Annotated in this window: 91 protein-coding genes and 1 pseudogene (1 of these 92 only partly in view); 50 read left to right on the forward strand and 42 right to left on the reverse strand. The window is 62.8% G+C overall.

The features are described 5' to 3' along the window. The 5 genes from AC0L2P_RS20735 to AC0L2P_RS20755 all read left to right on the forward strand — a co-directional run. Nucleotides 1-407: the 3' portion of a sigma-70 family RNA polymerase sigma factor gene (locus tag AC0L2P_RS20735; protein WP_023719875.1), read on the forward strand. Its footprint begins 112 nt before the window's first position; 407 of the gene's 519 nt are visible here — the last part of the coding sequence; the start codon falls outside the window, past its left edge; the stop codon is at nt 405-407. Next, nucleotides 404-1,198, forward strand: a complete 795-nt coding sequence (locus AC0L2P_RS20740; protein WP_473503524.1) for an anti-sigma factor family protein — start codon at nt 404-406, stop codon at nt 1,196-1,198. The genes AC0L2P_RS20735 and AC0L2P_RS20740 overlap by 4 nt, the downstream gene beginning before the upstream one ends. Before the next feature lie 208 nt (nt 1,199-1,406). Continuing rightward, complete coding sequence (locus tag AC0L2P_RS20745; protein ID WP_473503526.1) at nt 1,407-2,513, forward strand: peptidase C39 family protein; 1,107 nt, start codon at nt 1,407-1,409, stop codon at nt 2,511-2,513. Beyond that, on the forward strand, nt 2,510-3,973 hold the full coding sequence (locus tag AC0L2P_RS20750) for a RimK family protein (RefSeq protein ID WP_473503528.1): 1,464 nt from the start codon (nt 2,510-2,512) through the stop codon (nt 3,971-3,973). Before AC0L2P_RS20745 ends, AC0L2P_RS20750 begins: the two co-directional genes overlap by 4 nt. Before the next feature lie 22 nt (nt 3,974-3,995). Further along, complete coding sequence (locus tag AC0L2P_RS20755) at nt 3,996-4,268, forward strand: DUF3303 domain-containing protein (protein WP_473503530.1); 273 nt, start codon at nt 3,996-3,998, stop codon at nt 4,266-4,268. 83 nt (nt 4,269-4,351) lie between these two features. On the opposite strand, the gene AC0L2P_RS20760 is transcribed toward AC0L2P_RS20755, so the two are convergent. The 3 genes from AC0L2P_RS20760 to ygfZ all read right to left on the reverse strand — a co-directional run bounded on the left by AC0L2P_RS20760 (nt 4,352) and on the right by ygfZ (nt 8,047). Next, nucleotides 4,352-6,490, reverse strand: a complete 2,139-nt coding sequence (locus tag AC0L2P_RS20760) for a putative bifunctional diguanylate cyclase/phosphodiesterase (RefSeq protein ID WP_473503532.1) — start codon at nt 6,488-6,490, stop codon at nt 4,352-4,354. A gap of 64 nt (nt 6,491-6,554) precedes the next feature. Then, nucleotides 6,555-7,187, reverse strand: a complete 633-nt coding sequence (locus AC0L2P_RS20765; RefSeq protein ID WP_473503534.1) for a YfbR-like 5'-deoxynucleotidase — start codon at nt 7,185-7,187, stop codon at nt 6,555-6,557. Next, a complete protein-coding gene (gene ygfZ / locus AC0L2P_RS20770) occupies nt 7,187-8,047 on the reverse strand; it encodes a CAF17-like 4Fe-4S cluster assembly/insertion protein YgfZ (protein WP_473503536.1) in 861 nt (286 codons plus the stop codon). The genes AC0L2P_RS20765 and ygfZ overlap by 1 nt, the downstream gene beginning before the upstream one ends. A gap of 83 nt (nt 8,048-8,130) precedes the next feature. On the opposite strand from ygfZ, the gene AC0L2P_RS20775 reads away from it, so the two are divergent. After that, nucleotides 8,131-9,462 carry a dihydroorotase gene (locus tag AC0L2P_RS20775; protein ID WP_473503538.1) on the forward strand — a complete coding sequence of 444 codons (1,332 nt, stop codon included), beginning with the start codon at nt 8,131-8,133 and terminating at the stop codon, nt 9,460-9,462. Between the two features lie 33 nt (nt 9,463-9,495). On the opposite strand, the gene AC0L2P_RS20780 is transcribed toward AC0L2P_RS20775, so the two are convergent. The 4 genes from AC0L2P_RS20780 to AC0L2P_RS20795 all read right to left on the reverse strand — a co-directional run bounded on the left by AC0L2P_RS20780 (nt 9,496) and on the right by AC0L2P_RS20795 (nt 11,854). Beyond that, on the reverse strand, nt 9,496-10,299 hold the full coding sequence (locus AC0L2P_RS20780; protein ID WP_473503540.1) for a hypothetical protein: 804 nt from the start codon (nt 10,297-10,299) through the stop codon (nt 9,496-9,498). Between the two features lie 80 nt (nt 10,300-10,379). Then, nucleotides 10,380-10,637 carry a hypothetical protein gene (locus tag AC0L2P_RS20785; RefSeq protein WP_023677749.1) on the reverse strand — a complete coding sequence of 86 codons (258 nt, stop codon included), beginning with the start codon at nt 10,635-10,637 and terminating at the stop codon, nt 10,380-10,382. A gap of 365 nt (nt 10,638-11,002) precedes the next feature. Beyond that, entirely contained in the window at nt 11,003-11,380 is a 378-nt protein-coding gene (locus AC0L2P_RS20790) for a TIGR02301 family protein (RefSeq protein WP_473503542.1), read from the reverse strand. Between the two features lie 48 nt (nt 11,381-11,428). Continuing rightward, complete coding sequence (locus tag AC0L2P_RS20795; RefSeq protein ID WP_473503544.1) at nt 11,429-11,854, reverse strand: NUDIX hydrolase; 426 nt, start codon at nt 11,852-11,854, stop codon at nt 11,429-11,431. A gap of 122 nt (nt 11,855-11,976) precedes the next feature. Between AC0L2P_RS20795 and AC0L2P_RS20800 the strand changes: the two are divergent. After that, nucleotides 11,977-12,737: pseudogene (locus AC0L2P_RS20800) on the forward strand (SOS response-associated peptidase). Between the two features lie 52 nt (nt 12,738-12,789). Here AC0L2P_RS20800 and AC0L2P_RS20805 read toward each other — a convergent pair. Continuing rightward, nucleotides 12,790-12,939, reverse strand: coding sequence for a hypothetical protein (locus tag AC0L2P_RS20805; protein WP_473503546.1), 150 nt, complete (start codon nt 12,937-12,939; stop codon nt 12,790-12,792). 419 nt (nt 12,940-13,358) lie between these two features. Between AC0L2P_RS20805 and cysS the strand changes: the two genes are divergently transcribed. From cysS to rarD, 7 genes are all read left to right on the forward strand, one after another. Then, nucleotides 13,359-14,828 carry a cysteine--tRNA ligase gene (gene cysS, locus AC0L2P_RS20810; RefSeq protein WP_473503548.1) on the forward strand — a complete coding sequence of 490 codons (1,470 nt, stop codon included), beginning with the start codon at nt 13,359-13,361 and terminating at the stop codon, nt 14,826-14,828. Beyond that, on the forward strand, nt 14,825-15,211 hold the full coding sequence (locus AC0L2P_RS20815; RefSeq protein WP_473503550.1) for a VOC family protein: 387 nt from the start codon (nt 14,825-14,827) through the stop codon (nt 15,209-15,211). Before cysS ends, AC0L2P_RS20815 begins: the two co-directional genes overlap by 4 nt. Nucleotides 15,212-15,217: 6 nt before the next feature. Next, nucleotides 15,218-15,709, forward strand: coding sequence for a GFA family protein (locus tag AC0L2P_RS20820; protein WP_473503552.1), 492 nt, complete (start codon nt 15,218-15,220; stop codon nt 15,707-15,709). Then, on the forward strand, nt 15,706-16,182 hold the full coding sequence (locus AC0L2P_RS20825) for a GFA family protein (protein ID WP_473503554.1): 477 nt from the start codon (nt 15,706-15,708) through the stop codon (nt 16,180-16,182). The genes AC0L2P_RS20820 and AC0L2P_RS20825 overlap by 4 nt, the downstream gene beginning before the upstream one ends. Further along, the gene (gene pip / locus AC0L2P_RS20830; protein WP_473503556.1) at nt 16,179-17,135 is read left to right on the forward strand and encodes a prolyl aminopeptidase; all 957 of its coding nucleotides are present in this window, start codon (nt 16,179-16,181) and stop codon (nt 17,133-17,135) included. The genes AC0L2P_RS20825 and pip overlap by 4 nt, the downstream gene beginning before the upstream one ends. Next, entirely contained in the window at nt 17,132-18,754 is a 1,623-nt protein-coding gene (gene cimA / locus AC0L2P_RS20835) for a citramalate synthase (RefSeq protein WP_473503558.1), read from the forward strand. Before pip ends, cimA begins: the two co-directional genes overlap by 4 nt. Before the next feature lie 83 nt (nt 18,755-18,837). Further along, nucleotides 18,838-19,761, forward strand: coding sequence for an EamA family transporter RarD (gene rarD / locus AC0L2P_RS20840; protein ID WP_473503560.1), 924 nt, complete (start codon nt 18,838-18,840; stop codon nt 19,759-19,761). A gap of 89 nt (nt 19,762-19,850) precedes the next feature. Here the strand turns inward: rarD and AC0L2P_RS20845 are convergent, their stop codons facing one another. Further along, nucleotides 19,851-20,462, reverse strand: a complete 612-nt coding sequence (locus AC0L2P_RS20845) for an LOG family protein (protein ID WP_473503562.1) — start codon at nt 20,460-20,462, stop codon at nt 19,851-19,853. A gap of 114 nt (nt 20,463-20,576) precedes the next feature. Between AC0L2P_RS20845 and AC0L2P_RS20850 the strand changes: the two genes are divergently transcribed. The 4 genes from AC0L2P_RS20850 (at nt 20,577) to AC0L2P_RS20865 (ending at nt 24,785) form a co-directional block, all read left to right on the forward strand. Next, nucleotides 20,577-22,022, forward strand: coding sequence for a LysM peptidoglycan-binding domain-containing protein (locus AC0L2P_RS20850; RefSeq protein ID WP_473503564.1), 1,446 nt, complete (start codon nt 20,577-20,579; stop codon nt 22,020-22,022). 59 nt (nt 22,023-22,081) lie between these two features. Beyond that, nucleotides 22,082-22,441: an ArsR/SmtB family transcription factor gene (locus AC0L2P_RS20855; RefSeq protein WP_473503566.1), complete on the forward strand. Its 360-nt coding sequence runs from the start codon at nt 22,082-22,084 to the stop codon at nt 22,439-22,441. A 20-nt stretch (nt 22,442-22,461) separates the two neighbouring features. Next, nucleotides 22,462-24,348 (forward strand): ABCB family ABC transporter ATP-binding protein/permease, encoded by a 1,887-nt coding sequence (locus tag AC0L2P_RS20860; RefSeq protein WP_473503568.1) that lies wholly within the window; start codon nt 22,462-22,464, stop codon nt 24,346-24,348. 89 nt (nt 24,349-24,437) lie between these two features. Beyond that, nucleotides 24,438-24,785, forward strand: a complete 348-nt coding sequence (locus AC0L2P_RS20865; RefSeq protein WP_473503570.1) for an antibiotic biosynthesis monooxygenase — start codon at nt 24,438-24,440, stop codon at nt 24,783-24,785. Nucleotides 24,786-24,790: 5 nt separating this feature from the next. On the opposite strand, the gene AC0L2P_RS20870 is transcribed toward AC0L2P_RS20865, so the two are convergent. Further along, entirely contained in the window at nt 24,791-25,657 is an 867-nt protein-coding gene (locus AC0L2P_RS20870) for an SMP-30/gluconolactonase/LRE family protein (RefSeq protein ID WP_473503572.1), read from the reverse strand. Nucleotides 25,658-25,945: 288 nt separating this feature from the next. On the opposite strand from AC0L2P_RS20870, the gene AC0L2P_RS20875 reads away from it, so the two are divergent. The 4 genes from AC0L2P_RS20875 to AC0L2P_RS20890 all read left to right on the forward strand — a co-directional run bounded on the left by AC0L2P_RS20875 (nt 25,946) and on the right by AC0L2P_RS20890 (nt 29,372). Then, a complete protein-coding gene (locus AC0L2P_RS20875) occupies nt 25,946-27,214 on the forward strand; it encodes a DMP19 family protein (protein ID WP_473503574.1) in 1,269 nt (422 codons plus the stop codon). A gap of 127 nt (nt 27,215-27,341) precedes the next feature. After that, nucleotides 27,342-28,040, forward strand: coding sequence for a phosphatidylserine decarboxylase (locus AC0L2P_RS20880; RefSeq protein WP_473503576.1), 699 nt, complete (start codon nt 27,342-27,344; stop codon nt 28,038-28,040). 3 nt (nt 28,041-28,043) lie between these two features. Next, the gene (locus AC0L2P_RS20885; RefSeq protein WP_473503578.1) at nt 28,044-28,859 is read left to right on the forward strand and encodes a CDP-alcohol phosphatidyltransferase family protein; all 816 of its coding nucleotides are present in this window, start codon (nt 28,044-28,046) and stop codon (nt 28,857-28,859) included. 249 nt (nt 28,860-29,108) lie between these two features. Then, entirely contained in the window at nt 29,109-29,372 is a 264-nt protein-coding gene (locus tag AC0L2P_RS20890) for a hypothetical protein (protein ID WP_473503580.1), read from the forward strand. A 121-nt stretch (nt 29,373-29,493) separates the two neighbouring features. On the opposite strand, the gene AC0L2P_RS20895 is transcribed toward AC0L2P_RS20890, so the two are convergent. Together AC0L2P_RS20895 and AC0L2P_RS20900 are read right to left on the reverse strand one after the other, a co-directional pair. Then, nucleotides 29,494-31,716, reverse strand: coding sequence for an AMP-binding protein (locus AC0L2P_RS20895; protein WP_473503582.1), 2,223 nt, complete (start codon nt 31,714-31,716; stop codon nt 29,494-29,496). Nucleotides 31,717-31,870: 154 nt separating this feature from the next. After that, the gene (locus AC0L2P_RS20900) at nt 31,871-32,266 is read right to left on the reverse strand and encodes a tautomerase family protein (RefSeq protein ID WP_473503584.1); all 396 of its coding nucleotides are present in this window, start codon (nt 32,264-32,266) and stop codon (nt 31,871-31,873) included. Nucleotides 32,267-32,380: 114 nt separating this feature from the next. Between AC0L2P_RS20900 and AC0L2P_RS20905 the strand changes: the two genes are divergently transcribed. Then, complete coding sequence (locus AC0L2P_RS20905) at nt 32,381-33,235, forward strand: LysR substrate-binding domain-containing protein (RefSeq protein WP_473503690.1); 855 nt, start codon at nt 32,381-32,383, stop codon at nt 33,233-33,235. Between the two features lie 196 nt (nt 33,236-33,431). Here AC0L2P_RS20905 and AC0L2P_RS20910 read toward each other — a convergent pair whose 3' ends face one another. Then, a complete protein-coding gene (locus tag AC0L2P_RS20910; protein WP_473503586.1) occupies nt 33,432-34,340 on the reverse strand; it encodes a DMT family transporter in 909 nt (302 codons plus the stop codon). A gap of 325 nt (nt 34,341-34,665) precedes the next feature. On the opposite strand from AC0L2P_RS20910, the gene AC0L2P_RS20915 reads away from it, so the two are divergent. Next, the gene (locus AC0L2P_RS20915) at nt 34,666-35,172 is read left to right on the forward strand and encodes an OsmC family protein (protein WP_473503588.1); all 507 of its coding nucleotides are present in this window, start codon (nt 34,666-34,668) and stop codon (nt 35,170-35,172) included. Nucleotides 35,173-35,216: 44 nt separating this feature from the next. Here the strand turns inward: AC0L2P_RS20915 and AC0L2P_RS20920 are convergent, their stop codons facing one another. From AC0L2P_RS20920 to AC0L2P_RS20985, 14 genes are all read right to left on the reverse strand, one after another. Next, entirely contained in the window at nt 35,217-35,438 is a 222-nt protein-coding gene (locus AC0L2P_RS20920) for a hypothetical protein (RefSeq protein ID WP_473503590.1), read from the reverse strand. Nucleotides 35,439-35,562: 124 nt separating this feature from the next. After that, entirely contained in the window at nt 35,563-36,309 is a 747-nt protein-coding gene (locus tag AC0L2P_RS20925) for an SDR family NAD(P)-dependent oxidoreductase (protein WP_473503592.1), read from the reverse strand. A 248-nt stretch (nt 36,310-36,557) separates the two neighbouring features. After that, entirely contained in the window at nt 36,558-38,039 is a 1,482-nt protein-coding gene (gene purF, locus AC0L2P_RS20930) for an amidophosphoribosyltransferase (protein ID WP_473503594.1), read from the reverse strand. A 113-nt stretch (nt 38,040-38,152) separates the two neighbouring features. Then, nucleotides 38,153-38,821, reverse strand: a complete 669-nt coding sequence (locus AC0L2P_RS20935) for a CvpA family protein (RefSeq protein WP_473503596.1) — start codon at nt 38,819-38,821, stop codon at nt 38,153-38,155. 47 nt (nt 38,822-38,868) lie between these two features. Next, a complete protein-coding gene (radA, locus tag AC0L2P_RS20940) occupies nt 38,869-40,287 on the reverse strand; it encodes a DNA repair protein RadA (RefSeq protein WP_473503598.1) in 1,419 nt (472 codons plus the stop codon). Further along, on the reverse strand, nt 40,287-40,883 hold the full coding sequence (locus AC0L2P_RS20945) for a hypothetical protein (RefSeq protein ID WP_473503600.1): 597 nt from the start codon (nt 40,881-40,883) through the stop codon (nt 40,287-40,289). The genes radA and AC0L2P_RS20945 overlap by 1 nt, the downstream gene beginning before the upstream one ends. A 23-nt stretch (nt 40,884-40,906) precedes the next feature. Next, nucleotides 40,907-42,397 carry a replicative DNA helicase gene (locus AC0L2P_RS20950; protein ID WP_473503602.1) on the reverse strand — a complete coding sequence of 497 codons (1,491 nt, stop codon included), beginning with the start codon at nt 42,395-42,397 and terminating at the stop codon, nt 40,907-40,909. A gap of 206 nt (nt 42,398-42,603) precedes the next feature. Continuing rightward, on the reverse strand, nt 42,604-43,572 hold the full coding sequence (locus tag AC0L2P_RS20955; RefSeq protein ID WP_473503604.1) for a small ribosomal subunit Rsm22 family protein: 969 nt from the start codon (nt 43,570-43,572) through the stop codon (nt 42,604-42,606). A 3-nt stretch (nt 43,573-43,575) separates the two neighbouring features. Further along, nucleotides 43,576-43,899 (reverse strand): YnfA family protein, encoded by a 324-nt coding sequence (locus AC0L2P_RS20960; protein WP_473503606.1) that lies wholly within the window; start codon nt 43,897-43,899, stop codon nt 43,576-43,578. A gap of 81 nt (nt 43,900-43,980) precedes the next feature. After that, entirely contained in the window at nt 43,981-45,270 is a 1,290-nt protein-coding gene (locus AC0L2P_RS20965) for a class I SAM-dependent methyltransferase (RefSeq protein WP_473503608.1), read from the reverse strand. Between the two features lie 153 nt (nt 45,271-45,423). Next, the gene (gene rplI / locus AC0L2P_RS20970) at nt 45,424-46,008 is read right to left on the reverse strand and encodes a 50S ribosomal protein L9 (protein ID WP_473503610.1); all 585 of its coding nucleotides are present in this window, start codon (nt 46,006-46,008) and stop codon (nt 45,424-45,426) included. A 210-nt stretch (nt 46,009-46,218) separates the two neighbouring features. Beyond that, nucleotides 46,219-46,467: a 30S ribosomal protein S18 gene (gene rpsR, locus AC0L2P_RS20975; RefSeq protein WP_006203718.1), complete on the reverse strand. Its 249-nt coding sequence runs from the start codon at nt 46,465-46,467 to the stop codon at nt 46,219-46,221. Continuing rightward, nucleotides 46,467-46,967: a 30S ribosomal protein S6 gene (gene rpsF / locus AC0L2P_RS20980; protein ID WP_292663863.1), complete on the reverse strand. Its 501-nt coding sequence runs from the start codon at nt 46,965-46,967 to the stop codon at nt 46,467-46,469. Before rpsF ends, rpsR begins: the two co-directional genes overlap by 1 nt. A 548-nt stretch (nt 46,968-47,515) precedes the next feature. Beyond that, nucleotides 47,516-49,444: an LTA synthase family protein gene (locus AC0L2P_RS20985; RefSeq protein WP_473503612.1), complete on the reverse strand. Its 1,929-nt coding sequence runs from the start codon at nt 49,442-49,444 to the stop codon at nt 47,516-47,518. Nucleotides 49,445-49,691: 247 nt separating this feature from the next. Between AC0L2P_RS20985 and fabD the strand changes: the two genes are divergently transcribed. The 7 genes from fabD (at nt 49,692) to gmk (ending at nt 56,203) form a co-directional block, all read left to right on the forward strand. Beyond that, a complete protein-coding gene (gene fabD / locus AC0L2P_RS20990) occupies nt 49,692-50,657 on the forward strand; it encodes an ACP S-malonyltransferase (RefSeq protein ID WP_473503613.1) in 966 nt (321 codons plus the stop codon). A 60-nt stretch (nt 50,658-50,717) separates the two neighbouring features. Then, nucleotides 50,718-51,455: a 3-oxoacyl-[acyl-carrier-protein] reductase gene (gene fabG, locus AC0L2P_RS20995; protein ID WP_473503615.1), complete on the forward strand. Its 738-nt coding sequence runs from the start codon at nt 50,718-50,720 to the stop codon at nt 51,453-51,455. Between the two features lie 187 nt (nt 51,456-51,642). Continuing rightward, entirely contained in the window at nt 51,643-51,879 is a 237-nt protein-coding gene (locus AC0L2P_RS21000; RefSeq protein ID WP_006203723.1) for an acyl carrier protein, read from the forward strand. A gap of 34 nt (nt 51,880-51,913) precedes the next feature. After that, entirely contained in the window at nt 51,914-53,176 is a 1,263-nt protein-coding gene (gene fabF / locus AC0L2P_RS21005; protein WP_473503617.1) for a beta-ketoacyl-ACP synthase II, read from the forward strand. Between the two features lie 93 nt (nt 53,177-53,269). Continuing rightward, complete coding sequence (gene mltG / locus AC0L2P_RS21010; protein WP_473503619.1) at nt 53,270-54,490, forward strand: endolytic transglycosylase MltG; 1,221 nt, start codon at nt 53,270-53,272, stop codon at nt 54,488-54,490. 137 nt (nt 54,491-54,627) lie between these two features. Further along, nucleotides 54,628-55,518: a YicC/YloC family endoribonuclease gene (locus AC0L2P_RS21015; RefSeq protein ID WP_473503621.1), complete on the forward strand. Its 891-nt coding sequence runs from the start codon at nt 54,628-54,630 to the stop codon at nt 55,516-55,518. A gap of 28 nt (nt 55,519-55,546) precedes the next feature. Next, the gene (gmk, locus tag AC0L2P_RS21020) at nt 55,547-56,203 is read left to right on the forward strand and encodes a guanylate kinase (RefSeq protein ID WP_254820312.1); all 657 of its coding nucleotides are present in this window, start codon (nt 55,547-55,549) and stop codon (nt 56,201-56,203) included. Nucleotides 56,204-56,226: 23 nt separating this feature from the next. Here gmk and rsmA read toward each other — a convergent pair whose 3' ends face one another. The 6 genes from rsmA to lptF all read right to left on the reverse strand — a co-directional run bounded on the left by rsmA (nt 56,227) and on the right by lptF (nt 63,927). Next, nucleotides 56,227-57,066 carry a 16S rRNA (adenine(1518)-N(6)/adenine(1519)-N(6))-dimethyltransferase RsmA gene (gene rsmA / locus AC0L2P_RS21025; protein ID WP_473503623.1) on the reverse strand — a complete coding sequence of 280 codons (840 nt, stop codon included), beginning with the start codon at nt 57,064-57,066 and terminating at the stop codon, nt 56,227-56,229. An 82-nt stretch (nt 57,067-57,148) separates the two neighbouring features. Next, nucleotides 57,149-58,171, reverse strand: coding sequence for a 4-hydroxythreonine-4-phosphate dehydrogenase PdxA (gene pdxA / locus AC0L2P_RS21030; RefSeq protein ID WP_473503625.1), 1,023 nt, complete (start codon nt 58,169-58,171; stop codon nt 57,149-57,151). 13 nt (nt 58,172-58,184) lie between these two features. After that, nucleotides 58,185-59,111, reverse strand: coding sequence for a peptidylprolyl isomerase (locus tag AC0L2P_RS21035; protein WP_473503627.1), 927 nt, complete (start codon nt 59,109-59,111; stop codon nt 58,185-58,187). Between the two features lie 114 nt (nt 59,112-59,225). Continuing rightward, a complete protein-coding gene (locus tag AC0L2P_RS21040) occupies nt 59,226-61,643 on the reverse strand; it encodes an LPS-assembly protein LptD (protein ID WP_473503629.1) in 2,418 nt (805 codons plus the stop codon). Further along, nucleotides 61,643-62,728 (reverse strand): LPS export ABC transporter permease LptG, encoded by a 1,086-nt coding sequence (lptG, locus tag AC0L2P_RS21045; RefSeq protein ID WP_473503692.1) that lies wholly within the window; start codon nt 62,726-62,728, stop codon nt 61,643-61,645. The genes AC0L2P_RS21040 and lptG overlap by 1 nt, the downstream gene beginning before the upstream one ends. Then, on the reverse strand, nt 62,725-63,927 hold the full coding sequence (gene lptF / locus AC0L2P_RS21050; RefSeq protein ID WP_473503631.1) for an LPS export ABC transporter permease LptF: 1,203 nt from the start codon (nt 63,925-63,927) through the stop codon (nt 62,725-62,727). Before lptF ends, lptG begins: the two co-directional genes overlap by 4 nt. A 354-nt stretch (nt 63,928-64,281) precedes the next feature. Here lptF and AC0L2P_RS21055 point away from each other — a divergent pair, with 354 nt between their 5' ends. The 5 genes from AC0L2P_RS21055 to AC0L2P_RS21075 all read left to right on the forward strand — a co-directional run bounded on the left by AC0L2P_RS21055 (nt 64,282) and on the right by AC0L2P_RS21075 (nt 68,994). Continuing rightward, complete coding sequence (locus AC0L2P_RS21055) at nt 64,282-65,448, forward strand: flavin-containing monooxygenase (RefSeq protein ID WP_473503633.1); 1,167 nt, start codon at nt 64,282-64,284, stop codon at nt 65,446-65,448. Between the two features lie 73 nt (nt 65,449-65,521). Continuing rightward, complete coding sequence (locus AC0L2P_RS21060; protein ID WP_473503635.1) at nt 65,522-65,905, forward strand: VOC family protein; 384 nt, start codon at nt 65,522-65,524, stop codon at nt 65,903-65,905. Between the two features lie 85 nt (nt 65,906-65,990). Then, nucleotides 65,991-67,487, forward strand: a complete 1,497-nt coding sequence (locus AC0L2P_RS21065) for a leucyl aminopeptidase (RefSeq protein ID WP_473503637.1) — start codon at nt 65,991-65,993, stop codon at nt 67,485-67,487. Between the two features lie 38 nt (nt 67,488-67,525). Next, nucleotides 67,526-67,975 (forward strand): DNA polymerase III subunit chi, encoded by a 450-nt coding sequence (locus tag AC0L2P_RS21070; RefSeq protein WP_473503638.1) that lies wholly within the window; start codon nt 67,526-67,528, stop codon nt 67,973-67,975. A gap of 119 nt (nt 67,976-68,094) precedes the next feature. After that, nucleotides 68,095-68,994 (forward strand): aminoglycoside phosphotransferase family protein, encoded by a 900-nt coding sequence (locus tag AC0L2P_RS21075; RefSeq protein ID WP_473503640.1) that lies wholly within the window; start codon nt 68,095-68,097, stop codon nt 68,992-68,994. A 30-nt stretch (nt 68,995-69,024) separates the two neighbouring features. Here AC0L2P_RS21075 and AC0L2P_RS21080 read toward each other — a convergent pair whose 3' ends face one another. Next, on the reverse strand, nt 69,025-69,492 hold the full coding sequence (locus AC0L2P_RS21080; protein ID WP_473503642.1) for a carboxymuconolactone decarboxylase family protein: 468 nt from the start codon (nt 69,490-69,492) through the stop codon (nt 69,025-69,027). 85 nt (nt 69,493-69,577) lie between these two features. Here AC0L2P_RS21080 and AC0L2P_RS21085 point away from each other — a divergent pair, with 85 nt between their 5' ends. The 5 genes from AC0L2P_RS21085 (at nt 69,578) to AC0L2P_RS21105 (ending at nt 73,161) form a co-directional block, all read left to right on the forward strand. Then, nucleotides 69,578-70,249 (forward strand): TetR/AcrR family transcriptional regulator, encoded by a 672-nt coding sequence (locus tag AC0L2P_RS21085; protein WP_473503644.1) that lies wholly within the window; start codon nt 69,578-69,580, stop codon nt 70,247-70,249. A 4-nt stretch (nt 70,250-70,253) separates the two neighbouring features. Further along, nucleotides 70,254-70,862 carry a hypothetical protein gene (locus tag AC0L2P_RS21090; protein ID WP_473503646.1) on the forward strand — a complete coding sequence of 203 codons (609 nt, stop codon included), beginning with the start codon at nt 70,254-70,256 and terminating at the stop codon, nt 70,860-70,862. Continuing rightward, the gene (locus AC0L2P_RS21095; protein WP_473503648.1) at nt 70,859-71,707 is read left to right on the forward strand and encodes a 23S rRNA (adenine(2030)-N(6))-methyltransferase RlmJ; all 849 of its coding nucleotides are present in this window, start codon (nt 70,859-70,861) and stop codon (nt 71,705-71,707) included. The genes AC0L2P_RS21090 and AC0L2P_RS21095 overlap by 4 nt, the downstream gene beginning before the upstream one ends. 124 nt (nt 71,708-71,831) lie before the next feature. After that, a complete protein-coding gene (locus AC0L2P_RS21100; protein ID WP_473503650.1) occupies nt 71,832-72,284 on the forward strand; it encodes a hypothetical protein in 453 nt (150 codons plus the stop codon). 124 nt (nt 72,285-72,408) lie between these two features. Next, the gene (locus tag AC0L2P_RS21105) at nt 72,409-73,161 is read left to right on the forward strand and encodes a sulfite exporter TauE/SafE family protein (protein WP_473503652.1); all 753 of its coding nucleotides are present in this window, start codon (nt 72,409-72,411) and stop codon (nt 73,159-73,161) included. Between the two features lie 39 nt (nt 73,162-73,200). Here AC0L2P_RS21105 and AC0L2P_RS21110 read toward each other — a convergent pair whose 3' ends face one another. Then, on the reverse strand, nt 73,201-73,836 hold the full coding sequence (locus tag AC0L2P_RS21110; RefSeq protein ID WP_473503654.1) for a TetR/AcrR family transcriptional regulator: 636 nt from the start codon (nt 73,834-73,836) through the stop codon (nt 73,201-73,203). 663 nt (nt 73,837-74,499) lie between these two features. Further along, nucleotides 74,500-75,153, reverse strand: coding sequence for a hypothetical protein (locus AC0L2P_RS21115; protein ID WP_473503656.1), 654 nt, complete (start codon nt 75,151-75,153; stop codon nt 74,500-74,502). A 302-nt stretch (nt 75,154-75,455) separates the two neighbouring features. On the opposite strand from AC0L2P_RS21115, the gene AC0L2P_RS21120 reads away from it, so the two are divergent. Next, nucleotides 75,456-76,052 carry a glutathione S-transferase family protein gene (locus AC0L2P_RS21120; protein ID WP_473503658.1) on the forward strand — a complete coding sequence of 199 codons (597 nt, stop codon included), beginning with the start codon at nt 75,456-75,458 and terminating at the stop codon, nt 76,050-76,052. 77 nt (nt 76,053-76,129) lie between these two features. Here AC0L2P_RS21120 and AC0L2P_RS21125 read toward each other — a convergent pair whose 3' ends face one another. Continuing rightward, nucleotides 76,130-76,780, reverse strand: a complete 651-nt coding sequence (locus AC0L2P_RS21125; protein WP_473503660.1) for an outer membrane protein — start codon at nt 76,778-76,780, stop codon at nt 76,130-76,132. 432 nt (nt 76,781-77,212) lie between these two features. Between AC0L2P_RS21125 and AC0L2P_RS21130 the strand changes: the two genes are divergently transcribed. The 7 genes from AC0L2P_RS21130 to AC0L2P_RS21160 all read left to right on the forward strand — a co-directional run bounded on the left by AC0L2P_RS21130 (nt 77,213) and on the right by AC0L2P_RS21160 (nt 82,796). Continuing rightward, complete coding sequence (locus AC0L2P_RS21130) at nt 77,213-77,989, forward strand: SDR family oxidoreductase (RefSeq protein WP_473503662.1); 777 nt, start codon at nt 77,213-77,215, stop codon at nt 77,987-77,989. After that, on the forward strand, nt 77,986-80,064 hold the full coding sequence (gene uvrC / locus AC0L2P_RS21135; protein ID WP_473503664.1) for an excinuclease ABC subunit UvrC: 2,079 nt from the start codon (nt 77,986-77,988) through the stop codon (nt 80,062-80,064). The genes AC0L2P_RS21130 and uvrC overlap by 4 nt, the downstream gene beginning before the upstream one ends. Before the next feature lie 100 nt (nt 80,065-80,164). Continuing rightward, on the forward strand, nt 80,165-80,761 hold the full coding sequence (pgsA, locus tag AC0L2P_RS21140) for a CDP-diacylglycerol--glycerol-3-phosphate 3-phosphatidyltransferase (protein WP_023719790.1): 597 nt from the start codon (nt 80,165-80,167) through the stop codon (nt 80,759-80,761). A gap of 1 nt (nt 80,762) precedes the next feature. After that, nucleotides 80,763-81,020 (forward strand): molybdopterin converting factor subunit 1, encoded by a 258-nt coding sequence (gene moaD / locus AC0L2P_RS21145; RefSeq protein ID WP_473503666.1) that lies wholly within the window; start codon nt 80,763-80,765, stop codon nt 81,018-81,020. Between the two features lie 3 nt (nt 81,021-81,023). Further along, the gene (locus tag AC0L2P_RS21150) at nt 81,024-81,503 is read left to right on the forward strand and encodes a molybdenum cofactor biosynthesis protein MoaE (protein ID WP_473503668.1); all 480 of its coding nucleotides are present in this window, start codon (nt 81,024-81,026) and stop codon (nt 81,501-81,503) included. 61 nt (nt 81,504-81,564) lie between these two features. Beyond that, a complete protein-coding gene (locus tag AC0L2P_RS21155; RefSeq protein ID WP_473503670.1) occupies nt 81,565-82,332 on the forward strand; it encodes a YbaY family lipoprotein in 768 nt (255 codons plus the stop codon). Between the two features lie 194 nt (nt 82,333-82,526). Continuing rightward, the gene (locus AC0L2P_RS21160) at nt 82,527-82,796 is read left to right on the forward strand and encodes a hypothetical protein (protein ID WP_473503672.1); all 270 of its coding nucleotides are present in this window, start codon (nt 82,527-82,529) and stop codon (nt 82,794-82,796) included. 74 nt (nt 82,797-82,870) lie between these two features. Here the strand turns inward: AC0L2P_RS21160 and AC0L2P_RS21165 are convergent, their stop codons facing one another. The 5 genes from AC0L2P_RS21165 to AC0L2P_RS21185 form a co-directional block, all read right to left on the reverse strand. After that, a complete protein-coding gene (locus AC0L2P_RS21165) occupies nt 82,871-83,479 on the reverse strand; it encodes a class I SAM-dependent methyltransferase (RefSeq protein ID WP_473503674.1) in 609 nt (202 codons plus the stop codon). Between the two features lie 171 nt (nt 83,480-83,650). Continuing rightward, the gene (gene ndk / locus AC0L2P_RS21170) at nt 83,651-84,073 is read right to left on the reverse strand and encodes a nucleoside-diphosphate kinase (RefSeq protein ID WP_023677669.1); all 423 of its coding nucleotides are present in this window, start codon (nt 84,071-84,073) and stop codon (nt 83,651-83,653) included. Nucleotides 84,074-84,349: 276 nt separating this feature from the next. Further along, nucleotides 84,350-84,646 carry a DUF1905 domain-containing protein gene (locus tag AC0L2P_RS21175; protein WP_473503676.1) on the reverse strand — a complete coding sequence of 99 codons (297 nt, stop codon included), beginning with the start codon at nt 84,644-84,646 and terminating at the stop codon, nt 84,350-84,352. A 157-nt stretch (nt 84,647-84,803) separates the two neighbouring features. After that, nucleotides 84,804-85,439: a 5,6-dimethylbenzimidazole synthase gene (bluB, locus tag AC0L2P_RS21180; RefSeq protein WP_473503678.1), complete on the reverse strand. Its 636-nt coding sequence runs from the start codon at nt 85,437-85,439 to the stop codon at nt 84,804-84,806. A gap of 421 nt (nt 85,440-85,860) precedes the next feature. After that, on the reverse strand, nt 85,861-86,562 hold the full coding sequence (locus tag AC0L2P_RS21185; RefSeq protein WP_473503680.1) for a glutathione S-transferase family protein: 702 nt from the start codon (nt 86,560-86,562) through the stop codon (nt 85,861-85,863). Nucleotides 86,563-86,639: 77 nt separating this feature from the next. On the opposite strand from AC0L2P_RS21185, the gene AC0L2P_RS21190 reads away from it, so the two are divergent. Continuing rightward, entirely contained in the window at nt 86,640-87,152 is a 513-nt protein-coding gene (locus AC0L2P_RS21190; protein ID WP_473503682.1) for a DinB family protein, read from the forward strand. The last annotated feature ends 71 nt before the right edge of the window (nt 87,153-87,223 follow it).

Below are 87,223 nucleotides of genomic sequence, written 5' to 3' on the forward strand. Positions count from 1 at the left end.
AGCGGGCACTTGTGCGGCTCGACAATTGGCAGACAGGAGAAAGCCCCAGGAGGTGGCTGTTTACGATCATGCATCATTTGTTCATCGACCAGATGCGCAAGGTGAACCGGCGCGGCGAGGCGGCGATGCTGCCGCTTGAGGCAAGCGAGGCGCAGGCAGCACCCGCCGAGCAGGTTGAGAGCATCGCCTCGCGCGAGATTGTCGACGCGCTGCAGGCGATCAGTCCTGACCGGCGCGCGGCACTTGTGATGGTCGCCATCGAAGGGTTTTCCTATGCCGAAGCCGCCAACATTCTTGGGGTTCCCGCCGGCACCTTGATGTCTCGTATCGCGCGCGGGCGTGAGGAACTGCGCGCGCTGCTGGATGATACCGCGCGCCGCCGCTCGATAAGGATCGTCGAGAAATGAGCCGGCGCGATTTCTCCGAACGCGACATCCACATGGCTCTCGATGGCGAGTTGCCGGGCGACGAGCGGACGGCCTATGAGGCATGGCTCGAGGCCAATGCCGAGATGAAGGCCAAGAGCGCACGCTACGCCGCCGACCGGGCAGCATTGCGCGCAGCCTTTAATGGCGTGCTGGACGAACCCGTCCCGGTGCGGCTGAGCAAGGTGGTGCTTGGGGAGGCGCCGGTGGTCAGAGCGGCGCCGTCGCGCTCGCGGTGGTGGCTTGCGGCTGCCGCTGCCGTCATCCTGGCGATTGGCGGCGCTGGCGGCTACCTTGCCAGTATCGGCGGCCTCGGCCTGGACAATACCGCCGAGGACCAGCTTGCCGAACAGGCCATCGCCGCCCACGTCATCTATGCCGCCGAAAAGCGGCATGCGGTGGAAGTGCCGGCAAGCGACAAGGATCATTTGCAGAGCTGGCTGTCGAAGCAGGTGGGTTTGAAGCTGATCGCGCCGGATCTGGCGGCGCAGGGATTCCAACTGGTCGGTGGCCGGCTGCTGCCTGCCGGCCAGGGCAAGGCCGCGATGCTGCTTTATGAGGACGACAAGGGCGAGCGCATTTCGCTCTTCGTCACCGCCGAATCGGCGGCCAGGGCCAAGGGCACTTATGGGTCGGAGGAAGATGGTCCTGCGGCCGTCTACTGGCTGGACAAGGGTTATGGCTGCGCCGTCGTCGGCTCGCTGCCGCCCGAGCAATTGGCCGCAGTGGCCAAGAGCGCCTATGGCCAGCTTTTGGCGGGCTTGCAAAGCTGAGCAGGCTCTCGTTCTTTCGGAGCCGCGCCGATGCCGAAACACGGAGGTCGTTCAAAGCCTTCGCGCGACCTGCGTGCCGTCAAAACTGTCACAATTCGGCCCTAATCGAGGTGCGATAGCGCTTGCTGAATGCTGGCACTTCGGCTGGTGTGACCGATATTTAGACTAGGGCCGTTTCCACAACCCAATCGAGGTTTTCTGAGCCCGCATGCCTGCCGAGATTCGCAAGGCCCGCGCGTCCGACGTCGATGACCTCGCCGCCATCGAAAAAGCCGTTTTCTCGAGCGATCGCATTTCTCGCCGCTCCTTTCGCCAACTGATCGAACGCGACACCGCCGAACTGCTGGTTGGCGAAAGCGATGGCCGCGTCGCCGGCTATGCAGTCGTGCTGTTTCGCAAGGGCAGCGGCGTTGCGCGGCTTTATTCGATCGCCGTCGGTCCATTTTTCGGCGGCCGTGGCGTTGGCCGGCTGCTGCTGGAAAAGGCCGAAGCCGCCGCTTTCGAGCACGGCCGCATGATGCTTCGTTTGGAAGTCCGCGAGGACAACCCGCGCGCGATCCAGATCTACGAGCAGAGCGGCTACCGCAAGATCGGCCGCGAGCTGGACTATTACGAGGATGGTGCCACGGCGCTGCGCTATGAAAAGACCTTGCGCGGCGACATTCCGGTCGCCACCGAAGTGCCGTTTTATCAGCAGACTTGTGAATTCACCTGCGGACCATGCTGCATGATGATGGCGATGGCTTACTTCGGCCCCGGATTCGTGCCGGACCCGGTGATGGAAATCAGGCTGTGGCGTGAGGCGACGACCGTTTTCATGATGTCGGGGCCGGGCGGCTGCGAACCGTTCGGGCTCGCCGTCGCCGGCCATGAGAGCGGGCTTGCTGCTGAGATCTATGTCTCCTTCTACGGCGCGCTGTTCCTGCAATCGGTGCGCAGCGAGGACAAGCGCCGGGTCATGGAGCTGGCGCAGGTCGACTTTCGCCGCCGCGCGGAACTTTACGGCATCCCGGTGAATTACCGTTCATTCGGGCTTGACGACATTCGCACCGCGATCGCAGAGGGAAAACTGGTGCTGGTCCTGATCAGCGGCTTCCTGATGTTCGGCAAGAAGGTTCCGCACTGGGTATTGGCCATCGGTGACGACGGCGATCATATCCTGATTCACGACCCCTGGGTCGAGGACGAGAGGCAGGAGACGATCCTCGATGCTGCCAACATTCCCGTGCCTTACGGCATCTTCATGAACATGGCGCAATTCGGCCGCGACGGATTGCGCGCCGCCATCACTCTCGGAAAGCGCGACAGCCAATGACCTGGGTCATCCTTACCGGCCGGCAGAACGATCTCGACCAGGTGGCGACGCCGCATAAGATCATCACCAATCGCGACTACCTTGCCCATCCGGCACTCTTTCGCGGCCAGCGGCCGAAGGTCATCAACCTGTCGAACAATTACGGCTACCAGAGTCGCGGCTATTACGCGTCGCTGCTTGCTGGTTCGCGCGGCCATAAGGTCATCCCGACGGTCGAAACGATGATCGACCTGTCGGAGCGCAAGCTCTATGAGCACGCGTTGCCGGAACTCGAACTCGCACTCAACAAGTGCCGCAAGGACCTGGGCGGCGCTTTCCCGCAGAAGGTCTGCATCTTCTTCGGCATCGGACCGTCCAGGATCTGGGACCGCTTCGCCAAGCTGCTGTTCGACTGGTTTCGTGCTCCGGCGCTCGAGGTCCACATCAGGGACAGCGCCGAATGGGCCTCGATCCGCAAGATCGGCTTCCATCCCCTGGCCAGGATGACCGAGGACGAGGAGACGCACTTTCTCCAGTGCCTCGAGACCTACACCAACCGCGAGTGGCGCGACACCAAGGGTCGCACGCCGGCGCGCTACACTTTCGCCACGCTGGTCGATCCGCATGAGGAACTGCCGCCGTCGGAGATTTCGTCGCTGCGCCACTGGGCCAAGATCGCTGAAAAGATGGGCGTCGAAATCGAGCCGATCACCAAGCGGGATCTGGCCAAGCTCGCCAACTACGACGCGCTGTTCATCCGCGAGACCACCTCGATCTCCAACCACACCTACCGCTTTGCCCGCCGCGCCCAGCAGGAAGGCATGCCGGTCATCGACGATCCGCTGTCGATGATCCGCTGCACCAACAAGGTCTATCTCAACGAGCTGATGACCTACAACAAGGTACCGGTGCCGCCGACGGTGATGATAGCCGGCATCTCGGATCTGGAACTTGCGGCCCAGACGCTGGGCTTTCCGCTGGTGCTGAAGATCCCGGACTCGTCGTTTTCGCGCGGCGTCAAGAAATGCGGCACCTTCGAAGAGTTGAAGACGCTCGCTGCCGAATGGCTGGAGGATTCCGACCTCCTGATCGCGCAAAAATTCATTCCGACGGAATATGACTGGCGCGTCGGTGTTCTCGGCGGCCAACCCTTGTTTGCCGTCCATTATCTGATGGCCAAGAAACATTGGCAGATCGTCAATCACAAGGCCAACGGCAAGCCCGACCAGGGCGGCATCAAGACCTTCACCCTGAAGGAAGCGCCGGCCCATGTCGTCGAGACGGCGGTCAGTGCGGCGCGCTGCATCGGCGACGGCCTCTACGGCGTCGACCTCAAGGAGACCAGGGACGGCGTCTTCGTCATCGAGGTCAACGACAACCCCAACCTCGACCACGGCTGGGAAGACTCCGGCGAAAAAGACGAGGTCTGGGTGCGGCTGACGCAGTGGTTCCTGGAGCGGCTGGACCGGCCGGGCCGATGACATCCGAATTTTAGGGGAAAAAATGCTGTTCTTCGTAACCGAGGATTTTCGCGGCTGCGACCGCAAGGAGATCTACCGCCGTTTTCGCGACCAGGGCCGCCTGAAACCGGACGAGCTCCCCGTACACCACAGCTGGATCGCAGCGGACATGAGCCGCTGCTTCCTGCTGGTGGAGGCCGATGACATCACGCTCCTGCAGCGGTGGGTCATCGAATGGGCGGATCTGGTCGAATTCGAGATCGTTCCCGTGGCTACGAACAAAGATATGGTGGAGGCATTGACCGGACACCTCTGACCTGCGCTCGATTTGACGAGATATATCCAGACATTGCCTTGAGATGTCTCACGCTGAGCCGCTGGCTCGCCAGCCTGTCGCGCTCAGCCGGACTGTCTGACCGTCGCGCTCGACTTCAGCAGCCGGTTGATGTCCGACGCCTTTGATGGCACGCCGATCAAGTAGCCCTGAGCCTCGACACAGCCCTCCTTTTGCAGGAAGTCAAACTGCGATTCGGTTTCGACACCTTCGGCGGTGACGGTGATGCCCAGCTGTGCGCCAAGTCCGATGATGGTGCGCACGATCGCCGCGGTATCGCGGCTGTCGATATCGCTGATGAAGGAACGATCGATCTTGATCTTGTCGACGGGAAAGCGCCTGAGGTAGCCCAGCGAGGAATAGCCAGTGCCGAAATCGTCCAGCGCGATGCGGACGCCCAGATCGCGTAGTTGCCTGAGTGTCTTAATCACAAGATCACTCTCGTCCATCAGCACAGTTTCGGTGATTTCCAGTTCAAGCCGGTTGGCCGGCACGCCCGAGAACGCCAGTGCCGAAATGACGCTGCGGGCAAAGGTGCCGCTTTTGATCTGCACGGCGGAGACATTGACTGCGATGCGCCAAGGCGCCAAGCCTGCCGCGGTCGTGCAGGCTTTTCGCAGCGCCCATTCTCCAAGCGGCACGATCAGCCCGGTCTCCTCGGCGGCCGGAATGAAGTCGTCGGGCCGCACCAGGCCGCGCACCGGCGAACGCCAGCGCATCAAGGCTTCGGCACCGACGATTTCGCCGGAGGCGATGTTCATGATCGGCTGGAAATCCAGCTCGAAATCGCGGCGCGACAGCGCTGCCCTGAGATCGATTTCGAGCGCCCGGCGTGCCCGCACCATCGCATCCATGGCTGGTTCGAAGAAGCGGTAGAGGTTGCGCCCTTCGCTCTTTGCCCGATAGAGCGCCATATCGGCGTTTTTCAGCAAAGTATCGGCGTCCTTGCCGTCACTCGGAAACAGCGCGATGCCGACACTGATGCCGACGCGCATGTCGTGTCTCTTGTCGCGAAACGGCTTTCCGATGATCTCGACGATACGTTTGGCCAGCTTTTCCGCGTCGCCCGGGCTTTTGAGATTGAACTGGATGATGACGAATTCGTCGCCGCCAAAGCGGGAGACAACGTCCGTTTCATTGCGCAGGCAGCGTTGCAGCCGTTCGGCCACGCATTTCAGCAACCAGTCGCCGGCGGGGTGACCCCAACTATCGTTGACTGCCTTGAAGTGATCGAGGTCGAGCGAGAATATCGCCAGCGATCCGTCTCTCGTCTCGCTCAGGGCTTGGTCGAGCCGTTCGCGAAGCATCGAGCGATTGGGCAGGTTGGTCAGTGTGTCGTGGTGCGCAAGATGGGTCATGCGCTCTTCCACACGCCTGCGCTCGGTGACGTCGTCGAAGGTCGCGACCCAGCCACCGCCGCTCATCGGCCGGCGCGCAACCAGCAGCGTCCTGCCGTCGGCGAGATGGCGATGCGTAACGTGTGTTTTGCCCGCCCGCAGGCAGGCTTCGATTTGCGAGATTTCGCTGTCGGGGTCGAGCTTTGTGTAAATGCCCAGTTCCAGCAGCCGCTTGAACGCATCACGGTGGCTCATGCCAAGCGGAAAGTCGGCCGGCCTGACATGATAGAGTTCCAGGAAGCGTTCGTTGCGCACGATCAACTTGCCGTCCGCATCGTACATCAAAAGGCCTTGCGACATGTTGGCAAGTGCCGCGTCGAAACGGCGGTGCTGCTCCTTCAACTCCTGCTCGGCGCGCCGTTGCTCGGTGATGTCCTCGTAGATCGATACCCAACCGCCTGACGCCAGCGGCCGGTGCGAAATGTTGACGATGCGCCCGTCTGCAAGCGTTTCCTCATAGGTGGAAGGTTTTGCCTGGTCGATATAGGGCTTGCGGACGGCATAGAGTTGCTCAGCGCTTTGCGAAGCGATGCCGATGTCCACGCTGTGCTGGAGGATGTCGAAAAACCGGATGCCGGGCCGCACCACTTCGGCGTCGAGGCGAAAGACGCTGATGTAGTTCCTGTTGCAGATGATCATCCGTTCATCGGCATCGAACATGCACAGACCATGCGACATGTTCTCGACCGCTGCAGAAAAACGCTCATTCTGTTCGCGCAGCTCGTCTTCAATAGGTTGCGGCCGACCAACGCCTTTGGCCCTCCGTCGGCGGACGGACGAACCAGCCTTGATACCGGCAACGGGCATGAGGCAAGCCTATGGACCATGGTTAACCACGGCACTGTTATCCCTGCCGGTTAATTTACCGTTTTCAGCCGGCTGGAACGGCAGTCTGGCGTCGCGACTTTTCGATCGCCGCAAAGCGTTTGAGAAAGGCAGTCTGCGCCCAGGTCACCGAGCGCGGCGCGACGTCGAAGCGCTCGGCGTTGAAGCCGCGCGGCCTGCCGAAGAACTCGGTCGCCTCTGCCGTCGAAAACCCCGCAAGCAGCGTTGCTTCGAAATAAGCGGCGATCTGATCCGCTCGCTTGATTTCCTTGCGCAGTCCCGCGTCGAGTTCCGCCGGCAGTGAAAAGCGTAGATGGATGGCGCGCTGCAGCCTGATCTCGCAATCCCTGTAGCTGCCGCCCATCACGGACTTGAACGGCGAGATCATGTCGCCGATGACATATTCCGGCGCGTCGTGCAGCAGCGCCGCCAACCGCGCATCGGCGTCGGCATCCGGCATCAGCTCGCCGACAAGCGTTTCGACCAGCAACGAATGCTGGGCGACCGAAAAGGCGTGCTCGCCTCTGGTCTGGCCGTTCCAGCGCGCGACGCGGGCAAGGCCATGGGCAATATCGGAGATCTCGATGTCGAGCGGCGAGGGATCGAGCAGATCGAGCCGTCGCCCTGACAGCATGCGCTGCCAGGCGCGCGGCGGCGCCCCGGCGCGATCGGCCGCCATCAGGCCTCCTCCGCGCCGACGGCTTCCTGCGGAAAGCTGAATTTCGCCCAGGACGGGATAGCGAGCGACAAGGCGACGCCGTCAGCCAGGATCGGCAGGCCGGCGTCGAGCGCTGCCTTGACCCGGTCGATGCGGGCAATGGCGAGGCCTGTCCTGCCGGCGGTCGAGCCAAGCGTGCCGACCGGTCGCCCCTCCACGGTCAAGTCTGCTCGCGAAGTGGGCAACGGGCGTTCGGCCGCGACAATCAACACTCGACGCCTGGCAGTGCCGCGATGCTGCATGCGCGAGACGACCTCCTGGCCGACGTAGCAGCCTTTCTTGAAGCCGACTCCGCCGATCTCATCGAGCAGCACGTCATGCGGAAACGCGTCGCCGAGTTGATAGTCGCTGCCGCTTTCGGCAATGCCATGGGCGATGCGAAAGGCTTGCCATGCGGCAAGGTCGCCTCCTTCTGCGGTGCCATCATAGAAGCGCTTGACGATAGCATCGACGAACCGCGCATCGGCAAACGGTGCTGATTCAAATTGCGAGGCAGTTGAATCGCTTTCCCATAGGACGGTCACAACCGGCTGATCCAGCTTGGCAATTACGACTTTGGCGCGCAATTTGTAGAGCGTCAGCCGGCGAATGAAATCATCGGCGGTCTCGCTACGGCATTCGAGCCGGAAAGCATTTTCGCCGGCGCGCGAGATCAGGAAGTCGAAAAGGATCTTGCCTTGCGGCGTCAGCAGGGCGCCGGGCTTTGCTTCGGCGTTGCCGAGCGCGTCGAGGTCGGTGGTCAGGATGTTTTGCAAAAAGCGCTCGGCATCCGGCCCGGACACGGAAACGAGTGCGCGATCTCTGAGCGAGGCGAAGGGCATGGTGGGAAAACGAGCCTGATCTTGCAAAACTATCGGCCATTACGTAAGCCGCTGGCACTCCCCCCGCAAGAGACCGGATCCGCATGGCCCCCATCTACGATCTCATCCTGACAGGCGGCACCGTGGTCAATCACGACGGCGAGGGTTTTCGCGACGTCGCTATCAATGATGGGCGCATCGCTGCCATCGGCGACCTTCGCCAGGCATCCGCGGGCGAGACGATCGACTGCCGCGGGCTGCACATCCTGCCGGGTGTCATCGACAGCCAGGTGCATTTCCGCGAGCCGGGACTGGAGCACAAGGAGGATTTGGAGACGGGCTCGCGGGCAGCGGTGCTTGGCGGTGTCACCGCCGTCTTCGAGATGCCGAACACGAACCCGCTGACCACCAGCGAGGCAACCCTCGCCGACAAGATGCGGCGCGCCACCGGCCGGATGCATTGCGACTTTGCCTTCTGGGTCGGCGGCACCCGCGACAACGCAAAGGACACCGGCGATCTCGAGCGGCTGCCGGGTGCGGCCGGCATAAAAGTGTTCATGGGCTCGTCCACCGGCGACCTGCTGGTCGAGGACGACGAAGGCGTTGCCTCGATCCTGCGAAACACACGCCGCCGCGCCGCCTTTCACTCCGAGGACGAGTTCCGGCTGCGCGAGCGGCTTGGCCAGCGCGTCGCGGGCGATCCGTCGTCACATCCGGTGTGGCGCGACGAGATCGCTGCATTGCGCTGCACGGAGCGCCTGGTGCGCATCGCGCGCCAGGTCCGCGCCCGGATCCATGTGCTGCACATCTCGACCGCCGAGGAGATAGGCTTCCTCGAACGGCACAAGGATGTCGCGACCTGCGAGGCGACGCCGCATCATCTGACGCTGAGCGCCGATGATTATGCGCAACTCGGTGCGTTGATCCAGATGAACCCGCCGGTGCGCGCCACGCGCCATCGCGAGGGGGTCTGGCAGGGTATTGCGCAAGGCGTTGTCGATGTCCTCGGCTCGGACCATGCGCCGCACACGCTGGCCGAGAAAGCAAAGCCTTATCCGGCATCGCCGTCCGGCATGACGGGCGTGCAGACCCTGGTACCGATCATGCTGGACCACGTCAACGCCGGCCGGCTGACGTTGCAGCGCTTTGTCGACCTGACGAGCCACGGCCCGCAGCGTATTTTCGGCATCGCCAGGAAAGGCCGTATTGCCGCCGGCTACGATGCCGATCTGACCATCGTCGATCTGAAGCGGCGCGAAACCATTGCCAACGCCCTGCAAGGCTCCAAGGCCGGTTGGACCCCTTATGACGGCAGGCAGGTGATCGGCTGGCCGGTCGGAACCATCGTTCGCGGCCGGCGCGTGATGTGGGAAGGCGAGATGGTCGCGCCGAGCCAGGGTAGGGCGGTGGAGTTTTCCGAGGCGTTGGCGGGCTAAGCTCCTGCCTCGATAAGGGCAAGGCTAGACCACTCAATCCCCGGCGACGAAGAACGTCCATTGCCCGCTCGGTGTGATGCCGACGCGGTAGAAGATGTAGGCACCAAACTGCTTCATATCGTCATAGTCGCTGGCGGTGACGATCTTGAACAGCTCGACCCGTTGTCTGGCGTCGAGCTTGTCCAGCGGCAGGGCGAAGAAATAGGGCCAGACATAGAGATCCTGCGGCGTGCCGGCATCGACATGAACGAAGCCCGCATTGAGCACCTCTTCCAGGATGGCGAGAATCTCCTGGCCTTCGGTATCGCCCGAAAGGCCTTTGAGGAACGTGATCGGGTCGCCCTCGATGTCGCCCAGCGACAGTTGGGTCATCATGTCTCCCGTGCCGATCAGCGGCCGAAGTCTTTCGATGTCGCCGCTTTTGCACGCATCGACGATCAGATCGTGCATGCGCCTGACCGGTTCGGGCAATTTAGCAAGGTCGTAGACGACTTCGGGCACCGGCGCGTCCGGGTCGACATGCGGATTGGCCATGCCGCCATCCTCCGCCGGCCCTTTCGGTTCGGCTTGTTCCGGCTCATCGGATGGAGTCGGCTGGCTGGCTGCAGGTGGCGTGGTGCCGAGTGGGCCGGGCATCGGCACGGTACTTCCGGACGGCGACATGTCGCCGTCGGGCGGCGGTGTGACCGGCGAAGGCAGATCTTCGCGCTTGATCTCGCTGAGGGCGTGAGCGGGACAGCTCGCAAGAAACAGTGCAAGGGGGATCGTGGCGCAGGAAGCAGTAAGCCAAATGCTGAGGACCAGGCCGCGCGGCTTGCCTGCTATCGAAAAATTCACCGCCCGTTACTCCCTGGTTCCAGCCCGTCCATGTGCCCGGACATGATGTCCGGCGGCGCGCCATCGTCGAAGAACCGGGGTCAGTGCCGCAACCTTTCGGGCTCGAACGCCCCGGCAATCACCTTTTCACGCATGCGATCGAGCAGGGCAAGCGCCGAGGTCTCGCCATTGGTTCGCAGCATTTCGCCGAAGGCCGTTTCGAGGGCTGCCTCGGCGATGATTTCTGGCTCGATCCCGGCCGACAATCCTTCTGCCCAGGCTTCGCTGTGGCTTTCCACGGCGGTCAGGCGCTTTTCTTCCCTGACCAGCGCGTCGATGTCGTTGACGCCATGTTCCATTGCGATGTCCACCCTTTCAAGCGGTGATCCGTTGGATAGGGATCAAGCTTGGGTTTGTCCCTTTTACACGCAGGCGCAGTAAGTATTTGTAAATGCGACATTTTTTTGGTCGTCTTCTACAAATTCCATCGCATCCAGCAAACCTGCGTCCGATCCGTTTCAAACTTAGCCGATTAGGCTTGGCAAGGGGACGGAAACCTTCAGTTTGAGTTAATTTCACATTCGCGCGCTAACGTTTCGTTAACATAGTTGCAAAAGTGCAACATCAGGTTTGCACCAAGGCCTCACCCGAGGCAAGCGGAGAAGTGTCGAACGCGTCCGCCGCCCACAGCGCCGACGCTTTGCCGGAAAGGCAGCTGCCGCTGTCAGTTCCCGTAGCGCGAGGCGATGGCCCGAGACAATGTCTCGCCTTCCTTCATGTAGCGGCTGATGGCTTCCGTCGCCGAGGCGGTGCATTGTGTATAGGTGCCGCCGAACGATCGGTAGCCGCGGTTGAAGCTGGCGATGAAGCGGGCGCGCCGCTCCGGGTCGGGATTCTCCGAAGCGATCAGCTTCTCCATCTCGACGCGCCACTGGTCGCCCTTCTCACCGCAGAGATTGCGCAGGAAATGCAGGGAGCCAAGCACCTCCGCCAGCCGCATCAGCCCGGGCTCAAACGGGGCCTCGGCGCTGAGCGCCGGCCGCGCGCCGACAGCCATGCTGACGGCGAGGCAGGCGGCAAGAAACGGTGATGTGCGGTTCATGAGTCCTTGTGCTGAAACAATTTGTCGCCTGCAAGGCGATTCTCTGGCTCAGGTCTCGCCGTCCTTGTTGGGGCCGAGTAGATCGTCGGCAACTTCAAACACTGCATCGGTGAGCGGCATCGTCGTCATTTCGGCCAGCGAATAGAAAGCCGCGGTTTCGGCGTCATCACTGGCCACCGCCTCGCCGCCGGCATAATTGGCCGCAAATACCGTCAGCCGGTAATCGACCGGATGCCCGTCGCCGCTGCCGTCGATCTGGATTTCCCGCAGCGGCCGGTAGCTGCGCGCCTGCAATCCGGTCTCCTCCAGCAATTCGCGCCGTGCTGCTTGTGCCAGCGTCTCGCCGGCTTCGACCTTGCCGCCAGGAAAGGCATAGAGGCCCTGCGAGGGCGGCCTGGCCCGCTTGACCAGCAACACCGTGTTCTCGCGCACGACGCAGACCGAGACTGCCGGAATGATCTTGCGTGCTCCCATGGCTCCGGATCGCTCTATTGGCATAGCCCGTTGTGGACCGGCCGTCGGCGAGCAGCTTTAGCGGTTGCGAAAGGCAGGTTCCACCGTCACTTTCACATGCCACCAATTCGAGAGTTGAATTCATGTGCGGACGCTTTGCCTTGATCGCCACTCCAGACCAGACCGCCGCCTTTCTCGGGCTGGTGGGACTGGAGGAGTTTCCGGCCCGCTACAATATCGCGCCGACGCAGCCGGTACTGATGGCGCTCGCCGGATTGCCGCAGGCGCCGGGCTCGAACCTGCCCGACCGCCGCTCGATGCTGGTGCGCTGGGGCCTGATCCCGGCCTGGGTCAAGGATACGCGTAACTTCCCGCTGCTGTTCAACGCGCGTTCCGAGGGGCTTCGGAAAAGGCGTCGTTTCGCGCCGCCATGCGCCATCGCCGCGCCCTGGTACCGGCGTCGGGATTCTACGAATGGCACCAAACCGGTGGCAGAAGAGGGCAGCCCTATTGGGTGCGGCCAAGGCACGGCGGGCTTGTCGCCTTCGCCGGGCTGATTGAGACCTATGCCGAGCCGGGCGGCTCGGAAATGGACACCGGGGCCATTCTGACCGCCCACGCCAGTGCCGATACTGCCCATATCCACGACCGCATGCCGGTAGCGATCCATCCCGAGGATTTCGCGCGCTGGCTGGATTGCCGCACGCTCGAGCCGCGCGACGTGGCCAATCTGCTGAGACCCGCCCTGCCCGATTTCTTCGAAGCGATCCCGGTTTCCGACCTCGTCAACAAGGTCGCCAATACTGGACCGGAGATTCAGGAGAAGGGCGTCGTCGAGGCCGAGCCCGAGAAGGTCACGCGCCAGAAGTCCGGCGCGAACGACAGTCAGATGAGTTTATTTTAGCACAAGCTACTATTACTGGTTCGCCGTGAGCGCCTCAATCTTTCCGGCATTCTCAGGCAGCGCGCGGCGAAACGATCTTCTGCGTCGGCTTCTTCTTCTTCGCGGTGTGCAAAAGAGCTGCGATGATTGCTGCCGGGCCGATCGCCCGGTAATGGCTGGCGAGCGCCGGTTGCTTGGCACTGTTGGACTCTTGCTTAGGCATTGTTCTCTTCCCTGGTAATGTCTTCGTGTCCGCGTTTGCTGGTGGAATCCGACCAAATCGTGACGCTTGCTGATCTGGCCGGCGAATGTTTCATGCAAGTGCCAACCTGTTTAATAAAATGTTTCAGTGGCTCAATTCCTGTGAGCCAACGATATTTTTGGCGAAGGTAGCGACTTGACGGCAACACCGGGCAAGGCGATAAAGCCGGCCATGAGAACGTCTTTCGTCATTTGTGGCATTTGCATTATCGGCTAGCCTCGCGCTGGTCCTGGACGTTTTCGCCTCATCTCCTCCCAGATTGGACAAACGCCCCGGCCAGCAGGCTGGAGCCCGATTTGCGCCTCGGCGTAACCGACTCCATCCGGAGCACGATCCCAAAAGATCGTGCTCAACCAAAGTAACGCACCGGGAACGCACCTATGTCTGACGCATCGAACAGCCTGCGGCTCTACAACACGCTAACGCGGAGCAAGGAGGATTTCTTCCCGATCGATCCGCGCAATGTGCGTATGTATGTCTGCGGCCCGACGGTCTACGACTTCGCCCATATCGGCAATGCGCGGCCGGCGATCGTCTTCGACGTGCTGTTCCGTTTGCTGCGCCATCTCTACGGGCAAGCGCACGTCACTTACGTCCGCAACATCACGGACGTCGATGACAAGATCAACGCCCGCGCACTGCGTGATTTCGGCGACGAGATTGCCTCTGGCAAGCTGTCGCTGAACGAAGCGATCAGGCGAGTCACCGAAAAGACCGCCGGTCAGTTCCACAAGGACGTGGCGGCGCTCGGTTGCCTGCAGCCGACGGTCGAGCCGCGCGCCACCGAGTTCGTCGAGCCCAGGCCCGACGGCAAGGTCGACATGATCTTCTTGATTCAACGCTTGATCGAACGCGGCCATGCCTATGTCGCGGCTGGAGAAGTCCTGTTCGACACCGCTTCCATGCCGGACTACGGCCAGTTGTCGAAGCGCAATCTCGACGAGCAGCAGGCCGGCGCCCGCGTCGCCGTCGATGCGCACAAGAAGAACCCGCAGGATTTCGTGCTGTGGAAACTGTCGTCGCCCGAGGAGCCGGGCTGGGACAGCCCGTGGGGCAGGGGTCGGCCGGGCTGGCACATCGAGTGCTCGGCGATGTCGGCCGCCTATCTCGGCGAGGTCTTCGACATCCATGGCGGTGGCATCGACCTGATCTTTCCGCACCACGAGAACGAGATCGCGCAGTCGCGGTGCGCCCACGGCACCGAAACGATGGCCAAGGTGTGGATGCACAACGGTTTCCTGCAGGTCGAAGGGCAGAAGATGTCCAAGAGCCTGGGCAATTTCTATTCGATCACCGAATTGCTGGAGACGGAAACCTTTGGCGGCCGCAAATGGCCGGGCGAGGTGCTCAGGCTGGCGATGCTGATGACGCACCATCGCGAGCCGATCGACTTTTCCGTGCGCAAGCTGGAAGAGGCGGAGAATACGCTACGCAAATGGAAGCGGGCGGCCGATCTGGCGCCGCCGGCGGCGAAGCCGGTGCCGGCGGATGTGATCGAAGCGCTCTCGGACGACCTTGCCACCTATGCCGCATTCCAGTTGCTGACGCAGTTGGCTGGCGATGCTGTTGATTTCAACACTGGTAGCGCCAACGCTGTCGCCGAAGACAATGATGCTGCCGCTTCACTGAAGGCATCGCTGTTGTTCCTCGGCTTCGACGTTGCAACAGCCGAGGTGGATGAAGACGCCATTGCCAAAGCGATCGCCAAACGCCTCGCGCTGATCGCCGCCAAGAACTGGGCCGACGCCGACCGCATCCGCGACCAGTTGCTGGCGCAAGGCATACAACTGAAGGACGGCAAGGACCCCGTCACCGGCGAACGTATCACAACCTGGGGGGTAAAAAGATGATCGATCATCTCGGCATCACCGTTTCGGATTTCGATGCGTCGAAGGCTTTTTACGACAGGGCGATGGCGCCGCTCGGCGCCTCGCTGCTTTACATGGTGCCGCAGGAATATACCGGCGGTGCTAAGGTCGGCGGCTACGGCCGCGACCGGCCGGTGTTTTGGCTGCACGCCGGCAAGGACAAGCCGAAGGATCATCAGCATGTCGCTTTTACCGCGCGCAGCCGCGCCGAGGTCGATGCCTTTCACGCCGCCGCGATCGCTGCCGGCGCCAAGGACAATGGCGGGCCGGGTCTGCGCCTGCACTACCATCCGAACTATTATGGCGCTTTCGTCCTCGATCCCGATGGCAACAATGTCGAGGCGGTCTGCCATGCTCCGGAGTAGTGCGCGATGAGCCTTGACAACAGACCGGTGTATACGGGCGGCTGCCAGTGCGGGGCGGTGCGCTTCCGCGTCGAAGGCGCGCTCGGTGACGCTTCCGTCTGCCATTGCCGTATGTGCCAGAAGGCGAGTGGCAATTTCTACCTGCCGCTGGTTTCCGTGCGCGGCGCCAGGCTCGATTGGACGCGCGGCGATCCGAAACGCTTCCGCTCTTCCAATGCGGTGTTGCGCGGTTTCTGCGCCGAATGCGGCACGCCGCTGACCTTCGAAGCGCCCGACGGCGTGGCGCTCGCCATCGCCGCATTCGACCACCCCGAGGAAATCGCGCCGACGATCCAATGGGGTGTCGAAGCCAAGCTCCCGTATGTGGATCATGTTCACGAATTGCCCGGCGAGGAAACGATGGCCGACGTCTCGTCTGCCTCCTATCTCGCAGATCTCGTCTCTTACCAGCATCCCGACCACGACACCGAACAATGGCCGCCGGAGGAAAGATCATGACCGAAACCGTTCGTACAGGCGGCTGCGAGTGCGGCGCCGTGCGCTTCCGTATCCACGGCGCGCTCGGCCGCGCCTCGATCTGCCATTGCCGCATGTGCCAGAAACAGTTCGGGTCATTTTTCAGCGCACTGGTGACAGTGCCGAGCGACGGCGTCGAATGGGTGCGGGAGGAGCCGAGTTATTTTCAGTCGTCGGTCAACATGGATCGCGGGTTCTGCGCCCGTTGCGGCACGCCGCTGACCTACCGCCAGCCCGGCGCGCTGGAGATCGCCATCGGCGCCTTCGACGATCGATCCGATCTGGCGCCGCAGATCCAGGTCAACTACGCCGCGAGGCTGCCTTGGGTCGAGACGATCTTCGATGCGCCGATCCATGACGACCCCGATTTCTACGCGCGACAGGAATCCATCATCTCCTTCCAGCATCCCGATCACGAGACGGCCAACTGGCCGCAGCAGGGCCTGAAACTATGAGCAGCGAATTCCGTACCCTCTATTCCGAAATCGAAGCTTTCGAGTCCGGCATGCTCGACGTTGGCGATGGCCATCAGGTCTATTGGGAGCGCTCCGGCACCCGGGGTGCCAAGCCGGCTGTATTCCTGCACGGCGGGCCGGGTGGCACCATTTCGCCAAAGCACCGGCGGCTTTTCGATCCGAAGTTGTACGACGTCATCCTGTTCGACCAGCGCGGCTGCGGAAAATCGACGCCCAATGCCTCGCTTGAAGCCAACACCACCTGGCACTTGGTCGCCGACATCGAGCGCCTGCGAAAAATGTGCGGCTTCGACAAATGGCTGGTGTTCGGCGGCTCGTGGGGTTCGACCCTGGCGCTGGCCTATGCCGAGAAACACCCCGAGCGGGTCACCGAACTGGTCGTGCGCGGCATCTACACGCTGACCCGCGCCGAGCTCCAATGGTATTACCAGTTCGGCGTCTCGGAGATGTTCCCCGACAAATGGGACCGGTTTCTGGCGCCGATCCCGGCGGCCGAGCGCGGCGACATGATGGCTGCCTACCGCAAGCGCCTGGTCGGCAGCGATCCTGCGGCGCGGGTCGAGGCCGCTCGGGCCTGGAGCCTATGGGAGGGCGAGACGATCACGCTGCTGCCGGAACTGGAAACCAGTGGTCCCTTCGGCCAGGATGATTATGCCCTGGCTTTCGCCCGCATCGAGAACCACTATTTCGTCCATGCCGGCTGGCTGGAAGAGGGACAGCTGCTGCGCGACGCATGGAAGCTTAAGGATATCCCGGGTACCATCGTTCACGGCCGCTACGACATGCCGTGCCCGGCGCGCTATGCTTGGGCGCTGCACAAGGCGTGGCCGAAAGCGGATTTCCATCTGATCGAAGGCGCCGGCCACGCCTATTCGGAGCCGGGCATCCTCGACACGCTGATCCGCGCGACGGACCTGTTTGCCGGGAAATGACCATGGCTCGCGAGCGCCTTTACCTGTTCGACACCACGCTGCGCGATGGTCAGCAGACGCCGGGCATCGACTTTTCCGTCGAGGACAAGATCGCCATCGCCAAGCTGCTCGACGAGTTCGGCATCGACTACGTCGAGGGCGGCTACCCCGGCGCCAATCCGACCGACACCGCCTTCTTTGCCGAGCGTCGCACAGCCGATGCCAAGTTCGTTGCCTTTGGCATGACCAAACGGGCAGGAGTGTCGATCTCGAACGATCCCGGCCTCGCCGCGCTGGTCCAGTCGAAGTCGGACGCCATCTGCTTCGTCGCCAAGAGTTGGGACTACCATGTCCGCATCGCGCTCGGCTGCACCAATGAAGAGAACCTCGAAGCTATCAAGGCCTCGGTCGAGACCGCGCTCAATGCCGGCAAGGAGGCGATGGTCGACTGCGAGCATTTCTTCGACGGCTTCAAGGCCAACCCCGATTACGCGCTGGCCTGCGCCAGGACGGCTTATGAAGCCGGTGCGCGCTGGGTGGTTCTGTGCGACACCAATGGCGGCACGCAGCCCTCCGAGGTGCGCGCCACCGTCGAAAAGGTGATCGCGGCCGGCATACCGGGCGACCATCTCGGCATCCACGCCCATGACGACACCGGTCAGGCGGTGGCAAATTCGCTTGCCGCCGTGGAGGCCGGCGTGCGCCAGATCCAGGGCACGCTGAACGGCATCGGCGAGCGCTGCGGCAACGCCAACCTGATCTCGATCGTGCCGACATTGGCGTTGAAGCCGGCCTTTTCGGGCCGCTTTGCCACGGGCATTTCGGCAGAGGCGTTGACCGGTATATCGCGCCTGTCCCGCGCCTTCGACGAGTTGCTGAACCGCGCGCCGGAAGCGCAGGCGCCCTATGTCGGCGCCTCCGCTTTCGCCACCAAGGCCGGCATCCATGCCTCGGCGCTGGCCAAGGAGCCGGCGACCTACGAGCATGTGCCGCCAGAGACTGTCGGTAACCGCCGCCGCGTCATGGTTTCGGACCAAGGCGGCAAGGCCAATTTCCTCGCCGAACTGAAACGGCGCGGCATCGACATGCCCCGGGACGATCACCGGCTCGACGCGCTGATCGCCGTGGTCAAGGAGCGCGAGGCCGAGGGCTATGCCTATGAAGGCGCCGACGCCAGCTTCGAACTTCTGGCGCGCAAGATGCTGCACGGCCTACCGGAATTCTTCCGCGTCACCTCATTCCGCTGCATGGTCGAGCGCCGCTTCGACGCGAACGGCCAGTTGAAGACGGTCTCGGAGGCGATCGTGAAAGTGCTGGTCGAGGGCGAGGAGAAGATGTCGGTGGCCGAAGGCCATGGCCCGGTCAACGCGCTTGACATTGCGCTGCGCAAGGATCTCGGCAAATTCCAGAGCGAGATCGCCGATCTCGAGTTGGCCGACTTCAAGGTGCGTATCCTCAATGGCGGCACCGAGGCGATCACCCGCGTGCTGATCGAATCGCATGACGGCACCGGTGCGCGCTGGTGGACGGTCGGCGTCTCCGAAAACATCATCGATGCTTCGTTCCAGGCGCTGATGGATTCGATTGTCTACAAGTTGATGAAGAACCGCGATATGGCGGGATTGGCGGCGGCGGAGTAGCGTTGAACCATCAGCGAGACTCCATTGATCCATCAGCAATTTGCGATGGTTTTGGGCAAGCCGCTGGCGCATAGCCTTGGGCCATGGCTACCCAAGCACTTCAAACCGAGGCCGATACCAAAGCTCGTCGCGGCTTCCTGCTGGCGCTCGGCGCCTACCTGCTTTGGGGGCTGCTGCCCTTCTACATGAAGGCTGTCGCGCATCTGCCGCTGGCCGAAGTCATCGCCCACCGGATCGTCTGGTCGGTGCCGATCGCGGCCGCCGTCCTGGTCTGGGCCGGCCGCACTGCCGATTTCAAAGCGGCAGTTCGTTCGCCGCGCATCATTTCGATGGCGGTGCTGACGGCGGCGCTGATCTCGGTCAACTGGGGCATCTATGTCTGGGCGATCGCGGTCGACCGCACGATCGAGACCGCGCTTGGCTATTACATCAACCCGCTGGTCAGCGTCGTTGTCGGCGCGCTGCTGCTCGGCGAGCGGCTCGATCGCCTGCAGATCGCGGCGGTGTTGCTCGCGGCAATCGCCGTCGCGGTGCTGACCATCGACGCTGGCAAGCTGCCCTGGGTGTCGCTGGTGCTGGCCTTTTCCTTTGCCGCCTATGGCTTCTTCCGCAAGACGCTGCCAATCGGCCCGAGCCAGGGCTTCCTGCTAGAAGTGCTGCTGCTGTCGGTGCCGGCACTCGGCTACATCGTCTTCCTGATCGCCACAGGACAGGATCATTTCGTCTCCAACTCGCTGAACGACACCGCTTTGCTGATCGGCTGCGGCCCGGTCACCGCCGTGCCGCTGCTGTTGTTTGCGTTCGGCGCCAGGCTGCTGCGCCTCTCCACCATCGGCATCATGCAATATATCGCGCCGACAATCGTCTTCCTGATCGCGGTGCTGATCTTCGGCGAACCCTTCGGCAGCGTTCAGGCCGTCGCCTTTGGCCTGATCTGGACAGCACTGGCGATGTATTCCTGGTCGATGTTTTCTTCGGCGCGCAGGTCAGGAGTGGGGAGTGAATAGTGAATGGACGGGCGCCGGTTTGGAGGTCGTGCACTTCACTACTCACTACTCACTACTCACTCCTCACTCCTCACTACTCACCATTCACTCTACATCTTCTCAATCACCGACTGCACGCCCTCCGTCGGTGCATCGACGGAGGAACCCGCCACCATGATGACGGCGACGATTGCTTCCGGGTCCTCGACCACCAGCGGCTTGACCCTCTGTGCCGTGTGGATGAAGCCTTCCGTTGCCATGTGGTCGAGCAGCGCCAGCATCGGATCCCAGAATCCTCCAACGTTACCGAAGACGATAGGCTTGCGGTGATGGCCGAGCTGCGCCCAAGTCATGATTTCGACAATCTCCTCGACCGTGCCGATGCCGCCGGGCAACGCCACAAAGGCGTCGGATTTCTCGAACATCCTGTGTTTGCGCTCGTGCATGTTGTCGGTGATCACGAGCTCGTCGAGCCGGTTAAGCGCGGTTTCGGTCGCCTCCCGGTTGATCAGAAAACGGGGAATGATACCCGTTACCTTGCCGCCGGCTTTTAATGCCCCTTCAGCGACGGCACCCATGATACCTTTAGTGCCACCGCCATAAATCAGGCGCAGGCCGGACTTGGCGATCGAGCGGCCAAGCAGGTGTCCGGCCTTGATATAGGTTTCATCTCGGCCCGGGGACGAGCCGCAATAGACGCAGACAGATCGAATCGTGTTCATGTTATGATTGGTGATAGGGACTATTGGCATGGTCAAGCCCTGGGGCGGGCTTTTTCTTGTCGGCTTTGGTAAAACAGGCTAGACCGAAATTAGGTGGCTAAGGGGCAGGGAAACATGGCAATTAATCCGTTGAAGGCGTTTTTGTTCGCGGCTGGCGGTTCTGTCGCCGCGGCGGCAACCGCCTATGTATCGGGCGCACTCGACCCGTATCTCAATCCCACCCCGCCTGCGGAGGTCGCGGCGCTGACGCCCCCGGCTTCGGAACCGGCCGCTCCAGCGACCGAGGGCCGGCTGCCGCCTGCGCCCGCAGCGTCCACCGATGCGGCAGGGCCCGCCGTGCCGGCCGCAGCAGGTGCAATCGTGCCGACCTTCGACATCGTGCGCGTCGAAAGCAACGGCTCGATCGTCGTCGCCGGCAATGCGGCGCCCAACGCCAAGGTCGAGATTCTCAACGGTTCGACTGTGCTCGGCTCGACGGTCGCCGGTCCCGACGGCGCCTTTGCCATTATTCTCGACGATCCGTTGAAGCCTGGCGACTACACGATCACGCTGCGCTCGACGGCTGGCAATGCCGTGACTGCATCGGCGCAGACCGCCGTTGTTTCGATCCCCCAGAATTCCACCGGCCAAGTGCTGGCAATGGTCGAGGAGCCGGGCAAGCCGTCCGAACTGCTCACTGTTCCGGCCCCTGAGGCAAAACCTGATGCCTCGCCGCCTGCCAACGGCACCGAACTGCCGGCCGCCGCCGCGCCGGCGTCAGCCGCCCCCGCCGCCATTGCAGCCGCGCCGGCTCCGGCGGCGCCCGCCACACCAGCAGCGCCCGCTGTTCCCGCGACGGAGCCCAAGATCGTCGTCGAAGCCGTCGAAATCGACGGCAACAAGATTTTCGTTGCCGGCGTCGCCGATCCCGGCCGCAAGGTGCGCGCCTATGCCAACGATATCCTGCTCGGCGACGCGAAGACCTCGCCCGACCGCCACTTCCTGGTCGAAGCGACACGCGACATCCCGGTCGGCACCTACACCATCCATGTCGACGCGCTCGACGCCGACGGCGTGACGGTGGTGGCCCGTGCCGCCGTGCCGTTCGAACGCGAGCCGGGCGAGGCGGTTGCCGCCGTGGCGCCGGCCGGGCCAAAGCCTGCCGAAGTAAAGCCAGCCGAGCCGACTGCGCCGGCGACCGAAGCCGCGCAGGCTACACCGGCAACAGCCGCCGAAACGCCCGCACCCGCCCCCACTCCTGCGACCGAGGCCCCGGCAGAAATGGCTGTCGCGATGCCTCCGGGCGAAACTCCCGAGGCCGTGGCTCCAAAGCTCGAACATGCCGATGGCGCAGTCATCATCCGCCGCCACGACACGCTGTGGCGGATTTCGCAGCGTGTCTATGGCCAAGGCATGCGCTACTCGACCATTTATCTCGCCAACCAGGACCAGATCAGCAATCCGAACCGCATCTGGCCGGGGCAGGTGTTCAAGGTGCCGGAGAAATCGAAGGAAGGCGAGCCCGCCGATCTCAAGGCAATGGGTGACCAGATGAGGACGGCGCCAGCCAAGGCCGAGTAGCGTTCTGCCCATCAGGATAGCTTGCGGCGGGGCCAGTCATCGTTTATCGCCGATGGACGATGACCGAATCTCCCCTCGTAACGGACCGACGCCGCGCGGTAGATGAACGCGCGCCGGCCAACTGCACACCGGATAGCCGCGCCGTCGCTGTCCGGCTCGCGGCCCTTTCGCATCCGGCGCGGATCGACATTGTCAAACACCTGTCCGCCAGTCGTTCCTGCTGCTGTCGCGAGGTCGTCGAGCATCTCGATCTGGCGCAGTCCACCGTTTCCCAGCATTTGAAGATACTGGTCGAGGCCGGTCTGATCCGCTTCGAGCCTGACCGCCAGCGCTCGCGCTATGAGCTCGACCGTGCCGCGCTCGCCGATGTTTCGGCATCGCTGGCCGCGCTGGTCGATTCCTGCTGCTCCGGCCGCTAAGACATAAAAGGTAAACAAGAATGGCCGAGAAAACCGTTTCCGCCGAATCCGGCTCGACCTTCAGAACGTTGCGCAATCTCTGGCCTTATATGTGGCCGGCCGACCGCGCCGATCTGAGGGCGCGGGTGGTGTGGGCAACCGTGCTGCTGGTTGTCGCCAAGCTGACCCTGGTGGCCGGACCCTATTTCTTCAAATGGGCGACCGACGCACTGGCCGGCGATAGCAAATCGCCGCCGCCGCTGCCGGCCTTCCTGCTGGCGCCGGTCATGCTGGTCGTCGCCTACAACGCCGTGCGGCTGGTGCAACTCGGTTTCAACCAGTTGCGCGACGCCCTGTTTGCACGGGTCGGCCAGCATGCGGTGCGGCGGCTCGCCTTCCGCACCTTCGTGCACATGCACGAACTGTCACTGCGCTTCCACCTCGAACGGCGCACCGGCGGACTGTCGCGCGTCATCGAGCGCGGCACCAAGGGCATCGAGACGATCGTCCGCTTCACCATGCTGGCGACGGCGCCGACAATCGTCGAATTCGCGCTCACCGCCGGCATCTTCGCCGTGACCTATGGCTGGCTATACGTCTTGGTGATCGCGGTCACGGTATGGCTCTACGTCTGGTTCACCGTCAGGGCGAGCGATTGGCGTATTTCGATCCGCCGCGAGATGAACGACAGCGACAATGAAGCCAGCACGAAGGCGATCGATTCACTGCTCAACTACGAAACAGTCAAATATTTCAACAACGAAGCCATGGAGGCCGAGCGCTTCGACCGTTCCACGGCGCGCTATGAGTTGGCGGCGACCAGGACCTGGACCTCGCTTGGCTGGCTGAACTTCGGCCAAGGTGTGATCTTCGGCATCGGCATGACCGTCGTCATGGTGATGTCGGCGCTCGAGGTCAAGGCAGGCACACAGAGCGTCGGCGATTTCGTCTTCGTAAACGCCATGCTCATGCAGCTTTCGGTGCCGCTGAATTTCATCGGCATGATCTACCGCGAAATTCGCCAGGGCCTGACCGACATCGAAAACATGTTCGATCTGCTCGACGTCAAGCGCGAGATCGTCGATCGGACGGGCGCCGAGCCACTGGCCGTCGATGCCGGCAAGGTCGAATTCCGTGACGTGCATTTTTCCTACGACTCCAACCGCAAGATCCTGAAGGGCATCAGCTTCGAGGTGCCGGCCGGCAAGACGGTGGCCATTGTCGGTCCCTCTGGAGCCGGCAAGTCGACCATTTCGCGGCTTCTGTTTCGCTTCTACGACATCCAGCGCGGCAAGATTCTGATTGACGACCAGGACATTCGCGACGTGACGCAGGAGAGCTTGCGCGCCGCCATCGGCATGGTGCCGCAGGACACGGTGTTGTTTAACGACACCATCGCCTACAACATCCGCTACGGCCGCACCGGCGCCAGCGAAGAGGATGTGCGCATGGCGGCAGAACTGGCCCAGATCGGACCGTTCATCGAGCGGCTGCCAGACGGCTATCGCTCAATGGTCGGCGAGCGCGGGTTGAAACTGTCCGGCGGCGAGAAGCAGCGGGTGGCGATTGCCCGCACCATCTTGAAGGCACCGCCGATCCTGATGCTCGATGAGGCGACCTCGGCGCTGGACAGCCACACCGAGCAGGAGATCCAGGCGGCACTCGACCTGGTCAGCCAGGGCCGCACCACCCTCGTCATCGCCCATCGGCTGTCTACAGTGATTTCGGCCGACGAGATCATCGTCCTGCAGGACGGCCAGATCGCCGAGCGCGGCACCCATGCCGCCTTGATGGTCAAGCGCGGCCTTTATGCATCGATGTGGGACCGCCAGCGCGAGGCAAGCGAGGCCGAGGAGCGGCTGCGCATTGCCCGCGAAAGCGACGAGTTCGGCGTCGTCGTCCGTCGCCGCACCTCGGAGGTGAGCTGAAAATTCGTGCTTGACCTCAACTTAAGTTCAGGTCGTAAGCCGTTTTGGATCGTAGCAGGATGCGTCGTTCGAAAACGGAGACAATCGATATGAATGGGATAAATCAGGCAGTTAGTGGCGGCAGCGTATTCCGGGTGGACAAGTTTGTTGTTCCGGCCAACGCCCGCGAGGAGATTCTTGCCAAGGTCCGCATGACGCATGAATTGCTGCGCCAGCAGCAAGGGTTCGTCCAGGATTTCCTGCTCGAGCAATTCTCGGGGCCGGGCGAGTTCAACCTGGTGACCATTGTCGAATGGGAAGGGCAGGCCGCCGTCGACAAGGTCGTGCCGATCATCAAGGCCGCGCATGAGCGCAGCGGCTTCAATCCTCAGGAGACCATTGCGCGACTTGGCGTCAAGGCCGATATTGCCAACTATCAGCGGATCCCCGGGGTGTAAGCTCTCTACGGCCAGCCGGCGCCCGGCGCAGTAGCGTCGACCCTGAGCACTTGGCCGGTACGGGCATCGCTGATCATATGTTCGAAGCCGCGCCATTCGGCGGCCACGATGAACAGCGTTTTTCCCTCAATGCCGCCGAGCATGCAGGCAAAACAACCGCGATCGACGTCGACGCTTTCGAGCATTGTGCCGCCCTCGCGCACCCGCACGCAATGTCTGTTCGGAACGTCGGCGTACCAAGCCGCGCCTTCGGCATCGAGGCAGATGCCGTCGGGAAAACCGTTGCCTAGATTGGCCCAGATCCTGCGGTTAGAAAGGTGGCCATCGGCAGCGATGTCGAAGGCGGTCAGCCGGTTGGCGTGGGACTCGGCAACGATCAGCGTCTTGTTGTCAGGCGTCACTGCCATGCCATTGGCGAAGGCGAGGTTCTCAGCCACTTGCTGAACCGAGCCGTCAGGCGCAACCAGCACGATGGTGCCGGGGCCGAAATGCTGGCCGGGAGCCGGAGCCGGTCCACCGCCATTTACATAGATGTTGCCGCGCCCCTCGACGACGATCTCGTTCCACGGGCTCTTCGACAGGTGTCTCAGATCGGCATGGGTGACCAGCTTCCCGTCTGCCTCCTGCCTGAGGATCAGCCCTTCGCGGCCGGACACGACAAGCAGGCGCCCGTCCGGAAGCCAGTCAATGGAATAGGGCAGGGTGGCCGGCACGGTGAGCCCGATCTCGCTGTTCCCTAGGGCGTCAACGGCGATGATCTGGCCGGTTCCCCAGTTGCAGAACCAAAGCCTGCCGTCATGCCAGCGCGGCGACTCGCCGAAGGCCAAGCCGTCCATCACCAGTTGCACTTGCCTAGCTGCTGATTTCTGCATGGGCCGAGAACCTCCAGATTTGCGCAAATCGTCATGGCCGGAAGGCCATGAGAGGCGCTGTCCTGCCAAGGACGGACGAGAGTGCGGCGTTCCGACAAGGAAGGGTGGCAACGGCGTCGTTATGTTTGACCTGAGTAGCTGCGCAGAACCGCTCGTTGCGCCGTGCGCCGCCGCTCATCCTTCTGCAATGAAGTATAGCCGGCCGGTGCTTGCGGACGGGAAAGTCAAATGCAAGAATCACGTTGGCCCGCAGAAATCGTGTTGTGGCAAGCAGGAAGGGCATTTGACGTGTTCGAAAGATTTCCCCGCTGGGCCAAGAAGAAATTTCAGCAATCAGCGACCATTTCACCGGTTCGGTCCAAGCAGTCATTCGCGGGCAAGCCCTCATCTTCGGTGATCGTGCCGCGTTCAGTCGTGGAAGACGCGGCCGACAATCCTTTCGCCCTCATTGTAGCCGTCAGAGAATTCATCGAAGCCATGCTCTCGCAAGGCATTTACCGTTCCAACGAAATCAGCCCCAAGGCAATGCAGGCCTGTCATGCCGATGACTATTTGGCTGAGGTCAACAATGGCGGCCATAGCCAGTTCATCTATAATTCTGGCGAAGAACTCGACACGGTCATTGCCGACGCACGCGCCGCCCTCGCTGAGATGGGCGCGCACGGACAACTGGCGACTTTGGACCAGATGGCTGCCTGGGTCGGGGAGCACCCCGAGGAGACTGAGGAACAGACAGGCTTCGAAGGCGGTACTGACGATCAGCTCAGTACGCTCGACCATTTATTCTACCAAGCCGATCAGGCCGCATCGATGCTCGCTCTATCGGCGCGCTGGATAAACTCATGGCCTGAACTCGCAATCGTTGAGGATGCCGACTACGGAGAAGCCATCCATCAACTGGCCATGGCCAATCCCCGGCGCGAGCCGAGGCTACTCCATCGTTCTGTTGGCAAGCTGGTCAACCAAATGACGGGCTGGCGTGATATCGGCGTCGGCCTTGCATGCGCCGAGGCGCCCAGGCCCGAGGTCAAGCTGGCGCTCGGCATGGCAAGGGTGCTGGACGTCGAGGGCGAAAAATTGTTGGCTTTTCAGCTGCGCACCAATGCCAGGGAGCCGCGTCTAGCCGTCGCCACGCCCGCGCATGCGGCCGTCTATGAATATATCGGCCCGGAGGATCCGTCCGTCGCGCGTCCGGGCGAGAATCCATTCGCTGCCGGCGCCCCGCGCGTCGGCAAGAGACTTGGCCGGGTTGAAGCGCAGGCAATAGAAACGGTGCTCGAATTGGCCGCAGCCTATCATGCGCCGATCGCTGCCGACCTCTTGCTGCGCAGGGCCGGGTTCGATCCGACCGATGCTGTCGTCTCTGCGAACTCGGTCGTGGCTAGGGAAGGCGGCACGGTTGTGAACTGGGTGGTTATGGCCGACGGGCATGTATTCTTCCTCCAGTCGACCCCGAAAGGCGGCGTGCTACGCGGCAGCCACGAAGAGAGCTTGGCGGAGGCCGATCGGCGCGAGTTCGAGGAGTATTTCGACCAAGCGGCGGCAGCGGGTGCCTGAGTGGATTTCGCTTGGCCGTTCTGAGACGGCGACGACCGCCACCTCCAAGCGCTCCCATTGTCGCGTTGCGACCGCGGGGTGTTTCCGCTATTGAGGCCGGACTTGGAACCAAGGTTGCCCTCATCCCATGAGCCTCGTTGACACGATCAAGAATGCGTTCGTTCCGATCCATCGCGAGGGTTATCCCTTTATCGCTGCGTTTGGTGCCGCTACGCTTTTTCTTGGCTATTTCTCCTCGACCCTGTTCTGGATCGGTCTCATCCTGACCGCCTGGTGCGCCTATTTCTTCCGCGATCCCGAGCGTGTCACGCCGATTGACGACCGGGTGGTTGTCAGCCCTGCCGACGGCATCGTCTCGGCGGTCGGCCCGGCAGTGCCGCCGCGCGAGCTTGGCCTCGGCGGCGGTGAAATGACCCGCATCTCGGTATTCATGAACGTCTTTTCCTGTCACGTGAACCGCTCCCCCGTGCGTGGCTGCATTTCCAGGATCGAGCATCGGCCAGGAAAATTCCTTAACGCCGAACTCGACAAGGCAAGTACCGACAACGAGCGCAACGGGCTGGTCATCGAAAGCCCCAACGGCACAGTGGCCGCGGTGCAGATCGCCGGTCTGGTGGCGCGGCGCATCGTCTGCTGGGCCGAGCCCGGCGGCGTCATCGGCACCGGCGAGCGCTTCGGACTGATCCGCTTTGGCTCGCGCGTCGATGTATTCCTGCCCTCGACCGCGACGCCGCGCGTCGCGGTCGGCCAGACCGCGGTCGGCGGTGAGACGGTGCTGGCGGAATTCGGCGGCGTTGCCGCAACGCCGCTCGTGCGGATCTCCTGACCGTTGGCCCCGCCGTTCAAGAAATTCGAGGCGCATGGCGGCGGCGGCCCGCGCATCCGCGAAATCCCGATGCGCATGGTGCTGCCCAATCTGGTCACGGTGCTTGCCATCTGCGCCGGCCTGTCCGGTATTCGCTTCGGCTTCGAGGGCCGCTTCGAGCCGGCGGTGGTGATGGTGCTGCTCGCCGCCTTTCTCGATGGTATCGACGGCCGCCTGGCGCGAATGCTGAAGGCGACCTCCAAATTCGGCGCCCAGATGGATTCGTTGGCCGATATCGTCAATTTCGGCGTGGCACCGGCGTTGGTGCTTTATGCCTTTCTGCTCGACAGGGCAGGTTCGCCGGGCTGGATCGCGGCGCTCCTGTTCACCATCGCCTGTGGGATGAGGCTTGCCCGCTTCAACGTGCTCGACGAAGAGCTCGACCGTCCGCAGTGGCAGACCGAATATTTCGTCGGCGTTCCGGCGCCGGCGGGTGCGGTGCTGGTGATGCTGCCGCTCTATCTGTTCTTCCTCAGGCTTGGCCTTGAACCCAGCCGCCTGGCGGCCTTCATTGCCACCGGCTTTACAATTTTGGTGGCATTCCTGCTGGTCAGCCGACTGCCCGTCTATTCCGGCAAGAGCCTCAGGATACCGGGCGACAGAGTGCTGCCGATCATCCTCGCCGTCGTCCTTTACGTCCTGCTTTTGATGACCTATCCCTGGTATACGCTGACGGCCTCGGTTGCCGGCTATCTGCTCTTCTTGCCGTTCAGTGTGCGCGCCTATTCGAGACGCGCCAAGCGCGAAGGCGAGAAGGTGCCGTCCTCGGACATCGGCTGACAGGTTTGGTGCCAAATTCGGCCTGCGCCTGGCAGTGCACGATTCCGAAAGGGTCAGCCGTTTTGACTTGGGAGCGGCTCGCAGAGCACGCGGCGCTGCGGAACGCACCTCAAAAACCCGTTTTCGGAACTTGCTGGGCGGCTAGACCGTTTGTGTCGGTAGCTCCGGTTTAAGCGGCTGCTCGTGATACGTCGTCAACATCGCGCAAGCTGCCGCATCGGGCTCAGAAACCATCGGAAACGAGGAGAAATGGCTGTCATCCTCATCGGCGCGTTACTGACTATTGCCGGCCTCGTATATATGGCGGTTGCAGCCATCATGCGTGGGCGGCTCAGCGAACCGGTCGCCGTCTCCACCGCGCCGGATAGCCCGACGCCCAATCTCGCAACACCAGGTCCGACCCTGGAGCCGCGGCGGCGCGGGCTCCGTTTTCTCGGCCTGTCGCAGAACTGGCCGGGCCTGCTGATGATGGCCCTTGGCGTAATTCTGCTGTTGTCCGTGGTGGTCTTCTAATGCATGTCGCGCAAAAGTGTGCAGCGGTTTTGCGATAACCACATGCATAAAACCAAGAATCCAAAGCGCGTCGCACAAGGCTTGTCGAACGCGACGCGTTTAGAGTTTTCGACAGGAAACCTCAGGCGGCTGCGCTCAGTCCCAGTCTCTCGAGCGCCAGCTTTCTAGTCGAGACATAGTCCGTCTTGCCGGAGCCCAGTACCGGGATCTCCCCGACCTTGACGATGTCGTTCGGCACCATCAGTTCGGCCGCCCCGGCTTTTTTGCCGAATTCGCGCAATTCGTCGGGATCGGCATTGTCGGCGGTGGTGACCAGAACGAGGCGCTCGCCGCGCCGCTTGTCCGGCACTGCCACTACGGCGTGATGCTCTTCCGGCCACAGCGACTGCACCAGCATCTCGACCGCACCAAGCGACACCATCTCGCCGGCGATCTTGGCGAAGCGCTTGGCGCGGCCGCGGATGGTGATGAAGCCTTCGCGATCGACCGAGACAATATCGCCGGTGTCGTGCCAGCCTTCGAGCGGCTGCAACTCGCCAGGCCGATCGCCGGTCATGTAGCCCATCATCAGGTTCGGCCCGTCGAGCCACAGCCGGCCGGCGTCGCTGATGCCTTCGACCGGTTCGAGTTTCATGCGTATCGCCGGCAGCAGCCGCCCGACCGTGCCGTCGCGACCGTGAATGGCGGTATTGACGGCAACCACGGGTGCGGCCTCGGTCAATCCAAAACCTTCGATGATCTCCGCCTGGAAGCGTTCCCGGTACACCCGGCGCGTCTCCGGCTTCACCGCCTCGGCACCGGCGACGACGAAGCGCAGGCTGGAAAAATCGCCGTCCTTGGCGGTGCGGGCATAGTTGGCGAGGAACGTGTCGGTGCCGAACATCACCGTTGGCCGGACCTTGCGCGCCACCTCCGGAATAAGCTTGTAGTGGAGCGGTGAGGGATAAAGGAACAGCTTTACGCCGGTTACCAGCGGCAGGATGGTGCCGCCGGTCAACCCGAACGAGTGGAACACCGGCAGCACGTTGAGCAGGATGTCGGCCGGTGAGATGGTGATGCGGGCTTCGGCCTGCATCGCATTGGCAAGAAGGTTGCGGTGCGACAGCACCACGGCCTTGGGTGTGCCTTCCGAGCCTGAGGTGAACAGGATTACCGCCGGCTTGGCCGCATCCTGGCGCTGCAATGGCCAGCGCCACAGCAAGGCGGCTGCCGCCTTGTCCAGCACGGTCACGCTTGCGCGAACATCCTCCAGCCACAGCAGTTTCGCCCCGCCTTTTTCCACCGCCTCGACGATGTCGGCGAGGTTGGCCTTTTCGACAAAGGCGCGTGAGGAGACCACGGTTCGGATTACCGCCGTGCGGACGGCGGCGGTGACGCTCGCCGGACCGGCGGTATAGTTGATCATTGCTGCCACCCGCGCAGCCGACAAAAGTCCGACGAACGACAGCACGACGCCATTGGCGTTGGGCAAGAGCAGCCCCACCGCTTCGCCCGGCGCGGTAATCGCCTCGAGACGGCGGCCCAAAACGCGCGCGCCGATGAACATTTTCCGGTAGCTCAGCGCGTCGCCGATGACGTCCTCGACAATTGTATGTGAGGCGCCGACGCGGTCGGCGGCATCGCGCATGGCGAGGAACAGCGCTCGATCGAGATCGCTGCCGAAAAGCCTGGCCTCGGCGAAGCGGTCGAACAGCGCGTTGGTGTTTGAGGCCTGATCTGGGTTCCGCGCCACCAACTCGGCGACGGTCATCGGCTCCAGGACGCTGAGCGACAGCTGCGGAAGCCAATGGCGCGGCGCCTTGTCCGCCGGCGTCAGCGAGGCCGGCAGGCTGCGTGCCCCGGCAACGAAGATCGGCACGATGCGGGCGTCGGCCTGCATCGCGATACGGGTGATGGCGCGAAACAGCCGAAACGATTTTACGTCGGGCTCGACCCCATCCGGCAGGTAAACGGCGAGCCGGCCCTTGCCCTTCAGCACCCGCACCAACCTGCGGCTGACGAAAATGTGCTTGGCGTTGAAGGCGATCGTGCGGCCGAGCTCTCGCCACGGCTCCAGCCAGGGCGATCTGGCCGAAGCCGGGTCGAGGATGTGCAGCGTGTCCTCCGGCAGCAGCGACAGCATCAGCGCGGGCTCGATGCGCGACTGATGCCAAATGACGTAGATGACGGGGGCCGCCGACTTCCGGGCAATCTTGATGCGCTCATCGCTGATCCGGTAGGCGAGCTTGAACGGGACGTAGAGCAGCGCTTGGCTCAAGCGCAGGCCGAGGCGGAACTTCTCCAGCACGCCGATCAGCAGCCAGGCCGCGACAAGACCCGCAAGCAGCGCCAGTGTCAGGATCATCGCCGCATCTCTCCCAACAATCTCATGTCGCGGCTCTTCAGTGGCCGCTTCGGGTGAGAACCTAGCCGAAGTTGGATCAACGTCAATGCGGCTCCATTTTTTCCTTCTCTCCTGTCATCAGTTGGCTCGGCTGCCGATCGCAACTACGCCGCTTTCATCCTCCGCTGATGAAGCGGAATTCCTGCGTCTTGCCGCCAAAGCCATAGGCGGCAGCAGGCACTTCATGCACGAGGGCGTAGCTTTCCTCATGCATCTTGCCCAGAAGCCGGCCGAATGCGGCGAAAATTGCCTGCAGATACGCCTCCAGTTCGAGCTTGGTGTTGGTGCCGTCGACAACCTTGATGTCGAGCCAAGCCGTGTTGGCGCCATGCTCGGCCAGCGACTTGCCGCCGGCGAACCAGTGCTCGGAGTCGTGATAGGAAATGGCAACAGCTGTGATCGTCGCGTCCTTCCGCAGATGCGTGGCCGTCAGTTCGGTCACCTCCTTGGCAATGGCGGCGGACAAAGCGGCATCGGGCTTGCCGGTAACGCTGATATTGATGATCGGCATATTTCTTCTCCTCGGTTTCAAGCGGCGCCTCTTCGCCGTCGAGAAAATCATGCCATCGTTCTTTAATCAAAAAAATCGAATTGTTTTTGATAAACACTTTGATAGTGTCGAATGATGCAAATGTTTGATCCCGACCTCCTCAAGACTTTTCTCGCTTTCGTCGATGGTGGTTCCCTGGCGCGGGCCGCGGCAATCGTCGGCCGCTCGCCGTCCGCAGTGACCGCGCAGATGCAGCGGCTGGAGGACGTCGTCGGCGAACCGCTGCTGGTGCCGCAGGGGCGCGGGCGCGGCCTGACGCCGGCAGGCGAGGATCTGGTCGGCCACGCGCGGCGCATCCTTGCCCTGCACCGTGAGGCGTGGCTGGCCCTCAAAGGGGCGCACGCTGATGGGCGCCTCGCCATCGGCACGACGCAGGATTTCGCCGACAGCGGCTTGCCGCAGCTGCTCAGGGCTTTCGCTGTCAGCCATCCGCGCGTCAGGATCGAACTGCGCGTCGGCCGTTCCGCCGAACTGGCGCAGGCTTTGCAGGCCGGCACTCTTGATCTGGCCATTGCCATGCGGCAGGTGCCGACACGGGACGAAGTCGGTGTGCTCAAGGAACCAATGATCTGGCTTTGCTCACAGAACGGGCTGGCCACCCGCCACGTCGAACTGCCCTTGGCGCTGCTCGATCCCCATTGCGGGTTTCGCGATGCGGCGACCAGCGCACTCGATGCGGCCGGCCGTCGCTACCGCATTGCTGCCGGCAGTGCCAGCCTTGCCGGCCTGCGCACGGCCGTGCACGCCGGCATCGCCTTGACGTTGAGGACGGCGCGCTTCGCTCATTCCGGCATCGTCGAGGCGCCGCGCGATCTCGATCTGCCGCCGGTGCCGATCGCCGAATTCGCCGTCCGCTTGCGTGAGGATGCCGACCGGCCGGCGCAGGATCTGGCCGCGTTGTTCAGCGGCAACCTGGCCTTTGCCAATTGAGCCAGCAAAGAAAAAGCCGACCTTGCGGTCGGCTTCTGAGTAGGACGGGCCGAGGGGTTTGGGGGGACTTGGGGTGGCCCGTCGCAGCCATAATGCCTGGGCCCTATGATGGTTCCATGACTTTTCAAATTTATTTTCAGGAACGGATTTCTCGTGATCGGACCATCAACTCGCCCTCGGACTCGGCGAGGATTGGTCATGCATCCGCTGCGCGCTGCCTGGCCATCAGCCAGTCGCGGCCGGCGTGAGCGAACACCGCGCAAAGCACGATGGCGCCGCCGAGCATGCTGGCTGCCGGCGGGATCTCCGTCAGGAACAGGAAGGCAAACAGGATCGCGAATGGAACTTCGGCCGAACCCAGCAGTCCGGACTCGGCCGCCGGAATAAGCCGGGTGCCCTCCGTCCACAGGATCGAGGCCAGCGCGAACGAGGAGCCGAAGGTGGCTAGGAGCACTGCGTCCCTGGCCGAGACCGCCAGCGGTTCGGTGACGAACCAGCCGAGCACGAACAGAAGGAAAGCCGACACGGCACCCGCCCACACCACCGGCGTATCGCGGAAGGCGCGCACCATGATCATGTAAAGGGCGCTGCCGATCGTCATCAGCAGCGCCAACCCGTCGCCGAACAGATGGCCGGTGCCGAAGCCGGACCCGACCATGATCGCCACACCGCACAGTGACACGGCGGCGGCGGCAAGCGTCTGCAGCCGGAACGGCTCGCGAACCAACAGGAAGGCCAGCAGCGCAGTGGCGAAAGGGGCCGTGGCATAGATGATCGCGACGTTGGCGACAAAGGTGAACTTGAACGCCGAGATGAAGGCGATGCTGGCGAGCGCGCCCTCGATCGCCAGCAGCCAGCCGCGCCAGCCGAGCCGCAGGCTGTCGCGACCGCCGGAGCGCTGGCGGCGCCATAGAACATAGAGGCTGATCAGGATCGAGCCGACGAAGCCGCGCCAGCAGGTGATGGTCAGCGGGTCGGCATGGATCGATTTGGTCAGCACGCCGGTGAGCCCGAAGACGGCCGCCGATGCCGAGACCAGGATGATGCCGAGGGTACGTTCGCGGGCGCTTTCCACTGCGCCTGGCATGTCAAGCGATTCCGTCATCTCACCAACCTACGCCGCCCCGTCCTGACACCATAGTGTCAGCTTGATCGAGGCGTCGTGCATCGAAAACAGCAGGTAGGCAGCCCCGGTGAACAGGACGCCGGCAAGAACCCTTTCGCGGGTTTCCATGATGGCGATATCGGCCAGATGTCCGGCGGCCTTACGAATGTGTTGCGAGAGAGGGTTTGAAGGCGTTGGATGCTCCCGTATCGCCAGGCTATACGGGCGAAACCCTGCTAAGCGCTACGCCAGCGGGGACTTGCGTCTGGGGCAGGCGACACCGCCGTTAAGCAGCGAAGCCAGGCAACTACAGGAGAGAAATGAAATGGACGCGATCGCATTGAAGGCCATGCAGGCGCCGCTGAAGGAAGCCTATCGCGACGACGCCTCGCGCGCGCTGATTACTCTTCGCGCCAAAGGCTCGGTCGACGACCAATCGATCGCCTGCAAGGTCGAGACGGGCAGGGCGATCGCCATTGCCGGGCTGCATCCGGCGACCGGCGGCACCGGGCTCGAACTCTGCTCCGGCGACATGCTGCTGGAGGCGCTGGTGGCTTGCGCCGGCGTCACGCTGAAGGCGGTGGCGACGGCGCTGGACTTCAAGCTTGGGGCCGCCACGGTGGAAGCCGAAGGCGACCTCGACTTTCGCGGCACGCTTGGTGTGGCAAAGGATGCGCCGGTTGGCTTCCGCGCCATCCGGCTGACATTTGGCCTCGACACCGACGAGCCGCAGGAGCGCATCGATGCGCTGCTCAAGCTGACCGAGCGCTACTGCGTGGTGCTCCAGACCATCAACCAGAAGCCGGAGCTGACGGTAAGCGCGCGACGCTGACGATCTCCCCCTTGAGGGCTCCTCAAGAGGGAAGATTAAGCTCTCTACTGCGCCGACGGCTCCTCGGCGTCGCCCTCGTCGGCGAAGGGCGAGGCGCTCGGCACGCACTGCACCGACCAGCCGGCCGGCGTCGGTTGCTTCTCGTATTCGGTTATGGCGAAGGTGCATTGTTCGCGAGTGTCGAATGTGCTGGGCAACACGACCATGCCGCCTTGCGGGCCGGCGATCACCAGATACCAGACTAACGCTACGCTCGGTGCCGCCATGGGTATTTCCTCGCTCTGCTTGTTTTGGGAGTCGCACGATCCTAGCAACTCCGGCCTAGCGGCGAAAGCTGGGCCAAAGCGCGGCGTTAAGCCACGGCATCACAGCCGCGTGATGTCGGGCCGCTTACTCCGGCTGCCGGTAGGCGACAAAGCGGTTGTGCTTGGCCTGGAAGATCAGCCCCGTCTCCTTGAGTGTAGGGCTGGCCAGCGGCACGACACGCTTGGCGATCTCCGAAGGGTGCGGCAGCGTTTCAGGATCCTCGCCGGGTACGGCCTGCGCCCGCATAGCGGTGCGCGTCGCCCCGGGATCGGCGGCGTTGACCCTGAGCGGCAGGTTTTCGGTCTCATGCGCCCAGGAACGCATCATGGCTTCGACCGCAGCTTTCGACGCCGCATAGGGCGCCCAGAAGGCGCGTGCCGTATGGGCGGCGCTGGAAGACAGCACGATGACGCGGCCGGCATCGGAAAGCCTGAGCAGCGGGTCGACCGAGCGGATCAGCCGCCATGTTGCGGTGACGTTGATGGTCATCACCTTCTCGAAAGTCTTGGCCTCGACATGGCCGATCGGCGAAATCACGCCGAGCACCGCGGCGTTGGCGACCAGTATGTCGAGCTTGCCCCAGCGCTCGTGGATGGCGCCGCCCAGCCGGTCGATCCCCGCCATGTCGGCAAGATCGAGCGGTACCAGCGTCGCTTGTCCGCCGCCTGCTTTGATCTGGTCGTCGAGCTCTTCCAGCCCGCCGACGGTGCGGGCAACCGCAATCACATGCGCACCGGCGGCGGCAAGCTCCCTGGCGATGAAATAGCCGATACCGCGCGAGGCGCCGGTGACGACCGCAACGCGGCCGGAGAGGTCGAGGGGAGGATTCACCGGGGAACTCCGAAGTGTGGCGGTCTACGTCGCCCCCCTCTGTCCTGCCGGACATCTCCCCCACAAGGGGGGAGATTGGGCTGCCGCGCCGGCGGCGATCGACCCGCAAGGTTGGAGATTGGCGAAAGTGGAAATGAACGCCGATCTCCCCCCTTGTGGGGGAGATGTCCGGCAGGACAGAGGGGGGCGCCACAAAGCGACCCCGAAGACGTTTTTAGACCGGCGACATTCACGATAGCAGTGTGATCCTAGGACCCGCCCGCCGCTAACAGCGACAGCGTGCGCACATTGTCGGAGCCTTCGAAATCGGCAAGCCGGGTCGGATATTGCCCGGTAAAGCAGGCGTCGCAGAATTGCGGCTGCTCATTGTCTCGGCCGGCCTCGCCGACGGCGCGATAGAGCCCGTCGATCGACAGGAAGCCGAGCGAATCGACGCGGATGAACTCGGCCATCTCTTCCACCGACATGCGCGACGCCAGCAGCTTCGATTTTTCCGGCGTGTCGACGCCGTAAAAGCAGGAGGCGCGCGTCGGCGGTGAAGCGATGCGCATATGCACTTCCTTGGCGCCGGCATCGCGCACCATCTGCACGATCTTCTGGCTGGTGGTGCCTCGCACGATCGAATCGTCCACCAGCACCACGCGCTTGCCTTCGATCATGCGGCGATTGGCGTTGTGCTTGAGCTTGACTCCCATGTGGCGGATCGAATCGCCGGGCTGGATAAAGGTACGGCCGACATAATGGTTGCGGATGATGCCGAGTTCGAACGGAATGCCCGCGGCCTGCGAAAAGCCGATCGCAGCCGGCGTGCCCGAATCGGGCACAGGCACGACGATGTCGGCCTCGACCGGGCTCTCCAGCGCCAGCTCGGCGCCAATGCGCTTGCGCACTTCGTAGACGTTGCGGCCTTCGACCGAAGAATCCGGCCGGGCGAAGTAGACATATTCGAAAATGCAGAAGCGGGTCTTTTGCGGCTCGAACGGGAACAGGCTTTCGATGCCCTTGCTGGTGACGACGACCATTTCGCCGGGCTTCAGGTCGCGCACGAAACGCGCGCCGATAATATCGAGCGCGCAGGTCTCCGAGGCGAGGATCCAGGCACCGTCGAGATCGCCGAGCACCAGCGGGCGGATGCCGAGCGGGTCGCGGCAGCCGATCATCTTCTTCGAGGTCATGGCCACCAGCGAGAAGGCGCCTTCGACCTGGCGCACCGCGTCGATAAAGCGCGAATTCAGGTCGCGCTCCTTGCTGGTGGCAACGAGATGCAAGAGCGTCTCGGTGTCGGAGGTGGAAGAGAAGATGGCGCCTTGCTTCTGCAGCGCGCGCTGCACGGTCATGGCGTTGGTGAGATTGCCGTTGTGGGCGACGGCAAAGCCGCCATCGGCAAGTTCGGCGAAGAAAGGCTGGATGTTGCGCATGCCGGAGCCGCCGGTGGTGGCATAGCGCGTGTGGCCGATGGCGCGATTACCTTGCAGGCTGTCGATGACGCGCTGCTTGGTGAAAGTGTCGCCGATCAGGCCGACATGGCGTTCGACATGGAATTGGGTGCCGTCATAAGAAACGATGCCGGCCGCTTCCTGGCCTCGATGCTGCAACGCATGCAGGCCAAGCGTTACAATGGCTGCGGCGTCCTGCCGGCCGAAAATGCCGAACACGCCGCATTCGTCGTGGAAATGGTCGTCGGCTTCGGCGGAAAGCACGTCGTCTGCGTCTGCCACTGAGGCTGCCATTGGGGGCTCAAGCTCCGCTAAAGTCGCCATATAAGGTCATAGCGCATCGAAAGCAACGCACGTCGTGCGACATTCACATGATGGTCAGTCTTGATGCCCGCTGGTTTGCCGAATCAGTTTGCCGGCGCGGGATTGGCCGGCGGCGTCGCGGGCGCATTGTCGGCCGGCGGCGCGTCGCTGTCGTCGGGTGCCGGAGCGGTGGCGTCGTCGCCGGCGGCAGGGGCTTCCACTGCAGGCGCGTCGGGGGCTAGAGGCGTCTCGGTGGCCGGCTGATTCGGGTTGAGCTTGTTGAGGATGGCGTTTTCCGGATCCTCGGGCAGCAGGCTTTCCAGCTTGGCACCGATCGATTCAAGCAGCGGCCTTGACTTGGCGTTGGCAACCCAGCCTGGAGCCTTGGCGCCGGCCAGCCAATTGAAGAACAGCAGCGCGACAGCGACGACCAGGATGCCACGCGCCGCGCCGTAGAGGAAGCCAAGTGTACGATCGAGCGCGCCGATCCTGGAATCGATGATCCAGTCGGCGAGCTTCATGGTGATGACGGAAACGACGATCAGCGCGACAATAAAGACGATACCGGCGGCCGCCGCCATGGCGGCCTTTTCGTTGTCGATATAGGGCTGAATGTAAGGCAGCACCGGCTTGTAGAAGAAGAAGGCCGCCGCTGCAGCGGCCGCCCAGGAGATGATCGACAGAACCTCGCGCGAAAAGCCGCGAACCATGGCAAGCATCGCCGAGACCAGGGTGAAGCCGACGAGAATTCCGTCAAGCAGCGTAATCGGCATGTTTTCGCCCCCACTCCGATCTCTTTTTCACGACTCGACGAGCCGCATCACTCTTGCTCGTTGGCGCGGCTGCGCCGTGAGCCGGCTATGCGCGCCACGAGATCGGCCAGCTCGGTGGGTTGGAAAGCGCCGGTTCCGATCCCCCCGGCTCCATTACCACCAACAAGTTCCTCGCTGCCCAAGGGCAGAACCGCGCTTCCGAAACCCAGCTTTTCGGCTTCCTTGAGGCGCTGCTGCGCGTGCGCAACCGGCCTCACTGCACCCGAAAGGCTGATTTCGCCGAAATAGACGCAATCGGCGGGAAGGGCAAGACCGGTGAGCGAGGAAACCAGTGCCGCCGCCACCGCCAGGTCGGCCGCCGGCTCCGAAATTCGGTAGCCGCCGGCAACGTTGAGATAGACGTCGTGCGTGCCGAAGCGGACGCCGCAATGGGCTTCCAGAACCGCCAGGATCATCGACAGCCGGGCACCGTCCCAGCCGACGACCGCGCGGCGCGGTGTGCCGAGCGTCGACGGCGCCACCAGCGCCTGAATCTCGACCAGCACCGGCCGTGTGCCTTCCATGCCGGCGAAAACCGCGGCACCCGGCGACTTCGCATGCCGTTCGCCGAGGAAAAGCTCGGACGGGTTGGCGACTTCCCGCAAGCCCTTGTCCGACATTTCGAAGACGCCGATCTCATCGGTTGGCCCGAAGCGGTTCTTGACCGTGCGCAGGATGCGGTAGTGGTGGCCGCCTTCGCCCTCGAAATAGAGCACCGCGTCAACCATGTGCTCGACGACGCGCGGTCCGGCGATCTGGCCTTCCTTGGTGACGTGGCCGACCAGAACGATCGCCGCCCCTGTGGATTTTGCGTAGCGGATCATCGCTTGTGCGGCGGCACGCACCTGGGTCACCGTGCCTGGCGCCGAATCTGCCATGTCGGTCCACAGCGTCTGGATCGAATCGAGAATGACCAGATCCGGTCGCTTGCCATCGGCGATGGTGGCGAGGATGTCCTCGACATTGGTCTCGGCGGCGAGCTCGACCGGGGTGCCAGCGACGCCAAGCCGCTGGGCGCGCAGCCTGATCTGGGCCACCGCCTCTTCGCCAGAAACGTAGACGATGCGGTGGCCCTTTGCCGCCAGTGCGGCGGCGGCCTGGGTGAGCAGCGTCGACTTGCCGATGCCGGGATCGCCACCGACCAGCAGCGCCGAGCCGCGCACGAAGCCGCCGCCGGTGGCGCGGTCGAGCTCGCCAATGCCGGAGACGATGCGCGGCGCGTCCTCGATGTCGCCGGAGAGGCTGGTCAGCACCACCGCGCGGCCCTTGCGGGCGTTGCGCGTGTTGGCCGGGCCGGAGCCGATACCACCTGACGTGCCTTCCTCGACCAGCGTGTTCCACTCGCCGCAGGCATCGCATTTGCCTGCCCAGCGCTGATGCACCGAACCGCAATTCTGGCAGATGAACTGGATACGGGATTTGGCCATCAGTTTATTGATTCCAATAGGTATTTGGAGCGATCCCAATAAACCGGCAAAGCCTCTTCGATCGTATCGAAATAAGTGCGGCGCTGTCCGTTCCTCTGGGCCCAACGGTCCTGTGCCGACCAACATGCATAAATGAACAAATTGACCGCAAATTCATTCTCTCGCCTGACCTCTTCGTGCAGCGTCTCTAGGAAGCTCATAAGTCCCGTCGAAAGGAGGCGATCATTCCGCTGATGCATCAAATGAAAAGCGCACCCGATCGCAGCCACTGAGGTGTCATGCCGAGAGTCCACCGACCAGAGAGCCAAAAAGCTCAGCAGAGCGGAAGCTGTTCCCAAACGCCAAATTCGATAGAGGCCGTCCACTGCCGCACTGCGGGCATAATCATCAGTATCTTCGGCAAGGAATTTCCTCACCAATTTAACGTTTTCGGGCGTCGAATCGCTAGAATAACAAAACACCAGTATCGCCGCGTGTGTTTCTGGGCGAGAAACCCAATCCCTCGATTTCAAATAGTCGGTGACTTGGGTGCGTTCGTCCTCAGAGATTTCGTACCCTTCAAATTTCATCCTCCGATAGATGTCGCTAAACTCCAACCGGTTGCTCCGAAATCAAGAGGTCACTCGAACCGATCGGGCAAATGATGTTCCTCGGCGAGATCCGAGAAGCGGGTGAATTCGCCTTGGAAGGCGAGGCTGACCGATCCCGTCGGGCCGTGACGCTGCTTGGCGACGATGACCTCGGCCTTGCCGCGCATTTCGTTCATCTCGTGCTCCCATTTGATGTATTCGTCGGTGCCCGGCTTCGGCTCGCGGTTCTTCAGATAATATTCCTCGCGGTAGACGAACAGCACCACGTCGGCGTCCTGTTCGATGGAGCCCGATTCGCGCAGATCCGAAAGTTGGGGGCGCTTGTCGTCGCGGCTTTCGACCTGGCGCGACAGCTGCGACAGCGCGATGATCGGCACCGCCAGCTCTTTGGCCAGCGCCTTGAGCCCGGTGGTGATCTCGGTGATTTCCTGGACGCGGTTTTGCGACGATTTCGCGCTCGATCCCTGCATCAGCTGGATATAGTCGATGACGATGACGTCGAGGCCGCGCTGGCGCTTCAGGCGACGTGCGCGGGCCGACAGCTGGGCGATGGAAATGCCGCCGGTCTGGTCAATGAACAGCGGGATTTTCTGCATGGTCTGCGAGCAGGCGACGAGCTTTTCGAAATCCATCTCGCTGATCTCGCCGCGGCGGATTTTCGACGACGGGATTTCGGTCTGTTCGGAGATGATGCGGGTGGCGAGCTGTTCGGATGACATTTCGAGCGAAAAGAAGCCGACGACGCCGCCATTGGCCGCCTTGAACGAGCCGTCGGCCTGCTGTGCCGGGATATAGGCCTCCGCGATGTTGAAGGCGATATTGGTGGCGAGCGAGGTCTTGCCCATGCCGGGGCGCCCCGCAATGATGATCAGGTCGGACGACTGCAGGCCGCCCATGCGGCGGTCGAGGTCGCGCAGGCCGGTAGCAACGCCAGACAAATGCCCGTCGCGCATATAAGCGGCATTGGCCATGTCGACGGCGGTCTTGACGGCGTCGGTGAAGCTCTCGAAGCCGCCGTCGTAGCGGCCCGTTTCGGCCAGCTCGAACAGGCGCCGCTCGGCATCCTCGATCTGGTCGGAGGGCGACATGTCGACCGGCGCGTCATAGGCGATGTTGACCATGTCCTCGCCGACGGTGATCAGCGCGCGGCGCGTCGCCAGATCGTAGATGGCGCGGCCATAGTCGGTGGCGTTGACGACCGTTACGGCCTCGACTGCCAGCCGCACGACATATTGCGCCACCGTCATGTCGCCGACCTTCTCGTCGGCCGGCAGGAAGGTCTTCAGCGTGATTGGCGTCGCGATCTTGCCCATGCGGATGAGCTCGGCCGCGACCTCGAAGATCTTTCTATGCAGCGGCTCGTAGAAATGGCCGGGCTTCAGGAAGTCGGAGACGCGGTAGAAGGCATCGTTGTTGACCAGTATGGCGCCGAGCAGCGCCTGCTCGGCCTCGATGTTATTCGGCGCCTCGCGATAGAGCGGTGTTTCCGCCACGCCGAATTTTCGTGCTGCCTCTGCCATGATGTCCCCGATCCTGATCCCCGTCTCTCGATATCAGAACGAGACAAGTCGGTGATGACTTATCTGCATCAGTCTCCAACCAACCAACTTTGATGCCCGCGATTCACAGCCATGATCTTTCGGTGGAAAGAATCTCGATTGACTCGAATCAAGATGGCGAGCCTAGCCGTTCTCAGGCGAGAACAAAACAGGAAAATAGCTGCCGGTCATTCCGGCAAGGCATCACCCCAGTCCAGTCGCCGCGCGGCCTTGAACGTCTCGCCGTCGCGCTTGGTGAACAGCCGCTCGGCAGCACTCCCATCCTGTTGGCAAAGCTTCAGCAAGACCTTGCCGGAGCCCGATTTCGGCGGTGCGATCACGCGCGCTCGAGGCGGAGCGGCCGGATGGCGGGAAGCCGCGACAAAGATGAATTTCTCGTCCTCCCACGGCACCTCGGCATCCTTGGCCAGACGGTGCAGGCGCGAGCGTGCGACGCGGCGGGCGAAATGGCACCAGTCGGGCGCAACAAGCGGGCAGGGCGCCCCATGCGGGCAAGGCGCAAGCACGTGCGCCCCGGCCTCGATCAGCTGGCGCCGCACGGCAAGGATGCGCTGCCAGCCGGCCGGCGTGCCCGGCTCGACAACCAGCAGCGTGTCGGCGGTCAGTTGCCAGAGCCGGTCGACGAGTTTTGCCAGCGATGCCGGCGCGATCTCATCCAGCACATAGGCTGAAGTCACCAGTTCGGCCGGCTCCAGATCGACCAGGTCGATGGTGATATCGCCGGTCCGCCAGGAGGTCCCGGCCGTGATCGCATCCGCGGCAAGTGCTTCGCCGACCCTTCGCACCACCGCGCCGGCCTCGAGCAGCACCGCCTGTTTGAGATCCGGCCAGAGATCGATTGTGGCCCAAAGCACCGTGCCAGGGCCGGCGCCGACATCGAGCAGGGTTCTCGGAGCATAATCGGGCCGCGCCTCGCTTATCGCATCGAGGCTCGCGCGGACGGCAGCATAGGTCGCCGGCAGCCTCGTTGCCAGATAGGCCTTCACCGCCATGTCTTCGGCCATGTGCAGGCGACCATCGCGCAACTCTGCGCGGTAGCGGTCCGACAGCGTCTTGGCCGCTTGCTTGAGCATCGGCAACGGCACCTGTTCGAGAAGGCGGTCGACGCCTTGTCTAAGCGGGACGGGCAGTTCCATCGCTTAGGCAGCCCGAGGTGAGAGCAGAATGACCGAGGCGCCAACGATGCAGATCGCGGCACCGGCAAGATCCCAGCGATCGGGGTGCAGGCCTTCCGCCAGCCACAGCCAGGCCAGCGAGGCGGCAATGTAGATGCCGCCATAGGCGGCGTAGGCCCGGCCGGCCGCGCTGGTGTCGACCAGCGCCAGCAGCCACGCGAATAGCACCAGCGAGACGAGACCGGGCGCCAACCACAGCGGCGATTTTTCCAGCCGCCACCATGCCCAGAACGAAAAACAGCCAGCGATCTCGGCAAGTGCGGCGGCGACGTAGAGGAGATAGGTCATGAAAAAGGTCCCGCTTTGACGGGACCCTTTTCAGCGTGCCAGCCGGCAATGGCAAGCGGCAATAGCGCGCTCGCCTCCCTTCTACTCCGGATCCGCCACCTTGCGGCGGCGAGTGGGCTTGGCCGCCGGAGCCTTTTCACGACGTCCAAGATCGCGCATCTCCAGCGCCTTCTCGCAACTGGCCATGTAGTCGCGCGTCATCGGCAGCGTGTCATTCTTCTTGGCGATCTGGATCTGGAAGATCACCAGATCCTGCCAGCGGAAGGCAGCTTCCGAGGCGGCAAGATAGAACTCCCACATACGGCAGAAGCGCTCATCATAAATCGCCTTGGCCTTGTCGCGGTTGGCGGCGAAGCGCTCGCCCCAATGCTTCAGTGTCTCGGCATAATGCAGCCGCAGAACCTCGATGTCGGTGACGACGAGCCCCGATTTTTCGATGGCCGGCATCACCTCGGAGAGCGCCGGGATGTAGCCGCCCGGGAAGATGTATTTGCGGATGAAGGCGCTTGTTGCCCACGGCACGCCGGAGCGGCCGATCGTATGCAGCAGCATGACGCCCTCCGGCTTCAGCAGCGTCGCCGATTTGTCGAAGAAGGTGCGGAAATGATTGACGCCGACATGCTCGAACATACCGACCGAGACGATACGGTCGAAACGCTCATTGAGTTCGCGATAGTCCTTGATGTCGAAATGCACCCGGTTTTGCAGGCCTTGCGCATGGGCGCGGTCGGTAGCGACGCCGTGCTGCTCGGTCGACAGCGTCACGCCCTGTACGTCGACATCGAACGCCTTTGCGAGATAGAGGCCAAGTCCACCCCAGCCGGAGCCGATATCAAGCACCGTCTGCCCCGCCTTCAGCCTGAGCTTGGCGGCGATATGGCGCTTCTTGGCCGCTTGTGCCTCGTCGAGCGTCATATCCGGCTGCTCGAAGTAGGCGCAGGAATATTGCATGTCCTCATCGAGGAAGAGGCGGTAGAGGTCGCCCGACAGATCGTAATGGCGCTGCACGTTGCGGCGCGCCCGCGACGCCGTGTTGATCTGCTGCAGGCGCCGGAAGGCGTGGCGCAGACCCTCGATCGCCTTCGACCACGTGGCATCGATACCGCCGCTGCCCATGTTCTGGAACGCAATGCGCATCACCCCCAGCACGCCGCCCTCAAGAATGTCGAGTTCACCGTCCATGTAGGCTTCCGGCACCGCCAGCATCGGATCGAAGGTTATTGCGCGCTCGGCATGCCTTGTCTTGATGTGCATGTGCACCGGCTCGCCGCTGCCGTCACCGAAAGTCACCATCGAGCCTTGCGGCCCTGTCACCTTGAGATTGCCTGTACGGACCAGGCGGTCGAGAACGCGTTTCAGCAGAATATTCATGACCAATTGTCCCCTCTCGGCCAGACATGCTGTCTTATTCTGCATCAAGATATAGGGGTTCGAAAAGTTCCATTTGGCATAAAAATGCCCGGGTACGAGGCCCGGGCATTGGTCCAGAATAGCGATTAACCGGCGAATGCCGGCGAATGACGATCAGCCGTTGTCTTCGCCGCCTTCGAACTCCGCATTCGGATCGAAGAAGTTTTCCGGCCGCGCATTATCGTTGATGTCCTCGCCGTAAATGGCTTCTGCGGTGGTCAGCGTTTCGCCCTTGGCCTGGCGCTCGGCTTCGTCGGCCGTGCGGGCAATGTTGAGCGTGATGGTGACCTCGACTTCCGGGTGCAGCGCGATCGCCACATTGGTGACGCCGATGGTCTTGATCGGCTGGTTGAGAAGGATCTGGTTGCGGTTCACCGAAAAACCTTCAGCCGTCAAAAGCTCGGCGATGTCGCGCGTCGAGACCGAACCATAGAGCTGACCGGTTTCGCCAGCCGAGCGCACGGCGATGAAGCTTTTGCCGTCGAGCTTTTCGGCAATCTGCGCGGCCTCTGACTTGCGCTCGAGGTTGCGGGCTTCGAGCTGGGCGCGCTGGCCCTCGAACTTCTTCTTGTTAGCTTCGTTGGCGCGCAGCGCCTTGCCTTGCGGCAGGAGGAAATTGCGGGCGAACCCGTCCTTGACCTTGACGGTGTCGCCCATCTGGCCGAGGCGGGAAACGCGTTCGAGAAGAATGACTTCCATGGTTTTGTTCCTTCGCTTGGGCGCCTCCTCAGGATCGGCGCCGAATTGTCTGGAACAGGTCAGGAAGCTGGGGCGTCGCCGCCTGTGTCGCTGTCCTGCCTGTCGCGGCAGTTAGGATCTCTTGTCGAAATCCAACCCGGGATTTGTGTTCGATCCGGCTACGCCCGTCGTGGCCGGTGAAAAGCGGGCGGCGAACCGCCCGCGTAGATTTTAGCGGACCACGTAAGGCAGCAGGCCGAGGAAGCGGGCGCGCTTGATCGCCTTGGCGAGTTCGCGCTGCTTCTTCTGGCTGACGGCGGTGATGCGCGATGGCACGATCTTGCCGCGCTCGGAAATGTAGCGCTGCAGAAGCCGCACGTCCTTGTAGTCGATCTTCGGCGCGTTGGCGCCGGAGAACGGGCAGGTCTTGCGGCGACGGTGGAAGGGGCGCCGGGTTGGGATCTGATTTATATCGACCATTATTCTGCCGCTCCTTCAAAGCCTTCGCGCGGACGGCGCGGGCCACGATCGGCACCGCCATCGCCGAAGCTGCGCGGCGGACGATCACCACGGTCACCGCGGTCGCGGTCGCCGAATGAGCGCGGACCACGATCGCCACGGTCGCGGTCGCCGAAGCCGCCGCGTTCCGAGCGCTCTTCGCGCTTCTGCATCATTGCCGATGGACCTTCCTCATGCGCATCGACCTTGATGGTCAGGAAACGCAGTACGTCCTCGGACAGGCCCATCTGGCGTTCCATTTCATTGAGGGCGGCCGGCGGGCAAGTGATGTCCATGAGTGTATAATATGCCTTCCGGTTCTTGTTGACCCGGTAGGTAAGGGACTTCAGTCCCCAGTTCTCGACCCGGCCGACGGACCCGCCATTCGCGGTGATGACGCCCTTGTACTGTTCGACAAGCGCATCGACCTGCTGCTGCGAGAGGTCCTGCCGGGCAAGAAACACATGTTCGTATAGAGCCATAGTCTTCGTGCCTTTCTTCGTTTCTCTCCCGGTTCCCGGCGGCAAAAGCCTCTGCAACTTCTCTGACCCGCAATCCTTGCGAAGGCGGGGAAGAAAGGAGCATGACGAGACGGTCGAGAGCGGAGACACGGGAGGCGGAAGCGCTTCTGGCTTCACGCGAAGGTTTCGAAAGAACCTCCGGCCCTCCGTTCAGCCCCCAGCAAGGACCGGCAGATTGCGGGCGTCTATACAGGAATTTGACCGCAAAGCAAGGCCAGACGGCTCGACTGACAACTTGATTAGCTACCGACAGGTCAAACGGCTGATGCGTTTCAAGCGCTGCGGGCCTCATTGGCAAGGTCTTACGGACTTCCTGCCCGGACCCAACAATGTTCCAGCACTTCGCACGCAAAACAAACCGGATATCCTGTTCGTATAATCCGCAAGACGATCGAGGTGACGCCAAAAAAATTCGAACAGCTCCCACGCAGTCGGCAATCAGATGCAACAATTCCTGTCTCTCGATGACACGATCGGAGTTCACACATCACGCTGCAAGGTCAGCTGCCTCAGCTCGTATGCGCAGCCACTTTGCCTGTGGTTTCGGGGAAGAAATCGGGCGCCGCATGGCGCTTGCCGAACATCATATCGTATTGCAGCAGACGGAAGTCGCGGATTGCCGGATCGATCTCTTTCCGCCGTGACCAATCGGGGGTGGCGTCGCCCCCCGGTGCCAGCAGCAAATTGCGGTCGATGACGCGGTAACGGTCTCGCAACTGGCCGAGGAAGCCGGTGTAATAGGGATGGCTGATGCCGGCTGTCTTCAGGATATGGTAGGGCAGGAACGCCGGGCTGACGGCACCCAGATCCTCGGCCGGACCGGTGCGGTTCGACCAGATGATCAGCGGCGTGTCGTGATGTTCTAGTGCAGCCTCGGCGGACGCTTCCTTGCGCGGCGCCACATTGTCCTTCAGGAAACCGGTCTCGACATAGACCGGCCCAAGTGGTGGCAGATGGTCGCCGAAGAAGGCGATGATCGTCGGTCGACTACGTTTTTTTGCCCATTCGACCAGCCGCTCGAGGCCACGGTCCGCATCGGCAGAGCCTTCGACATAGCTCAATAGCGATTCACGCGCCCATTGGCTGATCGGCGCCTGCACTTTGTGGGTCGGATTGTTATAGCGATACGGCTCATAGGGTCCGTGGTTCTGCAGGCTGACGGCGAAAAAGAAGACCGGCTCGGGGCTGGTATCGGCCTCGTGGATGATCTCGTCGGTCATCGCTGCGTCCGACGCGAGTGGTCCGCGTTTTTGCATGGGCGGCAACGTCTCCTCGGACTTGAAGTCGTTGAAGCCGAAATCGGCATAGACGGCCCCCCGGTTCCAGAACCAGTTGGTGCCGGGATGGATGGCGCGCGCCCGGTAGCCCTGACTTTTCAGGAAGGTCGCCAGCGACGGGGTCGGCGTCCGCACATATTGTTGGTAGGGAATGCTGCCCGCCGGCAGGAAGGCGTTGGAAAAGCCGGTCAGTGCCTCGAACTCGATGTTGGCCGTCATGCCGCCGAATTCGGGCGAGAACATGTAGCCCGTGCGCAGTGCCCGCACATTGGGGATAGGGTCGGGTGTGATGGTGACGCCGGGCAGCTTGGTCGGATCCCAGAAGGATTCGCTCATGACGACAATGATGTCGGGCTTCTCAGCAGGTACCGAGGCCGTTACCTGCGGTTTGCCGATCGCTTCGATCGCCTTGTCGGAATAGCCGGGCGGCGCCGAGACATGGGCCATTGGAACGTTGAGCGCGAAGGCGAGCGCAAAACCGTTCGAGGCGTAGTTTTCCTTCTGGTCCCACATGATCGGGATGATCTGCAGCCGGTCGCGCGTCCACGAGAAGGTGGCATAGTCCATAATGGAGACGAAGAAGGCGATCAGCGGCACCGTCAGCGTCAGCCGGGCAAGGCGGCCCTTGTGGCTGAGTGCCGGAACACGGCGGCGCCATAGCCGCCAGCCATAGACGAGCAGCGAAAGCCCGCCGACGATGCCGATTGCCAGGGCAATGGCGGTTCCCGGGCGATCGCGGACCAGGAGCGGCATCAGTGCCACGATCTGCCGGGAATAGAGGAAATCGGTCGGATAGAGCGGATCGCCGAGATAGAGCGACTTCTGGTGGCCGACGAACGCCAGCGACAACGTCAGCGGTGCGACGATCATCAGGCTCTGATGGCTGCGGCCGAGCACGGCGTCGAGGCCGATGAGGATCAGCGCAAAAATGATAATCGTGGTCCAGCCGGGTTTGAAAGGCTGCAGAAAGAAATCGATGGTGCCCGCAAAGTTGCCGCGCACGATCAGTTCGATGGCAAACACCAGGACGGCCGCGGCCAGCAAGCTGATAAGGCCATAGCGGATGACAGGCCATTTGCGCCCTGGCAGATAGCCGGTGGACGGATCGCCTTCGAGAAACTGTGGCGCAGCCTCGACTGCACCTTTTCTGGTTCTTGCCACTTCGGTAGTTCCCCGGCCCGCAACAAATGCGTCACTCGATTGTCATCGAACTGTCACGCAAAGCCTAGCGCCTGCGGCGGAAATAAGAAGAGCCAGCAAACAAATCGTGAGCGGTTTTCATCATGAGTGATCGCCAAAAAGCCTGCCGAAACAGGCACTCGGCCGACATTGCGCGGCCAAGGTTGGACTTGACTTGGCCGCATGCCTTGCGTCACAGGCAACGAGAACCAGCAGCTGGGAGCCGCCGATGGCCATCGCATTCACCTTTCCGGGGCAGGGCAGCCAGGCTGTCGGCATGGGCAAGGACCTCGCCGACGCCTTTGTGGAATCGCGGCGGATCTTCGAGGAAGTCGACGACGCGCTCGGCGAAGATCTATCGAAGCTGATCTGGGAAGGCCCGGAAGAGAGGCTGACGCTGACCGCCAACGCCCAGCCGGCGCTGATGGCGGTGTCGCTTGCCGCAATCCGGGCGCTGGAGGCGCGCGGCTTCTCCCTGAAAGGCAAGGTCACCTATGTCGCCGGCCACTCGCTCGGCGAATATTCGGCACTTGCGGCCGCCGGCTTCGTTTCGGTCACCGACGCCGCCCGGCTATTGCGCATCCGCGGCAATGCCATGCAGACGGCTGTGCCGGCCGGCGAGGGTGCAATGGCGGCGATCATCGGGCTGGAACAGGCCGACGTCGAGGCCGCTTGCGCAGAGGCCGCCCAAGGCGCGGCCAAAGATTTCGCACAAGCCTTGGTTTGCCAGATCGCCAATGATAATGGCGGCGGCCAGCTGGTGATCTCCGGCGCCCAGCCGGCGGTCGAACTGGGGGCGAAACTATGCACGGACAAGGGCGCCAAGCGGGTGCTGATGTTGCAGGTCTCGGCGCCCTTCCATTCGGCGCTGATGAAGCCTGCGGCCGAGATCATGCGGGAGGCGCTGGCCGCCGTGACGAAGAGTGCGCCGGTCGTGCCGCTGGTCTCCAATGTTACGGTGACCCCGACGACCGATCCGGACGAGATCGCCCGCCGCCTGGTCGAACAGGTGGTCGGGCGCGTGCGCTGGCGCGAAACGGTGGAGTGGTTCGGCGCGAATGGCGTTGCGAGGCTCTACGAAGTGGGCGCCGGCAAGGTGCTGTCGGGACTGGCTCGCCGCATCAACCGCGACATTGCCACCAGTGCAATCGGATCGGCGGCGGAGGTTGAGGCGGCGCTGGCGGCGCTTGCATAATCAACTGGCGATTTGACCCCGCTCCATGCGAAGGGTGTTCGCTCAGATCAGGAGGCAAGAATGTTCGAATTGACCGGCCGCAAGGCGCTCGTCACCGGCGCATCGGGAGGCATCGGCGAGGCGATCGCCCGCGTGCTGCATGGCCAGGGCGCCATCGTCGGCCTGCACGGCACACGTATCGAGAAACTGGAGGCGCTGGCCGCCGAACTGGGTGACCGGGTCAAGCTTTTCCCGGCCAATCTTTCCAATCGCGACGACGTCAAGGCGCTTGGCCAGAAGGCGGAAGCCGACCTCGAAGGCGTCGACATCCTCGTCAACAATGCCGGCATTACCAAGGACGGGCTGTTCGTCCGCATGGCTGATGCCGACTGGGATACCGTGCTCGAGGTCAACTTGACCGCCGTGTTTCGGCTGACCCGCGAGCTTACCCATCCGATGATGCGGCGCCGGCATGGCCGTATCATCAACATCACTTCAGTCGTCGGCGTCACCGGCAATCCCGGCCAGACCAATTACTGTGCCTCCAAAGCCGGTATGATCGGCTTTTCCAAATCGCTGGCGCAGGAGATCGCCACCCGCAATATCACCGTCAACTGCGTCGCCCCGGGCTTCATCGAATCGGCGATGACCGCCAAGCTCAACGACAAGCAGAAAGAGGCAATCATGGCGGCGATCCCGACCCGGCGCATGGGCACGGGCGCCGAAGTCGCCTCTGCCGTCGCTTACCTAGCTTCCAACGAGGCAGCCTACGTCACCGGCCAGACCATTCATGTCAACGGCGGCATGGCAATGATCTAACACCTGGGAAAACGCTGCATTCCGTCTTGGATGCACGGGATTTTTCGTGTAATGCCGCCCGCAACCCGGCGGTTCGGGCAAAAACCGGTCCTGCTCCGCTGCGTTTCCGGCAGGACCATCTTTCAGCTTGATTAGCGGCATTCTGCCCGCTAACGAAGACAGACAACCAAAAGACGAGGATGCCCAAATGAGTGACACCGCAGAGCGCGTCAAGAAGATTGTCATCGAGCACCTTGGCGTCGATGCCGACAAGGTGACGGAGCAGGCGAGCTTCATCGATGATCTGGGCGCGGACAGCCTCGACACGGTCGAACTTGTCATGGCGTTCGAAGAAGAGTTCGGCGTCGAGATCCCCGACGACGCGGCCGAGACCATCCTGACTGTTGGCGATGCGGTGAAATACATCGACAAGGCCTCCGCCTGACGCTATTTGCTGTCATCACCGGGGAGGACCTGCGATGAGGCGTGTCGTCGTCACGGGCCTTGGGCTGCTTTCGCCGTTCGGCATGGGCTTCGAGCACAGCTGGAAGGAGCTTCTGACCGGCCGCAGCGCAGCCAAGCGCATCACCGAATTCGAGGTGGAAGATCTTGCCTGCAAGGTCGCCCACGTCATTCCGCGCGGTGACGGCTCCAATGCCACTTTCAATCCTGAAGCCGTTCTCGAGCCGAAGGAACTGCGCAAGGTCGGCGACTTCATCCTGTATGGGATCGCGGCCGCCGACGAGGCACTCAAGGATTCCGGCTGGCAGCCGAAGACGCATGAGGAACAGTGCGCTACCGGCGTGCTGATCGGTTCGGGCATCGGCGGTATCGAAGGCATCGCCGAGAATGCGATGATCCTCAAGGAACGCGGTCCGCGCCGCATCAGCCCGTTCTTCATTCCCGGCCAGATCATCAATCTCGTCTCCGGCCAGGTCTCGATCCGGCATGGGCTGAAGGGCCCCAACCATGCCGTCGTCACGGCCTGCTCGACCGGTGCGCACGCCATCGGCGATGCCGCCCGGCTAATCATCTGGGGCGATGCAGACGTTATGGTCGCTGGGGGCGCCGAAGCGCCGGTGACGAGGCTTTCGATCGCCGGATTCGCCGCTTGTCGCGCGCTCTCCACCGAGCGCAACGATGCGCCGCAAACGGCCTCACGCCCCTATGATCGCGATCGCGACGGCTTTGTCATGGGCGAGGGCGCCGGTGTTGTCGTGCTCGAGGAGCTCGAACACGCCAAGGCCCGCGGCGCCAAGATCTATGCCGAGGTCACCGGCTACGGCCTGACCGGTGACGCCTATCACATCACCGCGCCTGCCGAAGACGGCGACGGCGCTTTCCGTTGCATGACCGCGGCGCTGAACCGGGCGAAGCTGACGCCGGCCGATGTCGACTACATCAACGCGCACGGCACCTCGACCATGGCCGACACGATCGAACTCGGCGCCGTCGAGCGGCTGGTCGGCAACGCCGCCTCGAAGATATCGATGTCGTCGACCAAATCGTCGATTGGCCACCTGCTGGGCGCGGCTGGTGCCGCCGAGGCGATCTTTTCGATCCTCGCCATTCGCGACAACATCGCGCCGCCGACCATCAATCTCGACAATCCGGAGCGCGAAACGGCAATCGACCTGGTGCCGCATACGCCGCGAGCCCGGCAGATCGACGTGGCGCTGTCCAACTCCTTCGGCTTCGGTGGCACCAACGCCTCGCTCGTCTTCCAGCGCTACAATGGCTGACCGCTCCGCCGGTTTGCGTCTGCCGTCAATTTTGCCATATTCGCCCCTACTCTGCCCGAGGGGATTCGTCGCAAGATCAATTGGTAGGGCGCTATGAACACAAATCCGGCCGACAACGGAGAATTCGGGCAACGGGCAGCAACGCCCGGCCCGATCGTGCCGAAGACGGCCAGCGAGGCATTACGGCCTGAGGCCGGCACGCCGCCGCCGAAGCGCTCGCGTGCCTCGCGCAGCCAGTTCGTCGTGTTCATGAACTTCGTCATCTCTTCGGTGATGCTGATGGTGCTGGCGGCAGGCGTTGCGCTGTATTTCGGCAAGCAGGAGTTCAACGAGCCCGGCCCGTCGGCCAATGGCGACACTTTCCTGGTCAAGCCGAATAGCGGCGTCCAGGAGATTGCCGACCAGCTTGAGCGGCGAGGGCTGATCAGCGACGCCCGCATTTTCCGCCTTGGCGTGCGCGCCTTCGGCAATGATTCCGCCCTGAAGGCCGGCGAATACGAGATCAAGCCGCAGGCGTCGATGCACGATATCATGGAAATGCTGAAGAGCGGCAAGTCGGTGATGTACTCGCTGACTATCCCCGAGGGGCTGACGGTCGAGCAGGCGCTGCAACGGATCGCCGAGCAGGACGCGCTGACCGGCGATATGCCGTCGACCACTCCACCTGAGGGCAGCCTCGCCACCGACACGCTGCGCTTCACCCGCGGCGCAACACGCCAGCAGATGGTCGACAAGCTTCTGGCCGACCAGAAGAAGCTGGTCGACGAAGTCTGGCAGCGCCGAGCGCCGGATCTGCCGATCGCCAACGTTGAGGATTTTGTCACCCTGGCCTCGATCGTCGAGAAGGAGACACGCAAGGGCGATGAACGCTCGCGCGTAGCCGCCGTCTTCCTCAACCGGCTGGCCAAGGGTATGCGGCTGCAGTCGGACCCGACCATCATTTACGGCCTGTTCGGCGGCAGGGGCAAACCTATCGACCGCCCGATCTATCAGTCGGATATCCAGAAGCCGACGCCCTACAACACCTATCTGATCAACGGCTTGCCGCCGACGCCGATCGCCAATCCCGGCCGGGCGGCGCTCGAGGCAGTCGCCAATCCGTCGAAGACCAGCGATCTTTACTTCGTCGCCGATGGCAGCGGCGGCCACGTCTTTGCCGCGACGCTCGATGAGCATAACGAGAACGTCGCTCGCTACCGGGCACTGCTGAAAAAGCAGGCGCAGGACGCGGACAAGGCCGGGGCAACCAACACCGGAGCCGACACGCCGGCGGGAGCCATCGTTGACGATGCGGGGGCCACCGCCGCCCAGTAGGGCCGGACGCCATCAGGTTGGCCCTGCGCATGTCCGGGTGGATGTGCAAGGGCTGCTATGGCATTGAAATTCACATGATCCTGGCCGGAGAAATCGCTCCGGCTTGTGGGGCATTCGGCAAAAGGACGCACGGCTACATGAACTTGCAGAGCATGACCGGTTTTGCGCGCAGTGTCGCCGAACACGACGGCACTTCGATTGCCTGGGAAGCCAAGTCCGTCAACGGCAAGAGCGTCGAGGTCAGGCTGCGGCTGCCGCAGGGTTTCGACCGGCTGGAGCCGGCCGTCCGGCAGACGGTGCAAAAGCGTTTTGCGCGCGGCAATTTCCAGATGACGCTGACCATTGGCCGCGCCGTCGGCACGCAAGCGCAACCCGTGGTCAACGAGGCTTTCCTGAAGGATCTGGCGGGGTTGGCCAAGCGACTGCAGGAGCAGTTCGGAGTAGCCCCTGCGGCGGCCGATGGGCTGCTTGCGCTGCGCGGCGTGCTCGACATTCCCGAAACCATCGAAACCGAAGAGGCGCGCAGTGCGCTGGATACCGCGATACTGTCGGCGCTGGAACCAGCACTGAACGGGCTGCAGCAGGCGCGCCAGGGCGAAGGTGCCGCACTTCGTTCCCTGCTGTCCGGCCATATCGACGCCATCGAGGCGCTGACGCTGCGGGCCGAGGCCGACCCATCACGCGAACCGGCCACGATCCGCGAAAGGCTCGCCGAGCAGATCCGGCTGTTGATGGACGCGTCCGCCAATCTGGACGCCAGCCGGCTGCATATGGAAGCGGCGTTCCTGGCCACCAAGGCCGACATACGCGAGGAGATCGACCGGCTGAAGACACACGTGATGTCGGGCCGGGCGCTGCTCGCCGGCGGTGGTGCCATCGGCCGCAAGCTCGATTTCCTGGCACAGGAATTCAACCGCGAATCGAATACGCTGTGTTCCAAGTCGAATGCCGCCGCGATCACCGCCATCGGGCTGGACCTGAAGGCGGTCGTCGACCAGTTTCGCGAACAGGTCCAGAATCTGGAATGATCCCGATGCCAAGCCACATGACTGCCCCATGACCGCTAGGGATTTAGGTTCCCGCATTCGGCGCCGCGGCCTGATGCTGGTCTTGTCGTCGCCGTCAGGCGCCGGCAAATCGACGATCGCGCGCAATCTGCTGGAGAGCGATTCCAGTCTCGAATTGTCGGTCTCGGTCACCACGCGGCCACGCCGCGGCAGCGAGATCGAGGGCGTCCATTACCACTTCCGCACCATGCGCGAGTTCGAGCGGCTGCGCGATTCCGATGCGCTCCTCGAATGGGCGGAGGTGCACGGCAATTGCTACGCGACGCCGCGCGAGCCGGCCGAACAGGCGCTGGCCGAAGGCCGCGACATGCTGTTCGACATCGACTGGCAAGGCGCTCAGCAGCTCAAGGAGAAGATGCGCGCCGACATCGTCTCGATCTTCATCCTGCCGCCATCGATGAAGGAACTGAAGGCGCGGCTGAAGCGCCGCGCCGAGGACCAGGAAGCGGTGATCGAGACGCGGCTCAAGAACGCCCGCAACGAGATCGAGCACTGGAAGGAATATGATTTCGTCATCGTCAACGACGATCTCGACCGCGCTTTCGCCGAGGTGCGCGGCATCGTCACGGCCGAACGGCTCAGACGCGATCGCCGGCCGGGTCTGTTCGATTTCGTCTCGGGGCTGCTCGACGAAAAGACGGATTGATTCCACGCAGAAGGGTCCCGGCATCACACAGCATTCGTCAGCCGCACGAATTCCTCGACGCTGAGCGTCTCCGCACGCCTGGTCGGATCGATGCCTGCGCGGGTGAGCAGCGCCTCGCCGCCGAGGCTTTTCACGCTCTGCCGCAGCATTTTCCGGCGCTGGCCGAACGCCGCTTCGGTAACGCGGCTGAGCCGTTTCACCTCTGCCGGCAAGGGGCTGGCGCGCGGCACCAGATGCACCACCGAGGACGTCACCTTGGGTGGCGGCGTGAACGCCTGCGGCGGCACGTCGAAGGCAATCCTCGCCTCCGTCCGCCAGCCCGCCAGCACGCCGAGCCGGCCATAGGCCTCGCTGCCAGGGCTGGCTGCAATGCGTTCGGCGACCTCGCGCTGGAACATCAGCGTCATCGATGCATAGAAAGGCGGCCACTCGGTCACGGTCAGCCAGCGGATCAGCAATTCGGTGCCGATATTGTAAGGCAGGTTGGCGACGATTTTCGCCGACCCGACGCTTCCCGGTGCTCCTTTGGCAAGCGCTGCGAAATCCGTTTCCAGTGCATCGCCGGCCACTATCTCGAGCCGGCCGGGATAGTGGTTTGCGATCTCGGTCAAGGCCGCCAGGCAGCGCTCGTCGCGCTCGATCGCGACGACCCGCCGGGCGCCGTTGAGGAGCAGGGCCCGGGTCAGCCCGCCCGGACCGGGACCGACCTCGATAACCGTAACGTCACTCAGGTCGCCGGCGGTTCGCGCAATCTTGCTTGTGAGGTTAAGGTCGAGCAGGAAATTCTGGCCGAGCGCTTTTTTCGCCTGCAGCCCATGGCGCTCGATCACCTCACGCAGCGGCGGCAGGCCGTCTATGCTCATCAGGCTGGGCTCATCAGGCTGGGCTCATCGGGCTGGGCTCATCCGGTTAAGGCATCGAATTGGGCTCACTGGGCTCAGGGACCTACGGCCTTTTCCCGGTATCGGCAAGCAGGCGAGCGAGTTTGAGAGCCGCAATCAGGCTGTCGGCACGGGCGATGCCCTTGCCGGCGATGTCGAAGGCGGTGCCGTGGTCGGGCGAGGTGCGGACGAAGGGCAGGCCGAGCGTGACGTTGACCGCCTCGTCAAACGCCAGCGCCTTGGCCGGGATCAGCGCCTGGTCGTGATACATGCAGAGCGCCACGTCGTAGCCGGCGCGGGCGCGAGCATGAAACAGCGTGTCGGCCGGCAATGGCCCGAAGGCGTCGATCCCTTCCTGCCTCAGCCTCGCGATCGCCGGGCGTACGATCCGCTCGTCTTCGGTGCCCATCGCGCCGCCTTCGCCGGCATGCGGGTTGAGGCCGGCAATGGCGAGCCGCGGCTTGGCAATTCCGAAGCGGTTTGCAAGGTCGGCGGCGGTGATGCGGCCGGTGGCGACGATCAGGTCCGTCGTCAGCGCCTTCGGCACTTCGGCCAGTGCGATGTGGATAGTGACCGGCACGGTGCGCAGGTCCGGGCCGGCAAGCAGCATTACCGGTGTCACTTCGGTGCCGGTGTGAAGCGATGCCAGATGCGCCAGATATTCGGTGTGGCCGGGAAAGCGAAAGCCGGCATCGTAGAGCGGCTTCTTGGCAATGGGGCAGGTGACGACCGCCGCAGCGCGGCCAGCCAGGCAGTCGGCGACGGCGCGGTCGATCGCCTCGACGATGCCGGCGGCGTTAGCTGGATCCGGGCGGCCAGGACTGTCGATGAAACGGGCAGCAAGCGCCACCACCGGCAGCGCGCGCGAAAACATCCCCGGCGCTAGCGCCGGTGTCGTCTCGGCAATCGCGATATCGGCGCCGAGCCTGTGCGCCCGCGCGGCAATCAGTGCCGGATCGGCGAGGAGATAAAAAGACCGAACGCCAGCGCTATCGCGGGCCTGCCAGGCGGCGATGGCGATGTCCGGCCCCACGCCGGACGGATCACCGACGCTCAACGCCAGCGGAAGCTCTTCTGCGTCAGGCACGGCGATCGCGACTTCAGCGCTCGATTATGCGGGCTTTCTTCCGCAACTCCTCGACGTATTTCTTCGAGAGCTCGTCGGCGTTCTTGTCGTCCGAATTTTCACTCTGGAATACCATCTGCGCGGCTTTATCGTCTGACACCTCGCGCGACGAGCAGATGCCGATGAATTCGACACCGCGGTCGGTTTCGCGCGTCGTGGTGGCGCCGCCGACCTTTGTAGCCTTTATCTGCTCGGCCCAGTCTGGCGGCAATTGCGGGGCCAGCACCCGGCCGAGATCGCGAACGGTGACGTCGATCAGGCCTTTGGCGAATTCGCGCGTGGTGTTGCAGCCGTTGAAGCGGGCGCGCATGGCGTCGGCTTCGCGTTTGCGCTTGGCCAGCGTCGCGCTTCGCTCGGCGGCCGGCACTACGAAGATGACCTGCTGCAGCATGTACTCGGTGGCGCTCGGTTTGCTGCCGCCTTTCTCGAGCATGCGCTTAACGAGGTCCTGCTCGCTCACGGCGCCGCCGCCGTCTCCGGAATGGTAACGCGCGGTCAGCGCCTGGTTCCAGGCCATCTGCGCCCGGATAAACTCCTTGAAATGCTCCTTGGAGACGCCGGATTGGGCCATCGCGCCGTCAAGCTGCTTGAGCGGCATCTTGTTGTTCGTAGCGAAACGCTGATAAGCGGCATCGACCTGCGCATCGCTGATGCGGATGCCGAGCCGCCGGGCTTCGGCCAGACGCAGCGTCTGGTCGATCATTTCCTGGCCGGCATCGCCCTTTCTGTGCTGCAGGCGCAGGAAAGCGGCCCGATGCTGGATGTCGCCGGTGGTGATCGGTATGTTGTTGACGACGTATTTGATCTCGGTGGCGAAAACCGGCCGAGTCACCGCGGTGGTCGAGAACGCCACCAGCAGCGCGAACCCTGCCGAAAAGAGGTATTTCCTCATCGAAAGCATCCCAATTCCATCCCGATTCGGCCAACTATCCCAGTTCAGGCCGTCAAAATTCGTGCCTGTTCTATGCGGCGAAACAATGTCGTCCGCCAGCCGCGCGTTGCCGACCACTGCCCGTTATTGAATGGTGTCGATGGAGCGTTGCGACGAGCCGAAATCGCCGAGCGTGCGGAACGACAGGTTGAAGCCGACGTTCTGCGATACTTCCTTGGTGCTCAGGTCACGTCTTTCCGAAAACGTCATCAAATAGGTAAAGCACGAATCACTATAGGCAAAGCCGACCCCGTCCTTGACCAGGATGCTCTGCTCCAGATCATAGGTGCCGGTGCCAAAGACGCGCCAATTCTCAGCAAGATGTGTCGAGGCGCCGAGCGTAACCTCATGGCGATCGGTCGAGAAGCCATAGAGCGGCTGCGCCTGGATGAAGGCGTATTTGGCGCTCAGCGATATCGGCAGGCCTGAAAAGGCGGCCTTTACCTCGGCGCGGCGGATCTCGAAACTTTGCTCGTCGAAACGGCCGCTGACCGAGCCGGAAAACCCGCTGGGACTGTTGAAGCCGACAAGGCCAACATAGTCGGAGGTTGCAGTTTCAAGACCCGAATAGGCGCCGACATTGACCAGGTCCGGCGTGCCGAACGAGTTTTGGCCGCCGAGCTGGTACGATTGGCCGAACACCGCATTGGTGCCCCAGCCATTGTCGTATGCGCCGGAATAGCGCAGCCCGACATTGGCGCGTGTGCCGCCTTCCATGCGGTCATAGCCCGAGAATTTGTCGCGCTCGAACAGCGTCGTGGCGTCGAAGACGAAGCTCTGGGCGTCCTCGTTGGGAACCGCCAGCCCGCCGACATATTGCTCGTTCGGACGCATGAACACTTGCGCCATCGGTTCGAAGACATGGCTGGAATTGGTCATCGAGAACAGCACCGGCCAGCGCAGCTCAAGGCCGGCGGTCGCCATGTAGCGGGCAAGCGACGAACGCATGTCGTCCTCGACGCCGAGATTGGTCGCCATCTGGTTGATGGCGTCGAGCGAGGCCGAGGAGGCGTTGATATAGCCGGCGTCGCCGCGCAGCGCCAGGAGCGGCGTCAGAAGCAGCCCGCCATCGGTGGTGAAGGTACGCTTCCATTCGGCCTCCGCGGTAAGGCGGCCGGATTGACCGTCGATGCCGCGGACGTTGTTGACGGTCGAAGGGACGCCGGAATCTGCAAGAGCGGTATCGAGCCTGTCGCGGTCTATGACCCGCGCGTTGACATCGAACGACAGCTGCCCGCCGGCCACCGGCATGTCGGGGATATAGGCGTAGTCAAGCGAGGGCAGCACCCAGGGCTGCTTGGCGGCGCGGGCGGTCGGATCGCTGGCGAGCGTGTCTTCCTGAACGTCGAAGTGCATGGCACGCACATCGAAGTAATTGCGATCGTTAAGCCCCGTCAGGTACACCTCGGAGCGGTGTACGCTATCGCTGAAGCCGTCGATCTCGTAGGTGCGCGAGAAACTCTTGTCGCTCTGCAGCAGGATGTCCCAGCCGAAGTCCCAGCGGGGGTTGATGGCGAACTGGCCCTGGGTGCCCATCATGCCGCGGAACCTGTTCGGATCGCCTTCGGTACCCGAACTGACATTGCGGCCATTGTCGTCGATGAAGGCGTCGGGATTCTCTTGCCGGATGCCCGCAATCTTCAGGCTGTACTGACCGTTGTTCAAGCGCTGCCGCCACTCGGCCTCACCGAGGAAACCTTGCTTGGTGTAGCCGCTGCCGCTGACAGTGAGATCGTAGGTCGGCGAGAGCGCGAAGTAATAGGGGACTTTAACACCGACGCCGAGATCGCTCTTGTAGGCGACGCCGGGGATCAGGAAGCCGCTCTTGCGCTTGACCGTTGGATCGGCGATCTCGAAAGCCGGCAGATAGGCCAGCGGAAAGCCGAAGAACTCGAAATTCGAATTCTCGAAGCGAACCGTCTTCTTCTCGCCGTTCCAGATGATCTTCCTGGCCTTGATGCGCCAGGTCGGCGCTTTGTCGGGCTTGTCCTCGCACGGCTCGCAGGCCGTATAGACGCCATTGTGGAACGTCGTCAGCACGCCGCCCATGCGCTCCGCGCTTTCGGCGGCGAAATAGGCCTTGTCTATGGTCTCGACCCGCAACGCGTTGACGAAGCCGTCGGCGAAATCGTCGGTGATGTCGGCATGCTGCGAATAAATCTTGGTGCCGTCGCTATTGACGAGCTCGACATTGCCGCTGGCGACGAGGCGTTTGGTGTTGCGGTTGTATTCGACCCGCTGGGCGACGAGACGGTTGCCGCCATAGTCGATCTGGACGCCACCGACGGCCGTCACGGTCTGCTTGTCGTTGTCGTAGACCAGCGTATCGGCTGCCAGCAGCATCTGCGTGCCGCTCGGCACCTTCGTTGCCAGGTCACTGACGTCCTGGGCAAAAGCCGGAGCAGTCGGGGCGACGCTGGCAAGCAGGCATGCCAAGGCGCTCGCCGCAGAGAGGCGTGCCAAACCGGCGTGCCTATGGCTGCGCAAAACCGCCTCCCTCACTAGCCGTCTTCCTTGTATAGCAGGAATGTCACCCCGAAGAACATAGCCACGACAACCGGGACCCAAGCCGCTACGGCCGTGGGTACGAATCCCGCTACGCCGAATGCCTTGACCAGCACCGAAACGACATAAAGCAGAAAGCCGGCCACGATGCCACCCAGAATCATCGTTGCCGACTGCCCCATCCTCGCAAATCGCATCGATACCGTTGCCGCAATCAGCGTCATCGCGACAAGCAGGAATGGCAGCGCAATCAGCGAATTGAACTGCATGGCGAAGGCATTTGCCTTGAGGCCGAAAGAGCGGGCCACCTCGATCTTGCCGGGCAGATCGTAGAAGGGAATGGTCTCGGGGCGCGCCAACCGCTCTTGCACGAATTCCGGCTTGAGATTGGTCGGCAGCCGATCGCTGGGTAACGACTGGATGGTGCCGTCCCGGAACACCTTGACGTCCTGCAAATCCCAGTAGCCGTCCCGCAAAAAGGCGCGCGCCGCATCCTTGCGCTCGATGATGTCGCCTTGCGGGCTGAAGCTGAAGAAGACCGCGTCGGCCATCTCCAGGCCTTGGTTGAGAATGGCGCGCGCGCCGATGATGGTGTCGCCGGAGTTGGTTTTTTGCCTGATCCAGGGCGCGGCATCGGCCGAGACGCTGTTCGACTTGCCCGAACGGAGCTGGGTCTCGATCTCCTCGGACCAGGAATAGGCGTGCGCGGCTATCGGATTGATGACGCCAACCGACAAGGCTCCAAACAGCAGCGCCCCGATGCAGCATGGCAGCAGGAACTGCCATGCAGACACGCCGGCGGAACGGGCGATGACCAATTCATATTTGCGATTGAGCGATACCAACGTCGCCATCGCCGAGAACAGGCCGACGAACGGCACCGTCTGCAGCATGATCATCGGCATCCTTAGCCCCGAAATGGCGAACGCAGTTGCGTAGGTGAAGCCCGGCACGCCGGTCGTGCGGCCGGAAAGCTCGGTGAAATCGATCAGGAACACCAGCGCCAAAAGGCCGATGAAGAACCAGATGGTGATCGTCACATAGCGAAAGAAGAAGTAGCGACCCAGAGTCCAGCCCATCAGCCGGCTCCCTGTCCGGATGCGCCACGCCTGGCAAAGCGGAGCTTGATGGCGTTCCAGCCGTCATTGAAGCGGCCGGCAAGATTGGTTATCCAATCGGCCCAGGCAACCGGCAATTCCATGGTCCGGTTGGAAATGATGAACCAGATGGCGATCGCCGACGCCACGATCGGGACGCCGTAGACCACATAGGCATATTGCGGCACCTTGTCGGCCTTGCCGGCGGCAAAAAACCCGAGCCAGCGCACGAATAGCGCAATCGCGATTGCCGTGATCAGCGGGTGCACCCGCGCCTCGCGATGTGAGCGTGCATCTCCGGCGACCGCGAGCGCGATCAGCGCGAAGACGAGCGAATAGGACCACTCGGAAAAACGCTGGTTGAGCTCGGCCAGGTACCTGTTCGGCTTTTGCTGGTACATCTTGTCGTTCGGACTGGGATTGAGCAGATACTGGGTCGTCCGGTCCTTCGGCAAAAGCAGGATGTCGGATGAGGCCGACATGAAAGCGGACAGGTCGAAGGCATAGGAGGTGAAGCGGATCACCGAGAGGTCGCCGGTCATGGTTTTGCGATGGATGACGCCGTCATGCATCATCAACACCTTCTCGTCGCCGCGTTCGATGATGCTGCCGGTCTTCGCGTAATAGACAAGATTGACGCCTTCTTCGCGCGAATCGGCGACGAAAATGCCGCCGAGGCGATTGTCGGGAAGCCGTTCGCCAACCTGCAGGAACAGGCCGTCATCGATCTTGCGGAAGGTGCCTTCCTGAATGATCAACGACAACAGATCGGCACGCGACGACGCAATCAACTCCCGGTTCTTCTGGCGTGCGTAAGGATCGACGCCATTGTCGACGGCAAAGGAAAAAACGCTGGCTGCGAGCGCCAGAAGCATGATCGGCCTGACCATGGTCCAGCGTGAAGCACCGGCGGCATTGATGACGGCGAGCTCCGAATCCGAATTCATCACGCTGAGGATCTGGGCGACAGCGACCACCAAGGCGAACGGCACGACGATCGGAACGATTGTCGGGATGATCAGCGCTGCGACTTCGAAGAAGGTGAGGGCCGACTGACCGCTATCGGTGACGAGGTCGATGCGGGCGAGAACCTGAGTCGTCCAGACGATCGCAAGCGTCCAGACGAGCGCCAGCGCGAATACCGCGAAAGCACGGCGCATGATGTAACGTTCAACGACCTTCATGAAAGCTTTTCTCGGCGGTTTCGAACGGCATCATGCCTCGGAACAAGGTAGTCGTCCGGCGCCGGCTGCACAACTGGCTCACTTTGGCGGTTCGATCTGGGTTCTATCCCGCATCGCAAATTCCGCTGGGCCGGAGTGTCGGCGTCAATGGATAAGAAAGGGCGAACATTGTTGGTTAACAACAGGTTGCGGCGGGAAGCGGGGCCGTGCCGCGACGAATCGTGGATAGTTCAATATCGCATATGGGAGCGATTTCGGCCAAAGTCTTGTCAAATACGTCAAAACGACCAAATGTCGCGCCGGTCGCGACCGCCGCGGCGTGATAGGACGGGTCAGGATATGTTGAGCCCCAGCATGGAAGCAGAAAAATTACGCAGTCAAATCGGTCGGGAAGCGGTCTTTGACGGCGCGATCGTGGTCGGTGCCGGCGCGGCCGGCCTTGCCGCCGCCCACGCCTTGATGAAGGCCGGCCTACCGACACTCGTCCTGGAAAAGGAGAGCCGGCTTGCCGAACCCTGGCATCGGCGGCACCAACGGCTGCATCTCAATTCGCATCGCGATCTTTCGACACTGCCTGGCGTCGACTATCCCGCAGGCACCCCGGCTTTTCCCCATAAATCTGCCGTTATTCGCCATCTGGCCGATTTCAGCCAGGCGCATGGTCTGCCGGTCATATTCGGCGTTGCCGTTGAAGAGGTCACGTTCCATGGCGATCACTGGACCGTGCGGACCAACGCCGGACGTCGTCTGGCGCGCCATGTCGTCGTCGCTACCGGGCGCGATCGGCAGCCGTTTGTACCCGCGTGGAAAGGCATGAACGATTTTGGCGGCCGGATTATCCATTCGGCCGATTTTGGCGAGGCGAAGGACTATGCCGGCAAAAAGGTGCTGGTGGTTGGTGCCGGCAATTCGGGGTTCGACGTGCTCAACCATCTTGCGGATGCAAACACCAAAAGCATCTGGCTGTCGGCTCGCAACGGTCCGTCGCTGCTGCCGAAACGCATCGGCAAGGTCGCCGTCCACAGGCTTTCGCCGTTAATAGCGCGCTTGCCGGTGCGGATTGCCGATGCGGTGATGGCGACAACCCAGCGCCTGGTTTTCGGCGACCTGACGAAATTCGGCCTGCCGCCTGCATCTGCGGGAGGCGCGAGCCGCCTGGGCGCCGATTACACTGCGATCGCCACCGACGATGGCGCCGTCCGCGCCATCAAGGCCGGCAAGATCGTGGTGCTGCCGCAGGTCCGCGAATTTACCCGCGATGGCGTCTTCCTCGGCAATAGCGATCTGGTTACGCCCGACATAGTCATCGCGGCGACAGGCTACCGCACCGGGCTGGAGCAGATGGTCGGCAAGCTCGGCGTTCTTGACGGCAAGGGCGTTCCGCTTTTCAACGGCGGCGATGCCGATCCGAAATTGCCCGGTCTGTGGTTTACCGGCATGTGGCCGAGCATTCGCGGCTGTTTCGCCAACGCCCGCATTCAGGCCAGGGCGATAGCGGCGCGGATTGTCAAGCAGCGATAATGAGCAGGACTATGCCGACTGTTCCGCCCGCAATCGACACGCCTTGTCGCAACGTGCTCGAACCGAAAGGTCGATGACCATGACGCCAGTCAGCATTCGCTACATGGTCGATGATGTCGCCGCCTCGATCGACTTCTACTGTGGACATCTGGACTTCGCCGTCGAACAGGACGCGCGACCGGCTTTTGCATCCGTCACACGCGGCGCTTTACGGCTCCTTCTAAGCGGATCCGGCAGTTCGGGTGCACGGGCTATGCCGGATGGCCGGCGGCCGGTTCCGGGAGGCTGGAACCGCATCCTGTTGGTGGTGCCGGACCTGAAAGAAGAGGTTGCGCGTCTCAAGAGTGCTGGACTTGTCTTTCGCAACGATATCATAACGGGCGTCGGCGGTTCCCAGACCCTGCTCGAAAACCCATCGGGCAATGTCATCGAGCTGTTTCAACCCGCCGTTCACTAACGCAACAACACAGCACCTTCGGTCCGATCCGCCCAATCGAACGCCTCCCGCGATAATCCAACGCACTTCCCGAAAGCAGGACATCATGAATTCGAGACCCTCGATCGCCTTCGCCAAATTCGCCGCGCCCAAAAAGGGCAGCGTTTTCGTTCTGGCGGCCGACGAGGGCGGCCTCGGCGATGCCGCCACGGCTTGCGATCCGGCAAAGACCCTCGAGCGGGCTTTTCCGGTCGCCGACTTCACCGGCAAATTCGCCAGCATGGTCGAAGTGCTGGCACCGGAAGGGACATCGCTCGAGCGGCTGGTGGCGGTCGGTGCCGGCAAGGGCTCCAATCTCGATGATTACGGTTGGCTGAAGCTCGGCGGCACGATTGCCGCGTCCTTTCGCAAGGCAACCGAAGTGGCCGTCGTGCTCGATCTTCCCGGCGCCACCGTCAGCGGCAGGCAAGCCGTTCAGCTTGCAGCAGGCATCCTGCTGCGCAGCTATTCTTTCGACAAGTATAAGACCAAAAAGAACAATGGTGACGACAAGCGCGAGCCAAAAAAGCCGGTCAAGGTGACTATTCACACCGCCGATCCGGCAGCTGCAAAGAAGGCCTTCGCCGATGAAGCGGCGGTGATCGACGGCGTCTTGTTGGCGCGCGATTTGGTCAATGAACCGGCCAATGTTTTGGGACCGGTGGAATTCGCCGCCCGCATCGCCGAACTGGAGGCGCTCGGCGTCACGGTCGAGATCCTGGCCGAGAAGGAAATGAAGAAGTTAGGCATGGGCTCGCTGCTGGGCGTAGCGCAGGGCTCGCCGCGCGGCGCCCGCATCGCGGTCATGCGGTGGGACGGCGGCAAGGCCAAGGAAAGCCCGGTCGCCTTCGTCGGCAAGGGCGTCACCTTCGACACCGGCGGCAATTCGATCAAGCCGGCCTCCGGGATGGAGGACATGAAGGGCGACATGGGCGGCGCTGCTGCCGTCACCGGGCTGATGCACGCGCTGGCCGCGCGTAAGGCGAAGGTCAATGTCGTTGGCATCGTCGGGCTGGTCGAAAACGCCGTCGACGGCCACGCTCAGCGACCCGGGGACATCGTCACCTCAATGTCGGGCCAGACCATCGAAGTGCTCAATACCGACGCCGAGGGCCGCCTGGTGCTGGCCGATGCGCTGTGGTACTGCAACGACCGCTTCCAGCCCAAATTCATGATCAATCTGGCGACCCTGACCGGCGCCATCATGGTCGCGCTCGGCCAGCATTATGCCGGCCTGTTCTCCAACAATGACGAGTTGGCGGACCGGCTGACGGCGGCCGGACAGGCGACGCAGGAGCGGGTGTGGCGTATGCCGCTCGGCGCCGAATACGACAAGCTGATCGATTCCAAGAATGCTGACATGAAGAACATCGGCGGCCGCCATGGCGGCGCCATCATCGCCGCGCAGTTCCTGCAGCGCTTCGTCAAGGACACGCCCTGGGCGCATCTCGACATTGCCGGCACCGCGATCGGCGCGCCCTCCAACGAGATCAACCAGTCATGGGCTTCCGGCTTCGGCGTCAGGCTGCTCGACCGGCTGCTGCGCGATCATTACGAGCAATGAGCGGCTGCGGCGGGACTTCGACAATGTAGACTGAACGCATGGCCGAGATTCTGTTTTATCACCTGACCGAATCGACGCTGGAGGATGCGCTGCCCGGCCTTCTGGAGCGCAGCATCGATCGCGGTTGGCGCGCCGTGGTGCAGACCGGCACCGAGGAGCGGCGCGACGCGCTGGACCAGCATCTGTGGACTTTCCGGGACGATTCGTTCCTGGCCCACGCGACGGATCGCGAAGCCCATTCCGCTGAGCAGCCGGTGCTTCTGACCGTCGGCCATGACAATCCGAACCAGGCGCAGATACGCTTCCTGGTCGATGGGGCGGTGCCGCCGGAGCTTGGGGGCTACCAGCGCGCCGTGTTCCTGTTCGACGGCCACGATGCAGCCCAGCTAGAGGCGGCACGCACGCACTGGAAGACTATGAAGGAGGCCGGCCACACCGTGACCTACTGGCAGCAAACGCCCGACCGGCGCTGGGAGCGCAAGGCTTAGAACATTTGCAGCCAAGTGGAATCATTGGCGCCGCAAGAGCGCGACGACAAAAAGATGGACCGCCGGCTATCCAGAAGATCTGAGCAAGCCCGATGCCGCCCGATGAACGAACTCCAGGCATGTCGATAAATGCGGCACTTGTTCGCCGGCTGATTGCCGCGCAGTTCCCCGAATGGGCGGACCTGCCGGTAGAGCCGGTCGAGCCTGGCGGCTGGGACAACCGCACGTTTCGGCTGGGCGATCGCATGTCGGTGCGGCTGCCGAGCGCTGCCGCCTATGTTGCCCAAGTCGAGAAGGAGCATCGCTGGCTGCCCCGCCTGGCGCCTCATCTGCCTCTACCGATACCCGTGCCGCTGGCCAAAGGCGCGCCCGGGGAAGGCTATCCATGGCCTTGGTCCGTCTATCGCTGGCTTGGCGGCAGTCCGGCGGCTGGTGAACTGATTGCCGATCTCAGTGAGTTCGCCCGTTCGCTGGCCGGCTTTCTGGTTGCGCTCTACCGGATCGACGCTGCCGATGGGCCACCGGCAGGGCAGCATAATTTCCACCGCGGTGGCCGGCTTTCGGTCTACGACGCCGAGATCCGAGCCGCGCTCTCGGCGCTCGGCGGCCGCATCGACGAGGCCGCGGCCGAGGCGGTGTGGGCGACGGCCCTTGCCTCGCGATGGCAAAGGCCGCCGGTCTGGGTCCATGGCGACGTCGCCTCGGGCAATCTGCTCGTCGAAGATGGCAAGCTCTGCGCGGTCGTCGATTTCGGCAGTTCGGCTATCGGCGATCCTGCCTGTGACCTGGTGATCGCGTGGACGGAATTTTACGACGAGAGCCGCCAGGCGTTCCGCGACGCCATCGCCCTTGACGAGCACAGCTGGGCGCGCGCTCGCGGCTGGGCGTTGTGGAAGGCGCTGATCGTCGCTTCGGGTTATGACGGCAACCAGCGCGAGGCGGAAAAATCCTGGGGGGTCATCAACGAGGTGCTGGCGGATCACGCAAACGGTCGGAGCGGGATGGCTAATTCAGTTTGAACGCATCCCGCTTTGATAAAAACGAAAGCATTACTGCCCGCCCATCTCCTTTTTGAATGTATCGAAATCGACCTGCATGCCGTTGAAGATGGTGCTCCAATGGCGGGTCAGCGCTGAAACGGCGACCGCCTCCTGGATCTCCTCGTCGGTGGCGCCGGCGCGCTTGGCGTCCTCTGTGTCCGACCAGATGCAGTAGTTGCACGGGATCTGCGCTCCCACCGCCAGCGAGATCAGCGACTTGACCTTCGGCGGCAGCGCCGTCTTGTCGCTGAGCTGGATGGCCTTGACCTCGGCCCATGCACCGGGCAGACCGGCTTTCGGGAACTGCTTTAGGAAGCCGGGAATCCCGCCCATGGTCGACTGGATGTCCTTGACGGTTGCCTCATACTCATCGGCATAAGAAGGGGCTGCAGCCAGCGTCAGCACACAGGCGGCGGCGAGCAGGCAGGCATGGCGGATGGAAGAATGCTTTGATGAACGAGTACGATACACAGGCATCATGTTCTCCTCTGGTCTTTGTTAGCCTTACGATGTAAGGTAATATCGAAAATGAACCTTACAGTGTAAGTTGTCAAGCAGCGCCATGGACACATCGATCAAAAAAAAGCGACCGCGCGGCCGGCTGTCTCGCGAGATGATCGAGGATGCCGCTTTGAAGGTGATCGAGAGCGAGGGCCTCGCCGGTTTTTCGATGCGCAAGCTGGCGACTGCACTCGGCTGCGAGGCCATGAGCATCTACCACCACTTTCCTTCGGCGGCACATCTCTTCGAAGCCTTGGTGGATCGGCTGATAGGCTCCCTCGAAATGCCCGACGCGGATTTGCCCTGGCGGCAAAGATTGCGCAGCGCCGTGCAGGATTTCCGCCGCGTCGCGCGTGAGCACCCGGCCTTCGCCAGCTTCTTCGTCACCTACCGGATGAACTCGCCGACCTGCCTTGCGTGGCTGAACGGCATCCTCGGCCTGTTCGAGGCCGGCGGCTTCGGACCGGAACTTGGTGCGCGGCTGTTCCGCACCGCCGGCTATTATCTGATGGGTGCCATCCTCGACGAGACTGCCGGCTATTCGAAGGGGCCTTCGGCCGTGACCACCGTCAGCGACGAGCAACTGGCGCGGGATTTTCCAAAAGTAGCTGCGGCCGGGCGTTATTTCGGCACCGCCGAATTCGACCGGACGTTTGACCTCGGCCTTGACATGCTCCTCGACGAAATGGAGCGCGCCCGCGACGGCACCACCACGCCGAACACCGGGTCTTGACCTCATGCGCTCTCTGTTCGCCCTGATTCTGCTCATCGGTACCGGCATCGGCGTCGTCTATCCCTGGGCGATGACCAATTTCTCCGGCCGCGAGATCGGCACCTGGCGGGTTTACGACCAAGGCCGGTTCAAGCCGGTGACGGTGCCCTTGAGCGCACGCGACGGGCCGCTACGCGTGCTGGTCGATCTTACGGCGAGAGCCGAGCGTATTGCCTCGCAGCAGCGCACCGTGTTGACCCTCACTGCCGGCACCGGCGGCAGGACGGTGCTCGCCTCGACGCTGCAGTTCAATCACTCCGACAATCCGCGCCAGGTCAGTCCGCAGTTGCCGGACAGGATCTTTCGCGACGAGGCCGGCCTGATCCCGACCGTTACCCCCGGTTCCTACATCTTCACCGTCGGTCCGGGCGACGCAGAGGGCATTCCGGTGCGGGCCGTCGATCTCGTCCTGCGCTCGGCTGCCGGCGAGGTCGACCGCCGGGCGCGCCCGGTCGGTTTTTCCCTGATGGCGGCCGGCCTGGTCGGGCTGGTGCTGGCATTCCGTTTCGGCGGGCGCCGGCCGGAAAATCCGAACTCGCAGCCGCCGCCGCGCTGGGGTAGGGGCTCCAATTGAACTATCGCCACGCCTACCATGCCGGGAACTTCGCCGATGTCGTCAAGCATGTCGTGCTCAGCCGGCTGATCGAATATCTGAAGCAGAAGGACAAGGCGTTTCGGGTCATCGACACCCATGCCGGGATCGGCCGTTACGATCTGTCCTCGACCGAAGCGCAAAAGACCGGCGAATGGCAAGGCGGCATCGGCCGGCTGGTCGATGCGGCCCTCGATGCGCCGGCGGCAGCACTGCTGGCGCCGTATCTTGAAGCTGTCCGTTCGCTCAATCCGGACGGCGGCGTCAAAAAATACCCAGGTTCGCCGCTGATCGCCCGGCACCTGATGCGCAAGCGGGACCGGCTGTCGGTGGTCGAACTGCACCCTAAGGATGCTGCCCGGCTGAAGGCGCTGTTCGACGGCGACTTCCAGACCCGGGTGATCGAGCTCGACGGCTGGCTGGCGCTCGGCGCGCATCTGCCGCCAAAGGAAAAGCGCGGCCTCGTGCTCATCGATCCGCCCTTCGAGGAAGAGGGTGAGTTCGGTCGCTTGGTCGAAGGGCTGCAAAGAGCCCATCGGCGCTGGCCGGGAGGGATTTACGCGCTGTGGTATCCGCTCAAGGACCGCAGGGCGGTCGCCGCCTTCCGCAAGGCGCTGAAGCACACGGGCATTCCCAAGCTGCTCGATATCGGCTTTGAGATCAGGCCGGCCTCCGTCGAGCCGAGCCTCGACGGCTGCGGCGTGGTGGTGGTCAATCCGCCCTTCACGCTGGAGGGCGAGTTACGGACGCTGCTGGCGGCGCTGCACCGGCTGCTTGCGGCCGAGCAGCCGTCGCATTGGACGCTGGACTGGCTGGCGGGAGAGTAGGTTGAGGTGCGGCCCTGCCTTTTTGTCAGCGCAACCATCGTCACCGCAACTATGGCCGCTACAACCGCTTGACCGGGCGTCAGCGAATCCGCACAGTGCGCGCAGTCGACCTTGAGAGGCTGCCATGACTCGCTTCGCCCAATCCGCCCTTGCCGCACTGCTTGCCCTTTGCACGCCGCTGGCCGCGCCTCTTGGCGTCACCCAGGCAGTCCAGGCGGCCGACCTTGCAATCTATACCGACGAGGATAGCGGCGTCTGCGGCGAGGCCTGGGTCCTGAACAAGATCACCGACCGCTTCTCCTATCAGGTGCATCACGTGCCGCATCTGCCCGATGTGCAGATCGTCGACTTCCAGCGTATCCACCAGCATCGTTATCTGCCGGCCGACGACATCTGGCCGATCGGCCGCCGATATTGCGGCGCCACCGTCAGCCTCTCCGACGGCCGCGCCCGCACCATCTGGTACCTGATCGAAGAAGGTCAGGGCTTTGCCTCGATCGGCGACAATGTCGAATTCTGCGTCTCGGGCTTCGACCGCTGGATGGTCTACAACGGCCGCTGCCGCGTCCTGCGCTGATCGCGCTCTCGCTGATTCCGACGTTTTAACACTGGCCACCTGATGGACCGTCACCGTTTCCACGCGGCGCGGCATGCGCGGGAAGCGCGATCTGCTGTCACGAGTCTGCGGGAAACAGAACTACATGGATTCGCTTGTCTACGTTGTTGTTCTCGGCGCGGTCGTTGCAGGCTTCGTCCAGGGGCTGTCCGGGTTCGCGTTCAGCCTGGTTGCCATGTCGTTTTGGGTTTGGACCGTGGAGCCCCAGCTTGCTGCTGCCATGGCGGTCTTTGGGGCGCTCACCGGTCAGATCATCGCCGCCATCACCGTCCGCCGGGGTTTCGACCTCAAGCTTCTGCTGCCCTTCCTGATCGGCGGGACCATAGGGATTCCGGTCGGTGTCGCCATCCTGCCCTTGCTGGATGTGCAGTTGTTCAAGCTGGTCTTCGGCGCGCTGCTGGTCGTTTGGTGTCCCACGATGCTCTTTGCGCGTCGCCTCCCTCCCATCACGGTCGGGGGTCCTGTTGCAGACGGTGCAATAGGTCTGGTCGGCGGCATCATGGGTGGACTTGGCGGCTTCACCGGCCCGGTTCCAACGCTGTGGTGCGTGCTGCGCCAATGGGAAAAGGACAGGCAGCGCATTGTCATCCAGAATTTCAACCTTGTGACCCTCTCCATGACGATGGCCGCCTATCTTGCGGCCGGAAAGATCAAGCTCGAAATGCTGCCGATGTTTGCCATCGTCGCGCCGGCGATGTTGATACCGACACTACTTGGAGCGAGACTCTACGTCGGCGTTAGCGAGGCGACTTTTCGAAAGATCGTCCTCACGCTCTTGGCCGCATCAGGTGCAGCATTGCTGGCTTCGGCCTTGCCGCATCTCATGAGCCGGGTTTGAGTCCGACGTCCAGAAATCCCCGACTTCCGCGTCCCTGCGCTATCGACCGTTGCGGCCCGCGCCCGATAGGTAGGCGCAGATCAGTTCGATGAGTTGCTTTTGCAGCTCCGGCGCGGCGAGCATGTTCCGGCGTGCCGCGTTGTGGATCACACCTTCGATCGCCGACGACAGCACGCGCGCCACGGTCTCCGTGTCGGCGCCTTTCCTTGGCTTGCGATAAGTGGCGACAGCAGTCGCATAGTGATTGAGGTATTGTGCCTGGAACGAAGCATGGGCGGCCCTGGAGCCGCGATCGCCCGGCGCCTCGTCGAGCAGCACCTGGTGTAGTGTCGGGTGAATGCTGTGCGCCGCGATCATGCCGCGCACCAGCTCCTGCGCGAATTTCCTGAGCGGCTTTTGGTCTTCCGCCGAATCGCGAATGACCGACAGCACATGATCGAAGTGACGGTGCCGGACGGCTGCGAGCAGCGAAAGCTTGTCGGGAAAATACTGGTAGAGCGTGCCGATGCTCACACCTGCCGTCTCGGCCACCTTGTTGGTGGTGAAGCCGGCCCAGCCCAGCCCGCTCAGAACATGAGCCGCCGCCTCGATGATCGCCTCGACGGTTGCCCTGGAACGCGCCTGGCGCGGCTGCTTGCGCATGCGCGGATCCGGTTTTGCAATGCGAGTAGACACGCCCCGCCCATTCTCCTGAAAATATAAACAACATACTCGTATTTCAGAAAAAGGACACCAAGCCTCGGCGCTCTCGTCGATTGTTTTGCAAGCCGTCTCATCGCAAGGGCCCTGCAAAGCCGTTGTATTCGTGTGCACCGATAGCGACGAAGATGCTGGTATTACTAGTAAAATTCTGACCGCGGTTGTACTTCGCTGCGGCTGCCGCCGCAGTGAAGAAGGGTGCATCCTGCTCTCCGACACGCCGTCGTCGCGCGATATCCTGTCCTTCAGAAATGCGAGCTATCTACTTATTTTCATCGCGCCGTGCAAGATAGTGCAGCGGCGTGTTCGTCGCGTTGCTTCCTACTTACCTGTAGTTTATCGTTTCGGACAAGACGAGGCGGGCGACCGCCTTCGCTCTTGACAATGTTCGTGCTGAGCGTTGGGCGTTGAAGCGCAAAGCTGGTCGAAAAGGTCCTGAGCTTGACGAGAAGACCGGTCGAGATAGAGCGACCAGAATTTCTGTCGCAGAACTTCGCTGCGGGACACAAAGATTCGCAGCCGATTCTTGCGCCGATAAAATGGTCGCGCGCTCGCTGTAACGGAAACTTAAGCTGCAAAAATCATTCTAATGCTTCGCTGGCTAGCAAGCCGCGAGTCAGATATGCAATGCGCGCCGGGTCAATAACGGCCGTCGGCACAACGGAAGGGGCATGATATGGCTAAGCAGTCATCCAAAGCGCCGGCATCCAAGGCACCGGCAAAGTCACCGGCAAAGAAAGCACCAGCAAAAGCGGCCGCGGCAAAGGCCGCAACTGCTGTGAAGAAAGCAGCACCCGCTGCCAAAGCGAAGGCAGCCGCCCCTAAGGCAAAAGCAGCGCCGGCCAAAAAGCCGGCCGCCAAGGCCACGGCAAAACCGGCCGTGAAGAAAGCAGCACCTGCCAAGGCAAAAGCAGCACCGGCCAAGGCTGCACCGGTAAAGAAGGCGGCACCGGCCAAGAAGCCGGCTGCAAAGGCCGCGGCGAAGCCCGCTGCGAAGAAGGCAGCACCGGCAAAGGCCGCCGCCGCGAAATCGGCTGCAGCAGTAAAGAAAGCAGCGCCCGCGGCCAAGCCGAAGGCAGCGCCCGCAAAGGCGAAGGCCAAGAAGTAGTCGCCGCCCTGCTGCCGCCGGGGATAGTACTCAAGACGGCCAGGGCGGAATGCCCGACAGGCGCCTCGCTTGCTGGTGACATCGGGCAGGACAAGAAGGAGGCGGGAGGAAGACGTCTTTTCGCAGCTCCCAGGACTTCGCCATGCGGCGAAGTCCGGTGGATCTTCTTGGCTGCCAAAGACCAAGCTTCGATGCAAGGCCGAGTTTGGAGCTGATCGGATTTGGATTGTCCCACCTGCTCGCGTCCGCCGCCGCACTGCGGCCCATCGCATCCAGATTGATGTCGAGACGATGGTTGCACGCTGGCGGCGCGGTTTCCGCCTCTGGCCGTTGATGAACCCTGCATGATCGGTCAACAGTGCCCACGCACGAGCCGCTGTCGGAATCGATTTTCGGTGAGGGTCATGCGCGAAGTCACAATGCTACCGCGTCCTTCTGCGCGTCCAACAGGGCATACGGAACTCTAGCCGGCAAACAGGAATCGACAATGCCCAGACTGCTCTACGCGTCAACTTCTCCCTACAGTTCCAAGGTGCGCATGGCAGCACTTCATGCCGGCATTGCGGTCGAGCTCGTGCCGATAAAGACCGAGGAAAGGCCGGCCGAACTGATCGGCGCCAATCCGCTCGGCAAGATCCCGGTCCTGGTGCTCGATGACGGCCGCTCGGTCCAGGACAGCCGCGCCATCACCCAGCATCTCAACCGGATATCGAAGAACGCATTGTTTCCGCGTAATTCCGACAAGCGCCTTGAGGCGGAGGTGCTGGAGGCATTGGCCGACGGCATCTGCGACTGCGCACTGTCGATGGTCTATGAGCGCCGCACGCGGCCGGAAGAGATGGTCTACCAGCCTTGGCTCGAGCGCCAGTGGACGAAGGTTTCGGCCGCGCTCGATCTGCTCAACGCCAACCCGCCGAAGCTGCCGAAGAAAATCACCGTCGGCCAGATCGCGCTGCGCGCCTGCCTCGGCTATCTCTCGCTGCGCTTCGCCGGAAAATGGGAAAAGGGCCGCGGCCGGCTGACGCGCTGGGCGGCACGCTTCGACGAGAAGTTCCCGGAGCTGAAGCCCGCCATCCCGGCTTGAGGGCAAGCGGTCTCAACCGGTGCCACAAAAAAAGCCGGGCGCGAGGCCCGGCTTTTTCGTGTCGTGGCTTGGACGACTTAGAACTTCATACCGACGCCGAAAGTGACGCGATTGTCGGTCGACTTGACCTTGCCGATACCGTCGAAGTCCTTGCTGCCGAAGTCCGTGTAGCGGTACTCGACACGGCCGAACACATTGTCGGTGATCTTGATGTCGGTACCGACGCCGGCTGTCCAGCCAAACTGGGTGTTGGTGTCGCTGAAGCCGGCGGCTTCTATCTTCTGGTTCTTCAGCGCGCCACCGGCGGTGCCGTAGAGCAGGATTTCCGGGGTGACAGCGTAGCCGAGGCGGGCACGCAGCGAACCCTCGAAGCCACCCTTGGCCTCAATGCCGGCATCGTCGCCCTTGACGCCGTTGTAGCCGATATCGGCTTCGGCACCGTAGACGAAGTTCTCCTGCTGCCAGTTATAGCCGCCGAAGACGCCGCCGACAAAACCATTGGTGTCGACGTCGACACCAATGTCTTTGGCTTTGGCGTGGCCGCTGAAGCCGTAACCGACGCTCACACCGGCATAGGGACCGGCCCAGGACGCCACCGGAAGTTCTGCAATCGGGGCGGGTGCCGGCGGCTCTTCCTGAACCACGTCCGCGGCATAGGCGGTTCCGCCGAGGGCGAACAGCCCAAACGCCACCGCGAGCGGTCGCGCAAATTTGAGATTGGCTTGCATTGTTCTTTACTCCTTAAGCCACAGGACACAGGCTTGTTTTTCATGAGCGCCCTCAACCCGTCCGGGGGATGAAACGGATCCGGCGTTCAACGGTTGCAAATGTCGTGTCGAAATGCGGCTGAAGCGAACCTGAACTTGGGTCATTCCCTGGCACGAATGAGGCAGAACCTTGACGTTGCATCTTCGCAACAGCGAATGTCAGCAGGTTCGCCGTGCTGCACTGCACACGGCTTGGTGTAAGGGCTCCAGCGCCCTATATTGCTGTCGGGCCGGCCCGAATTCCGGCCGAGCCAGAACGCCCACCGGGCCACTTTGCCACAATCCTGCCCCAGGTGGAAATGGTATTTAACGCTTGGCGGGCCATAATTTGCCGGCGCGATCTCGGCAGGGATCTCGGCAGGTCGGAATCGGCATCGGACTAAGGATTGACAGATGAGCAAGGTCGCCACGACGGCACTGGTGACGGGCGGGGCGAAGCGGATCGGCAGGGCGATCGTCGAGGATCTTGCCGCGCATGGTTTTGCCGTCGCCATCCACTGCAATCGCTCGCTGGCCGAGGCGGAGGCACTGGCGGCCGAAATCAACAGTGGTCATTTTGGTCGACATGGCCGGGCCGCCGTGCTTGCTGCCGACCTGACCGACATGGACGCCGTCGGCGACCTAGTCGGCCGCGCGGCGGCGGCACTCGGGCCGGTGTCGCTGCTGGTCAACAACGCCTCGCTGTTCGAGCACGACAGCGTTGAGGATTTCGACTGGCCGGCCTGGGATCGCCATTTCGCCGTGCATGTCAAGACGCCGGCGCTGTTGGCGCAGACTTTCGCCCGGGCCTTGCCGCAGAACAGTGAGGGGCTGATCGTCAACATGATCGATCAGCGCGTCTGGCGGCCGACACCGCGTTATTTCTCCTATGCGCTGTCGAAGTCGACCTTGTGGGCAGCGACCGAGATGATGGCGCAGGCGCTGGGTCCCCGCATCCGTGTCAACGCCATTGGTCCTGGCCCGACCTTGAAGAACACGCGCCAGCACGACAGCGATTTCGATGCCCAGATTGCCGGCCTGATCCTGAAACGCGGCCCGGAATTGCCGGAATTCGGTGCCACTATCCGTTATCTCTGGGCGGCACGCTCGGTCACCGGCCAGATGATCGCGCTTGACGGCGGCCAGCATCTTGCATGGCAGACGCCCGATGTGACAGGCATGACGGAATGACCCCCATGGACCAGAAACAAAAAACGCGCGGCGGCGCCGACGACCTGCCGCCCGAAATCGACCTCGAGGACGAGGCGGCCGAGGAGGTCGTCGAACCTGCAGCCAGCGGTCCGGACGTTACCTTCACCGCCATCGACTGGACCCCGCATGCCGGCGACGCCGACGGCATGGTCGGCGCCGAGGTGATCCAGACGCTGGTCAAGCGGCTGCCCAATGCGCCCGGCGTCTACCGCATGATGAATGCCGCCGGCGACGTGCTCTATGTCGGCAAGGCACGCAGCCTGAAGAAGCGGGTCACCAGCTACGCGCAAGGCCGGTTCCACACCAGCCGGATCGGCCGCATGGTGCGCGAGACGTCGACGATGGAGTTCGTCGTCACCCGCACCGAGATCGAAGCGCTGCTGCTTGAAGCCAACCTCATCAAGCGCTTGCGGCCACGCTTCAACGTGCTGATGCGCGACGACAAGTCGTTCCCCTATATCCTGTTGACCGGCGACCATGTCTCGCCCGGCATCTACAAGCATCGCGGCGCGCGCGCGCGCAAGGGCGACTATTTCGGCCCCTTCGCCTCGGCCGGCGCCGTCGGCCGCACCATCAATTCGCTGCAGCGCGCCTTCCTGCTCAGGAGCTGCACCGACTCCTTCTACGAGAACCGCACCCGGCCTTGTCTTTTGTTCCAGATCAAGCGCTGCGCCGGTCCGTGCACCGGCGAAATCCCGCACGGCGATTATGCAAGGCTTGTCTCCGAGGCGAAGGATTTTCTCTCCGGCCGCAGCCAGAAGGTGAAGACGGAGATCTCCGCTGCCATGCAGCAGGCTTCGGAGAACCTCGATTTCGAACGCGCCGCCATCTATCGCGATAGGCTGGCGGCGCTGTCGCATGTGCAGAGCCATCAAGGCATCAATCCGCAGACCGTCGACGAGGCCGACGTCTTCGCCATTCACCAGGAGGGCGGCCAGGTCTGCATCCAGGTGTTCTTCTTCCGCACCGGCCAGAACTGGGGCAACCGCGCCTATTTTCCCAAGGCCGATCCGGCGCTCGAAGCCGCGGAGGTGCTGGGGTCGTTCCTGGCGCAGTTCTACGACGACAAGCCGACGCCGCGCACCATCCTGTTGTCGCATGGCGTCGAGGATCAGGAATTGCTGGCGGAGGCGCTCTCCACCCGCGCCGGCCGCAAGGTATCGATCTCGGTGCCGCAGCGCGGCGAGAAGAAGGACCTGACCGACAACGCGCTGCAGAATGCGCGCGAAGCGCTCGGCCGGCGGCTCGCCGAAACCTCGACCCAGGCACGGCTGCTCAACGGCTTTGCCGAGACCTTCGGCCTGGAAAAGCCGCCGGTGCGCATCGAGGTCTATGACAACTCGCATATCATGGGCACCAACGCCGTCGGCGCCATGGTCGTCGCCGGGCCGGAAGGCTTTGTGAAGAACCAGTATCGAAAATTCAACATCCGCTCGACCGAGATCACGCCGGGCGACGATTTCGGCATGATGCGCGAGGTAATGCAGAGGCGCTTCTCGCGGCTGTTGAAGGAACATGGCGATGCCCCGCAAACCGGGGGCGCGGACGAGGCGAGCCCTACGGAACCGGGCGACGATATCGAGGACGCGGGCGGCTTCCCCGCCTGGCCCGACGTCATCCTCATCGACGGCGGCCAGGGCCAGATGACGGCTGTGCGCAGGATCCTCGCCGATCTCGGCATCGAGGACCGCGTCGTCGCCATCGGCATCGCCAAGGGTCAGGACCGCGATGCCGGCCGCGAACGCTTCTTCGTCAAGGACAAGGCCCCATTCTCGCTGCCCGTTCGCGACCCGGTGCTCTATTTCGTCCAGCGGCTGCGCGACGAGGTCCATCGCTTCGCCATCGGTTCGCACCGCGCCCGCCGCAAGAAGGAGATGGTCAAGAGCCCGCTCGACGAGATCAGCGGCATCGGTCCCGGCCGCAAGCGCGCGCTGCTGATGCATTTTGGTACGGCCAAGGCGGTCAGCCGTGCCGCCGTCGAGGACCTGGTCAAGGTCGACGGCATTTCCGAGCAGGTGGCGAAATTGGTCTATAATCATTTTCACGAGAGCTAAGATTTATTGCCGATATTTCGGCTGGCTAATCGATTCTGGCCTGTTGACCCCCCACATTCGCTTCTGATTTGACTAAGCAGGCAGAAAGAGTTCCCAAAATATGTCCCAGCGCGCGTTCAACCTGCCCAACATGCTCACCTACGCCCGCATCCTGGCGGTGCCGCTGGTCGTGCTGTGCTTCTTCCTGGAAGGCCATCTGAAATCGAGCGACTTCGCGCGCTGGTCGGCGCTCATCATTTTCCTGCTCGCCTCGATCACCGATTACTTCGACGGCTATCTGGCGCGCGCCTGGCAGCAGACCTCCAACATCGGCAAGATGCTCGACCCGATCGCCGACAAGCTGCTGGTCGCCACTTGCCTGCTGCTGCTTGCCGCCGACACCGACCGCCATGCCGGCATCGCCGGCTGGTCGCTATGGGCGGCGATCATCATCCTGTGCCGCGAGATCCTGGTCTCGGGCCTGCGCGAATATCTGGCGGCCCTGAAGGTCTCGGTGCCGGTGACGCAGCTCGCCAAATGGAAGACCACCATCCAGATGATCGCCATCGCCTTCCTGCTTGCCGGCCCCGCCGGCGACAAGATCTTCCCGCTGACCACCCAGACCGGGCTGGTGCTGCTGTGGATCGCCGCCCTGGTGACGCTCTACACCGGCTACGACTATTTCCGCGCCGGCCTCAAGCACATTATGGATGAATAAAATGTCGACAAAGCTCATCTATTTCGCCTGGGTGCGCGAGCGGATCGGCAGACCGGAGGAAGAGGTCGACCTGCCGGCCGGCATCGAAACGGTCGCCGACCTGTTGCGCTGGCTGAAATCGCGCGGCGAGGAATACGAGAACGCGCTGCAATATCCTGACGTCATCCGCGTCGCCATCAACCAGGAACATGTCGAGCATCGCGAGAAGATCGCCGGCGCGCGCGAGATCGCGCTGTTCCCGCCGATGACCGGTGGCTGAACCATGTCCTCGGTGGTGCCGGTCGTGCGCATCCAGGCAGAGGATTTCGACGTCGCCGCCGAGATCGCCAGGCTGACCAGGGGTCGCAACGACATAGGCGCTGTGGTGACCTTCTCCGGCCTTTGCCGCGACGAGCAAGGCAGGCTCTCGGCGCTCGAGCTCGAACATTATCCCGGCATGGCCGAAGCCGAGATATCCCGCATCGCGGGCGAGGCAATCGAGCGCTGGCCGCTGCAGGGGCTCACCGCGATCCATCGCCACGGCAAGATCGCGCCCGGCGAAAACATCGTGCTGGTGGTGGCCGCTTCCGCCCACCGGCAGGCGGCGTTCGAGGCCGCGAATTTTCTGATGGACTATTTAAAATCCCGGGCGCCGTTCTGGAAAAAAGAACACCATAGCGATGGTTCCGAGGGCGGCTGGGTCGATGCCAAGGAGGCCGACGACAAGGCCGCGAGCCGCTGGAAGCAGCCGCCGTCCGAATAAATCCCGCGCCATTCGTTGACCGCAATCCTGCGAAACCCTTAGCCGGAAGGGGAGCAGGATCATGCTGGACAGGATTGCCGAGTTCTTCATCTTCGGGCTGGTGCCGCTGGCCGTCGGCATACTTGCCCTTCCGGATCATTCCGTTGCTGCCGAAAAAACGCTCAAGGGCGAGGTGATGTATCGCGAGCGCATCGCGCTGCCGCCCAACGCCGTACTTTCGGTGCAGCTTGCCGACGTGTCGCTGGCCGACGCGCCGGCCGCAATCATCGGCGAGCGCAAGGTGGTGCCGGTCGGCCAGGTGCCGATCAAGTTCGAGATCAGCTTCGATCCGCGGGTGATCCGGCCTGATATGACCTACGCGCTGCAGGCGCGCATCACTGTCGATGACCGGCTGCTGTTCGTCACCGATACGCGCCACCAGATCGACCCGCTCAGTGACGCGCCACAGACCATCATGCTGAAAATGGCGGCGCCGGGCGACGAGCCGGCGGCAGCCTCCGTGTTCGGCCAAAGCTGGCTGGTCGAATACATCGACGGCATCGGCGTGATTGCCGGGCCGCGGGCGACCTTCCGCATCAGCGAAGCCGGCAAGGCCGGCGGCAGCGGCCCCTGCAACGTCTATTTCGCCACCGCCAGGATAGACGGCTCGACGATCGCCATCAGCGACATCGGCTCGACCTTCAAGGCCTGCGCGCCTCAGCTCATGGCCGAGGAAAAGGCGCTGTTCCAGGCGCTGGCCAAGGCGGCATCCTATCATGTCGACGCCGGCAAGCTTGTCATTGTCGACAGAAACGGCCGCGACATCCTTCGCTTCAACGCCGCGAGCTAGCGCTTAGCCCAGGCCGGTTGGTCCTCGCGGCAGCCGCATGCCAATCACGATGTGTTTCAGCGGGAATAGGCTGGGCAGCGCGCGCGTTACGTCCTCATACGTTGGCGGGTAAGGCAAAAGGGACGTTTGTCCCTTCGTTGAAGCCGCCAGAATGGCTGCGGCTCGTTCTGGCCTTAACTCAAAGGAGTCCAGACATGAAAACGCACACGCTTATCCTTGCCGCCACCGGTGCATCGCTCCTTGCCCTTACCGGGCTTGCCAAGGCGGACGACCATCTCGTCAACGCTCTTGACCACGGTCTCAAAGCGGACAGCCAACCGTTCCAGACCAACAAGGCAGGCCATAGCGGCGATCTCGCGCCAGGGCAGGGCAGCCCGTTTTCAGGTGAGGAGACCAAGACCCCGTCCACCGACACGGACGCGGCGAATGAACATGCGAACGTGAAGGAACGCCAGGCGAAATAGGCTGGCAGAACCCGCCGCTAGGGGGCGGCGGGCGACATACGTCCTACTAGCGAGGCCGCATCCACGAGGCATTCTCAATTCGTCGCAAGTTTGAATACCGTGCCGTAGTGGTAGGGCGGTATGTCGACCTGCTCGGCGAGCTTGAAACCGCTTGCTTCCACCGCCGCAGTGGTCTGTTCGGGTGACAGCCTCAGCTCGGTCTTCGGTCCGCGCGGCTCGCCGAGGACCGTGGTTTGCTCGCGCGGCTGCTGGTGCCAGTTGACGATGGCAAAACGACCGGCAGGGCCAAGCGTCGCGCGGACGGCGCGGGCAAGGCGCGGCCGGTCCGGAACGCCATGGAAAGCGTTGGCCATGAAAACGAAGTCGAGGGTTTGAGGCACCAGCCCGGCAAGCTCATAGGCATCGCCCGCCACAAACTCGCAATTGCTCACGCCGCCTTCGGTCAGCCGCCGCCTGGCGACCTCGAGCAGATCGGCATCGATGTCAATGGCGATTACATGACGGGCGACCCTGGCGAGCGGCAGCGTGAACCAGCCGTCGCCGCAGCAGAGATCGACCACATCCATGCCAGGCTTCACTCCCACCGCCGTTAACACCCCGGCGGGGTCGGGCCACAGCGCTTCCCACCAGCCGCCGGTCGGCATTTCGGTCCCCTCGAAAAAACCGGGAACGGTGTTGGTCATGGCCTGGTCGGCTCCATTCTCGGGATCGCGTTTTGATCCGCGCCATCGAACTTAACGCACCCATGACCCGTCGAGGAGCCTAGACCTGAAAGTGTCCGCTAACGAAAAAGGCCGGCATTGCGCCGGCCTTCCGGCATTGCGCCGGCCCTTTTGATGGGTTCGGGATTCGGCTCAGCCGACGATCTCGGTGTCCGAGAACCAGTATTTGATCTCCTGCGCGGCGGTTTCCGGCGCGTCGGAACCATGCACGGAATTCTCGCCGATCGACAGCGCGTGCAGCTTGCGGATGGTGCCTTCGGCGGCGCTTGCCGGATTGGTGGCGCCCATCACTTCACGGTTCTTGGCGATGGCGTTCTCGCCTTCTAGTACCTGCACGACTGTCGGGCCCGACGACATGGACTCGACCAGCTCGCCGAAGAACGGACGCTCCTTGTGGACGGCATAGAAACCTTCCGCCTCACGGCGGCTCATCCACACCCGGCGCGAAGCGACGACGCGCAGGCCGGCATCTTCCAGTATCTTGGTGATAGCGCCGGTGAGATTGCGGCGGGTCGCGTCCGGCTTGATCATGGAAAAGGTGCGTTCGAGCGCCATGGGATCGTCCTTGTGATGGAGAGTGGAATTGAGGGTGGCGGGCTCTATACAAGCCGCCCGCCGCCTTGCCAAGGGGAGGCCGGCGAGGGGGCATGCGAGGTCAGTGGGGCATGGGAGGTAAATGGAGCAGCACCGTCGGCGAAGCTGCCAGAGGAGGGGTTTGTCCCACGAACTCTCGAGACTTGGGTTTCTCGCCCCACGAAAGTGGGGAGAGGAACCCAAGCTGGAATGAAGCCGCGCCCTACAGCGCGTCGTCGTCAGCCTGACCCAACGTCGTCATAACTGCATCTCGATCGTCAGGTTGGCCGTGTCGCCAGCCCCGAGGCCTTCGCGAACCCGCACCGCGGTCTTGATCGGCAAGAGCAGGCTGCCGGATTTCTTGTCGGGAAACAGCGATGTCCGCCATCTGGTCTGGCCGATGACGGCTTCCACGCCAAGCGAGCCCCAGGGCCTTGCCATCCCCAGCATCGCCGCCTTGATCCGGGCTCCAAGCTCCGGCGGCAGCGTCACGAAATGCCAGCCGGCCTTGCCCGGATAGACCCAGATCTCGGCCTGCATGTCATAGCGAAACACTCTATGCCCTTCCTCAGGTCAAGGCCGTCACGACTGGCTTTGCCATGGTGTCTTGCTGGCAATGATGACGATCGGCGAAACCATCCCATGACGTCCACAGCCCTGCAGGGGAGGAGTCATTCTTCCCCGCAAAGAGGATGGCAGCGCCACCATTCTACTACCGCCTTGTCACGATGGACGGCCGCCGCGTTTCCCAGCCTTCCCGTTCCAGTTCCGGCACGCTGTGGTTCTCGCTGGGGTAACCGATGCAGAAGTAACCGATCAGTGTCCACTCCGGCGGCACGTCCAGGATTGTCGCCATCTCGGCCGGATCGAGGATCGAGACCCAGCCCATGCCTATTCCTTCGGCGCGCGCCGCCAGCCACATCGTGTGGACCGCCATGACAGCGGAATAGTCTATGGTGGCTGGCATGGTCAGGCGGCCGAGCCCATGCCCTTGCTCGGTTGCGCGGTCGGCGAAAACCGCAAACTGGCAGGGCGCCTCGTTCAGGCCGGCAAGCTTCAGGCGCCCATAGAGCGCGGCGCGTTCACCGCAAAAATTTGCGAGTGCCTCCGCGTTGCAGCGCTCGAAGCATGCCCTGACGGCGGCGCGGCATGCTTCGCTCTCGACGATGACGAAGCGCCAGGGCTGGCTCAATCCGACCGACGGCGCGGCGCTGGCAAGCTCGAGCAGCCGCTCCAGCGCCCCGTCCGGGAGCGGCGTCGGCTTGAACCGCCTGACGTCGCGCCGCCACAGGAAGAGATTGGCGAGCCCGGCGCGAAACTCGGCCGGGAACTCTGGGTTTGCGGTCATGGCGCGCTGCCTTTGCTGTGGTTGCCCGGTTCGCCGGACTTTCGTCTTGTTTGCTTCGATCCGGGTGCTGATGAGGCGCTTCGAGCGACACGTCGTCTACTGCATTGTCGCATTTCGCCGGGCGGCAATTCTAATGCATGTCGCGCAAAAGCGTGCAGCGGTTTTGCGATAACGACATGCATAAACACAAGAACCTGTAACGCGTCGCATGAGGCCGGTCGAAAGCGACGCGTTTCAGCCGAGGCTGGACGACATTGCCGCGATCTACGCCGTTGGACCTTGACCGGCAAACAAAACCCGCCTCGGCAAGCCGGGCGGGTCGTTGGAGCCAATTAGCACCATACCGAGATTAGTAGCATAGCTGCCGGCACAAAGCAAGAACAAAATGTGGCATTGCCGATGAAATTGCCGATTTCAACTCTCAAGCGGCGATCGCTGCGGCCGCGACGGTGCGGCCGAGGCCGCCGTGCAGATCGAGGCATCGTTCGAACCATTGCGCCACGACATCGCTGTCGTCGAGCAGCCGGTAGGGCGTGGCGATGCGCGCCCATTGCAGCGCGCCGAAAACGATGTAGTCGGAAAACAGCGCCGACGGGCCGCCGATGAAGGGCTGATAGCCAAGCATCGAGCGCAGCGGCTCCAGCGAGGCGCGGAAGCTGGCGAGCCCGCCGTCGCGGGTTGCGTATACCGCCTCCAGGCTCTTGCCGAAGCGCTGCTCGCGGTTTTGCCGGAAATAGGCGGCGTTCGCCTCGTCCTGCATTGCATGCAGGTCCAGTATCGCAGCGGTGGTGACGTAGGGATGGATGGTGAGCTGCGACCAGCGTTCGATGAAGCGCGCCATCGCCTTGCCGCCGTCGCCGGAAAACAATGTCGGCCGCTCGGGATAGGTCTCCTCGAGATAGAGCGCAATGGCAAAGGAATCGGCTACCACCGTCTCGCCGTCGCGGATCACCGGAACGAGCTTCGAGACGCCGCCTTCCACTTTCGGCACTTCGAGGAAACGGGTCGGCACGCTGGAGATGTCGAGCCCTTTGTGGGCCAGCGCCATCGCCGCCTTCCAGCAATGTGGGCTGAATGGGCGGGCGGCATCGCGTCCGATAAGGTCATAGAGCAGAATGGTCATTGGCGGCAGCGTCCTTGCAGTCTAACTATGCCCGAAACAGACCCGCGCGAAACGGGGTCTCGCAGGTCGAGAGAAGAATGAAACAGCATTTCAGGATGTTTGCAGCCTACAATCAATGGGCCAATGGCCGCATCTACGATGTGGCCGCCGATCTCGATGATGAAGAGTTCGACCGCACTGTCGGTGTCTTCTTCGGTTCGATGATGGGAACGCTCAATCACCTCCTGGCTGCCGACCGTATCTGGATGAAACGCTTCACCGGCGAGGGTGACGCTCCGGCAAGGCTCGACACCATCCTGCACCGCGCCTTGCCAGGCTTGCGGCTGGCGCGCGAGGCCGAGGACAAACGCATCATCGACTGGGTCGACGGCCTGAGCGACAAGGCGCTGTCGGGCCGCTTCTCCTACATGACCGTCTCGGATATGCGCACCGTCTCCCAGCGACTGGCGCCGGCGCTCGACCACTTCTTCAACCACCAGACCCACCACCGCGGCCAGGCGCATGCGATCCTGACCATTCTGGGCAAGCCAAGCCTCGGACTGGACCTGACGATGTTCCAGCGCAGCGAGGAGGGCAGGGCTTTCGCCTAAAGTATCCGTTTTGATCAAGGGGTTTTAGGGGCCCATTTTCTCTGCGCCTTGAGGAGAGCGTTTGCGAGGAT

The organism is Mesorhizobium sp. WSM4836, from assembly GCF_055811815.1.

Coding starts and splice junctions, on each gene's coding strand:
- AC0L2P_RS20740 (WP_473503524.1), top strand. CDS start 404: ATGAGCCGGCGCGATTTCTCCGAACGCGACATCCACATGGCTCTCGAT.
- AC0L2P_RS20745 (WP_473503526.1), top strand. CDS start 1,407: ATGCCTGCCGAGATTCGCAAGGCCCGCGCGTCCGACGTCGATGACCTC.
- AC0L2P_RS20750 (WP_473503528.1), top strand. CDS start 2,510: ATGACCTGGGTCATCCTTACCGGCCGGCAGAACGATCTCGACCAGGTG.
- AC0L2P_RS20755 (WP_473503530.1), top strand. CDS start 3,996: ATGCTGTTCTTCGTAACCGAGGATTTTCGCGGCTGCGACCGCAAGGAG.
- AC0L2P_RS20760 (WP_473503532.1), bottom strand. CDS start 6,490: ATGCCCGTTGCCGGTATCAAGGCTGGTTCGTCCGTCCGCCGACGGAGG.
- AC0L2P_RS20765 (WP_473503534.1), bottom strand. CDS start 7,187: ATGGCGGCCGATCGCGCCGGGGCGCCGCCGCGCGCCTGGCAGCGCATG.
- ygfZ (WP_473503536.1), bottom strand. CDS start 8,047: ATGCCCTTCGCCTCGCTCAGAGATCGCGCACTCGTTTCCGTGTCCGGG.
- AC0L2P_RS20775 (WP_473503538.1), top strand. CDS start 8,131: ATGGCCCCCATCTACGATCTCATCCTGACAGGCGGCACCGTGGTCAAT.
- AC0L2P_RS20785 (WP_023677749.1), bottom strand. CDS start 10,637: ATGGAACATGGCGTCAACGACATCGACGCGCTGGTCAGGGAAGAAAAG.
- AC0L2P_RS20790 (WP_473503542.1), bottom strand. CDS start 11,380: ATGAACCGCACATCACCGTTTCTTGCCGCCTGCCTCGCCGTCAGCATG.
- AC0L2P_RS20795 (WP_473503544.1), bottom strand. CDS start 11,854: ATGGGAGCACGCAAGATCATTCCGGCAGTCTCGGTCTGCGTCGTGCGC.
- AC0L2P_RS20805 (WP_473503546.1), bottom strand. CDS start 12,939: ATGCCTAAGCAAGAGTCCAACAGTGCCAAGCAACCGGCGCTCGCCAGC.
- cysS (WP_473503548.1), top strand. CDS start 13,359: ATGTCTGACGCATCGAACAGCCTGCGGCTCTACAACACGCTAACGCGG.
- AC0L2P_RS20815 (WP_473503550.1), top strand. CDS start 14,825: ATGATCGATCATCTCGGCATCACCGTTTCGGATTTCGATGCGTCGAAG.
- AC0L2P_RS20820 (WP_473503552.1), top strand. CDS start 15,218: ATGAGCCTTGACAACAGACCGGTGTATACGGGCGGCTGCCAGTGCGGG.
- AC0L2P_RS20825 (WP_473503554.1), top strand. CDS start 15,706: ATGACCGAAACCGTTCGTACAGGCGGCTGCGAGTGCGGCGCCGTGCGC.
- pip (WP_473503556.1), top strand. CDS start 16,179: ATGAGCAGCGAATTCCGTACCCTCTATTCCGAAATCGAAGCTTTCGAG.
- cimA (WP_473503558.1), top strand. CDS start 17,132: ATGACCATGGCTCGCGAGCGCCTTTACCTGTTCGACACCACGCTGCGC.
- rarD (WP_473503560.1), top strand. CDS start 18,838: ATGGCTACCCAAGCACTTCAAACCGAGGCCGATACCAAAGCTCGTCGC.
- AC0L2P_RS20845 (WP_473503562.1), bottom strand. CDS start 20,462: ATGAACACGATTCGATCTGTCTGCGTCTATTGCGGCTCGTCCCCGGGC.
- AC0L2P_RS20850 (WP_473503564.1), top strand. CDS start 20,577: ATGGCAATTAATCCGTTGAAGGCGTTTTTGTTCGCGGCTGGCGGTTCT.
- AC0L2P_RS20855 (WP_473503566.1), top strand. CDS start 22,082: ATGACCGAATCTCCCCTCGTAACGGACCGACGCCGCGCGGTAGATGAA.
- AC0L2P_RS20860 (WP_473503568.1), top strand. CDS start 22,462: ATGGCCGAGAAAACCGTTTCCGCCGAATCCGGCTCGACCTTCAGAACG.
- AC0L2P_RS20865 (WP_473503570.1), top strand. CDS start 24,438: ATGAATGGGATAAATCAGGCAGTTAGTGGCGGCAGCGTATTCCGGGTG.
- AC0L2P_RS20870 (WP_473503572.1), bottom strand. CDS start 25,657: ATGCAGAAATCAGCAGCTAGGCAAGTGCAACTGGTGATGGACGGCTTG.
- AC0L2P_RS20880 (WP_473503576.1), top strand. CDS start 27,342: ATGAGCCTCGTTGACACGATCAAGAATGCGTTCGTTCCGATCCATCGC.
- AC0L2P_RS20890 (WP_473503580.1), top strand. CDS start 29,109: ATGGCTGTCATCCTCATCGGCGCGTTACTGACTATTGCCGGCCTCGTA.
- AC0L2P_RS20895 (WP_473503582.1), bottom strand. CDS start 31,716: ATGATCCTGACACTGGCGCTGCTTGCGGGTCTTGTCGCGGCCTGGCTG.
- AC0L2P_RS20900 (WP_473503584.1), bottom strand. CDS start 32,266: ATGCCGATCATCAATATCAGCGTTACCGGCAAGCCCGATGCCGCTTTG.
- AC0L2P_RS20905 (WP_473503690.1), top strand. CDS start 32,381: ATGCAAATGTTTGATCCCGACCTCCTCAAGACTTTTCTCGCTTTCGTC.
- AC0L2P_RS20910 (WP_473503586.1), bottom strand. CDS start 34,340: ATGACGGAATCGCTTGACATGCCAGGCGCAGTGGAAAGCGCCCGCGAA.
- AC0L2P_RS20915 (WP_473503588.1), top strand. CDS start 34,666: ATGGACGCGATCGCATTGAAGGCCATGCAGGCGCCGCTGAAGGAAGCC.
- AC0L2P_RS20920 (WP_473503590.1), bottom strand. CDS start 35,438: ATGGCGGCACCGAGCGTAGCGTTAGTCTGGTATCTGGTGATCGCCGGC.
- purF (WP_473503594.1), bottom strand. CDS start 38,039: ATGGCAGCCTCAGTGGCAGACGCAGACGACGTGCTTTCCGCCGAAGCC.
- AC0L2P_RS20935 (WP_473503596.1), bottom strand. CDS start 38,821: ATGCCGATTACGCTGCTTGACGGAATTCTCGTCGGCTTCACCCTGGTC.
- radA (WP_473503598.1), bottom strand. CDS start 40,287: ATGGCCAAATCCCGTATCCAGTTCATCTGCCAGAATTGCGGTTCGGTG.
- AC0L2P_RS20950 (WP_473503602.1), bottom strand. CDS start 42,397: ATGGCAGAGGCAGCACGAAAATTCGGCGTGGCGGAAACACCGCTCTAT.
- AC0L2P_RS20955 (WP_473503604.1), bottom strand. CDS start 43,572: ATGGAACTGCCCGTCCCGCTTAGACAAGGCGTCGACCGCCTTCTCGAA.
- AC0L2P_RS20960 (WP_473503606.1), bottom strand. CDS start 43,899: ATGACCTATCTCCTCTACGTCGCCGCCGCACTTGCCGAGATCGCTGGC.
- AC0L2P_RS20965 (WP_473503608.1), bottom strand. CDS start 45,270: ATGAATATTCTGCTGAAACGCGTTCTCGACCGCCTGGTCCGTACAGGC.
- rplI (WP_473503610.1), bottom strand. CDS start 46,008: ATGGAAGTCATTCTTCTCGAACGCGTTTCCCGCCTCGGCCAGATGGGC.
- rpsR (WP_006203718.1), bottom strand. CDS start 46,467: ATGGTCGATATAAATCAGATCCCAACCCGGCGCCCCTTCCACCGTCGC.
- rpsF (WP_292663863.1), bottom strand. CDS start 46,967: ATGGCTCTATACGAACATGTGTTTCTTGCCCGGCAGGACCTCTCGCAG.
- fabD (WP_473503613.1), top strand. CDS start 49,692: ATGGCCATCGCATTCACCTTTCCGGGGCAGGGCAGCCAGGCTGTCGGC.
- fabG (WP_473503615.1), top strand. CDS start 50,718: ATGTTCGAATTGACCGGCCGCAAGGCGCTCGTCACCGGCGCATCGGGA.
- AC0L2P_RS21000 (WP_006203723.1), top strand. CDS start 51,643: ATGAGTGACACCGCAGAGCGCGTCAAGAAGATTGTCATCGAGCACCTT.
- fabF (WP_473503617.1), top strand. CDS start 51,914: ATGAGGCGTGTCGTCGTCACGGGCCTTGGGCTGCTTTCGCCGTTCGGC.
- mltG (WP_473503619.1), top strand. CDS start 53,270: ATGAACACAAATCCGGCCGACAACGGAGAATTCGGGCAACGGGCAGCA.
- AC0L2P_RS21015 (WP_473503621.1), top strand. CDS start 54,628: ATGAACTTGCAGAGCATGACCGGTTTTGCGCGCAGTGTCGCCGAACAC.
- gmk (WP_254820312.1), top strand. CDS start 55,547: ATGACCGCTAGGGATTTAGGTTCCCGCATTCGGCGCCGCGGCCTGATG.
- rsmA (WP_473503623.1), bottom strand. CDS start 57,066: ATGAGCATAGACGGCCTGCCGCCGCTGCGTGAGGTGATCGAGCGCCAT.
- AC0L2P_RS21035 (WP_473503627.1), bottom strand. CDS start 59,111: ATGCTTTCGATGAGGAAATACCTCTTTTCGGCAGGGTTCGCGCTGCTG.
- lptF (WP_473503631.1), bottom strand. CDS start 63,927: ATGAAGGTCGTTGAACGTTACATCATGCGCCGTGCTTTCGCGGTATTC.
- AC0L2P_RS21055 (WP_473503633.1), top strand. CDS start 64,282: ATGGAAGCAGAAAAATTACGCAGTCAAATCGGTCGGGAAGCGGTCTTT.
- AC0L2P_RS21060 (WP_473503635.1), top strand. CDS start 65,522: ATGACCATGACGCCAGTCAGCATTCGCTACATGGTCGATGATGTCGCC.
- AC0L2P_RS21065 (WP_473503637.1), top strand. CDS start 65,991: ATGAATTCGAGACCCTCGATCGCCTTCGCCAAATTCGCCGCGCCCAAA.
- AC0L2P_RS21070 (WP_473503638.1), top strand. CDS start 67,526: ATGGCCGAGATTCTGTTTTATCACCTGACCGAATCGACGCTGGAGGAT.
- AC0L2P_RS21075 (WP_473503640.1), top strand. CDS start 68,095: ATGTCGATAAATGCGGCACTTGTTCGCCGGCTGATTGCCGCGCAGTTC.
- AC0L2P_RS21080 (WP_473503642.1), bottom strand. CDS start 69,492: ATGCCTGTGTATCGTACTCGTTCATCAAAGCATTCTTCCATCCGCCAT.
- AC0L2P_RS21085 (WP_473503644.1), top strand. CDS start 69,578: ATGGACACATCGATCAAAAAAAAGCGACCGCGCGGCCGGCTGTCTCGC.
- AC0L2P_RS21090 (WP_473503646.1), top strand. CDS start 70,254: ATGCGCTCTCTGTTCGCCCTGATTCTGCTCATCGGTACCGGCATCGGC.
- AC0L2P_RS21100 (WP_473503650.1), top strand. CDS start 71,832: ATGACTCGCTTCGCCCAATCCGCCCTTGCCGCACTGCTTGCCCTTTGC.
- AC0L2P_RS21105 (WP_473503652.1), top strand. CDS start 72,409: ATGGATTCGCTTGTCTACGTTGTTGTTCTCGGCGCGGTCGTTGCAGGC.
- AC0L2P_RS21120 (WP_473503658.1), top strand. CDS start 75,456: ATGCCCAGACTGCTCTACGCGTCAACTTCTCCCTACAGTTCCAAGGTG.
- AC0L2P_RS21125 (WP_473503660.1), bottom strand. CDS start 76,780: ATGCAAGCCAATCTCAAATTTGCGCGACCGCTCGCGGTGGCGTTTGGG.
- AC0L2P_RS21130 (WP_473503662.1), top strand. CDS start 77,213: ATGAGCAAGGTCGCCACGACGGCACTGGTGACGGGCGGGGCGAAGCGG.
- uvrC (WP_473503664.1), top strand. CDS start 77,986: ATGACCCCCATGGACCAGAAACAAAAAACGCGCGGCGGCGCCGACGAC.
- pgsA (WP_023719790.1), top strand. CDS start 80,165: ATGTCCCAGCGCGCGTTCAACCTGCCCAACATGCTCACCTACGCCCGC.
- moaD (WP_473503666.1), top strand. CDS start 80,763: ATGTCGACAAAGCTCATCTATTTCGCCTGGGTGCGCGAGCGGATCGGC.
- AC0L2P_RS21150 (WP_473503668.1), top strand. CDS start 81,024: ATGTCCTCGGTGGTGCCGGTCGTGCGCATCCAGGCAGAGGATTTCGAC.
- AC0L2P_RS21155 (WP_473503670.1), top strand. CDS start 81,565: ATGCTGGACAGGATTGCCGAGTTCTTCATCTTCGGGCTGGTGCCGCTG.
- AC0L2P_RS21160 (WP_473503672.1), top strand. CDS start 82,527: ATGAAAACGCACACGCTTATCCTTGCCGCCACCGGTGCATCGCTCCTT.
- AC0L2P_RS21165 (WP_473503674.1), bottom strand. CDS start 83,479: ATGACCAACACCGTTCCCGGTTTTTTCGAGGGGACCGAAATGCCGACC.
- ndk (WP_023677669.1), bottom strand. CDS start 84,073: ATGGCGCTCGAACGCACCTTTTCCATGATCAAGCCGGACGCGACCCGC.
- bluB (WP_473503678.1), bottom strand. CDS start 85,439: ATGACCGCAAACCCAGAGTTCCCGGCCGAGTTTCGCGCCGGGCTCGCC.
- AC0L2P_RS21185 (WP_473503680.1), bottom strand. CDS start 86,562: ATGACCATTCTGCTCTATGACCTTATCGGACGCGATGCCGCCCGCCCA.
- AC0L2P_RS21190 (WP_473503682.1), top strand. CDS start 86,640: ATGAAACAGCATTTCAGGATGTTTGCAGCCTACAATCAATGGGCCAAT.